Raw genomic sequence first — 112233 nt, 5'->3', positions numbered from 1 at the left:
ACGGGGCGACGGCAGGCATCGGGGCCGGGCAGATGAACCGCCGCGATTCGGGCCGTATCGCCAACGTCCGCGCGCAGGAAGCCGCGGAGATCGCGGGTTGGAGCGCATCGCGCACGAAGGGCAGCGCCATGGCTTCCGATGCCTTCCTGCCATTTGCCGACGGGATCGAGGTCGCGCTCGAAGCGGGGGCAAGCGTGGTGATCCAGCCGGGCGGCGCGATGCGTGACGAAGAGGTCATCGCGGCTGCCGACGAGGCAGGCCTTGCCATGGTGTTCACCGGGATGCGCCACTTCCGTCACTGACGCAAACTGCGACGAGACGCCCCTGCGCTACGATGAAAACGCGGCGTGCTTCACCCCATGGCAAGTTTGGCCGCGCTATTCCTGCGACAACGATTGAACGAAACCGAACCTGAACCCCACGGACTGCCCCATGACCCTCTTCTCCGGCGAACTCTACCGCAGCTTCTTTATCGGCTTCGGCCTGACTGCTATCGTGCTGGGAGCGCAATTACTGCCGCTGCTTGGAGGAGCCTGATGCATTGGAAAACCCTGCTGATTAGCGCAGCACTAGCTGCGAGCGCCTGCACTGGCCCGGCGATTGCCGCCGAGGAGGTGTTCGACGCACCGGTTGCCACCCGCCAGGCCAACGAACGCGGCCTTCAGACCGCGATCCTCGCCGGTGGTTGCTTCTGGGGTATCGAGGCGGTGTTCAGCCATACACGGGGTGTGACCAGCGCGATCTCGGGTTATCATGGTGGCAGCGCCGACGATGCGACCTATTCGCGCGTGTCGAGCGGGCGCACCGATCATGCCGAAGCAGTGAAGATCACCTACGATCCGACCGTGATCCGCTATGACCAGCTGCTGCAAATCCTGTTCTCGGTGGGCGCAGATCCGACCTTGCTCAACCGGCAGGGCCCCGACCACGGCACCCAGTATCGCGCCGCGATTGTGCCGACCACGCCCGAACAGCGCGCGGTGGCCACGGCTTACGTGCGGCAGATGAACCAGTCGGGCGTGTGGGACGATCCGATCGTTGTTCAGATAGAGCGCGAGCAGCGCTTCTACCCGGCGGAGGCCTACCATCAGGATTTCGCCGAGAAGAACCCCAACCACGCCTATATCCAACGCTGGGATGCGCCCAAGGTCGAGGCATTGGAGGAAAACTTCCCCCGCTTCTACCGCGCCAGCTTCCGCAAGGGCTGATTGCCCACGGCGCCGGGCGTGCCTATGTAGGAAGCCATGGCACATCACGCGCACAAGGAACATAGCGGTGACCGGCTGATTGAAGAGGCCGGTCACGCAATTGTAAAGGCGGGCGAGCAGTGGACCGCCATGCGACAGGACGTGTTTCGCGCGCTTGCCGCGCAGAGCCGCCCTGCCTCGGCTTACGACATCGCCGAAGAGGTCGGCACCATGCGCGGCAAGCGGGTCGCCGCCAACAGCGTTTACCGCATCCTCGACCTGTTCGTGCGCACCAACCTCGCCAACCGGATCGAGAGCGCGAACGCCTATATCGTGAACAGCCACCCCGGCTGCCGCCACGATTGCATCTTCCTGATCTGCGACGATTGCGGCCTTGCCGATCACCTCGATGACGACAAACTGACTGGCGCGCTGCGCAAGGCCGGCACCGACGCCGGCTTCACGCAGGTGCGCCCGGTGGTGGAGCTGCGCGGCCTTTGCGCTGAATGCTCCGGCTAAACCAAGTGTTTGTTTGGTCGACTTGCGTTGCAGCAGCGGCTAAGCCGTTTCGATGAGTAATCGTCCGCAAACTCCTCTGCTTGATACGGTCAATACACCTGCTGAGCTGCGACAGCTGAAGCCTGCGCAACTGCGCCAGCTGGCTGACGAACTGCGAGTGGAGATGATCGATGCGGTCGGTTCGACCGGCGGACATCTCGGCTCGGGGCTCGGCGTGGTGGAGTTGACGGCGGCGATCCACTACGTGTTCAACACGCCCGAAGATCGGCTGATCTGGGATGTCGGCCATCAGGCCTATCCCCATAAGATCCTGACCGGACGGCGGGACCGTATCCGCACGCTGCGCCAGGGCGGGGGCCTTTCCGGCTTCACCAAGCGGAGCGAGAGCGAATATGATCCGTTCGGCGCCGCGCATTCGTCCACCTCGATCAGCGCCGGGCTCGGCTTTGCCATTGCCAACAAACTCTCGGGGAATCCGGGGCGCGCCATTGCGGTGATCGGCGATGGCGCGATGAGCGCGGGCATGGCCTACGAGGCGATGAACAATGCCGAGCAGGCGGGCAACCGGCTGATCGTGATCCTTAACGACAATGATATGTCTATCGCGCCGCCGGTGGGCGGACTGTCGGCTTATCTCGCGCGGATGGTTTCCTCCAGCGAGTATCTCGGCCTGCGCTCGCTGGCCTCGAAGGTCGCGCGCAAGTTCTCGCGCCGGGTTCATCACGGTCTCGAAAAGGCCGAGGAATATGCCCGGGGCATGGCCACTGGCGGAACCCTGTTCGAGGAACTGGGCTTTTATTATGTCGGCCCGATCGACGGGCACAACCTCGACCACCTGATCCCGGTGCTCGAAAACGTACGCGATTCTGAACAGGGGCCTGTGTTGGTCCATGTCGTGACGCAGAAGGGCAAGGGCTACGAGCCTGCCGAAAACGCCGCCGACAAGTACCACGGGGTGCCGAAGTTCAACGTTGTCACCGGAGAAAAAGCCAAGAGCGCCGATGGGCCGCCTGCTTACCAGAACGTGTTCGGCGAGACGCTGGCGAAGCTGGCTGAGACCGACGAGACCATCGTTGCGATAACCGCCGCCATGCCCTCGGGCACGGGGGTTGACAAATTTGCCAAGGCGCACCCAACGCGCAGCTTCGATGTCGGCATCGCCGAGCAGCATGCGGTGACTTTCGCGGCTGGCCTTGCCGCGCAGGGAATGCGGCCCTTTGCAGCGATCTATTCTACGTTCCTCCAGCGCGCCTACGATCAGGTGGTGCATGACGTGGCGATCCAGAACCTGCCCGTGCGCTTCGCCATCGATCGCGCCGGGCTGGTCGGCGCTGACGGCGCGACCCATGCGGGCTCGTTCGACGTGACCTATCTCGCCAGCCTACCCAATTTCGTGGTGATGGCTGCGGCCGACGAGGCCGAGCTGGTCCACATGACCTATACCGCCGCTCTGCACGACGACGGCCCGATTGCCTTCCGCTATCCGCGCGGCAACGGCGTCGGCGTGGCATTGCCGGAAGTGCCGCAGCGGCTGGAGATCGGCAAGGGCCGCGTAGTGCGCGGCGATGTGGATGGCGGCAAGGTGGCGATCCTGTCGCTCGGTCCGAGATTGGCCGAGACGCTGAAGGCCGCAGACCAGCTTGAAGCCAAGGGGCTGCCGGCCACGGTGGCCGACATGCGCTTCGTGAAGCCGCTCGACGAAGAGCTGATCCGCAAGCTGATCGCCACTCACGAAGTGGTGGTGACGGTGGAAGAGGCGGCTATCGGCGGCCTTGGCGCGCATGTGCTGACAATGGCGAGCGATGCGGGCCTGCTCGATGATGGCCTGAAAATCCGGACCTTGCGCCTGCCCGATGTTTTCATCGACCACGATGTGCCCGAGAAGCAGTACGACGAGGCGGGGCTCAACGCGCCGCAGATCGTCGATACGGTATTGAGCGCGCTGCGGCATAACAGCGCGGGCGTTGAAGAGGCGCGGGCTTAGGCGATTCAGGCAAGTTGACTTTGGTGTATTAATACACCAATACACAGCAGATGGCCCTATCTGCCTCGCTCTTGCTTGTCGCCGAGTTGTCTACTGCCTTGATCGGCCCGGTACGCCACTACGAACGCACCAACAGTGACGGTTCCGCGATGGAACGCGTGGTCATTTACGCAAAGTCGCCAAGCGAGGTGGAGGTGTTCAAGGGTCGTAACCGGTGTGCCGACGCTGCCTGGGTGACGGGCACGCTTGATCCGGAAACCGGTCAGGCGCTCGAGCTGATTGGAGGGCGGCTGACACCTGAGGTCACGCAGCGCCAAATGGCATGGCTCTCACGCGACGATGCGGGCAGCCTGTCGCTCCGGCTCGACCGCAACGATGCCGAGGCCTCCTTCTCGGCTCCTGTCGGCCCGCGCTGGGTGCTCTATGACTTCGACTTCGCCGACCTCATTGCCATCCCCCGGATCAGATATTGCAGCGTCAAAACCTCCGTTTCGACTTGCCGAATCTGATGCTTGGCAAGAGTCCCACATTTACCAATCGCGGCGAACTCACGCTGACATTCGCGGGTGAACTTCCTCATATGGGGCGCCATTCGCTGCTCTATCTCGCCGGTGGCTCCGCTCTCGACGAGGGGCAGGGGCGCCTGTGGTTCGATGCGGCCGACGGTCGCCTGCTGGAGGCGCGCCTGCCTGTTCCCAATCACGCCGAGTACGATGACTTCGTTTTCACATTGGTGCGGGAAGAGCATGGCGAAGCGGCCTGGCTCTCCTTCCTGGCCGATCATTGGAGCGGTTGCCCGATGACTTCATCGGCCATGCCGCACCTCAAAAGCAGCAAGACGAGGCAGGGGTGAACACGCCGCGGTGCGACAGCGCGGGCTTGGAAAACTAGACGGGGCCGGTTCCCAGTCCACTCGTCCTAGCCTGTCGGACTCGAATAGCGGCCGCCGGTCCAACGATCGCTTTTCCCCATGCGGATCGCTCGGGGCGGGGGACCATCCTTCGACAGGTTCAGGACGATCGGTCGTGGGGCATGGGAGTGGAGTGCGAAGGTGCTAGACCACCCACCGCCACACACCAGCAGCCCAGCCGCTGGGGTGAATATGGGCATAGGTAAAGGCCAGCCATAGCGCGGCACCGATCAGCCACCACAGCCAGCCGACCGAAAACAGCTTGCCCAGCTTCGGCCAGTAGCTGGTGCGCGATTCCCATCCGGCCCAGGCCTCGCCCATCAGCACCTCCTTCTTGCGGTCCTGCAAATGGGCGCCGACCAGCGCGAGGAACCCGATTGCGCTCGCCACCACCAGCGTGCGGGCAGTCGGCGCGGCGATCAGGTGCGCGAGCGCCCACAAACCAATTGCCCACATCATCGGGTGGCGGGTCACCCGGAACACTCCTCGCGGCTCCTTGGTTGCCGCCTCGGCAGCGCCCGGCGCGGGCAGGGCCGGATTGCCAACGTAGGAACCGGCCAGCAGGACCATGGCCACCAGGGTGAGCACCGAAGCCAGCACCCAGCTCATATCGTCAAAACCCGGCCAGAGCGGGACCGATGGCGGCACCGCCTTGAACGCGAAGTAAATCCACACGATGGCCGCAAGGCTCACCAGCGAATAGACCGCCTGAAAGCCCTTCTCCCCCAGCGCTGCCACCATGGGCGGGCGCAAGGGATGCGACATGGCGAAATGGCTGCCCACGAAAGTGACGCAGGCAGCCAGCAACGAAGTGAGCGGGTCCATGGCCAAATTCCTCCTGCGCGGGAGCTTAGCACATCTGGCGCGCGCCGCCCGCTGAAATCAGCCGCGCACCTCGGGGTGAATGCCCGCCGCCTGCGGCTCGCCAACCTCGCTGCCGCCGACCAGATCGTCGCCTACGTTGTCGTCTTCCAGCGTGTCGAGATGCATCCAGCGCTTCACGATCGGGCTGACCAGCAAGACCACCACGCCCACGCCGATCGCGATCCAGCCGATCTGACCGTAGATCGACAGCACCAGCTCCTTCGACATTTCACCGCCTTCGCCGCCAGTCGCTTCGCCGATCTTGCCGGCCACGTAGCTGCCCACTGCGGTCATGTAGAACCAGGCACCCATGATCAGGCTGGCCATAAAGGAAGGCGCGAGCCGGTTCATCGCCGAAAGGCCGACCGGGCTCAGGCACAGTTCGCCCGTGGTGTGCAGCAGGTAGATCAGGAACAGGAAGATCACCGGCGTCATTGCCGCCATGCCTGCGCTTTGCGCACCCCAGGCGAAGACGAGGAAGCCCGCGCCGCACTGGAACAGCGCGAGGGCGAACTTGGCCGGGGCCGAAGGCTCAAGCCCGCGTTTGCCGAGGAACTGCCACAGGCCCGCGAACAGCGGCGCGAACAGGATAATGTAGATCGGGTTGATCGACTGGAACACCGAGGCCGGGATATTGCCGGTGTCCATATATTTGTCGGTATAGAGGTTGAGGCTGCCCGGCGCCTGATCGAACAGACCCCAGAATAGCGGATTGAGCGCGATCAGGAACAGGATCGCGAAGATCCGCTCGCGCGGTTCCTTGGGCAGCTTCAGCGCCTGCAGCAGCACGTAGCCGAGCAGGCCCACACCGCAGACAATCAGCAAGAGCTGGATCACGTCGCGATACTGCATCAGGAACCACATTGCCGCGACCGCGCCGATGCCGGCTGCGTAGATTACCGTTTCCTTGGCCTTGGGCAGAACCGCCGGGGCTTCGCCCGCGCCGCGTAGCGACGCTTTGCCAAGCACGAAGACGATCAGCCCCGCCACCATGCCGATGCCAGAAAGGCCAAAGCCATAGGCCCAGCCCAGCGTCTGGCCGAGATAGCCGACAAGGATCGAACCGGCAGCTGCGCCCACGTTGATGCCCATGTAGAAGATCGTATAGGCTGCGTCGCGGCGGCCATCGGTCTTGCGATAGAGCTGGCCTACCATCACCGAAATGTTGGCTTTGAGGAAACCGGAGCCGATGATGATCAGCGCCAGCGCCAGCCAGAACACGTTGATCGTCGGGTCGGACTGGCCGCCATCGCCTTCGAACGCCATGAACAGATGGCCGAGCGCAAGCAGGACGCCCCCGAACAGCACGGCCTTGCGCTGGCCCAGATATCGGTCGGCCAGCCAGCCGCCCAGCACGGGTGTAACATAGACCATCGAACCGTAGGCGCCGAGGATCAGCGAGCCTTCGCCTTCGGAAAACAGCCAGTGCTGGACAAGGTAGAATACCAGGATGGCGCGCATGCCGTAGAAGCTGAACCGCTCCCACATCTCGGCGAAGAACAGCATGTAGAGGCCCTTGGGATGGCCGAAGGCCTCGGGCTGGCGGCGAAGGGCAATGGCGACACCCATAGACAGGAACGCCGCCAGGATGACCGTCGCGATCGCCGCGACCCAATCGCCCTCATTCCACAAAGCCAGCTCTTTCATGCACACCCTCAATTATGGTCGGCCAAAACGCGCACCCTAACGGCAGATTGGCGCATGTGAAGCGCAAAAGGTTGCAATGGAAACCGATTACCCGAAGCGTGACTTGACCTGCACCGCTGTATTATGGCAGTGAAGCACCTGTCATGAGCGACACCCGCCCTGTCTACCTGCGTCTGCGCGATCGCATTGCCGCCGCCATTATCGACGGGGTCTACCGCGAGGGTGAGATGCTCCCCTCTGTGCGTGCCTTCGCGGCCGAACAGGGCGCCAACCCGCTGACCGTCGCCAAGGCCTATCAGCAGTTCCAGGCCGATGGACTGGTTCGCGTGCAGCGCGGAGTGGGCATCTTCGTTTGCGAAGGTGCGGCCGCGCAATTGCGCGAGCGCGAGCGGGCCGCCTTCCTGCGCGACGAGTGGCCCGAACTGTGCCAGCGGCTCAAACGCCTCGGACTGCGGCTGGAAGACCTGTTAACAGCGGGGTAGGTCCGTCCACGGTAGCGGGTGATACAACGTTGCACTATGTCAAGTTCTCTGGCACGGAAACACGTGAGCACGCTGGGGCCGCCAAGGCGGATCACTCGCGGCAAAAACAAAACCCTTCGTTTCGCGCGTCACTAAAGAGGTCTCGATGATCCGGTCTGAACTCCTGCAATCCCTGGCTGAGGACAACCCCGACTTGCGGGCCGAAGAGGTGGAGCAGGTGGTGGACCTGTTCTTCGACGAGATCGCTCAGCGCCTGTCCGAAGGCGGGCGGGTCGAGCTGCGCGGGTTTGGCACCTTTTCTACCCGGCAACGCGAGGCGCGCAGCGGGCGCAACCCGCGCACGGGCGACAGCGTCGAGGTGCCGACCAAGAAGGTGCCCTATTTCAAGCCGGGCAAGGAAATCCGCGAGCGCCTGAACGCCGACTGAGGGGTTCACAGGTAAAAAAGAAGGGCGCGAACCGGATGTGCGGTTCGCGCCCTTCTTTTTGTGTCGGAAGCTGCCTCTCTCTCGAGGGGCAGCTTCCCAGCTCAGAATTTACGTCCGACTGACAGCGACCACGTGCGCGGCATGCCGGGTTGAGCGGTCACCAAGCCGAGCGAGGTTGTTACGTCGCTGACGGTCAGGAAGTAGTACTTGTCGAACACGTTCTGCACTTCGAGGGCAACGTTCCAGTTCTCGTCAGCGGTGGTGAAGCCGAGCCTTGCGTTGCCGAGGAAGTAGCTGTCGATCTTCGACCATGAGGTGTTGAAGCTATCGGTGAAGATCTCCGACTGGTAAGCCCCGTCGAAGCGTGCCATCAGCGTGCCAGCATCCATTTCGTAGTCATACTGGAGGCCGAAGCTGTAGGTCCATTCGGGGGTGTAGGGGGTCACTTCGTTGCCGATCAGGCCCGAGGCACCGACGTCGGTGTACTCGAAGTTGATGTAGGACAGGCCGCCATCAAGCGATAGGCCGTCGACCGGGTAGGCCGACATTTCAAGCTCGAAGCCCTTCACGTCAGCCGAGCCGACGTTGTTCGGCTGAAGGCAGGGCGTGGAAGGACAAGCCGACAGCTGCAGGATAATGTTGTCGTACTTGTTGAAGAAGGCGGCACCGTTCAGGCGGAGGCGACGATCCAGAAGGTCGGACTTGAAGCCGACTTCATAGGTCGTGATCGTTTCCGGGTTGAAAGCCTTGAGCTGGTTGCAGGGACCGGCGACATAGCCATCGGCGGGGTCGCAGCTTCCCGCTGACGGACCGAAGAACGGCCGCGGGTTTACGCCGCCGCCCTTGAACCCGGTTGAGACTGAAGCATAGGCGAGGAACTCGTCCGAGAAACGGTAGTCTGCCGCGAGGCGCCAGTCCCACCGATCGCCTTCGAAGGTGTCCGAAACGTCGAACAGCCCGACCAGCAGGCAGTTAGGCGTGTTGCCCAGCGCCGTAGGCAGGGCTTGCGGCAGGCCATTGGGGCCAGGCACGACATTGCCGTCGGCATCGCGGATGACTGGTCCGGCGCCGACGAACGACTCGCAGGCGGGCGGGAAGATATCGGGCGCTCCGTCCGCATTGACGTCGAACGGCGCGGTGCCGTCGGGATTGGACCGGAAGTAGGTGTAGATCTTCTCGTCCTTCGTATAGCGGATGCCGCCGGTGAAGCTGAGCGAGTCCGTTGGACGGATAGTCAGCGTGCCGAACCCGGCCTTGGTGGTGCTCGGCGTGGTATCCGGGCCGTGGATGAAGTCGATACCGGCATAGTTTAGATCGACGCGGGCGGTGTATTCGCCGTCTTGGTCGAGATAGTAGCCGCCCACGGTGCCTTCGATCAGGCCGTCGGCCAGTTCGAAGTTGACGCGGACCTCCTGGCTCCACGCACGGTGGTTCAGCTGGTTGTCGAGCTGTGCGACCGGGATCGGCGTTCCATCCTGATCTTCACCCCAGTTGGACTGGTATTCGCGCCACGAACCGATCCACACCAGTTGCAGGTTTTCGGTAGCGTCGAAGGTGATGTTGCCGTGCACGCCCCAGCCGACGAGTTCGCTGACCGGGTTCGTTGCGTAGGGCTTGTAGGGCGCCTGCGAGGTGGGCTGGCGTGCGTCGAGGAAGTTGCCATAGTTGACGAAGCGCGGATCGAGCCCCTGCAGATTGCCGCCGGTGTCGCAGCTGTAAGGGCCGGACGGCACGAAGGCACAGCTGCCCGGCACTGCATTACCATCCTTGCCGACCAGCCAAGGCAAGGTTTCATAGCGGCCCACACCGGGGATGAAGGGGGCCGCAGGGTTGTACTCGCCAAGCGAGACGGCCGGGTTCTGCGAGAACGGGTCGAATGTCTCCGGAGTGGCCGATACCGCGCCCATGGCGAGGAGAACCTGTGGCCCGGCTTCGCCCTTGTCAGACGAGTAGTCGCCCGAGACGTTAACCTCCAGCCGATCGGTTGGGACCCAGCGCAGCGCAATGCGACCGGCAACGGTCGATCCGCCGCCGAGCGTCTCGTTGTCGGCATTGCCGCGACCGCGCGCATTGTTGGCCGGCACGTTCGAGTTGGGATGGGTCAGCGCATAGTCGAGGCGGGTGACGTAGCCGTCCACGCTGCGACCGATGCCCGAGACACGGGCGAACAGATTGTCGGCGATCGCGAAGTCGGCCATGCCGCGTGCTTCGATTCGGTTATACGAACCGTAGGTCGCGCGGAACGAACCACTGTTGTCTCCTTGCGGACGGGCACTGAAGAGTTTGATCGCGCCGCCGATCGAGTTCTTCCCGGCGAGCGTGCCCTGCGGGCCGCGCAGCACTTCGATCCGGTCCAGATCCATCAGGTCGAGCAGCGAGCTCGAAAGTGTCGGGATGAAGACATCGTCGATATAGACACCCACACCCGGATCGAGGGCATAGTTGAAGTCGACCTGGCCAACGCCGCGGATGAACGCGATCAGGCCGTTGCCGCCGCCCTGCGGCTGCGCCTTGAGGGTAACGTTCGGTGCCTGTGCGGCCACCTGGGCGATGTCGGTCTGCCCGCGTGCTTCCAGCATCTCGGAATTGACCGCGGTGATTGCGATCGGCGTATCCTGCAAATTGGCTTCGCGGAATTCCGCGGTGACGACGATCGTGTTGGTGCGCGCACCTTCGTCTTCATCTTGTGCGAAGGCCGGTGTTGCCATCCCGGCCATAATGGCCAGCGACGACGCGACGCTGAGCGACTTGAACTTCATCAGGCATCCTCCCCAGGTGCGAGGGCGCAAAATGGCCCTCCGATGTGGTGCTCTGCCATCGGCCGGAGTTATCAGCGGTCCGACAGCAAACAGACGGGAGAGAATGCAGGATGGGTGCTGTGCTTTATGCGCACCCTGCCCGTTTCAGTCATCTCTCCCGCCAACCTGTTTAGACGGTCCGTCAAGCCAATCAAGCCACGTCAGCAATGGTCTGATCGTGGAGTGCTGGCTGTCGCAATTTGGCAACAGGAAGATGGCCGTAGACATATCAACTATTACGCCAACCCCTGCTTGCCCCGCTGCCTCCGCCACGCCATGCTGCGCATACGGCGGCGAGAAGATCTGCCATGGGAGAGAGACATATGACGCAGGCTGGCAGCGCCGCCCACGGGCGGCTGGGCGGTTATGAGCTGAGGGTTCTGCTGCTGCTCGGGCTGGCCTACGGGTTCGCCTATTTCGACCGCATGGCGATGACCTTCCTCGGCCCGCTGGTGAAGGCCGATCTGGGCTTGAGCAACGAGGAGCTGGGCTGGCTCGGCTCGGGTCTTTCGCTGACCTGGGCGCTGGGCGCCTACTTCGTGGGCCGCTGGTCGGACCGGATCGGCAAGCGCAAGCCGTTTCTGCTGGCCGCGCTGGTGGTCTTCTCGCTGTGTTCGGTCTTTTCCGGGCTGGCCTGGAGCTTTGGCTCGCTGCTTGTGAGCCGGATCGTCATGGGCGCGGCGGAGGGGCCGTTCCTGCCGATCTGCCTCGCGATCATGGTCGCCGCGTCGGCCGACAGCCGCAAGGGGCTGAACGCAGGCGTGGTGCAGAACGTGTTCGGCTCGATCATCGGCACCGCGCTGGCGCCGGTGGTGCTGATCGCCATTGCCGAGGCGTTCGACTGGCGCGCGGCGTTCTTCCTGTCGGGCATTCCGGGGCTGGTGCTTGCGCTGCTTATCTGGCGTTTCATCCGCGAACCGATGGAGGAGCCCGCTATGGCCATCCCGGTGCGGCGCGAATCGTTCGGCGCGATGATCGGCTCCGAACTGCGCGAGATGCGGGGCCTGATGGCGACGCGCAACATCGCGCTGTGCTCGCTGGTGAGCGTGTTCGGGGTGGGCACGGTGGTGATCGGCTCGATCTTCATGCCGCTCTATCTCGACGGGCCACGCGGGATCGAGCCTGCCACCTGGAGCCGGATCATGTCGGTAATCGGGTTCTCGCCAGCCGTGGGTGCGGTGAGCGCGGGGCTCCTGTCCGAGCGTATCGGGCGCCAGCCGGCGCTGGTGCTCTTCTGCGCGCTGTTCGCAATTGCGCCCGCTGCGCTCCTGTGGCTCGACGCTTCGCCCACGGTGCTGGCCATGGCGCTGTTCGTAAGCTGGATGGGGCTGGGGTCGTTCCCGCTGTTCATGGGGGTTATTCCGGCAGAGACGCTGGGCCAGGCCCGTGCGGCGACCGCAATGGGCGCGGTGGTTGCTGTGGGCGAGATCTTCGGCGGCTTCGCTTTGCCGCCGCTGACCGGGCGGCTGGCCGACAGCTTCTCGCTCGACTTTGCACTCTATGCGCAGCTCATCTGCGGGGCGCTGGCGGCGCTGGCGGCCTTGTTTGTGGCCGAGACCAACCCGCGCTTCGCCGCGCGCTGATCAGCCTTTGCGCTGCGGTTCCAGCCGGCGTGCGAAGTGGAACGTCAGCGCCGATAACACCGAGCTGAGTGCGATAATGGCGCAAACCGCGCCGATGGAGAGTGTCATCGGCCAGGTCTGCCCCGCGAGCTCAAGCGCGCCGGTTTCGCGCGTCGCCAGCAGCAGGCCGCCCACATAGGGCCCGCCCACTGCGCCGATGCGCCCGGCAGTGGTGGCAAAGCCCAACCCCGTGGCGCGCAGCTGCGGTGGGAAGGCAAAGGCGATGGTGAGCCAGTTCGCGGTGGCAGACCCGAACAGCGCAGCCCCGATCAGCGGAGCCAGCCACAGCACCGTGGCGGGTTCGCCAATGGCCTGTCCGAACAGCGCGATCAGCCCGCCCATGCCGAGCATTGTCACCCACATCACCCGGCGCGTGCCCAGTCGGCCGCACAGATATCCAGCGGTGAGGCCACCGATGATCCCGCCATAGGAGAAATATTGCGAATAGCGCGCGCCGAGCACCGCATCGCCCGAGGCTTCGGCGATCAGCGGGGGCGCCCACTGGATAATGAAATACCACCCGAACATGTTCAGAGCATGGGCGAGAAACAGCTTCAGCAGCTCCTTCACATGCACCTTCTGGCGAATCTCGCGCAGTACGGCGCCTTCTGCTCCCGCTGGCTTGGGTGGCAGCTCGGCGAGTTCGGCGATCCCCATCCGGCGCAGCACGCCGTTGGCCTTGGTGAGCGCGCCTTTGGGCTGCCGACCCAGCAGGAAATCGAGGCTTTCGCTCATCAGCAGGATCGCGAGCGGCAGCAGCAGTGCCGATAGCACCGCGCCGACCCAGAAAATCGCCCGCCAGTCGAACTGGTCAAGCGCGCTGGCGGCGACGAAAGCCCCGATGATCGTGCCCACCGGATAGGCCGAGGCGACCACGCTGCCCGAAAATTCCCGCCGCCGGAAGCTCGCATATTCGAGCGCGAGCATCCCTACCGTGCTCGTCATCCCGCCAATTCCAAGGCCGGTGATGAGGCGCCCAGCCATCATCGACCAGTAGCTCTGCGACAGCGCGCAGATCACCATGCCGATGCTCATCAGAACGAGGCAGGTGAGGATCGCCGGACGTCGCCCCCACTGGTCGGCCACTGGCGAAACGGCAAGGGCACCCAGCGCCATTCCCGCCAGATGCGTGGCCAGCAATGTGCCCAGCTGCGCGTCGGACAGGCCCCAGGCGGCCTTCAGCGACGAGGCCGCCAGCGATATCGCGAGGATATCGTATCCGTCGATCATATTCACGGCCACGCAGACCGCGACGACAAGATATTGCGGCAAGGTCATGGCCCTTTCGCCGAGCACGCGGCGGGGATCGTTTGCGGGCAACACAAGGGGTGCGCCCGGATCGGGTGTGGCCATGGTCTCTCCTCTCGCACCGCTCGACGGCGGCTTGGGCATGAGGCTATGGTGCGAGCTTGAAAGCGTCAAAACAAAACGAGAGGATGGCCCCGGCATGACCAAGGAGGCGACGCTGCCGCACGATGTGACGACCACATTGCGGCATGTAAAACGCGGCGAGAAAGCGACCTTTTACGCCGGTGATCGCGAGCGCAGCTACTGGCCCGGCGAGGAGCACCAGGTCACGATCCGCGATATGCGCCCGATCCGCAACGAGCTTGCACTTGAGCGCAATGGCTTCGTGCTGCTCGATGAACCGACCGACGTGACAGACTTTGCCGATGCCGCCGAAAAGGCGCGCTACTCGCGCCAGTGCGAAGAGCTGGTGAAGCGGTTGACGTGTGCGGACAAGGTGGTCAGCTTCGGCCCCGTTGTACGCACCAGCGCCTCGGGAACGCACGGGCATAACCAGCCCGCTTTCGGTGCCCATGTCGATTATGGCGCGCGTACCGTGGCCGATTACACCTTCGATCTGCTGCCGCGCGAAGAGGCCAAGGCGCGGTTGGCGCGGCGGCATATGCTGATCAACGTCTGGCGTCCGATTGCGCCGGTCGAGTCTACGCCCTTCGCGGTCGCCGATGCCAGCACGATCCGCCGTGAAGACCTGTTCGACAGCGAGGTCGTCGGTGGGCTGGGCGGGATCGACCGCTCGCTTTGGGGCTTCAATCTGGCCCATGCGCCGGGGCAACGCTGGTATTGGGCTCCGCAGATGCAGCCGCACGAGCTGCTCGCCTTCAAGCTGTTCGACAGCGATTCCGGCGCTGTCCAGTTCACCGCGCACACCGCGTTCGAGGATCCGGGCGCACCTGCCGACGCCGCCCCGCGCCAGTCGATCGAGTTGCGCACCATCGCCTATCTCTGATTGGGCGACGCTATTGCGCCCGCAGCCCATTGCCACGCGGCCTCTGCACCCGTAGCACTGACAATCGTTAGAGTCGCAAGTACTCAACGTGGGAGAGATTGTTGGTAGCCTATCAAGATTATGATCGGAGGGTCGAAGCGCGCGGCGGCAGCTATCGTCTGCAAGGCCACTGCGACGAGAAGTTTGCCCATGTGTTCGATGCCTTCGTGCAGAACTTCGAACAGGAAGAGGAACTGGGCGCGGCCTGCTCGGTGGTGGTGGACGGCGAGACCGTGGTCGACCTGTGGGGCGGCTGGGCCAATGCCGATCGCAGCCGCGAATGGGATGCCCATTCCACCGTTTGCATGATGAGCACGGCCAAGGGCGTCACGGGAATCGCCTTCAACATGGCTGTCGATCAGGGGCTGATCGATATCGAGAAGCCGGTGGCGCATTACTGGCCCGAGTTCGCGCAGAACGGGAAAGAGGACATTCTCGTGCGCTGGTGCCTCGATCACCGCGCGGCGATCCCCGTGCTGACCACCGATGTGCTGTGGCCCGGCGCGTTCCTCGAATATGGGCCTTACATCAAGGCGCTCGAAGTGCAGGAGCCGCTGTGGGAGCCGGGCACGCGGGCGGCCTATCACGTCCACAATCAGGGCTTCCTGCTGGGCGAGATCATGCGCCGGGTTACGGGGCTGACGGTCGGCCCGTTCCTGCGCAAACATGTCACCGGGCGGATCGGGGCGGAGTATTACATCGGCGGAATGGACGCAGAGGAGCAGAGCCATGTCGCCGAGGTGCTGCCCAACACCGGTGCGCGGTTGTTCGCGGCGAAGGACACGGCCATGCCCGATAAGCCCTCCACGCCCGAGGGCTGGCAGGATGGCGCGGTGCTGCGCAAGTTCGCCTTTCTTCAGAACCCGGACGAGCCGTGGCACACCACGATGAATTCGCCGAACTGGCGTACCTGCGAGATCGCCAGCGGATCCGGCCACGGCAATGCGCGCGGGGTGGCGCGAATTTATGGCGCGGCGACAGGCGAGGTCGACGGGGTATCGCTGCTGAGCAAGTCCGCGCTGGAGGCGATGATTACCGAGCAGCACAACCAGGTCGAGCTCTTGCAGGACCGGCCCTATCATCAGGCGCTCGGCGTGCTGCTGAACACGCCCGAGGCCGTCTATATGGGGCCGAACATGCGCAGTTTCGGCCACCATGGCCTCGGCGGCTCGATCGGCTTTGGCGACCCCGATGCGAAGCTCGGTTTTTCCTATTGCTGCAACCAGATGCACGCCGTGGGCGATAACGGCCCGCGCGCAAGGCGGCTGATCGACGCGGTTTATGCCGCCCTCTGACGAAAGGATCACGATGACCGACACAAAAAGCGCGCCCGAAATGACCGGACAGGAAATGTTCGACCAGGGCATGGCGATCCGCCGCAAGGTGTTGGGCGACGAATATGTCGACAAGGCGCTGGCCAAGAGCGGGCCGTTCAACGAACCGTTGCAGGAGCTGGTCACCACCTATTGCTGGGGCTGGAACTGGGGCCGCGAGGGCCTGCCGCTGCGCGACCGCAGCCTGATCAACCTTGCCATGATCGCCGTGCTCGGGCGCGAGAACGAGCTGAAAATCCATATCCGCGGGGCGCTCAACAACGGGCTCTCCAAGGAGGAAATTCGCGAGGTGCTGCTGCAGGTGGGCATCTATGCCGGCATCCCGGCGGCGGTGGATTCGTTCCGCATCGCCAATGAGGCCTTTGCCGCCATCGAAGCCGAAGAGGCCGAGTGATGGACCCAAGCGCCCGCCTCCTGATCGAACACGAATGTGGCAAGCTGCCGCTGCTGTTCGCCAGATATGCCGACAATGGCGACCACGCCGCGCTGGCAGACCTGTTCACACCAGACGGCACCTACGATCGCCCGTTCAGCCCCGGCTACCCGTTTCACGGCCGCGAGCGCATTCAGGCGATCTTCCGCGACCGCCCGCCGATCCTCGTGCGCCATCTGGTCACCAACGTGCTGGTCGAGGTGATGGGCGAGACGACAGCGCGCGGCAGCAGCTACCTCATCATGATGAGCAACCACGATCACGTCACCCCGCCGCAGAAGTCGAACGGCATTTTCGTGGGCGGGTTCGACGACAAATATGTGCTCGATGGCGACAAATGGCGTTTCGCCAGCCGCAAGGGCCACCTCGCGCTGCACGAGGGCGGAGCGATACCCAATATCCCGCCGCCATCGGACGAGGCACGCGGGGCCAGCTAACACAATCCACACAGAGAGGATTACAATGACGGTAACGGCCGCAAACGCAAACGAACAACTCGTGCTCGACTTCTTCGAGGTGCTGTCTTCGGGCGATCTCGAACGCTTGCGCGCGTTCTATCACGAGCATTCGGTGTGGGAGCCCAAGGTCAAGGACATCGCCGGTGCGGGCAAGCACATCGGGATGGACATCATCGACAAGTTCCTCGCCCCCGTGCGCGGGATGTTCGAGCCGGGCGATCCCAAGGTCCACGTGCAGATGATGTTCTCCGCCGGGCCGTTCGTCTGCGTGGAGAGTAACTCCACCGGCAAGACGATGGACGGCCTCGTCTACGACAACGACTATTGCTGGGTGTTCGAGGTGTCGAACGGGAAGATCGACGCGATGCGCGAATATATGGATTCACGTTACACCGCCAAGCTGTTCGGAATGGACTGATGGCGCGGTTTGCCAAACGGTTTGAAGGCCAGCCGATCCTGATCTCGGGCGCGGGGCGCGGGCTGGGCGAGGGGATCGCGAAACACCTTGCTGCCGAGGGAGCTATCGTCGGCGTGGCCGATATCAACGGCGAAAGCGCACTCGCCGTGGCCGAGGCGATTATTGCCGAGGGCGGCAAGGCCTTCAGCTATGGTGCGGACTGCGGCAGTCGCGCCGCGTTCTTCCAGCTGGCGGAAGACTTCGCCGCCGATGCCGGACCGCTGCGCGCGGTGATCAACAACGCCTCGGTGCTGGTCTACGAGCCGATCGAGCAGGTCACCGAAGAGACGCTTGACCGGATGCTGTCGGCGGGGCTGAAGAGCGTGTTCTGGGGGGTGCAGGCTTTTCTTGCGCATCGCGACGAGAGTGCGCCGGGGTCGATCCTCAACTATTCCTCGCCGGTGGCCTATCGCGGGCGGCCCAATACCGGGGCTTACACCACGATCAAGGCGGGTATCGCGGGGCTGACCAAGGTGCTCGCCGGAGAGCTCGGCCCGCGCGGGGTGCGGGTCAACGCGATTGCGCCCGGCTCTGTGCCCACGCCCGCGACCGAGGGCTTCGTCACCGCCGAGCAATACGAGCAGCGCGCCAAGAACATTCCGCTGCGGCGCAACGGCACCCCTGGCGATGTGGCCCAGGCGGTGGCCTTCCTCCTCAGCGATGAGGCGGAATTCATCAACGGAGCGATGCTCGCCGTCGATGGCGGCATCATCGCGGCGGGGTGATTTTTATGGACCCAAACCCGTTCGCCCTGAGCTTGTCGAAGGGCCGTTCGTTCTCTTGCTTCCGCGGTCGAAGAAAAAGCAGTCCTTCGACAAGCTCAGGACGAGCGGATGTTGGTGCGGGAGAGCAAACATGAAAATCTGGCAGGAACGCCTCGACCACCTAAAGCGCGTGATCGAGGCTGACATCGCGAATGACGACTATTTCGGCGTCGTGCTGCGCGTGGCGCGTGGCGGCACCATCGTGTTCGACGAGGCCATCGGCCACGCCTATGCGGGCGGCGAGAGGCCCTTGCAAAAGGACGACGTGTTCTCCCTGTTCTCGGTCACCAAGGCCTTCACCAACGTGCTGATCATGCGCGCGATCGAGGAGGGCCGCTTCCAGCTCACCACCAAGGTGAAGGACATCTTGCCCGAGTTCACCGGCAAACCGCGCGAGGACGCGACGTTCTTTCACCTCATCACCCATCAGGCCGGGATGCCCGGCGTGTGGAGCCCGAAGCCGGGCATGTTCCTCGACCGCCTGCAGGAGCTGTTCGACGAGAGCATCGCCCATGTCCACGGCACCAGCCAGCCGGGCGAGAAGAGCGACTATTCGCCGCTGGTGAACCACGTGCTGATGGGCATGGCGCTGGTCCGCACTGACCCCAAGGGCCGCAATTACCAGACGCTGCTTTACGAAGACCTGTTCGCGCCGCTCGGCATGGACTCGACATCGATGGGCCTGCGCCCCGATCTGGATGCGCGCCACGTGCGGCCCGACATGCGCGGCACGGTTCCGATCAAGCACCTCTCGCGCAATATCGAAGGCGATCACGCGCTGTTCGAAGACCCTGAGGTCGAGGCTCCGCATGTCGGCTGCGCCAGCACCTGCGGGGATCTCTGGCGTTTTGCCGAGATGCTGCGGCGCGAGGGCGAACTCGACGGCGCGCGCATTCTCTCACCGCGCATGGTGCGGCTGGCGCGCAAGGTCCACACCGGCGACAAGCCGAACGAGCTGTACAAGGGCGTGGCCCTGCGCGCCGGGTGGCAGGTGCCGCCGGCCAATCAGGGGCTTGGCTTTCAGGTGCGCGGGAGCGGCGTGTTCCAGCACTTGTTCGGCCAGCTCGCCAGCCCCGAAACCTTCGGCAACTACGGCGCGGGCTCGACCATGTTCTGGATCGACCCCGAGGCCGACGTGACCTTCTCGTTCCTCAGCGCGGGCGTGATGCCGCAGGCGGCGAACATCGAACGCTGCGGCAAGCTTTCCGACATCGCGCTGAGTGCAATGCTATGACCGGTCGAATTTCACCTTTCAAACTACACCCGCTCACCCTGAGCCTGTCGAAGGGCAGCCACGACCGCAGCCCAGCCGTGGGGCCAACATCGACGCGTGTCCTTCGACAAGCTCAGGATGAGCGGATTTTGGGAACCAGACCATGAGTGACGCAGACATCATCGTAATCGGCGCGGGCCACAATGGCCTCGTCGCGGCGGCCTATCTGGCGGTGGCAGGCAAACGCGTGCTGGTGCTCGAACGCAACGAATGGCTCGGCGGCGGGGTGGTCAGCCGCGAGCTGACCGAGCCCGGTTTTCTCCACGACCAGCACTCGATGAGCCACATCTTCATTCAGGGCAATCCGCTGCTGCTGAACGACGACCTCGGCCTGAAGCGCAAGTATGGGCTCGAATACGTGTTCCCCGAAGTGCCGATGATGAGCGTGTGGGAGGATGGCGCCACCCTGCCGCTTCACCGCGATCCCGCCAAAAGCGCGGAGGCTATCGCGCGGTTCAGCCAGAAGGACGCCGAGACTTTCCTCAAGATGAGCCAGCAGGCCGCGCAGTGGCTGCCGATGATTCAGGCCGGGCTCTATTCGCCTCCGATGCCCGTGGGCGCGCAGGCCGCGATGATGGACCAGAGCGGCGAGGGGCAGGAGATCATGCGCACCATGGCCGTCTCCACTTTCGATCTGATGGAAGAGCTGTTCGAACACGACAAGGTGAAGGCCCATTTCGGGCGGGTGGCAGGCGAAAACCTCGTCAGCCCGGATGAGAAGGCGACCGGGATCGGCGCCTATGTCTTCCTCGGATTTCTGGAGAAATTCGGCTTTGGCGTGCCGGTGGGCGGATCGGGCAGCCTTACCAATGCACTGGTCGCCTGCATCGAGGACCACGGCGGCGCGGTCCGCACGGGTTGCGAGGTGCGCGAGGTGTTCACCGATGGCGCGCGCGCTTCGGGCGTGGTGCTCGATAGCGGCGAGCGGCTCACCTGCGCCGATGGCGTGATCGGCGCGCTTCACCCGCATGTGCTGCCCGATGTCGTGCCGAGCCTGCCCACCGAAGTGGCGCGCAAGGCGAAGCGCACGCATATCACCGATGCCGCCTGCTTCACCGTCCACGCGGCGCTCGATGCGCCGCTGCAATTCAAGGCCAAGAACGTCGACGGCAGCGACTTGTCTGCCGTGATGTATGAGCTGATGCCCGCAAGCTACGAGGACATGCGCCGTGCTTTCGACGAGCTGCGCTATGGCAACTTCAGCCCCACCCCGCTGGTGGGCGTAGGCCAGTTGCCGCAGCACGATCCTTCGCGCTGCCCGGAGGGCAAGAGCATTTTCCACGCATGGGACTATGTACCCTATCAGCGCAAGGACGGCCGCGACTGGGACGAGGCCAAGGGCGAATTCGCCGAGAAGATGATAGCGCAGATGGGCAACTATATCGAGAATGTGCCCGAGGCGGTTCTCAGCTATCACTGCGACAGCCCCGTAGACATGGAGCGCACGAGCCCTAGCTTCCTGCGCGGCGACCTTCACGGCATTGCCACCACCACATATCAATCGGGCCGCCACCGGCCCACGCCTGACCTTGGCGGCTACACCGTGCCGGGGGTCGAGCGGCTCTATCTGGTCGGCCCGTTCCAGCATCCGGGCGGCGGGGTGTTCGGGGCCGGGCGCGCCACCGCCATGGTGATGGCTGAGGATCTCGGCATCGATTTCGACGGGATCGCAGTGGCATGAAAATTCGCGCAGCAGACAAGAGCGAGCTGATGGAAATCAGCAAGATCGAGGTAAAAGGCGACGATCTCGTGCTCAAGGGCAAGGTCTATGGCGCCATGCCGATGACCGCCGTGGTCACCCCCGAGGAGGCCCGCAAGTTCGGCAAGATGCTGACGCCGAAACTCGTGTGGTTTCTGCTCACCATGCCATTCCGGAAAGGAGCCAAGTGATGCGCCACCAGAACAAGTCCATCATCGTCACCGGCGCGGCGGGCGCCATCGGCTTTGCCACCAGCGAAATCCTCTGCCGCGAGGGGGCCGAGGTGATGCTGGTCGATATCGCTGCCGACAAGCTGGAGCAATGCGTCGCCGAGCTTCAGGGCAAGGGCTACAAGGCGCACGGCCACGTCGCCGATTGCGCTGACGACGCGGCGGTCGAAGCCTATGCCAAGGCGGCGCACGACCAATTCGGCAAGATCGACGGCTTCTTCAACAACGCCGGGATCGAAGGCGAACTGGCCCCCACGCACGAGTACGACATCGGCTGGTTCGACAAGGTGCTGCACGTGAACCTGCGCGGGATGTTTCTCGGCCTGCGCTTTGTGCTGCCCTATATGGTCGAGGCGGGCCGCGGCGCGGTGGTGAATACCGCCAGCATCGGCTCCGAGCGCGGGCTGGCGGGGGCCTGCGCCTACAACGCGGCCAAGCACGGCGCGGTCGGCCTCACCCGTACGGCGGCCAGCGAAGTGGCGCAGAAGGGGGTGCGGGTGAACTGCGTGATGCCCGGCGTGATCGAGACCCCGCTGCTGGTGGGGATGCTCGAACAGATGTTCGACAGCGTCGAGGCGGGGATGAAGAAGCTTGGCGAGGTGGCTACGCTCAACCGGGTGGGCCAGCCGCGCGAGGTGGGCGATGTCGTCTCCTTCCTGCTCAGCGATGAGGCCAGCTACGTCAACGGCGCGAAGTGGGAAGTCGACGGCGGCGCGCTGGCCACGATCAGGAACGATATCTAAGGGTCAGCGTAGAGACCTGTCGAAGGGAAACGACGCTGCGCAAAGTCATGACAATCCTCGCCGTGCTCAGCCTTGCGGTGGGATCGCAGGCGCAGGCGCAAGCTACGCGTTCGTCCCGGCCTGTTCCCGCCCCGGTTATCGGCACCATGCCATTCGAAGCGGACATTCAGGCCTTCGAACTGGTCGATGCCGCCTTTCCTCCACCGGCATGTGCCACGCTGTTCGTGGGCTCCTCATCGATCCGGTTCTGGACCGGCCTGGCTAGCGACTTTCCCGACCGCCGGGTTATCAATCGCGGGTTCGGCGGCTCTACTATCGCCGACACGGTGCGCTACTTCGACCGTATCGTGACGCCCTACGCACCGCGTGCCATCGTGTTCTATGCCGGAGAGAACGATCTCGCCGCAGGCAAGAGCCCACGGCAGGTGTTCCGCGATCTGCAGGCCCTGCTGCGGCTGAAGCGCGAGCGGCTGGATGATACTCCCCTGTGGGTTATCTCGCTGAAGCCCTCGCCCGCCCGTTGGGCGCAACGTGAAGACCAGCTCGCCTTCAACGCCATGGCTGCAGAGCTGGCGCTTAATGAGGGCGACGTGGCCTATATCGACGTGGCCTCCCCGATGCTGACCCCGGCTGGCACGCCGAAGAACATCTTCGGAGCCGACCGCCTGCACATGCGCGCGTCGGGCTATCGGATATGGACCGATGTGATCCGCGCAGCCCTGCAGGACGTTCCGACGCCTGCACGCTGCCGCGCACGATAGTCAGGAACCAGCCCGCATGATCAGGGGTTTATCCTGCAAAGACCCCAACAGGAGAAATACCATGATCGGCAAGATTATCGGCGGCTTTGCAGGCGCCAAGATGGCGGAAAAGACTTCGAGCATAGGCGGCACCGGTGGTGCGCTTCTGGGCGCGGCGGCCGTAGGTGTGGTGCGCCGCCTCTCGTTCCCGGCGCTGCTCGCGCTCGGTGCTGGTGGCTATGCCTACAAGAAGTATTCCGAGCGCAAGACGAAGACGCCCGAGGAAAAGGCCCGCGAAAAGGTGAAGGCCGATACCGACGTGGCAGCGGCTGCGGTCTGACTTGCAGCTTGGCGGAGGCTTAGGCCGCCCTTTCGGGGTCGAGCCCGGCAGCTTCCTCCACCACCTTGGCGATGGCGGTGAAATCCGCCTCGCCGCCCTCGCGCGCAAGTGTGCGCTCGAGATAGTCGGCGATGATATGGCCGAGCGGCAGTGGCACTTCGGCTGCCTCGGCCTCATCCAGCAACAGGCGCGTATCCTTCAGGCTCAGCGCCGCCGCAAAGCCGAAGTCGAAGGTGCGCGGCAGGACCGATTTGGGCCATTTGTCGCGGGTGGCTGAATTGATACCGGTCGACTGATTGAGCACGTCGATCATCTTGGCCGGATCGAGCCCGGCCTTGATCCCGAAGGCCATGCCCTCCGCGGTGACCCCGATAGCGACCGCGCCGAGCAGGTTGTTGACCAGCTTCATCGTTTGCCCCGCTCCGGGCGTTTCGCCCATGAAGGTAGGCTTGCCCAGCCGTTCGAGCAGCGGTTCGAGCTCTGGATAGAGCTGCGCCGGGCCACCCACCATTAGCGACAGTGTGCCATCGTGCGCCTTGGCGATCCCGCCTGACACCGGCGCATCGAAACTCGCCACGCCTCTCGGCGCAAGCAGCGCATCGAGTTCGGCCGCGAGCTGCGGCCCCGAGGTCGAGAGGTCGCACAGGATCGCGGGGCTGCCGCCGCTGGCGATCTCGGCCACGGCGTCGCGCACGATGGCCGGGGTGGGCAGGCTGGTGAAGACGATGTCGCACTGCGCGCCGAGCGCCTTGGCGCTGCCCGCAGCTTCCGCCCCTTTCGCCACCAGCGCGGCGACGGCATCGGGGGCGATGTCGTGGACCAGCAGGCTGTCCGCATGGCCGATCAACCGCGCGGCCATGCCTGCGCCCATCCGACCAAGTCCCAGAAATCCAACGGTGGTCATGTTTGCTCCGATAAGGCTGTGGCAATTGGGGTATGCGGCGCGAGGTCGACCCGCGCGATGGCATCGTTCGACGGGAAACAGCTCAGCACCAACGGATCGTGGCCCGGAATGACATGATCGAGCGACTGGCCCGCAAGGTCCATCAGCCGGTCTTGCGCGGCGGCATAGGCAACCTCGTCGACGAAGATCGGGAAGGGTATTGCGCGGGTGATGTTGGCGTAGAGATGCGCCGCGTCGCTCGCCAGTACCACGGCCCCGCGCGCGGTATCGCACACGACCGCCTGCAATCCGGCGGTGTGCCCGGCGAGCTGCACCAGCCGGATGCCCGGCGCCAACTCGCTGTCGCCCTCGTGGAACACCACATGGTCGGCATAGAGCTTGCGCACCAGCTGCGCGACCGGCTCGCCATCGAAAGGCGCGCGGGTCGGTTCATCGAGAATGTGGCGGCTGGTGGCGAAGGCCAGCTCGGCATCCTGCACGTGGAACCGCGCATTGGGAAAGGTGCTCAGGCTGCCGGCGTGATCGTAGTGCAGGTGGGTGAGGATCACGTCCTCCACCAGCAGCGGATCGATCCCGGCTTCGCGCAGCCCTTCGCTCACCGAGCGCGTGATCACGCGCCCGCGCGCCACCGCTGCCTCCTCGCCGAAGCCCGTATCGACCACGACCGGCGGTGCGCCCTCGCGGTGGATCGCCCACACGAAATAGTCGAGCGGCATCGGCAGGTCGTGATCGTCGACCTGCGCGGCAAAATTGGCCGAGGCCACCCGCTCGTGACGGGCATAGCGGATCGCGTCGATACGGGTGACGGCCACGCTCAAGTGAACTTGAGCCTCACCGGCTGCTTGATCGGACCGTGGCCGACGGTGGTCATCCATGGCTCGTAGTCACCTGCGATTTCGAACGCCTCGACCTCGCGCACCAGCGTGCCGAGAAAGGCCTGCGCCTCGGTCTGCGCGAGCATCCGCCCGACGCAGCCATGCACACCGTAACCCCAGCCGAGCGAGTGCCTGGTATCGCGGTCGATGCGGTATTCGTCTGGCGCGTCCCAGAAGCGCGGGTCGCGGTTGGCGGCGGCGAACATCAGCCCGCAGCGGGTGCCCGCCGGAACGACATGGTCGTCAATCGCGACGTCGACCGTGGCGATGCGGCCCGCCATTCGGCTGGGCGAATCCCATCGCAGTGATTCGTCGAAGGCGCTGCGCAGCAGCTTCGGGTTCGCGCGCAGCTTGACGTATTCGTCAGGGAACAGCGCCCAGGCGCGGATCGCGTTGGCCATGGTGAGATAGGTCGTATCGGCCCCGGCGCTGAGCACGGTTTGCAGCAGCAGCTTGGCCTCGTCCTCGGTCACTTGCCCCGCGTCGGCGGCGGCGAAGATGCTCGCGCCGATACCCGCCGGATCGAGTGCGTTTCGATCACAGGCGGTGCCGAGCCATTCGACCACGGCGCTGAAATCGTGGTCCATCGCCTCGTCGAACAGCTCGCCCGGTGGCCCCATCGTCGCCCAGACCATCTGCGAGAAGCCGTGCATGTGGTGGCGGCCCTCCTTCGGTAGGCCGAGCACCTCTGGCAGGATGTCGAAGATCCACGCCTGGGTAATTTCACCCACGGCGTCGATGGCCTCGCCTTCACGCTCGCGCAGCTTGCCGACGAACGCTTCGGCGGAGGCCTGAAAGATCGCCTTGGTCCGCTCCAGCGCGCGCGGGCTGAGCGCGTCGGAAACGACCTTGCGCACCTGCGTGTGGCGGGGCGGATCGTCGGTCAGGAGGATTTCAGGCCGCGGCGAATTGGGATCGTGCCAGGGGCGGCTGGTGGAGGAGAAGCTCTTCCAGTCGAGCAGACCGCTGGTGACGTGTTCGTGCCGCGCGATCATGCAGGTGCCGTCGTGCAGCCGCACCACGGGTGCGAATTCGCGCAGCGCATCGTCGACCGTGCGGGCGTCTCGCACCGCCTCGGGGGTGAAGATGTCGAGCGGGTAGTCGGGGATCGGTGTGCTCACAGCCCCAGCCCCCGGAACCACACCTTGCCATCAGCGCCGGTCTCGAAGTGCCCGGCGGTCGGCTCGGCGAAGTGCGCGCCGACGATCAGGATGCCGCTGTCCTTGTATGTGTCGACGAAGGCGACGCGGGTGGCGCGACCGGCGTCCTTGTCCATGTCAAAGGTGGCGTCGCGGTGCGGCATCGCGCATTGCATCGGGTGGTGCATCAGGTCGCCGGTGATGACCGCGCGCTCGCCCTTGCTATCGATGCGCACGTGGATGTGGCCCGGCGTGTGGCCGTGGCTCGGCTCGCAGGTGAGTTCGGGGCAGATCCGGTGGTCGGTGTCGATAAAGTCGGCCATGCCGAGCGCCACGATCGGATCGACGCATTCGACCAGATGCCCGTCCGAATGGACGCCATCGTGGCGGATCACCTTCTCCCATGCCTCGTATTCGGTCTTGCCGAACAGGTAGCGGGCGTTGGGGAAGGTTGGCTTGTAATCCCCCGTTTCGGGGTCTTTGTAGGTGTTCCAGCCGACATGGTCGAAGTGCAGGTGAGTGCAGAAAACCACGTCCACCTGTTCGCGCGTGATGCCGAGGCTGGCGAGGTCTTCGAGGAAGCCTTCGGGCAGGTTGCAGAACACGTCGAAGTCGCGCTCGCGCCCCGCGCCGATGCAGCTATCGACCACGATCACCTTGTCGGGCGTCTGCACCACGAAGCCCTGAAAATTCATCCGCTGCTGGCCCTCAGGCGTCGCATAGTGCGGGTGCAGCCAGTCGAGCGCGATCACCTCCTCGGGGGTGGCGTCGGGCATGGTCATGTGGATGTCGTCGCGGAAGTCCCACAGCTCGACGATGCGGCTGATTTTTACATCGCCGACCTGCCAGCTCTTCACGTGCTCTGCGGCCATTGTCCTCTCCTCAGGCTGCCACAGCCGCTTTCGGCTTGTAGCGTGCTACACTTTCCTCCGGGAGCTGTGCCGGTGTCAACCGGGCTTTGCCGAGAACGAAGTCGGCGCATTTCTCGCCGATCATTACGCAGGGGGCGTTGGTGTTGCCGCCGATTACGCTGGGCATCACACTCGCATCGGCCACACGCAGGCCATCGAGCCCGATCAGGCGCAGCTCCGGATCGACCACTGCGCTTGAATCGTCCGCCGCCCCCATCTTGCAGGTGCCGACCGGGTGGTGAACGGTGTAGCCCGTCTCGCGGATATAGGCGTCCCATTGCTCGTCGCTCTGGCAGAGGGGGCCGGGGGCCACTTCGGTGCCCTGATACTTGGCGAAGGGGTGGCTGGCAAAGGCCGTGCGGGCGATCTTCAGCGCGCGGATCAGTGGCTGGATATCGTCGGGGTGTTCGAGCAGATGCGGGTCGATCAGCGGGGCTGCGGCCGGGTCGGCGGAGGCAAGCGTCACTTCGCCCCGGCTCTTGGGATAAAGCGCCACCGGGCTGATCGCATAGCCATGACCGACCGGGAACGGCACGCCCTTCACCGTCAGCCGCTTGGCGGGCTGGAACACGAACTGCACATCGGGCCTGGCGAGGCTCGGGTCGGTGCGCAGGAAGGCCACGCTCTCGAACACGTTGCCCGCGAGCGGACCCTTGCGGGTGAGCAGATAGTTGAAAAACTGAAGCACGTTGCGCGGCATGGCGCGCCAGCTGATGCCATAGCTGGTCATGTCGCCCGTCTCCATGTGGATTGGGCTGGCGACGTGGTCCTGATAGTTCTGCCCGACGCCCGGCACATCGTGGACCACCGCGATGCCGTGCGCCCGCAAATGCGCGGCGGGTCCGATGCCGCTGAGCATCAGGATATGCGGGCTCTGCACCGCACCGGCGCTCAGGATCACCTCGTGGCGGGCGCGCAGGATACGGCCATCGGTCAGTTCGACCCCCACCGCGCGCCGGTTCTCGACCACAATGCGCGCCACCCGGGCATCGACCTGCAAATGGATATTCCCGCGCGCCATCGCGGGGCGCAGCATGTTCTTGGCCGTGCTCTCGCGCTGGCCGTCGCGGATCAGGCCCTGACGGCGGCCATAGCCCTCGGGATCGGGGCCGTTGAAGTCGGGGCAGGCGGGGAACTGCTGCTCGGCCAGCGCGGCCATGAAATCGTAATTGAGCGGGTTCGGCCCCTCGACCATCTTGGCGTTGATAGGGCCGCTGGTGCCGTGGAACACGCTTTCGGGATAGTCTTCGTTATGCTCGGTGCGGGTGAAGTAGGGCAGCACCTCGGCATAGGACCAGCCTGTGCAGCCCGCGTCGGCCCAGTCGTCATAGTCGGTGGGGTGGCCGCGGAAGTAGACCATGCCGTTGATCGATCCGCTGCCGCCGATGACCTTGCCGCGCGGCACGCCGATCTTGCGGCCCGCCATGCCGGGTTGGGGGACGGTCTCGAACCCCCAGTTGGTGGCCTTGCGCCCGATGGCGGCGGCGACGAAGCTGGGGACGTGGATGAACGGATGGCTGTCATGCCCGCCGGCTTCGAGCACGCAGGTGGTCTTGCTGGTGTCCTCGCCCAGCCGCGCGGCCACGCATGCGCCGGACGAACCTGCGCCAATGACGATGTAGTCGAACTCGCCTGCCAGCATTGTTGTACTCTCCCGCCGCGCATGGTGCCAGCGGGCGAGATGATTGCAAGGCTAATTGTGTTGGGTGTTAGGGTTGGGGGGAATGTGCTTGCTGGTAACGCGCCACAGCTTTCCGCACCAACTCCCCCTCGATATCTTCAAGGTTCGTCGCGCTGTACGCTCTCATCCGCCAGTCACCGTCGATATAGTGCTGGCCAACAGCGGATTCGAAGAACGCTACGAGCTGACGTAACTCTTCTTCGGTGTACTCCCAATTGATGTGTCGTTCGAACTCTTCCTGATAGGTCGGTCGAACATGTTCATATTCAGCTTTGAGTGCCTCAATCGGGCCCGTGATTGCCTCAAATAACGTCGTGGCAGCCGTACCGGAATTCCAATCGAGCTGGCTATTTAGCGCGTACCGCTCCAAAAAGCTGCCGCTATCGAGCTCTCGTTGCAGTCCCGTCGCAGCCATGAATCTGCGGATGAGCGCCTGTTTCTCGGCATTAGCTGGTTGTTCGTTCATAGCAGATGGATAGATCTCAGTATTTTGCGCGAACAGGCTGCTGGACGCACCCATCATGGCTAAGCCGCAAACTGTGCTGCGTAAGAACTTATTCCCCATCATAACTAATCGCCCCAGCCGCAGCCCCGCTCATTACAAAGCCGATCGGCCGTTCCGCCTCCTCGGTCAGGTGCCCGATCAGCCCGCCGGTCCGACACAACAGGCCAATCCCTTTCAGCGCCGCCACCGGCCAGCCGAGATCGAGCATGATCGCGGGGATCGGGCCGTTGACGTTTACCGGCAGCGCGCGGCCAATCGCCTCGGGCAGCGCCGCCTGCAACGCGCGCATCATCGCCACGTGCTCGCCCGACACACCGCGTTCGTCGGCAAGCTTCAGCAACAGGTTCGCGCGCGGGTCGCCCTCGGAGTGCTGCGGGTGGCCGAAGCCGGGGACGGCCTTCGTATGCGCGCGCCACTCGGCGATCTTGCGCCGCGCCACCGCTTCTGCCGCATCGCCGCTCGCGCGCTGGTCGGTCACGCAGTCGTGGTAGAACTTGCCCGCCACCTCGGCGCTGCCCAGCACCACCGAGCCGCAGCCGAGCAATCCCGCCGCGACCGCGCCCTGCACCGCCTCGGGCGCGGCGGCGAGCGTCATCCGCGCGGCCACCACCGAGGGCACCAGCCCGTGCTCGGCCAGCGCGCAGAGCACCGCGTTGAGGAAGAAACTCTGGTCCTCGTTGGGCTCCTCGCCCGTCACCAGCAGCCAGAAGTAGCTGGAGAAATCGAACTTGCCGATGATGTCCTCGCACAGGTCGCGCCCGCGCACGGTGATCGATTCCGCGTCCGAGGTGCAGATCGCTGTGTAGGGCTGATCCTGTTTTCCGATGCGCATTCAATTCTCCCAAAATCCGTTCGTGCTGAGCTTGTCGAAGCACCGCTTTTTCTTCAAGCTCGGACTAGAAGTAAGGACAGTCCTTCGACAAGCTCAGGACGAGCGGGGAGGGAGTCTGGGAGAGAATTCATAATGGCAAAGCCGCTTCACGGCATTCGTGTGCTCGATATGGGCACCTTCATCACCGGCCCGGCCTGCGGTATGCTGCTGGCGGATCTCGGGGCTGAGGTCATCAAGGTCGAGATGCCCGAGACGGGCGACCCGTTTCGCGCCTTCAAGGGCGACCTCTATTCGCCGCACTACCAGACCTACAACCGCAACAAGAAGTCGATCACGCTCAACACCAAGACCAGCGAGGAGGACCGCAAGGCGCTCGACGAACTGGTCGAAACGGCGGATGTCTTCATCCAGAATTTCCGCCCCGGCGTGGCCGAGCGCTTGTTTGTCGACGCCGCCAGACTCCAGGAAATCAATCCGCGGCTGGTCTATGTCGATATTTCGGGCTTCGGCAACGATGGCCCGTGGAAGGACCGTCCGGCCTTCGATACCGTATCGCAGGCCGCGAGCGGTTTCCTCAGGCTGCTGGTGAACCCCGGCAATCCCCGTGTGGTCGGCCCTGCAATTGGCGACGCGGTGACGGGGTTCTACGCCGCCTATGGTGTGCTCGCCGCGCTTTATGAGCGCGAGAAGACCGGCAAGGGCCGCCGGGTCGAGACCTCGATGTTCGAGGCCATGGCGCATTTCAACCTCGACGATTTCACGCACTATCTCAGCGCCGACGAGGTGATGGGGCCGTGGAGCCGCCCGCATGTTTCGCAGAGCTATGTGTTCGAATGTGCGGACGGCGGCTGGATCGCGCTGCACATGTCGAGCCCGCCCAAGTTCTGGGAAAACCTCGCCGAGGCGGTCGGCCAGCCCGACATGCTCGCTCGGCCCGAGTTCGAAAGCCGCCCGGCGCGGATCGCGAACTACGAGAACGTGGTGAAATTCCTCGCCCCGATTTTTGCGGAAAAGCCGCGCGCCTATTGGGAGGAGCGGCTGACCAGCCTCGAAGTGCCGCATTCGGCGGTCTATTCGAGCAAGGAGGTGTTGGAAGGCGATCTCGCCAAGCACCACCGGATCGAGGTGAGTGGCGAGGGCCAGCGCGGTACATTCCGTACGATCCGCAATCCTATCCGGTTCGATGGCGAGGCGGAAAGCGATCTGACGCCGCCGCCCGAGCTTGGCCAGCACAATGAAGAAATACTTGGCCGCAAGCCATGATGCGTTAGATTGCTAAGCTTGAGGCCGCGCGAAAAGACTCGGCCCAACGGGAGAATGGATCATGGCACACTTGCCGAGCAGACTGCATCACACCGCCTATGTGACGAAGGATCTGGAAGCCACCCGCGCCTTTTACGAGGACGTGATCGGCCTGCCGCTGTCGGCCACCTGGTGCGAGGCCGATATGCTGTTCGGCAAGATGCGGACCTATTGCCACGTGTTCTTCGACCTTGGCGACGGCAGCTCGCTCGCCTTCTTCCAGTTCGCCGATGCCGATGATCAGGCCGAGTTCGGGCCCGAAATTCCCTCTTCGCCGTTCATTCACATCGCTCTGAACGTCGATGCCGAATGCCAGGCCGGGATCGAGCAGCGCATCAAGGAGGCCGGGATTTCAGCGCCCGATACCTATGTGCTGGAGCACGGCTATTGCCGCTCGGTCTATGTGAAGGACCCGAATGGCATGATCGTCGAGTTCTGCAACGACGACCCGCGCGCCGCCGATGGCAAGGCCGAGCGTCAGGCCAAGGCCCATGCCGAGCTAAAACGCTGGTTGGCGGGCAATCACGAGAACAACAATACGTTCCGGAAGGAAGAGGCAGCATAGGGCCGCGCCGATGAGCGGTTTCGCCACCACTCACACCGGCAGCCTGCCGCGCCCCGACTATCTGCTCGACCTGATGTTCGCGCGCGAGGGCGGCGAGGAGGTCGATCCCGCCGCGCTCGATGCAGCGATCGAGCGGGCGACGGCGGAGGTGGTCGCCCGCCAGGTCGCGGCAGGGCTCGACGTGGTCAACGATGGCGAGATGTCAAAGCCCAGCTACGCCACCTACATCAAGCATCGGCTCTCGGGCTTCGGCGGCGAGGCGGGGCAATACGAATTCGCCGATCTTGAGGACTTCCCCGGTGCCAAGGCGCAGGTGTTCGGCAACAAGGGCCGGGCCAGGCGCTCGGCTCCTGCCTGCACCGCGCCGATCGCAGTGATCGACATGGAAGCCCCGCGCATCGACGCCGAACGGCTCAAGCGGCTTGCCAAGGGCCACGGCACCTTCATGTCGGCGGCCTCGCCGGGGGTCACCGCGCTGTTCTTCCCCAACCAGTACTATGCCAGCGATGAGGACTATGTCTTCGCCCTCGCCGAGGGGTTGCGGCACGAATACCAGACCATCGCCGAGGCCGGGATCACCTTGCAGGTCGATTGCCCCGATCTTGCCATGGGCCGCCACGTCCAGTTCACCCATCTCAGCCTTGAGGAGTTCCGCCAGCGCATCGGCATGAACGTCGCCGCGCTCAACCATGCCTTGCAGAACATCCCTGCCGAGCAATGCCGGATGCACCTGTGTTGGGGCAATTACCCCGGCCCGCATCATTGCGACGTGGCGCTGGCCGAAATCGCCGACATCGTCTGGCAGGCAAGGCCCCAGACCGTGCTGCTCGAAGGCGCCAACCCGCGCCACGCGCACGAATTCGCCTACTTCGAGAACCACCCCCTTCCGCAAGACAAGGTGCTGTGCCCCGGCATGATCGAACCGCAAAGCCCCTATATCGAGCACCCCGAGCTGATCGCGCAGCGGATCGGCCGCTATGCCAATCTGCTCGGGCGCGAGCGGGTGATGGCGGGGGTGGACTGCGGCTTCTCGGTCCACGCGGGCAGCCATGCGCTCGACCCGGAGGTGGTCTGGGCAAAGCTGGCCGCGCTCGCCGAAGGCGCGCGGATAGCCACTTCACGCTACTGGTAAGGCGGGCCTTCCCGCGCTAGGCGGGCAGTTCGCAGTGCGGGCGTGGCGGAATGGTAGACGCCGGGGACTTAAAATCCCCTGAGCCTTGCTCGTGCGGGTTCGAGTCCCGCCGCCCGCACCAGCAAGCCCTCTGTTAACGCCGTCGCCCGGGGGGATTTGGTTGCTATCCGGTAAACGGATCCATGCGAAAGCCGCTCTTGCGCATGATAGGCAGGCGTTGCTCAGGGTGTCAGCGTAGGCGTTGATAAACCAATCCTGAACAATCCCGCGTCAATTATGATGTCGATCAAAATGCAGGATCCCTGCAGAATGAAAAGAGTGGGAACGCCCATGCAAGACCCAGCGAGGCTCGACAACACGAGCGCCCCCTCCTCAGGGCAGGAGGGCAGTGGAGCGGAAATGCGTACGGCGCCCCGCGTCGGATTGCTGATCCGACCGGCCAAGCTCATTTCGCCCGACCATCAGTTCGTCTGCGTCATCCGCGACCTTTCCGCGACCGGGCTTAGCGTATGCGTGTTTCACGCCCTGCCTTCTTGCGACCAATATACGATCGAGTTCCAGAACGGCGATCGCATCCCGGCCGAGGTGATGTGGCAGCATGGCGACCGCATGGGGCTGCGCTTCCTGGAGAGCGCCGATCTTGACCGGCTGATTCAAAGCCCGAGCCGCTTCGCCAAACGTCCGATTCGCGTCGAGCTCGATTGTCCGGCCATCCTGGCGATGCCGGGGCGCGATTTTTCCGTGCGGATTTGCGATATTTCAGGGCAGGGCGCGAAGATCGCCTGCGACGAGCATCTCATGCTCGCGTCGAACGTCGTCCTGCGGGCAACGCACCTTCCTTCCACGCGCGCCAAGATCCGCTGGCGGCGCAACGGGGCCTATGGCCTCGTGTTCGAGGATACAATGCAGATGAGCGAGCTGGCGCGCATTGTCGCGGCCATGCAGAACGTAGCGCTCTGATTTCCGGCCCGGCCGGGTGGCCGCGTTAACCACGGAACAACCATTTTCCTTCACTCCCGGCGGGAACACCAATCGGGAGGCTTGATGACCAGTATCCGTGCCAGCGGCAGCCACGCAGGCGATGTGGATGTGGATGTCGTCATTGTCGGCGCCGGCCCGGCGGGACTGACCGCAGGCTATCTGCTGACCAAGGCTGGCAAGTCGGTCGCGATCATCGAGAAGGATGAGACTTATGTCGGCGGGATCAGCCGCACGGTCGAGCACGCGGGCTATCGCTTCGACATTGGCGGGCACCGGTTCTTCTCGAAAAGCCAGCAGGTGGTGGACCTGTGGAACGAGATCCTGCCCGACGACTTCATCCAGCGCCCGCGGATGAGCCGCATCTACTACGAGGGCAAGTTCTACTCCTACCCGCTGCGCGCCTTCGAGGCGCTGCGCAACCTCGGCCTGTGGCGCTCGGCGCTGTGCATGGCGAGCTACCTGAAATACAAGCTGTTCCCCATCAAGCAGGTGAAAAGCTTCGAGGACTGGACCACCAACCAGTTCGGCAGAAAACTCTATTCGATCTTTTTCAAGACCTACACCGAGAAGGTCTGGGGCATGCCCTGCGATAGGATGAGCGCCGACTGGGCGGCGCAGCGCATTAAAGGCCTCAGCCTGTGGGGCGCGGTGATCGACGGGATCAAGCGTTCGCTCGGTCTCAGCCGGCTGAACGACGGTTCGGGTACGCAGGCCAAAACCTTGCTGGAGACGTTCCGCTATCCGCGCCTCGGCCCCGGCATGATGTGGGAAGCCGCGCGCGACAGGATCGTGGCGAGCGGCAAGGGCAAGGTGCTGATGGGCCATGCGCTGGGCCAGCTCGCGAGCGATGGCCAGAGCGGCTGGCGCTTGCGCGCCGACGGGCCGGATGGCGAGACCATCATCACGGCCCGCCACGCCATCAGCTCCGCGCCAATGCGCGAACTCGCCACCCGGCTCCATCCGCTACCCGCAACCACCTTGCAGGCAAACAACCTCAGGTATCGCGATTTTCTCACCGTGGCGTTGATGATCCGGTCGGACGACCTGTTCCCGGACAACTGGATCTATATCCACGATTCGCAGGTACAGGTGGGCCGGGTGCAGAACTTCCGCAGCTGGTCACCCGAGATGGTGCCCGATCAGGATATTGCCTGCGTGGGGCTCGAATACTTCTGCTTCGAAGGCGATGGGCTGTGGACGTCGAGCGACGAGCACCTGATCGCGCAGGCCAAGCGCGAGATGGACATCCTTGGCCTGTGCAAGCCCGAGGACGTGGTTGGCGGCGCGGTGGTGCGGCAGGAAAAGGCCTATCCGGTCTACGACGAAGACTACGCCGAGAATGTCGAAGCGATGCGCGCCGAGCTGGAAGAGCGCTTCCCCACGCTGCATCTGGTGGGGCGCAACGGCATGCACCGCTACAACAATCAGGACCATGCGATGATGACCGCGATGCTCACGGTGGAGAACATCATCGTCGGTGAACGCCTCTACGACACCTGGTGTGTGAACGAGGATGCCGAGTATCACGAGGCGGGCGACGAGGGCGCCGAGAAGGCTTTGCCTGCGCGCGATGGCCGCACACTGACCGAAGATCAGGCCGCTGCACTGTCCTCGGTCCGCGATGTGCCTGAACGGGTGGCGAAGGCCGGGGCAAGCGCCGAAAAGACCCGCAAGGTCGCCTGATCGGGAGGGACGCCATGCGCGAAGTTCCGATGCAAGCGGCACTGCGAGAGATTGCGCGCAAGGCGAAGGATCGCCGGTTCATGCTCTATTTCGCGGCCAGCCTCGCGGCCTTGGCGGTGGACGCGGCGAGTTTTCTTGCGCTCCTCCGGCTTGGTTTCGGCGCGGCAGGCTCTTCGGTGCTGGCCTATGGGCTGGGCATCGGGTTTCACTGGCTTATGTCGAGCCGCGCGGTCTTTCTTGATCGGGTGGCCATGGGCGGGCACCAGCGCACCCGGCAAAAGGCGCTGTTCGTGCTGTCGGCACTGGTCGGGATGGCGATAACGGTCAGCATCGTTGGCGGGATCGAACGGCTCGGCGGCGACCCGCGCCTTGCCAAGGGGGTGGCGATTGGCGCTTCGTTTTTCGCCACCTACTGGCTGCGCAAGCGCGTGGTCTTTCCAGGGGCCGCCGATGGCGTCGCAGTCTGAGCCCCTGCCCGAGCGCGAGCTCGACTCGGTGCGGATGACACTGCTCGTCTGGGCCGGGGCAGCGCTGGCCTATCTCGCGGCTGTCCTCGTGCTCGGGCAGGAGCCTTATGATGGCGATGACCTGATGCGGCTGCAGCAGGTGCGTGACCTGATGGCCGGGCAAGGCTGGTTCGACGTTACGCAATACCGGATGAACCCGCCCACGGGCGTGGCCATGCACTGGTCGCGCCTTGTCGACCTGCCGCTGGTGGCGGTGATGATAGTGCTGCGGATAGTACTGCCTCAGGCGCTGGCCGAGAGTTGGGCAGCGATGCTGGTGCCGCTGTTCTATCTTGGCGCGGCCCTGCTGCTGTTGCGCGCGATCATGTTGCGGCTGGGCTTTGTCGGCTGGCAGGTGCTGGCAGGGCTGGGCCTTGCCGCGCTGTTCCCGCTTGTCCCCGCGGCCTTCGCGCCGATGCGGATCGACCATCACAGTCCGCAGGCCGTGGCTGCGCTGGCCATGGCGGCCCTGATGCTGCGCGCGCCCTCGCGACAGGCGGCGCTGCTGGGCGGACTGGTTGGTGCCGTATGGCTGGTGATCTCGCTTGAAGGGCTTCCCGTGATCGCGTTCGTGGCTGGCCTCTATGGCCTGCGCTATGCGCTGGTGCGCGATCGCTCGCTTGCCTGGTTCCTCGGGGCGCTGGCGCTGGCGGCGCCGCTGCTCTCGCTGGCAACGCGGCCGATGTCGGAATTTGCCTTGTGGTGCGATGTCCTGCTGCCTGCGCATTGGGCTGCCTTTGCGGCAGCGGCGGTGGCTGCTGGAGCCCTTTCCTACCTGCCCCGGCAAGATCGGCTGGTCGGACGCGTATTGGCGATGGGCCTGCTACCCCTGCTGAGTGCGCCCGTCGCCATGGCCATGATCGGCCCCTGCCTCTCCGGCCCCCTGGCCGCGCTCGATCCGCTGGTGCGCAGCTACTGGTACAATCACGTTTACGAGGGGCTGCCGATCTGGATGCAGCCGCCGTCGCTGGCGCTGCCTGCGCTGTATACCCTCGCGCTTGTTACCGCAGGGCTCTGGGCCGCCCGCCGAGAGGGCCTGTTGCGCGACGAGGCTCGGCTCAAGTGGTTGCTTCACGCCCTGCTTGCCCTAGGCGTGGCATGCTACGGGCTGCTTCTCCTGCGCGAAATCCTCGTGGCGCAGCTGCTCGCCGTGCCCTTTGCGCTGGCGCTGCTCATCCGTTTCATGCCGCGCGCGCGCGCTTTAACCGCTACGATACCACGCGTGCTGGCGACCATGGCTTGCGTCTTGTTGGTGACCCCGGCGGGTGCCGCCATCGCAGGTAAGCAGATCGGGCAGAGGTCGTTGCCATCCGATCATTTCGCCAGCCAGCCCCGCCAGCACGCGGCTGGTCTCGCTCCGTGCGACTTTGCCGACCTGCAACGGCTGGGCGAGGGATACGTCTTCACCAGCTTCAACAGCGCGCCTGAGATTCTTGCGCATACCTCGCTCGGGGTGACAACGGGAGGCTACCACCGCAACGTGGAGGCGCTGCATAGGGTGATCTCCGCATTTATCGCCGACACCGGCGAGGCCCGCGCTATCGTGAAGCAGAGCGGTGCAAACTATCTCGCCATCTGCCTTGAAGATGACAGCCTGGTGATCTTCGCCGAAGACCGCCCCGAGAGCCTCGCGCGGGCCCTGCTACTGGGGGAGCGGGTCGACTGGCTCGACCCGGTTTCAGGTTTCGAAAATACGCAGCTGAGGGTGTACCGGGTCCGCTAGCCGTCAGGCGGGCTGGAAATCGAGCGCCACGCCGTTGATGCAGTGGCGCTTGCCGGTCGGGCGGGGGCCGTCGTCGAACACATGGCCCAGGTGCCCGCCGCAATCCGCACAGTGGACTTCGCGCCGGACATAGCCGAGCTTGCGGTCGGTCGAATAGCCGACCGCGCCTGCGTCGATCGCCTGATAGAAGCTCGGCCAGCCGGTGCCGCTGTCGAACTTGGTTTGCGACGAATAGACCGCATTGCCGCACCCCGCGCAGGTGAATGTGCCCGCGCGGTGTTCGTCGTTAAGCGGCGAGGAGAACGGGCGTTCGGTCGCCTCTTCGCGCAGCACGCGGTATTCCATGTCGGTTAGGCGGCGGCGCCATTCGGCGTCTGTATGCGTCACGCGGAAATTCTGCTGGGCCTTGGCGGGTTCGCTGCCGCAGGCGCTGAGCACGGGGAGCGACACGCCCACGCCAAGCCAGGTCAGCGCGGAGCGACGGGAAAGCATGGGGTCGTGGGTCATGAGGGCACCTCTAGCGGGCCGCGGCGGAACCCTTGCTGAACAGGCCGCGCACGAACCCGACCGGCCCGCGCCTACTCTCCTTAGCCTTTATAGTGCCTTGCGGGCCGGATTTCATCACCCGCTTGCGGAACATGTTCGCGCCTACACGCACGAACACCGCCACGCACAGCGCCTGCCAAGCGAGCGCGAGGGCATGCGGCCAAAGACTCTCATCCATCGCTGCATGGGCAACCATCACGAAGGGCGAACTGAGCGGGAAGGCCATGCCGAGCCAATCGATCCAGCCGCCCGCATTGGTGATGGTGAGGCTGGAGAGGAAGAACACCAGCACCTGCAACATGGTGGCGGGCATCGACAGCGTCTGCACCTCGCGCACCGTTTTCGCCTGCGAGCCGATGGTGAGAAAGATCGCGCCGAGCAACAGATAGCCCATGCCGAAATAGAGCGCGAACAGCACCATGAACATCGGCCAGCCGACGCCCGGAATCGCGTAGTCCGACAGCGAGACCCCGCCCGCCGTCAGCACTATCCCGGCGGTAGTCCCCCAAACGCAAATCCCCACCACCGAGACCGCCAGCATCGCGAATAACTTGCCGAGGAACAGCGCGTCCATCGGAATCGCGGCGGCGAGCACCTCGATGATCTTGTTGCCCTTCTCCTCGACAAGATTCGACAGCACCATCGAGGCGAGCAGCATGATGAGCAGGAACAGCAGCACCTGCCCACCCTGCGCGGTGTTGATGCGGGCCGAATTGCGCGCGGCAGCGCTGGAGGAGACTTCGCTGGTGGCCACCTCGGGATAGGCGAGCGTTTGCCCCTCGGCCTGCGCGGCGATCATGCTCACGATGCCTTGCCAGCGTTCGATGCTGCCTTCGGTGGCGGTGAGATGCGGCGCGGTAGGCGTGCCGGTGACTACGGCGGCGAGCTGTCCTTCGCTTTCCTGCAAGGCGACCTTGGCGTCGAACGGCTCTCCCGGCGCAACAGCGCGCAGCTCGCTCATCGGCGGGACCGTGCTGCCGAGCCTCTCGGTAAGCGCATTGGCCGCATCGAGCATCGCGCGATTGTCCTCCGCGCTCATCGCGAGGCCGACGCTGGCCACGCCCGCGTTCTGCTGCACCTGCGCGCCGACGCCGCCTGCCAGCGCCATCACCACCACCGGGAACAGTGGCCCGAGCAGGAAGAAGATGAACGCGCGGCTGAACAGGATCGCGGTAAAGTCGCGCCGCGCAACTACATAGGCGGCCTTGAGCAGCGGCAGGCGTCCGCCGGGCTGGTGTTCAGTGCTCATGCGGTGTCTCCCGGTTCGTTCGCGACCATGTCTTTTGCCGCCGCCTCGCCCGCGATGGCGACGAAGGCATCGTGCAGCCCGGCGCGCTCGATCGAGAGCGAGAGGATACCCGCCTCGCCTTCGATCAGCGCCTTGAGCAGCGGCTCCACCCCGCTTTCGGGCAGGGCGAAGGTCCAGAAATCGCCCAGGCGGCGCGCGTCATCGGGCAGGGCCGCTAGCCACCCGCCCTCGCGGCGGCGCGTTTCGAGCCGGACCTGCGCGGGGATACGGTCGCGCGCTTCGTCGACCCGGCCCGCGAACGGCACCTTGCCGCCCGCGATGATCGCGATGCCTTCGCACAGCCGTTCGGCATGGGCGATGACGTGGGTGGAGAAGATCACCGTGGTGCCCTTGTCGGCCAGCCCCCGGATCAGCACCTCAAGCTTGCCCTGATTGATAGCGTCGAGGCCCGAGAACGGCTCGTCGAGCACCACCAGCTTCGGCTCATGCACCAGCGTGCCGAGCAGCTGCACGGTCTGCGCCATGCCCTTGGAAAGCTGGCGGATTTGCCGCTCGACCGCATGGCCGAGGCCGTGGCTTTCGAGCAGTTCGCGCGCCTTCTCGCGGCCTTGTTTCAGCGGCAGGCCGCGCAGTGCGCCCATGAACGCGATAGCCTCATAGGCTTTCATCGCCGGGTAGAGCCCGCGCTCCTCGGGCAGGTAGCCGATAAAGCGGGCGACATCCTGCGGGTTGCTTGCGCCGAGCACCATGCGCTCTCCTGCGTCGGGGTCGATAATGCCGAGCAGCATGCGCAGGGTGGTGGTCTTGCCCGCGCCGTTGGGGCCGAGAATGCCGTAGATCGCGCCGGTGGGAATGGCGAGGTCCACCCCGTCGACCGCCGTGGCGGCGTCGAACCGCTTTACGAGCCCGCGCGCGTCGATGGCCAACGGGGGTGCGGTGTCTGTGCCTGCGGAGAAATCGCCTGTCGCCATGGTCATGCTGTCACTTTAGGAGGGAGGGATGAACCTTGCACTCCCCTACCATGCTTAATCTCGCCGAGACCACGTTGCAGGAGCGCCTGCGCGAAAAGGCGCGCGAGCTGGGCTTTGCCGCCATCGGCTTTGCGCCTGCCGAGGATGACCCGGTGCGCGCGGAAAGGCTGCACGAGTGGATCGAGGCCGGTTACCACGGCGAGATGCAGTGGATGGCCGACCGCGCCGATGTGCGGCAGGGGCCGCAGTCGATGTGGCCGGTGGCCAAAAGCGTGATCGCGCTGGGGATGAGCTATGCGCCGGAAGTCGATCCGCTGGCGCTGGAGGGCGACCCGGAGAAGGCGCGCATTTCGGTCTATGCCCATGGGCGCGACTATCACGATGTCGTGAAGAAGGCGCTGAAGGCGCTGGCGCGCTGGTTGGTGGAGCAGGCGCCGGAGACCGAACTCAAGGTCTTCGTCGATACCGCGCCGGTGATGGAGAAACCGCTCGGACAGGTGGCAGGGCTGGGCTGGCAGGGCAAGCACACCAACCTCGTCAGCCGCGAGCATGGCTCATGGCTGTTCCTCGGCGCGATCTACACCACGGCGGAATTCGCGCCCGACGAGCCGCAGACCGACCACTGCGGATCGTGCCGCGCCTGTCAGGATGCCTGCCCGACCGATGCCTTCCCGTCACCCTACAAGCTCGATGCGCGGCGCTGCATTTCCTATCTGACGATCGAATATGCGGGGCCGATTCCCGAAGAGTTTCGCGAAGCTATCGGCAACCGCATCTATGGCTGCGACGATTGCCTCGCCGTGTGCCCGTGGAACAAGTTTGCCGAGACGGCAGCGCGGCACAAGGCCTTCGCCGCACGCGAGGAGCTGATTGAACCAATTGTGGCCGAGTTATTGGCCCTCGACGATGCCGCTTTTCGCGCAAAATTCTCCGGCTCGCCGATCAAGCGGATCGGTCGCAACCGCTTCGTGCGTAACTGCCTGATCGCCGCCGGGAACAGCGGCAATGCTGATCTGATTGAGCCGGTGCGTGTGCTAACCGAAGATCCCGATCCCGTGGTATCCGAAGCCGCGCGCTGGGCGCTCGGAAAGCTTACATCAGTTCCTTAAGCGGCCGCTCGACGTCGGCCACCTCGGCGGCATCGACCTGCGTGCGCGCCTCGATCAGCTTGCGGCCCTGCACATAGTCCTTGGTGCGGTTGACAGCGTCGATGGCGAGGATGCGGCCATCCTTCAGGTAGACCACCGAGAAACTCCGCTCCGCCGGATCGCCGCGTAGCACGGTGGCGTCGTGTCCCTGGCTGATCCCGGCGGTCTGCAACCTGAGGTCGTACTGGTTCGACCAGAACCACGGGAAGGCCTCGTAGGGCACCGGCGCGCCGCAGATCGAGCGGGCGGCGGTCGTTGCCATGTCGTTGGCGTTCTGCACGCTTTCGAGCCGGATCACCGCGCCGCCGGCATAGGCGTTGGCATGGGCAGCACAGTCGCCGATGGCATAGATGTCAGGCAAGCTGGTGTGGCAGAATTCGTCGACATCCACGCCGTTCGCCCCGGCGGCTCCGGCATCGATCAGCGGGCCGACTGCGGGCACGATCCCGATCCCGACTACCACCGCATCGCAAGGGACCACTTCGCCGTCGGTCAGCTCGACGCCGGTCACGCGGGTGCCGTCGCCCTGCAGGCATTCGACCCCGACGCCGATCCGCAGGTCGACGCCCTGCGCGCGGTGTTCGTTCTCGTAGAAGCGTGAAAGCTCCTCGCCCGCCACGCGCGAAAGGACGCGGTCGAGCGCCTCGATCAGCACGACCTCGCAGCCCAGCTTGCGCAGCACGGCAGCAGCCTCAAGCCCGATATAGCCGCCGCCGATCACGACGATCCGGCGCTTGCCGGCGCCCAGCTCCGCCATGAGCGTATCGACATCGGCCTTGTCGCGCACGGCGTGGACGCCTTCGAGATTGCCGCCGCTGCACGATAGCCTGCGCGCATTGCCGCCGGCCGACCAGATCAGGTGGCCATAGCCCATGGTATCGCCGCCCGATAGCGTGACCTGATGCGCCTCGGGATCGATCCGCGTGACGGCCTTGCCGAGGTGCAGCGTGACATCCTTTTCGGCCCAGAAGGCCTCGGGCCGGATCAGCAGCCTTTCGAACGGCTTGTCGCCCGAAAGGTATTCCTTCGAGAGCGGTGGCCGCTCGTAGGGCGGGAGCGGATCGCGCCCGATCATGGCGATCGAGCCGGTGAAGCCCTGTTGCCGCAAGGCGATGGCGGCCTGAGCGCCGCCATGGCCGCCCCCCACGATGATCACGTCATAGCTTGTCATGGCGGCGTGTTGCCCGGATTGCAGGCTCAGCGTCAAGACTTTGCGACGGGCGGGGGCCTGTCCTGATCAAGCAGCAGGTTGCGCGCCTGGCCTGCGACTTGCGCCAGCACCGCCGGACGGACCGGCTGAACCGCTTGCGCGCGCGCGATGGTCTGACGGAACTGGCCGATCTGGTCCTCGTTCTGCTCGGCCCACTGTCGTACCGCGCCTTCGGGGTCTTCGGCAAAGCCCGGTGTGATCGCGGAGAGGCGGCCGAGGAAGTCGCGACGGATCTGCTGGAAGTCGCGCGCGAGGCCGGCCACCAGCAGCCGCTCCCACGGATCGGCGGGGCTCATCACCGAGGCTTCGCCCTGAGCCCAGTCGATCCCGAGCGATGCGCCCGTGAGCGTGAAGGCGCGGACAAGGCCGAGCGGATCGATGCCCGACGAATTGGCAAGGCTGGCAATGCCGATGGCCCCGTCGAGCGCGAACAGCCGCGCGACCTTGCGCGCCAGCGCAGGCGGAGCGTCAAGCGCCTCGAGGTCGGCGGCAATCGCGTTGACATGGGCCGAGGCTTCCTCGCCGATCAGGGTATCGGCATGTTCGGCCAGCTGGCTCACCAGATCGCCGAGGCGGGCGCGCAGGTCGGCCGGGTTGGGCGCCCCGTTGGCGGCCCGGATCACGTCGGCGATATGGGCGCGCAGACCGCTCGCGGCCTGTTCGAACAGGCCGAGCCGTGCGGCTTCGGGCATGGCCGTGGCGTCGATTTCGTCCCACAGCGCTTCCATGTCGAACATGGCTGCAGCTGCTACGAAGGCGCTGCCGACGATGGACAGGCCGACGCCTTCCTCTTCGGACAGTTCGAACGGATGGATCAGGCCCATGCGGTTGACCATCCGGTTGGCCACCACCGTGCCGACGATTTCGCGCCGCAACTGGTGATCAAGCAATTGTTGCGGGAATTTCTCCTGCAACAGCCGGGGGAAGTCCGCCAGCACCAGCGCATCGGCGTCGTCGTCCTGGGCGAGCGGCGATTGTTCGACGGCATCCTGCAGCGCCATCTTCGTGCTCGAGAGAAGCACGGCCAGTTCGGGCCGGGTGAGCCCGTGGCCATCGCTGCCGCGCCGGGCCAGTTCCTCGTCGCTGGCGAGCCCTTCGGTCACGCGGTCAAGCACGCCGATGTCGCCGAGAATCTCGATCAGCCGCACATGCGCGGCCATCGAACGCGCGCCGCCGCTTTCGGCAATCGACAGGGCGAGGGCCTGCAGCCGGTTATCCTCCAGCACCAGCTCGGCGACATCCTCGGTCATGTCCTTGAGCAGCGCGTTGCGCTCCTCCTCGGTGAGGTCGCCCGCCTTGAGCGCCGCGCTCAGCGCGATCTTGATATTCACCTCGTTGTCCGAACAATCGACGCCTGCCGAATTGTCGATAAAGTCGGTGTTGATGCGTCCGTCCTTGAGGCCAAAGGCGATGCGCCCTGCCTGGGTGATGCCGAGATTGGCTCCTTCGCCGATCACCTTCACGCGCAAGTCCGCCGCATTCACGCGCAGGCCGTCGTTGGCCGGATCGCCAACCTCGGCATTGCTCTCGTCAGCCGCCTTCACATAGGTGCCGATGCCGCCGAACCACAGCAGGTCGTTGGGTGACTTGAGGATCGCGCTCATCAGGCTTTCGGGATCGAGCTCCTCGTCGGCAATGCCCAGCGCCTCGCGCGCTTCGGGCGATAGCTCGATCCGTTTCAAGGTGCGCGGGAACACGCCGCCGCCCTTGCTGATCAGCTCTTCGTTGTAGTCCGCCCAGCTCGAACGGGGTAGCTCGAACAGGCGCTTGCGCTCGTTCCAGCTTTTGGCCGGATCGGGATCGGGGTCGATGAAGATGTGGCGGTGGTCGAAGGCGGCCACCAGCTTGATCGCCTTCGACAGCAGCATCCCGTTGCCGAACACGTCGCCCGACATGTCGCCCACGCCGACCACGCGCACCGGTTCTTCCTGCACATCCACGCCCATTTCGCGGAAATGGCGCTGGACCGAGACCCAGGCGCCGCGCGCGGTGATGCCCATGGCCTTGTGGTCATAACCGTTCGAGCCGCCGCTGGCGAAAGCGTCGCCGAGCCAGAAGTCGTGCTCGATCGCGATGGCATTGGCGGTGTCGGAGAAGGTCGCCGTGCCCTTGTCGGCGGCGACCACGAAATAGGGGTCTTCGCCATCGTGGATCACCACGCCAGCAGGATGCACGACCTTGCCTTCGACGATATTGTCGGTGAGCGACAGCAGGGTGCGGATGAACAGCTTGTAGCTTTCCTTCCCCTCGGCAAACCAGGCATCGCGGTCCTGCGCCGGGTTGGGAAGCTGCTTGGGATAGAACCCGCCCTTCGCGCCCGTCGGCACGATCACCGCGTTCTTGGTCTTCTGCGCCTTCATCAGGCCGAGCACCTCGGTGCGGAAGTCATCGCGCCGGTCCGACCACCTCAGGCCCCCGCGCGCCACCGGCCCGGCGCGCAGGTGAATGCCCTCCACCCGGCGCGAATAGACGAAGATCTCGCGCCATGGCACAGGCTTGGGCAGGCCGGGCACAAGCGAGGAATCGAACTTGAACGCCAGCGCCTCGTTCCCCGCCGGAGCGAACACGTTGGTGCGCAGGATCGCCTTGATGGCGTTCCAGTACAGGCGCAGCAGGCGATCATCGTTGATTGCCGAGACTTCGGCGAGCCCAGCGCGAATGGCGTCCTCGGCCTTCTCACTGGCCGCATCGCGCTTGCCCTTGTTGGCGGGATCGTGGCGGGCCGTAAACAGGTCGATCAGCCCGCGCGTGACGGCGGGCGCGCCAGCCAGCGCCTCGACCACGGTGTGGATCGTGAAGGCGATGTTGGCCTGCCGCAGATAGCGGTAAAAAGCGCGCAGCCATTCGGTGTCGCGCGCGTCGAGCCCTGCGCTGATGACGAGCCGGTTGAACACGTCGTTCTCGGCCCCGCCATTGATGACATGGCCGATCGCTTCCTCGATAACAGAGGCGCGCTCGAGCAGGCTTGTCGGATCGACACCCGGCTGTACGGCGAGACCGAAGTCGTGGATCGTCCCGCCATCGTCGACCGCCAGTTCGGTGGGCACTTCGGACAACACGCGGAAGCCGAAGTTCTCCAGCGCGGGCACCGCGTCAGACAGCGGCATGGAGCCGGCGTGCTGATAGATCTTGAGCCGCAGCGGCTCGGTGCAGCCCTCATCGGCGCAATAGAGCCGGACCCCGCGTTCGGGCGCGCCCTCTTCGTCGAGCGCGCGCAGACGGATAATGTCCTGCGCTGCCTCGGCCGGGCCGTAGCGCGTGCGATAGGCGGTCGGCAGGGCATTGGCGTAGCGCATGGCGAGCGAGGCGGCATGGGCCTGCTGGTCGGTCTCGCTCAGCGCATCTTCCACCGCGTCGAGCCATCCGCGCAGCAAGGTCTGCACCGCGCGGTCGAGCGCTTCGGCATCGGGCTCCTGCTCCTGCCCGCGGAAGTCGAGCACATAGCGCAGCAGGGCGAGATTGCCGCCTTCCACCATCAGGCTCCAGTCGAGCGTGCGGGCGCCGGTCTCGCTTTCGACCAGATTCTGAATCTCTTGCCGGACCGAGGTCGAGAGCAGGTCTCGCGGAAGCCAGACGAAGGCGAACAGGTGGCGGCCAAGCGGCGCGGTAACCAGCGTGGCTCGCGGGCGCGGGCGCTCGCCCAGCGCGATCATGGCGGCGACCACGCGGACGAGGTCGTCATCGGCAAAGCTGATCACGAGATCGTGCGGCAGCACGGTCAGCGCGTGGACGAGCCCCTTGTAGTCGTGGCTCTGCGGGGAGAAATCCAGCCGCTCCATCAGCGTGGCGAACTGGCGGCGCAGGACGGGAACCTTCTCGGGCGGCGAGGACAGCGCGGCGCTGGTCCACAGCCCGGCATGGACCGACAGGGCGGCCACCCGGCCATCCTCGTAAATCGGCACAATGAACAGGTCGAGCGGTACAGTGCGGTGGACGCGCGAAAGGTGATTGGCCTTGATCACCAGCGGGGCGCGGCCCGGAGCGCCGTTCTTGCCGTCGAACCAGGCAAAGGCGCGGGCGAAGGTATCATCGGCCACGACCGGGTCGCCGGGGCGCCGGAAAATGCCGAGAGCATTCTCAATCCCGCCGTCACGCTGGCGTACGAGGTGACCGAGCTGGGTCATCATCCCGTCGCCCAGCCAGCGCAGCAGCGCCGCGCCCTCGCCATCGGCCACGAGGTCGGCATCCTGCATGATGCGCGCCTGCATGACGGGCCAGTCGGCCACGGCGGCGCGCACGTCGAGGATCGCGGTTTCGAGCGCCTCTTCGAGTGCCTTGCGGTCGCGGGCATCGACCCGTGCGGTCTCGATATAAATCCACGATTCGCGCTTCTCGCCGGTGCCTGTGCCCTCGGGCACGTCGACCAGGGCCCCGGCCTCACGGCGGACGGGCAGGATCGGGTGAATCAGCAGATCGATCGGCATGTTCCGAGCGGACATGGCGGCGGCGATTGAGTCTACGAGGAAGGGCACGTCCTTGTTGACCACCGCAATGCGCAGGAAGCGGCGCGCACTTGCCTCGCTGCTCATGCGGATTGCGGGCTTGCCGTCTTCGCGCTGGCGGGCAGTGGCGAGCACAAAGGCCGCCGCCTCATCAAGCGCCTCGCCTTCGAGGCCTGCCTCGCCGGGCAGGAAGCTGCCGGTGATACGGCGCTTCAGAACTTCGGCAAAGCCGCGCTCCTGCTCGCTCAGGTCATTGGTGCTGGAGGATGTGGTTTTGGCCATGTGGGGTAGTCTCCTTGCGCCGAAGCGCAGCATTGGGCCTTGGGTCAGGCGGCGACGTGCTCCATCGCCAGTTCGAGCGAGTGGCGGCGGGCGGCCGGATCGTATGTCGCGCCCGAAAAGATGATCTCGTCGGCACGCGTGCGGGCGATGAACCGCTCGATCTTCTCGGCCACGGTGCGCGGCGAGCCCACGGCGGCGGCGGTCGAGAGGCTTTCGAGCATCGCTTGGGCCTGCATCGGCAGGGTGGCGCGATATTCGGGTATCGGCGGCGGCAGCCGGCCCGGATCGCCGCTGCGCAGGCGCACGAAGGCCTGTTCGTGGCTGCTGGCGAGAGTTTCGGCCTCGTGATCGGTCTCAGCCGCGATCATCGTCATGGCGGCCATGACATGCGGTTTGTCGAGATATTCGGAGGGGCGGAACTGGGCGCGATAGGCCTCCAGCGCGGCATCGAGGTGCGCGGGCGCGAAGTGGCTGGCGAAGGCATAGGGCATACCCAGTTGAGCGGCGAGCTGCGCGCCGAACAGGCTCGACCCCAGCATCCACATCTCCACCTTCGCGCCGAGGCCGGGGGTGGCCTTGATCGGCAGGTCGAGATCGCCGGTCAGCAGTGCGCGCAGTTCGACCACGTCCTGCGGGAAATATTCCGCCGCGCGATGCAAATCCTTGCGCAGCGCCTGGCCGAGCACCTGCCCGGCGCCGGGCGCACGGCCCAGCCCGAGGTCGACCCGCCCCGGAAACAGCGCGTCGAGCGTGCCGAACTGCTCGGCGATCACGAAAGGGTTGTGGTTTGGCAGCATCACCCCGCCCGAGCCTACACGAATGGTGCGGGTGGCATGGCCTATATGGGAAAGAACCACCGAAGTGGCGCCCCCTGCAATCCCGGGCGAGCCGTGGTGTTCTGCCACCCAGAAACGCTTGTAGCCATTCGCCTCGGCGGTCTGCGCAAGCTCGGCGGCATCGGCAAGGGCTTCGGAAACGTCGCTGCCCTCGCGCACGGTGACGAGGTCGAGAACGGAAAAAGCGGTCATAACAGGCTCTCCAACGTGCGTTGCAGCAGGGCGATATCCTGCGGGCGCGACAGACGATGGTCGCCGCCTTTCACCAGCACGCCCTGCACGTCGTCCGAGGCCAGAGCCCGCATCAGCAGCACGGAAATATCGGACGGCACTTCGTCATCCTCCTGCCCGTGCAGCAGGCGCACCGGGCAGGTGAGCGGAACCTCGCGGATCAGCATCCGCTGTAGCTGGGCATCCTGCCAGAAGCCGGGATGGGTGGGGGTGGGCATGGGGCCGTAGGGATTATCTTCGAACACCGTCTGACCAGCGGCCAGCGCGGCCTTCTGTTCCCGGTCATAGCCCCAGGAGGTGAAATCGGGCGCGGCGGCAATGCCGATCATCGCATGCAGCCGCTCACCCAGCGCCATGCCGATCAGCAGCATCAGCCAGCCGCCCATTGACGAGCCGACCAGCAGCACCGGCCCTTCCACCTGCGCCTCGATCAGCGCGAGCACCTCGTCTTTCCAGCGGGTCAACGTGCCTTCGCCGAAAGTGCCTTCGCTGCGGCCGCAGCCGGAATAGTCGAGCAGCAGGCAGGCGCGGCCTTCGCTGGCAGCCCAGTCATAGATGGCTGTGGCCTTGGAGCCGTCCATATCGGACATGTAACCTGGAAGGAAAACGATGGTCGGGCCAGTGCCAGCGACGTGACGAAAAGCGATCCTGCGCCCGTTGACTTCGTGAAAGTCGCAAGCTTGTTCGGCCAGTTCCATTCGGCAGTCCTCTCCTTTGGCGCCGTCAGCTACGCGCTAAGACCTTTCAGCGCGCCGCGCCTTGTGCCATGGCGCGCGCAGGCAATCGACAGATATCTGGTATCATGAGCAATCACTTCAAGATTTCCCTTCCCGATGGTTCCGTTCGCGAGATGGCGCCGGGCTCGACTCCCGCCGATGTGGCGGCGGACATCGGGCCGGGGCTGGCCAAGGCGGCGCTGGCCGCGCGCGTGAATGGCGAGCTGCGCGACCTCACCCGCCCGTTCGAGGGCGACGCCGAGCTGGCGCTGGTCACCAGCCGCGACGAGGAAGAGGCGCTTGAGCTGGCGCGGCACGACTATGCGCACGTGCTGGCTGAGGCGGTGCAGGCGCTGTGGCCGGGCACCCAGATCACCTTTGGCCCCGCCACCGACGATGGCTTTTATTACGACGTGAAAGCGCCCGACAGCCGCGCCCCGTTCTCGATGGACGATCTTCCGGCCATTGAGGAAAAGATGCGCGAGATCATCCGCGCCAACAAGCCGCTCACGCGCGAAGTCTGGAGCCGCCAGCAGCTGATCGACAAGTGGCAGGCCGATGGCGAGACCTTCAAGGCCGAATGGGCCAGCGAACTGCCCGAGGGCGAGGAGCTGACCGTCTACAAGAGCGGCGAGGACTGGCTCGACATGTGCCGCGGCCCGCACTTGCCCAGCACCGGCAAGCTCGATCCTGATGCCTTCAAGCTGATGCGTGTTGCCGGGGCCTATTGGCGCGGCGACCAGAAGAACGCGCAGCTCACGCGCATCTATGGCACCGGCTGGCTGACGAAGAAGCAATTGAACGCGCACCTCACCCGTCTGGAAGAGGCTGCCAAACGCGACCACCGCAAGCTGGGCCGCGAGATGGACCTGTTTCACTTGCAGGAGGAGGCGCACGGCTCGGTGTTCTGGCACCCCAAGGGCTATCGCATCTGGCGCGAGCTGGAAGCCTATATGCGTCGCAAGATGGACGGCGGCGGCTACCGCGAGATCAAGACCCCGCAGGTGATGGACGCGCGCCAGTGGGAGCAGTCGGGCCACTGGGGCAAGTATCGCGAAAACATGTTCGTGATCCCCGACGAGGTGCCCAACACCGAGGACGAAGGCCCGATTGTCAGCGATGCCGCTGAATGGATGGCCTTGAAGCCGATGAACTGCCCGGCGCACGTGCTGGTGTTCAAGCAGGGCATTACCTCATACCGCGACCTGCCGATCCGGCTGGGCGAAATGGGCTGCTGCCACCGCAACGAGCCGCACGGCGCGCTCCACGGGCTGATGCGGGTGCGCCAGTTCACGCAGGACGATGCGCATATTTTCTGCACCGAGAATCAGGTGGTGGAAGAAGTGCGCCAGTTCTGCGAGCTGGCCGACCGCGTCTATCGCGACTTCGGCTTCACCTATCACGTGAAGCTGGCGCTGCGCCCCGAAAAACGGTTCGGCTCCGACGCAATGTGGGACAAGGCCGAGCAGGAGCTGCGCGATGCGGTCGCGGCGGCGGGCATGGATAACGACGACTATGGCTGGGAAGAGCTGCCGGGCGAAGGCGCGTTCTATGCGCCCAAGCTCGAATGGCACCTGACCGACGCGATTGGCCGCACCTGGCAGGTCGGCACGATCCAGTCCGACCGCGTGCTGCCCGAGCGGCTCGATGCGAGCTATATCGGTGAGGACGGCGGGCGGCATCGTCCGGTGATGCTCCACCGCGCGATTTTCGGCAGCTACGAACGCTTCATCGGCATCCTGATCGAGCACTTTGCGGGCCGCTTGCCCACCTGGCTTGCGCCGGTGCAGGCGGTGGTGGCCACCATCGTTTCCGACGCCGATCCCTATGGCGAAACGGTGATGGAAAAGCTGAGGGCCGCGGGCATCCGCTGCGAGAGTGACTACCGCAACGAGAAGATCAACTACAAGGTGCGCGAGCACTCGCTGGCCAAAGTGCCCTATCTTCTCGTGCTCGGTATGCGCGAGGCGGAAGAAGGTAAGGTGGCCCTGCGCATCCTCGGCGAGAAGGACCAGCAAGTGCTGACGCTCGACGAGGCCGTGGCCTTGATCGCGGGTGCGGCCACACCGCCTGACCTCGATTGATCGGCAGTGAGAGCGCCGTGCGCGCTTATCTTGTGAGCTAGCATGAGCACCGATCTGATCGTCGGTTTCAGCGCGTTGCAGATTGTCGTGGCGGTGGCGGCGACGCTGGGCGCGGCTTTCATTCGCGGGCTGACCGGCTTCGGCTTCGGCATTCTGCTGGTGCCGATCCTTGCGCTGGCGCTCACTCCGGTGGAGGCGGTGCTGGCGCTCAACATCATGGCCGGGCTGCTTGCCTTGAGCGAGATCCGCTATGTCCTGCGCGAAGCGGAACGGTCTGCCCTCACCATCAGCGTCTTGGTGCTGCTTACGACCCTGCCCGGGCTGATGCTGCTCGATGCAACGCCGCCCGCGCTTGCGCGGTTGCTGATTGCGCTGGTCGCGCTATCGGCCTTCTTCGCCGTGCTTCTGCCACGTCGGGGGGCTGCGCAACCGGGGCATCTGACTACGGGCATGACCGGCGTGGTGGCCGGCGTCCTGACAGGTTTTGCCGCTATGCCCGGTCCGCCGGTGGTGCCCTATTACGTCGGGCGCGATATCCCGCGCCGCACGGCCAAGGCATCGATGGTGGGCGTGTTCGGCGTTGCCGCCATGACAGGTGTGGCCTCGGGCGCGACGCTGGGAGTGCTCGAATGGCGGATCGTGCTGCTGGGCCTAGCGCTGCTCCCGCTCGTCGTGTTCGGTAACTGGCTGGGCAGCCTTGCGTTCGGCAAGGTCAGCGACAAGCTATGGCGGATTGTCGTGGGCGTGGTGCTGGCTGCGGCCGCCGTAGCGGCACTTCTGAAGCTGCTTTAGAAAAGCGCGCGTTAGAAGGGCAGGGCCTGCCCGGCGGCAATCAGCGCGAGAGCGCAGGCTGTCACCACCGCAAAGCGCAGCACTTCGGCCGGGTTGGCGACGATCTCGCGGACACGGGTGACGGAAGCACTCATGCCGGAGAGTATGCGCGCTATCCGGTAAACAAAGTGTTAAAGCGCCCGCCTAAGCGACAGGCACGTGCTGGCTGCAACAGTGGAACGAGCCGCCACCGGTCAGCACCGCGTCGGCCCTCAGGCCCACCGTCTTGCGCCCGGGAAACAGCTTTCCAATCGCCTCGACCGCCGCCGCATCGTTGGCGCAGCCGTAGATCGGCACCACTACCACCTTGTTGGCCACGACGAAGTTCATGTAGCTCGCCGGTTCGGCATCCTCCTCGCCGTAAAGCCCGGCAGAGGGAACGCGGTGGACGGTGAGGCCGAAGTCAGCGGCCCGTCGCGCCGCATCGTCATACACGGCGGCATTCGGATCGTCGTTGCTGGTGGCGACGGGAATGGCGATCTCCCCCGGCGCGACGAACCGCGCGAGGTTGTCGACATGGCCGTCGGTGTGGTCGCCCAACAAGCCGTCGCCGAGCCACAGGATGCGCTCGAAGCCCAATTCCTCGGCGAGGTGCTCCGCGATTTTGTCGCGCGACAGGTCGGGGTTGCGGTTGGGGTTGAGCAGGCACTGTTCGGTGGTCACAACAAGGCCGGTGCCATCGGGATCTACCGAGCCGCCCTCCAGCACCCAGTCGGCCTTGCGATAGGCAAAGCCGCCCGTCTCGGCGAGCGACGCGCCGGTCTCCTGATCGCCATCGAGCAGATACTTCTCGCCCCAGCCGTTGAAGCCGAAGCCCTGTGCCAGCCGCTCGCCCGCATCGGTCCGGACGATCAGCGGGCCGGTGTCGCGAATCCAGATGTCGCCATAGGGGTGACGCTCGAAGACCACCGCAGGATGCGCCGAGGCGCGCGCCGCCGCTTCGCTTTCCTCATCACGGACCACCAGGCGAACCTGCTGGCCGCTTTCCGCGATGGCATTGGCGAAGGCGGCAACCTGCGCCTGCGCGGGGGCGAGGTCATCCTCCCACAGGTCGGCGGCGGCGGGAAAGCCGATCCAGATCCACTCCTGCTCGGCCCATTCGGGCGGCATTGCCTGGCTCATTCGCTTAGCATCCCTTGCCGGCGGCGCAGCTGGCATCGCGGGTAGCGCGGAATTCGTCGCCCTCGACCCAGTTCGGCCAGTCCGCGCTCTCGGCCAACTCGCGGCCAATCGCATAATAAAGCCCGACATCCTGCGCCACGCCGCTCCAGTCCCAGTTCGGATCGTACTCGTCCTTGGGGCCGTGATAGCGGTTGGCGGTATAGTCGGCATGGCCCTCTTCGCCCGCTTCGAACCCACCATCGAACAGGTCTTCGCCGCTCTTCACATAGAGCATCGGCACGCCGCGCTTGGCGAGGCTGAAGTGGTCCGAGCGGTAGTAGTATCCGGCCTGCGGGTTGGGATCGGCAGTGATCGTGCGGCCCTGCGCCTCCACCGCGCGTTCGAGCGTCGCATCGAGTTCGCTCTTGCCGCCGCCGATGGCGACGACGTCTCGCGCCGGGCCGAGCACGTAGAGCGCATCCATGTTCACGCCGCCCACGGTCTGGCTGAGCGGGAACACCGGGTTGGCACCATAATACTCCGAGCCTAGCAGGCCCGATTCCTCGGCGGTTACGGCCACGAAAGCCAGCGAGCGTGCGGGGGCGCCGGCCTCGTATTGCATCTTTGCGAGGGCGACCAGTGCGGCAGTGCCGGTGGCGTTGTCGACCGCACCGTTGCAGATGTCGTCGCCATCGGGCGCGGGGGTGCAGCGGCCGAGGTGGTCCCAGTGTGCGGTGTGGAGCACATATTCGTCGGGCCGCTCGGTGCCGGGCAGGACGCCAACCACGTTGGCGGAGGCGAAGCGGCGGATCGCGTTGTCGAACGAGGTGCTAGCCTTGATGCCAAGCGGGACGGCTTGGAAACCGGGGTGGCTGGCGGCCTGTTCCATCTGCGCAAGGTCCATGCCTGCCGCTGCGGCGACTTGTTCGGCGACATCGTGCGTGACCCAGCCGTTGACCAGAGTCTGGCTCATCCCGCCGTCGTTCCGGGCAGCATAAACCTGCGGGCCGGACCAGCTCGATTCGACCACGTTCCAGCCATAGGCGGCGGGGAAGTCGGCATGGACGATGATCGCGCCTGCCGCGCCCTGCCGCGCCGCTTCCTCGAACTTGTAGGTCCAGCGGCCATAGTAAGTCATCGCGCGGCCGTTGAACGTGCCTTCCAGCGTGTCCGCGGCATAGTCCGCATCGTTGACGAGGATCAGCGCGGTCTTCCCGTGCATGTCTACGCCCGCATAGTCGTTCCAGCCACGCTCGGGCGCGTTGATGCCGAATCCGACGAAGACGATCTCGCTATCCTCCAGCGCCACGTGGTCCTGCTCGCGGTAGGTCACACCGACCCAATGATCGCCGAAGGCATACTTGGTGCCCGCGATAGTAAGTGGGTTGATGTTCTGCGCGGTGATTTCCACCAGCGGCACTTCCTGGACCCAGCTGCCGTTGTTGCCCGGCTCAAGACCGGCGGCGGCGAACTGCTCCTCCAGATAAGCGATGGTCTTTTCCTCACCCGGCGTGCCGGGGGCGCGGCCCTCGAATTCGTCGGACGCGAGAACGCGCGTGACATCCTTGAGCGTGTCGACCGGGACCGGCGCGGTCTCCTGCGCCGAGGCCACGGTGGACAGCGCCAAAGCGTAAAGCGGAGCGAGCGTGCGGGTGAGCATATGGTTTCGTCCGAAATTTCTCATCGCGCGAGCATTGGCAGGAGCGCGGCCCCATCGCAAGCGCGCAACACTTGCCCGCGCGCGCGGCACAAGGCAGGAGGCAGGCATGACCGCCGACTGGCAATCCGCACTCGCCCGCGCGCAGGCCCATGCGCCGTTTCTCGCCCTCGCCCTGCGCCGTCGGCCCGAGCTGGCCGAGCTGTTGGCCGAAGGGCGCGGCGAAGAGGCGCTGGTAGCAGCGTGGCGCTCGGGCGAGGGCGTCGAGGATATCGGCGCGGCGCTGCGGATCGAGCGGCTGTCGCATGCGCTGGTGCTGGCGATTGGCGATCTGGCGGGGGCCTTCCCGCTTGATAAGGTGCTGAGCGAGCTGACGGGCTTTGCCGATAGCGCGCTTGACCGGGCGATGCACGCGGTGGTGGCGCGGCGCTGCCCCGAGGCCGAGTTCGCCGGGTTCACCGCGCTGGCGCTGGGCAAGCAGGGCGCGGGCGAGCTGAACTACAGCTCCGACATCGACCCGATCCTGCTTTACGATCCGGCCACCCTGCCACGCCGCGAGCGCGACGATCCGGGCGAGGCGGCGCAGCGCTATTCGCGCCAGCTGGTCGAGCTGCTGTCGTCCCACACCGGCGAGGGCTATGTGATGCGGGTCGACCTGCGGCTGCGCCCGGCGGCTGAGGTCAGCCCGCTGGCGATCTCCTTTCCGACCGCGCTTTCGCATTACGAAAGCTCGGCGCTGGCGTGGGAGCGTGCGGCCTATATCCGTGCCCGCGCTGCCGCAGGCGATATCGCGGCGGGCGAACACTTCCTTGAGGAGGTGCGCCCGTTCGTCTGGCGGCGCAGCCTCGACTTTACCGCGATCGAGGAAATCCGCCGCCTCACCGCGCGCATTCGCGAGGCCTATCCCGGCCCGCGCGAGCCCGGCCCCGGTTTCGACGTGAAGCGCGGGCGCGGCGGCATTCGCGAGATCGAGTTCTTCGCCCAGACGCACCAGCTCATCTACGGCGGTCGCCTGCCCTCGCTGCGGCTGCGCGGTACACGTGCGGCGCTCGATGCGCTGGCGGGCGAGGGGATCGTCACCCCGGCGACGGCGCGGGAGCTGGGCCAGGCTTACGACCGGCTGCGCGTGGTCGAGCACCGATTGCAAATGGTCGAGGACCGGCAGACGCATGAATTGCCTGCCAGTGCGGAGGCGCTCGACAATGTCGCGCGGCTCGATGGCATGGACGGCGGCGCGGCGCTGCTCGATGAGTTGCGCGCGATCTGTGCGCGGGTGGGCGAGCATTACGACGGGTTGCTTGGCGAGGGCGAGGATGGTGCATCCGGCGGCGTCGCGGTGCCCGAGAAGTTCCGGTCTGATTTCAACGCGCGGGTCGAGCACTGGACCGGCAGCCTGCGCGTGATGCGCAGCGCCGGGGCACAGCAGGCCTTCGCGGTGATCCGCCCGCGCCTGCTCGAAGCTCTGGCCGAAGCGCCCGACCCGGCGCGTGCGTTGGCGCGGTGGGAGACATTGCTTGAACGGCTGCCCACGGCGATCAACCTCTTCCGCCTGTTCGAACAACGTCCGGGCCTGCTCGACACCGTGCTGCGCGTGCTGACGCTGACCCAGCCGCTCGCCGACGAACTGGCGCGGCGCCCAGAACTGCTCGATGCTTTGATCGACGCCACCGCGCTTGATCTACCCGGCAGCGTCGACGATCTCGCCGAGGCGATGCGCCAGTGCGAGGAGCCCGATTACGAAACCCGGCTCGGGCGCATCCGGCAGGTGGTGGGCGAGGAGCGGTTCGCGCTTGGGGTCCAGCTGATCGATTGCCGCCACGATCCGCTCGCGATCGCCGAGGGGCTGTGCCGCGTGGCAGAGGGCGCGGTGCGCACCGGGGCCGAGGCCGCTATCGAAGAGTTTGAGCGGGTCCATGGAAAGATCGCGGGCAGCGAGCTGATCGTGCTCGGCCTCGGGCGGCTGGGCGGCGGGGCGCTGACCCACGCCTCCGACCTCGATGTGGTCTATCTGTTCTCGGGCGAGATCGGCGAGGAATCGGACGGGGGGCGACCCTTGTCGACCTCGCTCTATTTCAACCGGCTGGCGACCCGCGTCACCGCAGCGTTGTCGGTGCCGACTGCCGAGGGCGCGCTTTACGAGATCGACACAAGACTGCGTCCGCAGGGCAAGCAGGGGCCGCTCGCGGTGAGTGTCGAGAGCTTTGCCCGCTATCAGGCGAACGAGGCCTGGACCTGGGAGCACATGGCGCTTTCCCGCGCGCGCCCGATTTTCGGCAGCGCCGAGGGGAAGGCCGACTTGCAACAGGCGATCAGCGAGGTGCTGCTCGCCCCGCGCGACCCGGAGAAACTGCGCGCCGACGTGCTTAAGATGCGCAGCGATGTCGCCACCCACAAGCCGCCACGCGGCGATCTCGATGTGAAGCTCCAGCGCGGCGGGCTGATGGATAGCGAGTTCCTGATCCACTACCTGCAGTTGCGCCACGGGCTCGGCTTCGTGCCCGCTCTGGAAACCGCGATCGGCGAGTTGGTGGCTGCGGGGCACTTGCCGCAAGGCTATGCCGAACATCACCTGGCGCTGACCCGGCTGCTGGTGGCAGCGCGGCTGCTCGCGCCGGGCAGCAACGAACCTACACCGCCCGCCAGCGCGGTGTTGGCGCAGGCTTGCGGGGCGGACGACTTGCCCGCGCTGCGCCGCGCGATCATGGCCTCGCGTAAGGCCATCGCTGCGCAGTGGGCCGAAGTGTTTGACCAGAAACTGGAGATCGAATGATGAGCGACAGACCCGATATCGGCGATAGCGTCCCCGACATTGCCCTCGAAACGCCCGAAGGTGGCTCGGTGAAGGTATCGGACTTCAAGGGCGAGAAACTGGTGCTGTTCTTCTACCCCAAGGACAACACCCCCGGCTGCACCACCGAAAACATCGACTTTTCCGCGCTGGCCGAAGACTTCGCGGCGGCGGGCACAAAGCTACTCGGCATAAGCAAGGATTCGGCGAAGAAGCACCAGAACTTCATCGCCAAGCATGACCTGAAAGCCCCGCTCGCCACCGATCCGGAAACCAATGGCCTTGCCGATGCGCTGGGCATCTGGGTCGAGAAGAGCATGTATGGCCGCACCTATATGGGCATGGAGCGGACCACCTATCTGGTCGATGCCGATGGCAAGATCGCCCGCGTCTGGCGCAAGGTGAAGGTAAAGGGCCACGCCGCCGAAGTGTTGGCTGCAGCGCAGGAACTCTAACCATTACTGCCGAGGCCGACCTGTCGCAGGCGATCCGTGCTGCGCTGCTCACGGGCGACGCGCGCGCCAAGGTGATGGCGACGCGCAAGCTGGTGCGCGACTGGCGTCTGGGTCGCCTGCCGACCGGTTTTTCGGTGGCCATGCCCGATCATCCCGCATGGCCCGAGGGACTGGAGGTGCTGCCGCCGTCGCAAATGCCCAAGCGCGGGCGCGGTGGGTCGGAGCGCAACCGCATCGCCCTGTGGCATTCGCTCGCACATATCGAATTCGTCGCCATCGACCTCGCGCTCGATATGGTGGGCCGCTTCGGCCCGGCGCAGGACGAGCGCTTCATCGCCGACTTTCTGCGCGTGGCGGCGGACGAGGCGATGCACTTCGCGATCATCGAACGGCACCTCGCGCAGATGGGCGCGCGTTATGGCGACCTGCCGGTCCATGGCGGCTTGTGGCAGGCGGCCAGCGATACGGCGGACGATGTGCTGGCGCGGCTTGCAATCGTGCCGATGGTGCTCGAAGCCCGCGCTCTCGACGTAACCCCGGCAACCCTGAAACGCGTGAGAGCGCAGGGTGATGAGCGGGGGGCGAAGATCCTTTCGCGGGTGCTTGACGACGAGATCCGACACGTCGCGGCAGGCGCAAGCCATTTCGAAAGGCTGTGCGGAAAGGCCGGTTTTGTGCCGGAGAATCACTGGAAGAGGCTGGTTCGGGAACGATTCGGCGCACGTATTAAGCCGCCGTTCAACGACTCGGCGCGTCAAGCTGCCGGTCTGCCGCGAGAATATTATACGGCAATTGCCTGATTAACCTTTCGACGCTCTACTGGTTCCCGACGGGAAAAGCGCGAACACATCGTCGCTTCCGGAACATGCGGGCTCGGCCGGAAGGCTGGCCCTAATAAAGAGCAGAAGGGATCGTATGCTCTCGAAACTTGCAATCGCACTCGTGGCGCTGTCTGGCCTGTCCGCAGCCCCGGCCCTTGCTAACGAAACCGCCGTCGGCGTTGCTGCTTCGGCCAGCGCCTCAACCGCTTCGGGCGGTGTCGATACCGAATTCAGCGAATTGTTCGCCAACTGGCAGACGCTCGAAACGGGCGGCCGGGTGACCCAGTCCGGCGACATCATGGCTGGCCCCAACATCGCGATCTCCGTTCCTTCGCGGATGCCGCTCGAAGGTGCCGTGCTGACCAGCGGTTACGGAATGCGCAATCATCCGATCCTGCGTCAGCGTCGCGGCCACAAGGGCGTTGACCTCGCCGCGCCGACCGGCACCCCGGTCTATGCCACCGCCGATGGCTTGGTGGGCATGGCGCAGCGCTTCAGCTCCTATGGCAACTACGTCCAGATCGAGCACGGTGGCGCAATGCAGACCCGTTATGCCCACCTGTCGAGCTACGTGGTCAACTCGGGCGACAACGTCTACAAGGGCGACCTGATCGGCTATGTTGGATCGACTGGCCGTTCGACCGGTCCCCACCTCCACTATGAAGTCCGCGTCAGCGGCGAAGCGGTCAACCCGATCCCCTACATGACCGCCGAACTGGCCATCGACGACAGCCCGCTGGCCGCACGCGGCGGGCCGGAATGATCCTTAGCGTGTAATCGCAAGCCCCAAGCAAAAGGGCGGCAATCGCGAGATTGCCGCCCTTTTGCTTGGACCTGATGCCTTGAAGAAGGCCTACTCGGCGAGCAGGCGTTCCGCCATAGCGCGGACATCGGCGCCCATGTCTTCGCGTTCCAGTGCCAAGGCAAGCGTCGCCTCGACGAAGCCGAGCTTGCTGCCGCAATCGAACCGCCGCCCTTCGAAGGTCACGGCGTGGAACGGCTGGCTGCCGATCATGCGTGCCATCGCATCGGTCAGCTGGATTTCACCACCCGCGCCCTTGCCCTGCGTTTCCAGCGTGCGCATCACCTCGGGCTGGAGGATATAGCGACCGGAAATGATCTTGTTCGACGGCGCTTCGGCCACCGGCGGCTTTTCGACCAGGCCCTTCACCTCGGTCAGCGCGCCGCTGCTCGCGCCCGGATCGATCACACCGTAGGACGAAACTTCTTCGTGCGGCACTTCGAGCACCGAAATGAGGTTGCCGCCCACTTCGTTGTAGGCCTCGACCATCTGCGCCATGCAGCCCGGCTTGCCGACCATCATCTCGTCGGGCAGCAGGATCGCGAAGGGTTCGTCACCCACGATCGCGCGGGCGCACCAGATGGCATGGCCCAACCCCAAGGGCACCTGCTGGCGCACGGTGATGATATCGCCCGGCGTGGCGCGGGTCGGTTCGAGCACCGACATATCCTTGCCGCGCTCTTCCATCGTGGTTTCCAGTTCGAACGCCTTGTCGAAGTGTTCGACGATGGCGGTCTTGCCGCGGCCGGTGACGAAGATCATCTGCTCGATTCCCGCCTCGCGGGCCTCGTCGACGGCATACTGGATCAGCGGTCGATCGACGATGGGTAGCAATTCCTTCGGGATCGCCTTGGTGGCGGGAAGGAATCGAGTGCCAAGCCCGGCTACGGGGAACACGGCTTTGCGGATCGGTTTTGGATCGGTCATGGCCAAGTGATGAAGGGGGGACGAAGGGCGGTCAAGGCCGTTCGTCACGTCGGTGCGACAGTTGAACAGATTGGCAAACAAGGGTGAACTTTTCTCGTTCCCACGCGTTGATGGGGCAATTGGAGGAAAGTCTCATGGCATTGATAAGGCTGGCGGCGCTGGCTGCAGCAGGCGCAATTGGATATCGGTACTTTAACAAGCTGCGGGGCCGCGAACATGCGGCCTTTGCTGCGGGTCAGGGGGATGATTCGAACTTTGCGCAGGTGCGCAGTTCGGGCCCCTCGGCAATGGCGGACAAGCCGAAGCGCAAGTGGACCGAGGTGGACGAGGAAAGCGACCAGAGCTTTCCGGCGAGCGACCCGCCCGCGAATTACTGATCCAAACGCCCCGCAAGATCGGCCACGAGCCACAGCCGCAACGCCGTGGCCAGGCCGGGTGCGGGATCGGCGTCGATTCGTTCGGCGTCGATCCGCGCTACCAGTGCGTTTAGGGGCAGCCGCTCACGCGAGGCGGCGCGCTGCAGCAGTTTCCAGAATAGCGGCTCGAGGCTGATCGACGTCTTATGCCCGGCGATCTCGACCGAACGCTTGATGGGCGGGTGATAGAGTTCGTCCATCGCCGGTGGAATCAGCCTGGGCGAGCCAGTGCCATCAATACATGTGCTGGCCACCGTTCATCGACAGCGTCGAGCCGGTGATGAAGGCACCGTCTTCCGAAGCCAGGAAGCTCACGCCTCGCGCGATTTCCTCAGCATGGCCAAGCCGGCCCACGGGGATTTTGGCCACGATCTTTTCCAGCACGTTCTCGGGCACGGCGGCGACCATGTCGGTATCGATATAGCCCGGCGCGATGGCGTTCACGGTGATCCCGAAGCGCGCGCCTTCCTGCGCCAGAGCCTTGGTGAAGCCGTGAATGCCGCTCTTGGCGGCGGCATAGTTGACCTGGCCATATTGCCCTGCCTGTCCATTGATCGAGCCGATGTTCACCACCCGGCCCCAGCCGCGGTCCTTCATTCCGGCGAAGGTCGCCTTGGCCATGTTGAAGCAGCCGCCGAGATTGGTCCGTATCACATTGTCCCAGTCCTCGTAGCTCATCTTCATCAGTGTGCCGTCGCGGGTAATGCCGGCATTGTTGACCACGACATCGATCGGGCCCAGCTCGCTGGCGATTTGTTCGCAGCCGGCAAGAGTCGCGGCATGGTCGCTCACGTCGAACTTGAAGACGGGAATCCCGGTTTCTTCGGAGAAGGCCTTAGCCTTTTCGTCGTTCCCGGCGTAGTTCGCAGCCACGGTAAAGCCATCGGCTTTCAGGGCTTCGCAAATGGCGCGGCCGATGCCGCGGGTTCCGCCGGTAACTACTGCAACGCGAGCCATGATTCTCTCCACAATAACCTGAGGAGATTCATGGCAAAGCAGTGCGCCAAGGTAAAGGAAAACCGGCGCTTTTTCGCGGTTTGATCAGAAGCGGAACTGCGTGCCGATATAGACGGCCTGGCTGTCCTGCTGGCGAACATCGGGCAGTGGCCGCAAGTCGCGTTCCTGCTGGTAGCGTACGCCTGCGGTGACGTTGAGGTTGCGGGTCAGGCTGTAGCTGCCGCCAACATCGAGCATCCGGTCACCGAGCTGATCGGCGGCATCGCCCGATCGGGCTGCGGGCGCTTCCTCTTCCAGTTCGATTCGGGCTGCAAACCGGCTCGGTTTCTCGGCTGCTGCGGCGCGCGGCTGGAACTCGGCGAGGTCGGGCACTTCGGCCGAGGAAAGATTGGCGGCGAGATCGCTCACCTGCCTAGGCGACTGAGCAAAGCTGCTGTAGCCGCGCGAAAGGCCGAGGTTGTAGCGCGACGAAGCGACTCTCAGGCTGCCGTCGCCCGAGGCCTCGCTATCGACCGTGGTGCGGCCAGACAGAATTTGCGCGACACGCTGGTCCACCCGCACAGCTACGGTGACCGCCCGGCCTGCGCCGTCAGCGCCCGAATTGGCGGGGGTGAAACGCATCAAGGGTGCCTTGCCACCAGCCCGTTCAGCCACAATGCGGGCAATGCGCGGATCGGCGGAGGCAGGCGTGAACGAAACCGAGCGGCCCGATTCAGAATAGGTCGCGTTATTGCCGATAAGGCCGATCGCAACCACCGAACTGGGCAGGGCAGCAGCCAGCAGCACACTACCGACGCCAAGCGCCAGCTTCGGTGCAAATCTGGAAAACCCCCTGGACATCATGATTCCTTAACTCACCAGACCATCGTAACTTAGCGGGCGAAGATGGCCAAACCCTGAAACCCCGCATCAGGAACCCTCCCATCGGGAGAATCGCGAGGCCTCGCCTATTGCCTATATGTGATACGCATATGACGGCGATATGGCCACGAATAAGCTGCGTTTGCGCTGCGTTCGTGTCGGGTTGTGGATAAGGTGTTGCACGCGATCCACAATCGTTGGTTTGATTCAGCCGTGGTTCACGGCTAGTCGCCGCAAGTGCGCCGCGCTTCGAACCGGGCCTTGCCGCGCGAAGGGTCCCGTCTATAGCGGGGCGAAACATGGATTTGCTGACAGGAACGCCAATGCCTTTTTCGACTGAACGTGCTGGCCGATTTGCTCGTGTGCTGCTGCTGGGCGCTGGGGTTGCCGCACTGGCCGCTTGCGGCGGCGGCAACGACGAGCGTTTGCGGGCAGACCTCGCCGCCTCGCAGGTCACTTCGATCGGCGTCAATTCCTATCTCTGGCGCGCCAGCCTCGAAACGCTGTCGTTCATGCCGCTGACCCAGGCGGACAGCGCGGGCGGTGTGATCGTGACCGACTGGTATGCCAACCCCAACAGCCCGGAAGAGCGCATGAAGCTTTCGGTGACGATCCTCGATCAGGATTTGCGCGCCGATGCCCTGCGCGTGGCGGCCAGCCGCCAAGTGCTGCGCGACGGAACGTGGATCGAAGCGCCGGTGCAGGCGGCCACCGTGCAGCAGCTGGAGGATATTATCCTCACCAAGGCGCGCGATCTCCGGCGTTCCGCCATCGGCTGATCTGGCCTAGGGGGCCGGTATGACTGATTCCCGATTCGCAACCAGGTTCAATCCTGGCCAAGCCGATTCGCGCTGGCAGCAGGCGTGGGCCGAAGCGCGCTGCTTCGAAGCCGACAGCACCAGCGCCAAGCCGAAGAGCTTCATCCTCGAGATGTTCCCCTATCCCTCGGGGCGCATCCACATCGGCCACGTGCGCAACTATACGATGGGCGACGTGCTGGCGCGCTATCACAAGATGCGCGGGCGCGAGGTGCTGCATCCGATGGGCTGGGACGCCTTCGGGATGCCGGCCGAAAACGCGGCGATGGAAAAGGGCGTCCACCCGGCGGGCTGGACCTACGACAACATCGCCACCATGAAGCGGCAGCTCAAGCAGCTGGGCTTCGCGCTCGACTGGAGCCGCGAGATCGCCACCTGCGATCCCACCTACTACGGCCACGAACAGGCGCTGTTCCTCGCGCTGTACGAGGCGGGCCTGGTCTATCGCCGCGAATCGGCGGTGAACTGGGACCCGGTCGACATGACCGTGCTCGCCAACGAACAGGTGGTTGACGGGCGCGGCTGGCGCTCGGGCGCGCTGGTGGAGAAGCGCAAGCTCAACCAGTGGTTCCTGAAGATCACCCAGTTCGCCGACGATCTGCTTGAAGGCCTCGACACGCTCGATGGCTGGCCGCAGAAGGTCCGCACGATGCAGGAGAACTGGATCGGCAAGTCGCAGGGCCTGCAATTCCGCTTCGACCTTTCGAATGGCGAGACGGTGGAGGTCTATTCGACCCGGCCCGACACCATCTTTGGCGCGAGCTTCGTAGCGGTCGCCGCCGATCACCCGATCGCGCAGGGCGTGGCCGAGGGCAATCCGGAAGCGCAGGGCTTTATCGAAAAGTGCCGCGAAGGCGGCACCACCGCCGCCGAGCTGGAAACCGCCGAGAAGCTTGGCTTCGACACCGGCATCACCGCCAGGCACCCGTTCACCGGGGCCGACCTGCCCGTGTTCATCGCCAACTTCGTGCTGATGGACTACGGCACCGGTGCAGTGATGGCGGTGCCCGGCCACGACCAGCGCGACTTCGAATTCGCCACCAAGTACGGCCTGCCGATCACCCGCGTCATCGCCGCCAATCCCGGCGATGCAGAGGTGCCCCTGCGCGAAGCGGAAACGGGCGAGGGCGTGCTCGTCCACTCCGATTTCCTCGACGGCATGAGCGTGGACGAGGCCAAGGCCGCGATTATCGCCCGCGCCGAAGAAGGCGGCTGGGGCGAGGGCAAGACGGTGTGGCGCCTGCGCGACTGGGGCGTGTCGCGCCAGCGCTATTGGGGAACGCCGATCCCGTTCATCCACTGCGATGCCTGCGGCGTGGTGCCGGTTCCGCAGGATCAGCTGCCGGTCACGCTGCCCGAGGATGTCGATTTCTCGATCCCCGGCAACCCGCTCGAACGCCACCCCACGTGGAAGCAGGTCGATTGCCCCAACTGCGGCGCGGCGGCGCGGCGCGAGACCGATACGCTCGACACCTTCGTCAACTCCTCGTGGTATTTCCTGCGCTTCGCCAGCCAGCCTGCCGATAAGGCCTTCGACAAGACCGAGGTCGCGCAGTGGATGCCGGTGCAGCAATATATCGGCGGGATCGAGCACGCAATTTTGCACCTGCTCTACGCTCGCTTCTGGACGCGCGCGCTGGCCCATGTCGGCCTGCTCGACGTAAAGGAGCCGTTCGCCTCGCTGTTCACGCAAGGGATGGTCACGCACGAGACCTACTCGCGCAAGGACGGCCCGCGCGAAGTGTTCTTCAGCCCGGCGGAGATCGACCGCAGCGGCGAGGGGGCCTCGCTCAAGGCCGATGGCCAGCCGGTCGAGATCGGCAAGGTCATCAAGATGTCCAAGTCAAAGAAGAACGTCGTCGACCCCGAGGACATCATCGCCCAGTACGGCGCCGACGCCGTGCGCTGGTTCATGCTGTCCGACAGCCCGCCCGAGCGCGACCTGCCGTGGTCGGAAGCCGGAATCGAGGGCTGCGGCCGCTTCGTGCAACGCCTGTGGCGTCAGTTCGGCCAGCTCGACGAGAGCGCCGAGGGCGAAGACAAGGCGCTGGCCCGCCGCACGCATCAGACCATCGCTGCCGTCGCCGAAGACATCGAGGCACTCGCCTTCAATAAGGCCGTCGCCCGCATTTACGAGCTGACCGGTGCGACCGAGAAGGCCGCGCCGTCGGCTGACCGCAACGCGGCGATTCGCGCGCTGCTGGCGCTGGTCTCGCCGATGATGCCGCACCTTGCCGAAGAAGGCTGGGAAGCCCTTGGCCAGAGCGGGCTGATTGCCGAGGCGAGCTGGCCCGAGGTCGATCCGGCGCTGCTGGTGGAGGATGAGGTTACCATCGCGGTGCAGGTGAAGGGCAAGCTGCGCGATACGCTCACCGCGCCTAAGGGGGCTTCGAAAGAGACGCTTGAAGCCATGGCGCTCGCCAGCGAAAAGGTGCAACGTGCCATCGATGGTGCGGAAATACGCAAGGTGATCGTGGTGCCCGACAGGCTGGTGAACATCGTCGCATGAGGATGATTGCGCCTCTGTTGCTGCTGGCGAGCCTTGGTGCCTGCGGGTTGCAGCCGCTCTATTCGGGCGGAGCCTCGGGCGCGGTGGCGCAGGGGCTGGGCGCTATCGAGGTGGCGCCCATTCCGGGGCGCGAGGGCTGGCTCGTGCGCAATGCGCTGAACGACCGATTCGGTGAGGCAGGCGTCGAGGGCAGCCCGCGCTACCGGCTCGATGTCGTGCTCGATCAGGATCTTGAGGGGCTCGGCCTGCTGACCGACGACACCATCGGGCGCGAGCGGCTGTCGTTGCGGGCGCGCTATCAGCTGGTGGAACTGGCTACGGGCACGATCCTCGTCGACGCGACTGCCGGATCCGATGCCGGGATCGACGTTGTTTCGTCCGAATTCGCCACCATCGCCGCCGAGCAGACCGCGATGGAAAACCTGGCGCAGGATGTCGCCGGGCAAATTCAGGTCAGGCTGGCGCGCACCCTGCGCGAGCAGCAGTGAAGGCGACCCAGCGCGACATTTTTCGGGCCGCTCAGCGGACCGGCGATGCCTGCCGACTCTATTTCCTATGCGGGCCGGACGAGGCCGGGGCTACGGCCGCCGCCGCCAAGCTCATCGCAGCGCTGCCCGATCCGGGTGAACGCTATGAGCTGAGCGGGCAGGATCTGCGCTCGGACCCGGTTCGGCTGGTCGACGAGGCGCGCTCTACCTCGCTGTTCGGCGACAAACGGCATCTTTTCGTTCGCGTGAACGGCGAGGATGCGCACGATGCGCTGAAGACCTTCCTCGACTTGAAGGACCGCGGCGAGGCCGATCAGGCCTGGCCGGTTTTCATTGTCGCCAGCTCCGCCACCGACAAGTCACGCTCGGCCAAGCTGCTGCTCAAGCGCGACGATGCGATGGTGGGGATCTTCTACCCGCGCGACATGAAGGACATGATCATCGATGTGCGCGCTCTGGCCGATGCGGCGGGCGTGCGGCTGGGTGGAGACCTTGCCGAGCGCATCGCGCGGTCGGTCAATCTCGATATCCGGCTGGCCGGTGCCGAGGTCGAGAAGCTGGCGCTCTATCTCGATGCTTCGCACACGTCGCCCAAAACCGCCGATGCGGCGAGCTACGAGGCGATCTGCGCAAGCACCGAGGAGGACGGCTTCGCCGCGCTGGTCAACGTCGCGCTCTCGGGCGACCTGCGCAAGCTGCCGGGCGAGGTGCGCCGGATGCGGGATCTGTCGATCAATCCGGTGGGCGTGGCGCTGGCGCTTGAGCGGCGCGCCGCGCAGCTGGCGTCGCTCAGCGCGAAGCTGCGCCCCGGCGAGGACATCGCGCGCTTTCTTGAAAACGAGCGGGTGTTCTTCAAGGAGCGGCGCGAGATTGGCCAGCAGTTGCAACAGTGGAGCGGGGGCAAGCTTGAACGCCTCGTGCCGCGCCTCACGCGCTTGCACCGGCTGCTGCTGTCAAACAGCCAGGTAGCCGAGCTATTGCTAGCGCAGGAACTGGCCAGCATTGCGAGAGTCGCGGCGGCGCGGCGCTAGCCCTATTCCGGCGCCAGCACCCGGCCTTCGAGCCGCGCGACCGCGTGCCGCACAACCTTGTCGAGCGCTTCCTCGGAAAAGAATCCGCCAGGGATCAGGCATTTTTCGACCAGCACGCGGCGGAAGGCGGCGAAGGTTTCCGGATCGGGCGGGGTGCCCTCGGTCCAGAAACGGTCAATGCCGTGCTGGAAGGTGATTTCGGCCATGTCGTAGATCGCCTGACCCAAGGCAATGACCGGGATACCCATATCCAGCGCGAGCGTTCCGCTGGTGCTGTTGATCGTTACCATCCCCTTGGCGCGCTGCGCCACGGGAACGATATCGCCAAACCCGAGATAGTCGACGCGATCTTCGATACCCAGCGTCTCGGCCATCAGGCGCACGACCTCGCGCCAGACGACCACGCCATTATCGAGCGGGTGTTCCTTCACTACCAGCCGCGTGCCTGCGGGAGCGTTTTCGGCGAACGAGCGCAGGACCAGCATGATGGCGTCGTTCATGCTGGCGAACGGCGAATGCAGCCGGATCTGAGCGTCCGATGCCAGTTGCAGCGGGAAGAGATAATAGGCGGTGTCTGACTGCAAGAGCCGGTGCACCAGCACCGCTGCGTCCTCACGCCGCTGTTTGCCCCGCATGAGCTTGCGCGCCCAGCCGACACCCTCGATCAACGGATGCCAGGGGCGATGATTTTCCCAATGCGGATAGTACCAGCGCGTGAAGACGTCGCCAAAATTGTATGCCAGCCCTTCCAGCGCCCGGCGGGCAAAGGATGCCGGGACCTGCTTGTGCTTGGGAATCGGCGGCAGTTCTGCGGCGAGGCTGCGATACCACTCTGGATCGCTGGGCAATTCCGAATGGCCGTTAACCCCGCCCAGTTCAAGCGTGACCCAGTCAGGCCGGATATAGCCTTCCTCGAACACATGGACGGGCACGCCCAGTTCGCGGCAGACGGCAATGGCGGGAATATGATGCGCGCGGCAATCACCGAACAGGACCACGTCGGTAATGGCATGTTCCTGCAAAATCGCGCGGAAGGTTTCGGGCCAATCCTGTAGAGTCCCGCGATAGTCGATCCCGCCGGGCAAACGCCAGAATAGCCGATCACCCCCGTTGAAATTGACCTTGAAGACCTTGTGGCCGCAATTGATCAGGCCCTGCCCGAGGCGGCGAAACAGCCGCCCCATGAGGCCTTGCAGCAAGAGAACATTGCGCTGGGTAGGCTCGCCCTCAGGGGTGTTGCGAGCGCGGTTCGAGATTGTCGAAAGCTCTTCGTGGAGCATGCGACTGGCCCGATTGCCCTGAGCCGACTTCAATTCGGAGAAAATATCAACACCCACAAATCAAACCTCGAACTCGCGTTCATAGGGGGGCGTAGACGAAAATGGTAAGAAAAAAGAAACCAAATATCGAAGAAATCCCCAGCCGAGTGAAATCGTGCGGCGGCGCGGCTCATGCGGGCTAGCCTTGGATCAGCTGCCCGGTTAACGGCTGATGTGGATTTCATGGACCTCCTTCTCGCCCTGCCACTTGCCGCGACAGGCACCCTGCTGGTGGATGGCCTTGCCTGCCCTCGCGCTCCCGCCTTGCGGCGCTGGACAGGCCTGTGGCTGACCGCGCTCTTGAGCATGCTGGCGTTCGGCCTGTTCCTGGCCGTGAGCGGAGACATTCTCCTGGCGGCGCTGACGGTACTGGCTTTGCAGGTTCTGTTGGTTGCCTCGTCCAATGCCAAGCTGCGGGTTTTGGGTGAGCCACTGCACTTTTCCGACCTTGCGCTGATTGTTGGGGTGTTCCGGCATCCGCAGTTCTACTTTTCGGCCTTGTCCGTCGGCCAGAAGGTTGTCGGGCTGGCCGCGATAGCGGGGCTGATTGCCACCTTCGTCTGGCGTTTCGACATGTCGCTGGGGAGCCATCTGGCGGGGATCGCCACAGGCGCGTTGGCTCTGGGGGCGATTGCACTTTCACTCCGCCTGCCAGTGTTTCGCTCACTTGCCGCAAGGCCCGACGCGGACGGCGATGTGGCGAAACTGGGGCTGACGCCGACCTTGCTCATCTACTGGTTGCGATGGCGCGGCACGCCCGAGCCCACGCCACGCCCTGCACAGGCTCGCGAGACTGGGGGCTCAGGCGACGCCGAGATAATCGTTGCGATCCAGTGCGAGAGCTTCGCCGATCCGGTCGAGCTGTTCGGCGACCGCAAATATGCGCTGCCCGGGCTTGAGAATGCGCGCATGCAGGCGGCGCAATGGGGCGACCTGCTGGTTAGCGGGTTTGGCGCTTACACCATGCGGACCGAATATGGCGTGCTGTTCGGGCGCGAAGAGGAGGAGCTGGGCTTTTGCCGTTACGATCCCTTCCTCACCGCAGCGCGCGAGGCCGACCTGGCACTCCCGCACAGGCTCGGCCGCGAAGCGTGGCGCAGCCTGTTCGTCCACCCGCATGACATGCGCTTCTACAATCGCCACGCGATCCTGCCGGCGGCGGGCTTTTCCGATCTGGTGAGCGAGGAATCGTTTGCGCCGCCGCTTTTGTCGGAGGGGCGCTATGTCACCGACAAGGCCGTGGCCGACAAGATTCTGCAACTGGCGCAGGCGCAGGGCGAACGCCGCTTCATCTACGCCGTGACCATCGAGAACCACGGTCCGTGGTCGGTCGACGGTGGGGTGGAAGGCGATAGCTTGTTGCAGCAGTACCTCCGCCGCGTTCAGGCGAGCGACGCTATGCTCGGCCAGTTGCTCGATGGACTGGCGGCGCTTCGCCGTCCTGCCGTGCTGGCCTTCTTCGGCGATCATCGGCCCAGCATTCCGGGCCTCAGCCAGCCGGGCGGCCCCCGCCATACCCCCTATGTCGTCATGAAGCTGGACCCGAACGGAGAGGTCGTGCCCGGGGCGAATGCGCGCGAAGATATTACGCCTGCGCAATTGCATCGGGCCATTCTGAGAATGGCCTGACCGGCCGTTCAGGGCTTGATGTGCGCCAGCACGCGGTCACGCAAGGCCGTGGGCAACGCCTTGTCCAGCAGCCGCAGGGCGGCAAAGGGCCATGGTGTCACATAGTGCCGCTTGCCCCGCTCCGCCGCTTGCGCAATCCTGCGCGCAACGAGATCTGTGGGAATGGCCATCGGCCTCTCGTCGGTTCCGCTTGCGATAAAGCCCGGTGCGACCAGCACGACCGAAACGCCATGCGGCTTCATCGCGATCCTCAACGCATCGGCAAAGCGCGCCAGCCCCGCCTTTGAGGCGGCATAGCTGGCTGCCGAAGGCAACGAGTGATGCCCTGCCGCAGAGCCGATAAGCACGATCTGGCCCCGTCCGCGCGCGGCCATGCGGCCGCCTATGGCCGCTGCCATCGCGGCAGGTGCTGTCAGGTTGGTCTGCAGTACATGCGCGATTTGCTCAGGTGGTTCCACGATCGCGCCCGGCGGGCAGACATCGCCGATGCCTGCCACCAGGTAGGCCATATCGAAGGCCGCCTCGCTGTCCTCCTCGATCAGCGCGGCTACGGCGGCGTTGCAGTCGAGGAGGTCGAGGCTGCGCGGGCTAGCCTTGGCCCCAGCGGCGCGCACGGCTTCGGCCGTGCTTGTAAGGCGCTCGTGGTTTCGGCCCCACAGATTCAGCGAGATGTCAGGACCGGCATGAACAAGCGCCAGGGCACGGCCCAAGGCGCCCGAAGCACCTGTTACCAGCAGACGTCGGGCGAGGTGGGGTGTGGATGAGTAGTTACACTGGGGCCACAAGCGTACCATCCGTTAACCTCGTTATAGGGATTTCAGCGCAAGTTCCTTGACAGTGAGTGCCCTTTTCTGTCCAGAAGAGATGATGATGCCGACGCCCGACGACAATCCGAACCGGCTCGTTCTCTTTGAAAACCAAGCGCTTGAAAAGCTGACGGTTATCTCGGTTCGGTGGTTTGCCCTTGTTTGGTCTGTGCTCCTGCCGCTGATTGCTCTGGCAGGATGGGGGTATGTGTCTGCTCTCGAAGGGTTGGCACTGGTGGGGCTTGGTCTGCTGTTGTGGACGCTGTTTGAATATTTTGCTCATCGCCACCTGTTCCATTGGGACACCTCGTGGAAGCTGGCACAGCAACTGGTTTTTGTGATCCACGGCAACCATCACGAGCAGCCGCGCGACCTGCTGCGCAACCTTATGCCGCCAATCATCAGCGTGCCGGTCGGGCTGCTGGTGTGGGCCCTGCTGTTCGCTCTGATCGGACACGCCGGGACCTGGGTGTTGCTCGGCTTCATGGGCGGCTATGTCCTTTACGACATTACCCATTATGCCTGCCATCAATGGCCGATGCGCAGCGGGTTGGGGCGAATGCTGAAGCGCCATCACATGCGGCACCACTTCAACGACGAAGCTGGCAACTTTTCCATCACCGCGCTGTTCTGGGATCGCGTGTTCGGAACGCATGTGGATCGTGTTGGCCGCAAGAAGGTCGCAAATGCGGAGCCACTCCGTGCGGGTGACGCGAGCGAATAACCTCAAGCGACCTGGCGGGCGCAGTCCTCGATGAGCTGCACCGCAATCTCCATATGCTCGGGCCAGTCCGGTGCCTGCCACTTTGCGATTCGCGCCATCTGTGCCTGATGCATCGGGCCTCGCTGCGCATGATCGAGCACGGCGGCCTGCCAGCCCGGACCATCGAGCGGATCGAGATAGACGGGCACATCGCGGCCGACTTCGCGATGGGCAGCGATGTCGCTGGCGATGACCGGTGTGCCGACTGACAGTGCCTCGGCTATCGGCATGCCGAACCCCTCGGCGAACGACGGCATCACCAGGGCACTCGCACCGCGCAGCCATGCGGCCAGATCGCTATCGCCGCAGCTGTTCACCTCTTCGACGAAGGGTTTTAGCGCCGGGCAGCGGTCGAGCAGGTCGAGGACTTGCTCGTTCTCCCAACCACGGCGACCGATCACTATTAGACGAGGAATCTCGGCGGCGGGCAGGCGCTCTGCCATGCTCCGCCAAAGGTGCAGCAGCAACAGGTGGTTCTTGCGCGGCTCGATGGTGCCGAGACATAGCAGGTAAGGCTTGTCGCCGAGGTTCTCGCGCGCAGCCGCGTCGGCAATATCGCGTGTGCCCAGCAGGGCAACGGCAATCGGCGGAGTCTGGTGTCCGCGCCCCTCGATCCAGCGCGTCAGTGAAGCGCCGGTGGCAGCGGAGTTGACGATCACCGCATCGGCCGTTTCGGCAACCGTCGCCATCCGCCGCTCGTGCAGCGCAGCGCCGCCGGGGCGGGCATATTCGGGAAACTCGATCGGGATGAGGTCATGCACCATGCACACGAAGCGCGCCTGCTCGCGGGCAAGCTTGCGCCGCACTTTGTCCGGGTGGTGCCAGTGGTGCGGCGAGACCTGCACCAGCACGTCAGCCGAACCGATGCCCGCCTTGCGTGGCAACAACCGGGTGATCCACGGCGCGGCATCGGCCAGCGAGCGCTTGCCCTTCTGGCTCTCGGTGTTGGACCAGCGCCGGTCCAGCTCATCGAGGTAGGCGAGCGCCACCGGGCGCGTGATCCGGCCATAGATGCCCGAAGGATGGACCGCGCAAAACGTCAGTTCGTCACCATAGGTGTCGAGCAGACCGCGGGCATAGGCCATTTCCACCCGGTCCACGCCCGAGGGCGTGAAATGGCGAACGCGCGAGATCAGGCGCGAGATATCGAGCACGACGCGGGTCATGGGCGAGCGCTCTTAGCTCTGCGCGGCCGGAAACGCGAGACGATCCGGCCTTGCAGCCGCCGTATCGGTTCGACCCAGCCCTGGCGATTGGGCATCGTGCCTTCGGTCATGCGCCGGATCAGCACCTCGGGCGGGCAGGGCAGGCCGGTTACGGGGTCGAGATAGCGCGGGTAGAGCAGCAGCACGCCCGCCACCAGTTCGTCGAGCGTGAGCTGGCGGCCGCGCCGGGTGGGGACCGCGCCGAGATCGCGTGTCAGCCCCCAGCCGGCGAAGAATGGGGTTCCGTGGCACGTCACCTCGCGCCCGCGGAGCAGCGCCTCGAAGCCCGAGAGCGAGGTGAGCACGTGCAGGGCGTCAACCTCATCGAGCAGGTCGGCCATGCTCCCTTCGCGCACGATGCGGTCGGCATAGTGCAGAGCGTCTTTGTCAGAGACGATGCCGTTGCGGTGTCCGGCATCGACATCTGGGTGCGGACGCCACCAGATTTCCGCCTCAGGCTCCAGTGCACGGGTGCGCTTGAGCAGTTCGAGGTTCGAGGTCATCCCGCCGCCGCCCGCCAGCACTGACATGTCGTCTTCGACCTGACCGGGCACCAGCACCACGCGCCGTGCGCGCTTCGGGCTTTCGCTGGGCTTGGTGCGCACGCCATTGCTGCGGGAATATTTGCTGATCCCTGCGGCCACGATATTTTCGCGCAGCTTGCTTGCCCGTTCGAGCAGCGCCAAGGAGAAGTCGGTCGTTGCGAGGATCGTTTCGAGATCGCTCGGGGTAGAGGGATCGAAATGAATGCCCTGCCGGTCGACCACGACCGAGGCGGGCGGGACCAGATTGCTGCCCAGCCCGGCGGAGCGAACGAAGCCGTCTTCCACCCGCACGAGGTCCACACCCATGGCCTGCGCGCGGGCGATCAGCGCCGGAGAAATGCGCGAGGGCCAGACCGCCACCGCACCGCCGTGACGCCGGGCATGGGCAAGAGCTGTGCGGCCCGTCTGGGTGATGCGCAGCCGTGTGTCGGGCACCCAGAGGAACCGACGAATTTCGTCGCGCTTCCACCAGCTCATGCCGCAGGCGGCGACGATGGTCTGGCCCCCAGTGCCGCGATTGCCGTCGATAACGCGCCGCCATTCAGCCAGTAGGGCAATTGCTTCGTGAGGGGCAAGCCAGCGGTTGGAGAAAGGATCGGGCATGGGGCGGGCAAGCTCTGCCTGCGCCTTGCCTTTCAGTGCGGCCTCATCATCGGATGGAGCGCCGAAGGTGCCGGGTGAGAGGACTTGAACGGGGATACCGATGATGGTTGCGAGGGCAATCCACTCGTCGTCGCCATGCGCCACGAGCTGTTTGGCTTGCGGCAAGACCGACCAAGGATCGCGGTCGCCTCCTGCCACGGAGAGAGTGTTATTGGTGCCGTAAGTCGCTTGTAGGTCTGCCAGCTCCGGTTCGGTGCGCGGGCGCAGTACTCTCTCAACTGGCTCGTCGATATCGCAAGGCTTGGCCCAGAAGGTTCCACCCACCCGCGCTGCGCGGATGGCTTCGAACAGGTCGTCGGTCTTGTCGGGCTCGTGGTCGGGCGCAGGGCTTGTGGCTTCGCGAGCCGCCTGCGTCCATGGAAATGGCGGCGCGCGCAAAAGTGGGGGAGGCTCGCTCAAGGCCGCTTGCCCCAGGCTTCAAGCACCAAGCCTTGCCCGCCGCGGATCACTATGCCGAAGCCGCCGGTCGGTAGCTTGAGCGATGGCAGGGCCTTCGCCGCCTCGCGCAGGCGGGGATCGGCAAGCACAGCAAAGCGCGCGGCGCCGTTGCTGGTGACAAGCAGCGTCGGGCTGTCGCTTGCAGGCTCGGCCGCAAACAGCTCTTGCCAGGCTGCGATGCGAGCCTCGGGTTCGACCTTCCAGCCGGGAGGAACCTGCGCATCGCGTTCCCAGGCGTCGAGCGCATCCTGCCCGACCCGCGCGATGATCTCGTTATCGGGCAGGTTCTCATCGGGGCCGTGATCGACTTCGCGCAGAAAATCGGCCGCCTCTTTCTGCGGTGCGCATGGCATCTGCGCAATAATCTCATCCGCCGTCTGCCGGGTGCGCAGCAATGGCGAGACCAGCACGCGTTCGAATTGCCAATCGCGAGCGGCAAAGAACATCCCGAGCGCCTTCGCCTGCTCCACGCCCTTGGCGGTCAGCGGCAGGTCGGTGCGGGCACCGATGCGTCGCGGTTGCTCGTCGGCTTCGAAGGTGTTGCCATGGCGGACGATAATGAACATCCGCCCGGCTTTAGGGCCCAGAGTTTCGTGCGGCAATGGCTGCTCTCGCTATGCGGGGAAGGGATCACCAAGGCGTGTGATAGCCTCTTCGGCAAGCGCAAGATCCTCGGGCGTGTCGATCCCCGACAGGGAATGCTGGGGTGTGGGGACGGGGACGGTCGCGATGGCCCAGCCGCTTTCGAGAAACCGCAGCTGCTCCAGGCTTTCCAGTGCTTCGTATGTGCCCCTAGGCGCGTTCACGAACCATTCGAGCGCCTCCATCGTATAGGCGTAAAGCCCGAGGTGCTGCCACACCGGCGAAAGCGGCTGTTTGCGCAATTCGGTCTCATCGCGCAGCGCGGGCAGGATGGTCTTGGAGAACCACAGCGCCTTGCCCTCGCCATCGCGCAGGCAGGTCGTACCGCTGAAGGGGGCGGTGCGCTTGTGTTCGCGCAGGCGGTCGAGGCGGTCCCAGTCGAGCTGGTAGACTGGCGTTGCGACCTGTGCCGTTCCCTTGCGCAAGCGCGAAAGTAGACCGGCAACGATCTCGCCCGAGATGAATGGCGCATCGCCTTGCAGGCAGATCACCCGTTCGGGTGTGTGCTCTTGCTGGAGCGCGGCGGCATGGGCTCTGGCGCTGCCCGAATCGAGCGACTCTTCGGTCATCGCGACCTTCGCGCCAAGCGCCCGGGCATGATCGGCAATGCGTTCGTCGTCGGTGGCCACGACCAGCTCGCAATCGCCTGCGAGCTGCGCGGCCTGGCTCCCGTTGGCAATAACCCGCTCGAGCATACTGCGCCCGGCAATCGGGCGCAGCGGTTTGCCCGGAAGCCGGGTCGAACCGTAGCGCGCGGGTATTACGATGAGATCGGGGGGAGTCAGGGCCAACCTGCGGCTACTGCGTACCCAGCCGCACGAGATCGTGCATATGAACGATGCCGACCAGCTTGTGGCCTTCGGTCACGAAAAGGACCGAAACGGCGTTGTCGTTCATAAGCGTCAAGGCTTCGGTCGCCAGCATGGTAGGCTCCGCCGCGACCGGCCGGGGCGACATGTGTCGGGTGATCGGCTCGTCCAGATCGGAAAAGCCTATAGCACGCCGCAGATCGCCATCGGTGAACGCCCCGACAAGATGATTGTCGCGATCGACAACGGCGGTGCAGCCATAGCGCTTGCGGCTCATCTCGATCGTCGCTTCGCGCAGGGTTGCATGAACCGGTACACAAGGCAGGGCGAGGCCCGTACCCATGACTACTTCGAGTGTTGCCAGTTGCGCCCCGAGGCGGCCGCCGGGATGGAACAGCCGGAAATTGCTTGGGGAAAAGCCACGCGTCTCGATCAGCGCCACGGCGAAGGCATCGCCCAGCGCCATCTGCACGGTCGTGGAGGTCGTCGGTGCCAGTTCGTTCGGACAAGCCTCGCGCACTTGAGGAAGACACAGGCAGATGTTGGCGGCATCGCCTGCCATACCATCCCGGTTCGACGTGGCGACCACCAGCGGAACCCGGTTAAGGCCGCAATAGGTGAAAATATCGCTCAGTTCCGGGGTGTTGCCGGACCAGGTTATCGCAAGAACCACGTCGTCGGAGGAGATGGCGCCAAGATCGCCATGACTGGCTTCGCCGGGATGGAGGAAGAAGGCGGATGTCCCGGTTGAGCAGAAGGTGGCCGCGATCTTGCGTGCGATATGCCCGCTTTTGCCCATGCCGGTGACGATGACGCGGCCTTTGTTCGCTGCGAACAGCTTTACTGCCTTGACGAAGTTGTCGCCAAGGTCGGAGTGCGTGATGGCATCCCTCAGCTCGTGAAGGCCGCCAATTTCTATGTCCAGTGTCTTGATCGCGGCACTGATTTCCTGCTGGGAGGAGAGTTCGGTCGTCATCGATAAATCTACCACATAACTTCGTGTCGGACCCTACAAACGGGCCTGTGCTGATCTCCCCAGCATCAGCACTTCCGCTCTTGATCGGGCGGGATGGGGTAGTATGTCAAGCAACTTGTGCATATGCGAAAACACTTTGTTCATTGTTGAGCGATGAGCAGCAAGCATTTGCAAAATGTTTAAAACTCTTACGTTTTTGGATCGGCTCTGTAACTATGCGACTGTGCGGGCACCTGCTTGAACCGGCCTCTCCGCTCTTCCTGATTGCCGGCCCTTGTGTGATCGAGAGCGAAGCCCACTGCCTCTCGGTGGCGGAGCGCCTGGCCGAGATCGCCCGGCGGCAGAACGTGCTGCTGATCTTCAAGAGTTCTTTCGACAAGGCCAATCGCAGCTCCGGCACGTCCTATCGCGGCCCCGGCCTCGATGCGGGTTTGCGTATCCTCGAAAAGGTGCGCGCCGAAACGGGTCTTCGGGTGTTGACCGACGTGCACGAACCTGCCCAGGCCGATCCGGTCGCGCAGGTGGTGGACGTTCTGCAAACCCCGGCCTTCCTTGCCCGGCAGACCGATTTCATCGCGGCGGTTGCGGCTACCGGCAAGCCCGTCAATATCAAGAAGGCCCAATTCATGGCGCCCGCCGATATGGCCAATGTCGTCGCCAAGGCGCGCGATGCGGCGAGCGCTGCCGGACACGAGCCGGACAATTTCCTGCTCTGCGAGCGGGGCACTTCGTTCGGATACAACACCTTGGTGTCCGACATGCGGGGCCTCGCGATCATGGCCGAGACCGGCTGTCCGGTGGTGTTCGATGCGACCCATTCGGTGCAGCAGCCGGGCGGCCTCGGCACAAGCTCGGGCGGCCAGAGCGAATTCGTTCCGTTGCTTGCTCGCGCGGCCGTGGCAGCCGGGGTTGCGGGGGTTTTCATGGAGACGCACCCCGATCCGGCCAATGCATTGTCGGACGGACCGAATGCCCTTCCGCTCGACCGATTCGAGGCCCTGGTGGAGCAGCTAAAGGCGCTCGACGATGTGGTGAAGAGTAGCTGAGCATGACCTTCAAGAGCCGGGCCAGGGCGATTGCGCTCGCGCCGATTCATGTCTTGCAGCTGGCGACATCGGCGAAGAGTTTCCTCGATCACCCGCTGATCGGATCGCAGCGATTGAATCGCATGGGCCTCCACCGTGCACGAGTGCGGATTGCCGACAAGCTATGCCGCTGGCGCCGCCGTTGGCTGGCGCGCCATGTGCGGCCCGAGTGGCGCGAAGCCTTCGACCGCGACGGCTTTGTCGTGATCCAGAACCTGCTGCCCGAGGGCGAGTTCGCTGCAATGCGCAAGGCAATCCTCGAGCATGAATGGCCTGCACGCGAGATGCGGCAGGGCGATGCCATAACCCGGCGCATAGCGGTCGATCCCGAGATGCTTGCAACCATCCCGGCGCTGCGCAAGCTGCTCGACCGCGCCGATCTCAACGCGCTGTTTCACTACGTGGCAAGTTTCCGCACGACACCGCTTCACTACGTCCAGACCATCGTCAGCAATTGCGGTGGCGACGATCTCGATCCGCAGCAGGTCATTCACGCCGACAGCTTCCATGCGTCGATGAAGGCCTGGCTGTTCCTCAGGCCGGTGGCGCGGGAGGATGGCCCGTTCACCTATGTCCGCGGCTCGCACCGCTTCACCGCTGAGCGGCTCGACTGGGAGCATCGCCGCAGCCTTGCCGATCCGCACAGCATCGACCGGCTTTCTGCACGTGGATCGCCACGCGCGACGGCGGATGATCTGGCGCAAATGGACTTGCCCGAGCCAGAAGGACTGGCCTTGCCGGAGAACACGCTGGTGGTGGCCGACACCGGCGGCTTCCACGCCCGCGGCGCCGCTTCGCGACCAGGCGAGCGGGTCGAGCTGTGGTCCTATTCGCGGCGCAACCCGTTCCTGCCGTGGTTAGGCGGCGACCTGCTCAGCCTGCCGGGTCTGGCCGCGCGGCGTGTGGGTTGGCTATGGGGCTTTCGCGATCGGTTCGAGCGACAGCTAGGGCAACCATGGCAGAAGGTCGGCAGGCGGCGGCCTACCGACGACTAGGATACGGTGGCTCTCCGCCGCATGATCGCCCCAAGCAGACCGGTTGCCACGATGGGGCCGAACACGTCGGCGATCTGGTCGGTCTTGGTCCACACCTTTGGGTCAAACGCGGCCCACCACGGGGCATTGGCACGCAGACCTGCCCCGAACTGTTCGATCCAGCGGTATTCGGCCTGCGCAAGCTCCCGCCCGATGAAATAGCCGCAGGCGAGCAAGGCGCCGGCCGACCAGTTCCGCGTTGTTAGCCCGATCGCGATCTGTAGCGCTAGGGCGGCAGCGGCGTGCTCAACCAGGGGCATTTACTTTCGAAATACAGCTAGTCGTTGATTCTGTTGGCCACGGTAGTCGCGGTCACAATCGGCGAGAACAGCAGGCCAACGGTCTGAATGACCTTGCGCGGCTGGTTGGATGCCGAATTGCCGAAGTAAAGAACGTCATCGTTACGCAAGGCAAATTGCTGCGCGAGGAAATAGGTCGGCGTCTGCATCATGTTGAAATGGTAGACCGTCGGCTCTGTTTCGTTGGGGCCATTATAGCGGAACAGGAACACCGCCTTGGGGTCGCCCGAGCTCGGGTTGGGGCCGCCGGCCATCGCGATCGCTTCGAGCACGGTCATGGTATTGCGTGAGAACGGCATCTGCTGCACGCGGCCCGATGCGCCAAGGACGGAGAAGGTCATCGGATCCGAGATCACCGTCAGGCGATCGCCCGGATAGGCTCGCAGGCTCCGGTAAGGGCCGGCCATGACATCGCTGAGCCGCACCCGCGCGGTGTTTGCGCCGCGCTGAAACAAAACGGAAAGATCCTTTGCTTCGCCGCGATAGCCCCCGGCTAGGGCGACGGCATCGGCGAGCGTCTCGTTGTTCGTTTGCAGGACCAGTCTACCAGGCTGGTTAACTTCGCCGCTGACGATGATGGAATTGCCAATCACTTCTTCCCGGCTGACCAGCACCTGCGGATCCTGCGACAGGTTGTGTAGGCCCGCGCGGATCTTGTCCTGAATTTCGCTCACGGTGTTGCCCATGACGCGGAGCCGTCCGACGTAGGGTATGTCGATCATGCCGTCATCGTCGACCCGGCGGGAGGGCAGCGTTTGCGCGCGCACCGAAGGATCGAACCCACCGCTGGGACTGGATGGATTGCCTCCGCCAAACAGCGCGACGCCCGCTTCGAAAATCGTGATCGAAAGCACATCGCCCTGCCCGACCATGTCGGTTGGAGGTGCCTCATACTGTGGGAGCTGCAATTCGGCAGGCTCAACCGCTGGTGGGACCGCAGCGATATTGTTTACCGGGACAAGCGTGATGCCAAGGTCGGCGAGGTCAGGATCGCTGACTCCTGCCTGGATCTCGCTGCCGGTTGGCCCGCTTGACGGGAGGGTTGAACAAGCACTCACCAGCGTGACGGCAAGTGCCAGATATAATGATCGTAGATTCATTGCGGATTCTTGCGAGACTTCTCTATGGATGGCGTCCCTACAGTCAAAGCCGATTAAAGCCTAGCCCGATGCCGAAGAATCTCGTTTCCTCCCCGCCTATTGCCCCAAGCGGTTTTGCTGGTTGTCGCAGGTTTTGCCAAATCATTCCTGGCAGATGACGGCCATCGGACAAATGCCTAGTGGGTTGAGCCTGGCCCGCGACATGACCTTGCTCGTTGCGACCCGGCCCGACAGGCTTGTCGCCTGCGGTTGGTGGTGGCTGGTCGGAAAACGGTTGCGTGCGCGCTATCGGCTTGAAGCGGCCGTGGCTGCTCTGCCCTTTGCCCATCAGCGCTGGATGGCCGATGCGGGCAAGGACGATCTGCGCGAAATTGCCCTGCTCTCGCGCAGCAGCAAGAGCCCTTCCATCGGCGTGCACCTGCATATTGCGCGCGGCGCATCGAAGGAGGCGATCCGGGCAGCGATGGTCTCGCTCGAGCGCCAGAGTACCTGCGCGCAGGCGGTGCTGGTTAGCGTTCAAGACCGGGCAGATGGCGAGCAGTGCGAAGGCGGCGATGCGATTACACTGCTGCCCAGTGCATTCGCCTCGCGCACCTCGGGGTTGCAGGCGGCGCTTGAGGCTGCGCGCAGCCTGGACATTGCCTACCTCGTTCCGCTCACAGAGGATGTGCAGCTTCCGCGTCACGGGCTCGCTGCCTATTCGGCCCACCTTATGCGGGGCGAATGGGAGCGAGGCACCCCTGCGCTGCTCTTCGGCGACGAACTGATGGTTTCCGGGCAAGGGCGCGCGCGCGAAGCCTGGCTGAAGCCGGAATGGGATGCACGCATGGTGTGGTCGCAGGACTATATCAGCAGTGCCTGCCTGCTGGCGGTCGATGACGCGCTTGGCGTGGTCGCTGATGACGGCGGCGTGCTGCCCGCGTCCGTCTATGAATGGGTTCTGCGCATGGCGGCGAGCAGGTCGGCGGCCGCTGCCGGGCATGTTGCCCGCATCACCGCGCGCACTCCCGGGGGGGGCTGGCATGAGGCAGGCCCCGAACGGCTTGCCGCCGTAAGGCAAGCCACGTCACCGTTCCTTCGCGCAAGCCCCGGCCCCTTCGGCACTGTACGGCTGCAATATCCTTTGCCCGCGCCTGCTCCGAAGGTGAGCATCATCGTTGCGACCCGCGACCGGGTGGAGCTGCTGCGCACCTGTGTCCAAGGTTTGCTTGAACAGACCGCCTATCCCGATTTCGAAGTGATCGTTGCCGACAATGACAGCCGCGAAGCGGAAACCTTGTGCTATATGGACGAGATAGCGCGCGATCCGCGCGTGCGCCTCGTACGCTGGCCGCATGCGTTCAATTATTCGGCGATCAACAACTTTGCCGCAACGCACGCATCGGGCGAATATCTGTGTCTGCTTAACAACGATATCGAAGTGCTGGACCCGCACTGGCTCGGGGAAATGGTGCGCGAGGCGGTGCAGCCCGGTGTCGGCGCAGTCGGCGCGCGGCTGCTCTATCCTGACCGGACGATCCAGCACGCAGGCGTCGCCCTTGGGATCGGCAACGCGGCGGGCCACGCGCATCGCGGCTTGCCCGTGGACGAGGCGGGCTACTTCGCGCAAACGCACATCGTGCGCGGGGCGAGCGCAGTAACGGCGGCCTGCATGCTGGTGGCAAAGTGCGATTTCGATGCCGTTGGCGGGCTCGACGAAGATAGGCTTGCCGTGGCCTACAACGATGTCGACCTTTGCCTGAAGCTGCGGCAGCGCGGACTGGCCAACATCTACACCCCGCTCGCCACGCTGATCCACCACGAGAGCAAGTCGCGCGGGCTCGATTTCGCGCCCGAGCACCTTGAACGCTACATGCGCGAGCTGGCGGTGTTTCAGCAGCGGTGGGGCACCACGGAAGTGGTGGACCCGTGGCACCACCCGCAGCTGAACCGGCAAAGCGAAGTTTTTAACTGAGGCGGCGCCTTGGCCGCCCGCTCCTACAAGCCGACGACGTCAATCAAGCTGGCAGTGTGTGGCACCTTATCAGTCAGGCCAGCGAAGTCGGAGTGGCGTACCAGAACACAGATGACATCTGCCTGAGCCAAGGCCTCATCGATGGAGGCCAGAGCTACAGGCTTGTCTGTAAGGCTTGCGGGTAAGGCATCGATATGCGGCTCCACCGCGAGAACCTGGCACCCCAGCTCGGCAAATTTTTGGGTGATCTGCAAGGCCGGGCTCTCGCGCAGGTCATCGATATCCGGCTTGAATGCGAGGCCCAGGCAGGCGACCTTGATATCTGCCATGCTGCGTGAGGTATCTGCCGAAAGCGCGGCCAGCACTGCCTCCTTGCCCTTCTGCAACACCCAGTCGGGCTTGGCGTCGTTCACCTCGCGTGCGGTGCGGATCAGTTTGGCCTGTTCCGGTGCGGAAGAAACGATGAACCAAGGGTCCACCGCGATGCAATGACCGCCGACACCGGCTCCGGGTTGCAGGATGTTGACGCGCGGATGGCGATTGGCAAGCGAGATTAGCTCCCACACGTCGATGTTGAAACGGTCGCAAATCGCGCTCAGTTCGTTCGCGAAGGCGATCTGCACGTCGCGCGAGCTGTTCTCGGTCAGCTTGCACATTTCGGCCGTACGTGCGTCGGTAATCACGCAGTCGCCGCGCACCACCTTCTTGTACATCGCCACCGCCATCTCGCTGGCGCGTTGAGTCATGCCGCCGATGATGCGGTCGTTCTCGATCAATTCGCTCAGCACATGTCCGGGCAGAACCCGTTCGGGGCAGTGCGCAATCTGGATATCGGCGTCGTCGCCCGCGGCCTGCGGGAAGGAGAGATCAGAGCGGGCATCGGCGAGCCAGGCGGCTAGCTGTTCGGTGGCGCCGATCGGTGAGGTGCTTTCGAGCACGACGAGGTTGCCCGGCACCAACACCGGGGCGATCATCCTGGCTGCTGACTCGATATAGGAAAGGTCGGGCTCGTAGCCTTCCTTGAACGGCGTGGGCACTGCGATGATGAACGCATCGGCGGGCTCAGGCTTGAGCGTTGCGTGGAAGTTGCCTTCGGTCACGACCTTGTGGACAATGCCATCGAGATCAGGTTCGACAAGATGGACCTTGCCGGCGTTGATCGTCTCGACCACATGCGCGGAAACGTCGATGCCGATGACCTTGGTGCCATGCGCTGCAAACAGTGCGGCGGTCGGAAGGCCGATATAGCCCAGCCCGACCATCGAAATACGTTCAAACATTAGTGGTTTGCCCTTCACTCATTTGAGGCGCCGATAAGGGTAGCGGCAATCCGCGCGGATGCCTTGCCGTCACCGTAGGGATTGAGAGCGCGAGCCATTTCGTCATAGGCCGCTTGGTCGTCCAGTAGCGATAGCGCAGCGGAGAGGATCTTTTCCGCATCGGTGCCGACCAATCGCACAGTTCCTGCTTCAACAGCCTCTGGGCGTTCGGTCGTGGCGCGCATCACCAGGACGGGTTTGCCGAGGGAAGGTGCTTCTTCCTGAACGCCGCCAGAGTCTGTGATGATGAAGTGAGAGCGGCGCATCAGCCAGACGAACGGTAGGTATTCCTGCGGTTCGATCAGGTGGACATCGCGCTTATCGCCGAGAATGCGGTTTACCGGCGCCTGCACATTGGGATTGAGGTGCACGGGATAGACGATCTGCGCATCGCCCTGCTCGCTGATATCGCGAAGGGCGCGACAGATGTTTTCGAACCCTTCGCCAAAGTTTTCGCGACGATGGCCGGTCACGAGGATCAGGCGGCGATTAGGTTGAAGAAACTTGAACCGGGCCTTCATCTGCGCGTCAAGCGAGGCATCGGCGTCCAGCCGGGCCACAACATTTTGCAATGCGTCGATCACAGTATTGCCGGTGACTACGATAGCATCGTCGGCCACGTTCTCTGCCAACAGGCTCTGGCGCGACGTTTCGGTAGGCGCGAAATGCAGGTCGGCGAGCCGACCCACGATCATGCGGTTTGCTTCTTCGGGCCACGGGGCATGAAGGTTGCCGGTGCGAAGCCCGGCCTCCACATGCCCCACCGGCACCTGTGCGTAGAAGGCGGCAAGCGCACCCGCCATTGTTGTGGTCGTATCGCCGTGGACCAGCAAGCGATCATAGCGCTTTGCCGTCAGTACTTCGCGCAGCGCCAAGATGATATTGGCGGTGATGTCGGTCAGGTCTTGGCCGGGCTTCATCACGTTGAGATCAAAGTCCGGCTCGATATCGAATAGCGAAAGCACCTGGTCCAGCATCTCGCGATGCTGAGCAGTGACGCAGACGTCCACCTCCAGCCCCGGTGTATCCTTCAGCTGCTGCACTACGGGTGCCATCTTGATCGCTTCCGGACGCGTGCCGAACACGATGATTACTTTCACAAGGCTTCCTTTCAACGCGATCCCGGTGGCTTGTCTGGGGCTATGCGCAAGTCTACGAGACATGCAACCCCAATGGCAGGGACCCTCAACAGGCCAAGGCTCGTAAATCGACGCGATTGTCAAATGCGGTGTCGAAGAATATGGCCGCAGCGGTATCTGCTTGGAAGCGTGATCCTAAAGGTGCTCCGCTGGCGCACCGGACTTTGAGGGAGCAGGAACAGTCAAACTACCGTGACGAATGACGAAATTCACACACAAGCCTGCGGGCTCGCCAAAGCGGCCATGCACCTCGCGGCGAAGGGGAAAATGTCTGCCCTCGACCTGTCGCGCCAGGCTGTCGAACTGGCGTCTGATTCGTTTACGCTTTCCGCGCATTGCCGAGTGGCGTTGCAGCTCTACGACACCGATGCTCTCGAGAATGCGGTTCGGCTTATGGAGGCACAGTCGGAGGAATGCCCAGCGTTGCACTCGCTGGTCTGTGACATGCGTTCTGGCCCGCTTGCCGCCGTAGAACTGGCGCGGCAACTAAGTGTACGTGGTCCGGCGGACATGGAGCCGGTGCCAGGCCGCATCCTCTATGTGCTCGACAAATCTTTGCCACAAGCGACTGACGGTTATGCTACGCGTAGCCACGGTATAGTGCGCGCGCTACTTCAAAAAGGTGTAGACTTGGTTTGCGTCACCCGGCCAGGTTTTCCGTATGATTTGCATCAAGACAGCAACGTCAGCGAAGCCGCTGACTTGGTGGAAGTCGTGGACGGTGTGAAGTACCATAGGTTGGCATGGCCAAGGCGCAGTTGCTTTCCTGCAATGCCAATGGAGTCCATGGCGTATGGATCGCTCGCTTACTTACGCCAGTCTACGAAGCGATTAGCTGAAGCAATCGCGCGTCATCGTCCGGCCTGTGTCGTTGCCGCGTCGAACATGGCAACTGCGCTGCCCGCTTGCCTTGCGGCCCACGGTTCAGGATTGCCATTCGTTTACGAAGTCCGTGGCTTCTGGGAGATCACCCGCGCTTCGCGCGATCCGCAATATCTTCTCACCCCGACAGGGCGGCAGGAACGGTATCTTGAAGTGGCCACGGCGCTCGCAGCGGAAGCGGTGGTAACGCTGACGGGCGCCATGCGCAACGAGCTGGTCTTGCGCGGCGTTCCGGAACAAAGGATCGTGCTGGCACCGAACGCAAGCGACCCACACCGCTTCAGTCCGATTCCGCGCGATCCGGCGTTGATGCAGCAGTTGCGTCTGCATGAGGACATGCCGGTGATCGGCTATGTCGGCACCTTCAACCCGTACGAGGGCTTGGATGATCTTGTCCGCGCCTGCGCCGGCTTACGGCAGGAGGGACTTGAATTCCGGTTGGTACTGGTGGGAAGTGGGCCGGAGAAAGTCGACGGGCATTGTGTCGTAACCGAGCAGCTTCTCGAGCTTGCCGACAAGCTCGGACTGGGCGAGTGGGTGATTATGCCGGGGCGCGTGCTGTATGAAGACGCCGTCCGTTGGTATTCGCTGATCGATATCGCAGCCTTTCCCCGTAAGCCGAAATCGGTAACGGAGTTTGTGTCACCGCTGAAGCCGCTTGAAGCACTGGCTATGGAAAAGGCGGTTGTGGTTTCGTCAGTTGGCGGAATGCGCGAAATGGTGGAAGACGGAAGAACCGGATTGGTTTTTCCCAAGGGAGATCCGTCGGCTCTGGGTGCAGCACTACGAAAACTTCTGAAGAATGAGAAGCTTAGACAGAATCTGGGAAAAAAAGGGCGTGCATGGATCCAGCAGGAGCGGAGCTGGCGGGACGCCGCGAACGAGATGCTGAACGCGCTTGAACCCGTGATGTAGCAAACAACTGTTAGCCGACAGCGCTCTGCCACTCCTATTTCTACTGCAAAGCTATGAAACTATGTAGCGCAACTCTTAAATCGCTCCTCTGATTGAAAAGCCAAAAGGGAATATCTACAGTTCAACCCAGCAAGCTACGCCTAGCTGTTCCCCATGCTCGGCAAGCTATGCGAGTTCCGAAGTATCACCGCCATCAGCCTTAGCTTTTTGGACGTATGGCGGAATTCCGCGTGAAGCCCGACAAGTACTTTCCCCGCAAAGGTGACTTGTCGGTGGTGAAGTACTTGCAGTTTACCATTTAGGGGGAAAGCGAGAAAGCCTGTCGGCAACCCAAGTGTTCCGCTAAGAAGGTCGTGAAGGATGATTAGGAAGGCAGGTTGCGTACGAAGAACCTCAAACATCGAAAGTTGTCTATAAGCTCTCCCGCAAGTCCAATGTATCGATCCAGCCTAGAATCGAGAAGGCCACGAATTTGAACAAGGATAATGCCATGCCTTATTCTTCAGAGACGAACGAGTCTTTGGCTCGAATTGCTCCTGAGAGCGAGGTGATGAGGAGTCCCATATATCGGGAGCGACTAGCCGAGATTGCCGAACTTGGACATGCAGTCGTAAAGCTGGAAACACAGCTCCAGCGCATTACGGCGCAGCATGCCTATGCGCAGTTGAGCCAACATATTCTCAACATGCTGAAGAACGCCCACAGTCAGTTGCACACCGCATTGTCGAAACTACGCACTTCGCCTGACCGCAGGCGAGCGACAAAAAAGGTTTCTATGGATGTGGGGCTGATCGAGGCATCCGGTCTATTCGATACCGAATGGTACCTGGAAATGTATCCCGACGTTGCCGAAAGCGGCATGGCGCCGATCCGTCATTTGGTGCTGCACGGCGCCTATGAATTACGCGATCCAGGGCCGAATTTCAGCGCGTTCAAATACCACAAGACTTATCCCGATGTGACAGAGGCAGGCGTTCCAGCGATCCTGCATTATTTGCGACACGGCAAGGCAGAAGGTCGCCGGGCTTCGAAAGTCGGGGAAGGCGCGTGATCAAAAGGCGCTGACGGCTCATGTGGAGTGTCTGATCCTGAATTTCTCAAGCTCGCTGACGGGTGGCGAGGGCAAAACTGGAACCCAGCAGAGTCTGGGTAACTATTGGCGCTCATGAAATTGCGCCGTCGGAAGCCAGACGAGACCATTTAGCAATAGTCTGGTCAAATAACCGTCGGAAACTTAGAGAGCGCAAGATGTCAGCGGAACAGCTTGCGACCCTCACCAAAGCCATGAAAGATGTAATGATATAAAGGGTCCATTTTCGCGGCAGCAACATCCGGATAGACTTTGAGGTATGTGTCAGAATCGAAAAGGTTGGCCTGTTTCAGGCGCCTACGCTCCCTCTTCACACGCATTGAAGGCGGTAGCAGAGCCCACCACCTAGGCGCTTGTGCGATCAACTGGTGCACCTGCGCCAGCCACTCATTTTGTTCGGCAGCCTCGCTTCTTTCTCTCTTCGTCTTTGCGAGCGCATCCTGAGCCTGCCGCAATATTATGCTCTGACGTTCAGCATCGTCTGTGGCTTGCTTCAATTCTCGATACAAAGCCAGCAGACGGGCGTCCAAGCTAGTGTCATGCATTTCGATGGTTAAACCTCAATAATTCATAGCCTTCGGGCGCTTAGATATGCAATCCCGAATTATATCAACAGCGGCAAATAAGAAACGCCATTAGAGTGACGATCCCTCGTAAAGAGCGCAAGAATAATTTTGCTTCGCTTGCATCCTTTGGAGAATGCCTCGAAGCGTGACGATCTAGTCCGTCATCGAGCCGCCAGAGCCGATGGCTCCGAGCAGGCGCGCCATCAGACAGGTGCCGTGGTAGCCGAATCTTCGTGCTGGATTACCACCCTGGAGGGATAGCAACTTGCCTCAGGACAGGCTAAAGATGATAATTCGGAATGGTCGTGTTCCTCGGCTAACGTTCAAATTGAACGACCTCTGTTTGACGGAGCCAAGGAGGTTGTAAGGCTGTCGCAGGCTGGGAGATAATTGACCCCTGTCGTGCGGCGGCTGATGGCCTCGGGGCCCAATTCACCTAAGTTTCAGCGACATGCAATATGTCTGAATTATTCGGGAATGGATAGTGCGTAAAATTATAATCTCTGACCATACCTATGAGCAAATTAACTCGAGTCAGTGTGGTGAAGGAAGTGAAGGCATGACCCTTCGCGATCATGTCGCGGAAAGTTATTTCGGCAAGATTGGCGATCGCAAATCGACGGAAAAAACACGTAACCGCCTCTATTGGATGGCTTCGCAGATCGCTGCAAGCGATATCCTTGACGTGGGTTGCAGCGAGGGGGTGCTTTCAATCCTCGCTGCGCGAGAGGGCTACAACGTTACCGGCATTGATCTAGACGCAGGCGCTATCGAGTACGCTAAGAAATTTGCGGCTCAAGAAATGAAAGAAGTGCGTGAGCGGATTGATTTCAAACTTGTCGATCTTGCGAGCGTTGCGGATGGCAAGCCGGCATATAATACGGTGTTTGTCGGCGAAGTTATCGAGCATTTGCTGGCGCCTGCGCGATTGATCGAGCTTTGTGCGAGCGTTCTTCATCCCAATGGCAAACTGGTGATCACTACGCCCTTTGGCATCAGTTCAAACTGGGATCACAAGCAGACTTTTTTCCCGAGCGATCTGGTGGAATTGTCGAAGGGGCTATTGTCGATCGAGCACCTGAGTGTGGACGACGGCTACATCCGCTATGTTGCGCGAAAGGCCGCCGAAGAAACAGAGTTTCCCGTCGGAAGACTTCTGGCGATCACCGAAGCTGGCACCTTCGCAGCGCAGAACGCTGCTCAAGAAATCATGGACGAGCGCCGAAAGCGCATTGGGCGAAGTCAGCGTGAGATCGACAAGCTCAAGAAGAATCTGGAAACGGCTCGTAAGGCGCAGGATAGGCTGGAAGAGCGCGCGGCGGACCTGTCAGCTACGATCGTCCAGTTGAAATCCGAGCTCTCGATGGAACAGGCTAAGTATGAGGGGGCGGAGGATGCCAAGCGCGAAGCGCTTCAGATCGCAGAAAAATTCGAAGGTATGCTTGAGGCAGCAGAGAAGAACAATAAACTGCTCAGGGCTTCTCTCGATGAAGCGAAGGCTAGTGAAGTCGAGGCACGCGAACGGATTAAGGCGCTTGAGGAACAAGTCGCGTCCGAAACCAAGCTGCTCGAGCAGATCGAAAATCAGGCAGGTGTGCTGCGCAAATCCTTGAAGGCGAGCAATAAGAACGACAAAGCGAAGGTTAAGGCCAAATCCACTCCAGCAAAGACCGTGCCCGTGATTGTGGAGGCCGCGGCACCCAAGCCTGATCCTGGCTCTGACGCTCTGCGGTTGCTGACTCTGCTCGATGAATTCAGCGAAAAAGCCCTCGAGCACGATGCTCATATCACGCGCCTTTCTCTTAAAGATTGGAAAGATCAGATCGAGAGCGGAGAGTTCGATGCATTTTTTGCCGAGAGTGTGTGGCGTGGCAATGGCGGAGAGTGGAGCTACGCCATGTCCAACCCAGCGAGCGAGCGCCACGCGACCTTGAAGGCAGTGATAGAGGTCTGCCGTAAGCGCGGCCTTCCTACCATTATCTGGAACAAAGAAGATCCCCCGAACTTTGACGTTTTCAAAGATTCGGCAATCCTGTTTGACCACATCTTTACGAGCGATGCAGGCTGTGTGGAGAAATACAAGCAACTGGTCGGGCACGGCAACGTTTATGCCTTGCCATTTTTTGCGCAGCCTAAACTGCACAACCCGATTGGCAAGAAAGAGGAAAAAGATAAGCAGGTCGTGTTTGCCGGCAGCTGGTATGCACAAAAGCACCAAGATCGATCTGCTCTAGCACCCATGCTCTTTGATGCTGCCAGCGAGCATAAGTTTACGATCTTTAATCGCCATAGCGAAGAAACAAAGGATGCCGAGAAATACCGCTTTCCTGACAAATATCAGAAGTTCTTGAAACCCAAGGTTAGCTATGACGAGATGCTAGGCATCCATAAAAACTTCCAAGTGTTTCTCAGTGTAAATAGTGTAACTCAATCAGATACGATGTTCGCACGGCGTATTTTTGAAGTGCTGGCATGTTCCACGCCGATCGTATCTACGGCATCGAGTGGGCTGGAAAAGATGTTCGGCGATATCGTGCCGGTCGTTCACGAGCCGGAGCAAGCACGAGAGGCGTTGTCGCGCTTGTTGGAAGATTCCAACTACCGTCACAGAGTTGGCCATCGTGGTTATCGCCGCGTGATGACTGAGCACACCGCGCAAGATCGCATCGATTACCTTGCCGAAATGTGCGGACTGCGGCGCAGGGACGAGTCTTCCTCACCAAAGGTGTCATGGATCTGCGCAACCAACCGCGAGTACTCTATCGACAACATCGTTCGCAACTACTTGCGCCAGCGCCATCCTAACATGGAGCTTATAATCGTTCTCAACTCGGACGAGTTCGACAAGGCCAAGGTGGAAAATCAATTGGCGGATGTGCCTCACTGCAGGGTGCTGCAACTTCCTGAAAGCGCCTATCTCGGAGATTGTCTGAACGCAGGCATAGAGATCATGGAAGGCGACTATTTCTTTAAGATCGACGACGATGATTTGTATTTCGAGAACTACACGTCAGACATGCTTCTGCCGTTCAAATATACGAAAGCGCGGATTGTCGGGAAACAGAGCGTCTTCAGCTATCTCGAAGCGGAAGACGCTCTTTACCAGCGGTTCCAGGGTCGCGTGCACCGCTATTCCAAACTGATCGCCGGCCCAACCCTCGTGGCTGATCGCCGCGTGCTGGAAAAGGTTCCGTTCGGTCAGTTCCAGGTTGGCACCGACACGCAGTGGTTACGGGCCTGTCTTGATGCAGGGGAGCGAATCTACTCGACTGATCCATTCAATTTTGTTCTGATCCGCAGGTCCGATCCCGAAGGGCATACGTGGCGCGCATCCCCGGAGGAGGTGACGAAGAACGCGATCAAGATCGGCGACGGATTGGCCATCAAAAACGTTCGGGTCTAACGTCACCCTCTCTATCATCGGGTAGGCAGGACAGAGCCTTTCAATCTCTGAAGGATTCGGTCAAGAAAGCCCATGGAACAGGCCTTTCGACTCCAACCAATTCGTATTCAGCGCGTGGGAAAACGCGCTGAATCCTCTCTTCGTCGAAGCGTTGCAGATGATAGTGGGGCAGCGGTTCGGGCTCCTTGAATGGAACACTCATTATCAGACGCTTGCGGGCGACACGGCGCAACTCGGCGATTGCCGCCTCCATCTTGCCATCGGGGAGGTGTTCAATGACTTCCATGCAAATGACGCAGTCGAACTGATTGTCTTCGAACACCATCTGTGTCGCGTCCATGATGTCCAAGGTAAACTTGTCTGTCAGGCTGACGAACTTGGTGTATTGTCTCACGTCGATGCCGTTGACCGCTTCAAATCGATCGCTCAACGCGAGAGTGTTTATCAGCGCCCCGGGCCCGGTGCCGACATCGAGGATGGTTCTGCAGTCCTCAGGGATCTGATCAAGCACCCAATCCAAACGGCGCCAGTCGGTTTCAGAATAGAGCCCTGTGCCCTTAGTCTTGCCGAATCGGCGCCCATATTCCTCATTGAACTTCTGACGCACGCCAAGAAGCGTCGGGTTATCGACGGGCTTCAATTTAATTCGTTCGGCTATGAACAACTGATCCACAAGCAGGCCTCTTATCACTAAGTTATGCAAGCTTTTGCAATACCCCCCTTGCATGGCAATGCAAGGAAGGTCACTCGGGGGAACTGAAGGCCAATTGGAGGTATTTTGATGGGTTGGCAGGCCAAATACGTTACCCAGTTCCCGCAGTTTGCTGAGGTTGAGCATGCGCTGGAAATTGGCGCTGGCGGTTTTGCAACAGCTATCGAGTTATCGAACCATTTTCAGCACAAGCGCTTTTATGGGATCGATTTCGTCTTGAGCGCGCGGGCGCTAGAGAATCTCGCCGACGCGCCGAGTAATCTGACAGTGGTCAAGCACGATGCGCGCGACCTGAGGGTGTTTGCCCAGGGATACTTTGATCTGGTCTATTCGGTGGCCGTGATGGAGCACATCCGCGAACTGGCGCTCCATCTGGAAGAAACCTACCGCATACTGAAACCGGGGGGGTCCTACTGGTTCTGGCAGGCGCCGTTCTGGTCCTGCTCGCTCGGGCATCACTACAGGCACAGCAAGGCAGATTGCCCGATCCCCGATTATGCTCACTTGCACATGACGCGGGACCGACTCGAGATGCACATTATCGAGCAGGGCCGTACTTCAGAAGTTGCGAAGAAGGCGACGGACTTCATTTTCGATCGGCCTGACCTCTCGCGAATCGGAAGGACCGACACCCGCCGCATCATTGAGGCATCGCCATTCGAAATTGCCGAGTGGCGCGACGATAAGGATGAACGTTACGACCCAGAAGGCGTGGCGCGCGTTTTGGCCAACAACATCTACGACATCCCGGAGGAAGACTTGATTTATAAGGGGGCAAAAGTGCACCTAGTCAAGAGATGCTGATAATATTTAGTAGAATATTATAAAGTGAACTATAGATAAATCTCTAGAACACAAGATTAAAAAACCTATATAATACTAAATTCGATTTATTTGGGTCTATTTTTAGAATTCGCTCAATATCGTGAGCCTTACTTCCTTTTGCCCGCCATTTCGCCTAAGTAGAACGTCGATCTTCAAGATGGTGTATGAATTTGATGTGCGACCACTCTGGGGAGAAGGCGACATACGAGCCGGGAGCGACCTCGCCAATACTTCCGAATATCGTCCCTTGCGCGCGCGCGGGGCTTCGAGAGTCGGCGAAGGCGCATGATCGCAAGGCGCTGACGGTTCAGGCCAGTGCCTGGTCCTGAATCTCGCGCGCTCGTCGACGGGCGGCGCGGCTTATGCGGCTCAACTGCAATCTTGCGACGTCTAGCGCCAGTACCGCGTCGGTAACGCCGGTTACACTGTCGGCTGGCACGACGATTCCGGTCTCTCCGCTGACTACTAGGGAAGGAGGCGCGCCTCGATCATAACAGATTACTGGCCTGCCCGCGGCCATGGCCTCTACTACGGTGCGCCCGAAGCTCTCCGCGAAGTGCGACAGGCTGGCGACGACATCGACCTGTGCGATCGCTTCTGCGGGACTGGGAGCGTAGTCGATGGTTTGCACATTGGGTGGCAGTGGGTTGAGGCCTTGCAGGTCCGGCGTCTGTGGTCCGATCAGCAGGAAGCGGATCGCAGGGCCCATCGCGGCAATCATCCGCGCTGCGGAGACGAAATCGCCAATCCCCTTCTTGGTGATATTGCTGCTGATCATGCCCACTTTCAGAATGCGCCCGGGTTTGAAGGGCAGGTCGAAAAGAGTTTCGTCCACTGAGTTGGGCCGAACGGTGCAGCGATCGCGGCATCCCAGCCAGTCTGAGACGACCTCCGAAGGCATGATGAAGTGGTCTGCTTGATCTAGGAGCTTCTGGCGCAGGGCATTGGGGCCCATTCCAAGCGTGCGACAAAGGGCGCTGTCCTCCAACGGCAGCTCCCGAACGTACACCACTCCGGGCACGCCTTCGGCGCGCGCCGCCAGTAGGGGTGCCTCAAGCGTCAGCGTGTTCACGTGGACCTCGCAAGCCTGGTGCTTGCGGATCAGCGCGATAATGGCATTGACGGTGACCTGATGTGGTGGGTGCAGGCCATTTCGCCATGACTGAGGCAGCACTTCCACCACTGCGGCGATCTCAAGCAACTGCTCAAGGTAATCGGGGTTTTGCAAGGAAGGCATCACAACTACCGGGACAAGGCCGTCTCGAGCCAGTCGTGCGATCATGTCCAGAAAGCTGCGCTCAGCGCCGAATAATGTTGCGCCCGACGTATGGGCGAAGACTAGAACGCGCTTTCCCCGTTGGGCGGCAGCCCGCTTGCCTTCGAATGTTGGAAGCGGTTGGGCTTCGGAGCCCTCACCTTCGCGCAGATAGTGACTCAATGGGTTTTCGGACGGCCCCAGTCGCTGTACCACCCGATAGCCGCTGGTACTGAAACGCGGCCCCGGGTCGCGGTTTTCCACCGCGCCCGATGTCAGATAATGACGCGTCGCGCCGATGCCGGCTTGCAAGACATCGGGATAGGCCAGCTGGTACCACTCCTCATCTAACAGGCCGGAAGAATGTAGAACATCGAATTCACTGGGCGCGCTGTCAGGATCACCGACCGCAATTTCCGCAGGCACCTGGAAGGGGCGTTGCCGAGGATGGAGCGGCAGGTATAGGTCCGATGGTCGTGCAGCGCGCCGGTGCCAATCGTGGGCGGCTTCCATGTAATCGTGGCGCACACCGTGCAGTTGGGTGCGCAGATGTGTCGCGCTGTTGCTGGTAAGCGATTCCTCCTGGGTCCGCCCGAAAGCGAGCGGGATTCCCGGATACACTTCCCGGATCGCGCCAAGGCCATGAGCGTGGATGATGCGATAATAGTATTCAGTATCCGCATTCGCCCTTGTGCGGTCCCAAAACCCGAGCTCGTCACGCAATGCTGTACGGAGCATGAGGGAGGAGAGGTTGCGGTGGACCCACCCGTCTTCCATGCGCCAGCGAGTCATTTCCAGATCATTGCTTGCGCGGACCCAGTGCGAAACCGAGGCTTTAAGCGCGGGATCGTCCAACAATGCGCGCGCCTGCATCTCGATTTTCTGTGGATGTGACCAGTCGTCAGCATCATGAACGGTAACGAAGGTGCCGCGCGCCTCTGCAAAGCCCCTGTTACGTGCGGGGTAGGCACCTTCATTCTTGCCAAGTTCGACGACCCTCAGGCGCGCATTTCGAGCCGCGATGGCCCGGGCGGCAGCCACGCTCTCGTCCGACGATCCATCGTCGACAACGATGATTTCCATTGCTGGCCAAGTCTGCTCCAAAAGTCCGTGCAGGGCATGAGGCAATACCTTAGAGGCGTTGAAAACCGGCACGATCACACTGACGAGCGGGAGTTTGCCATCAGGCACGACCCGGGGCGGCGCAGCCTCGGGCTGTATCCGATCGAACAGTGGGGCATCTCCTGCGCCAAGGATCAACGGGGTCAATCCGGCTTTGGCGTAGGGCTCGCGCAGGATTGACGCTAGTTTGCTCGCGGAACGACCATCCGCTCTGGCGAGAAGAAAGCGCGCAAGGGAAAAATCAGGTGTTTCACCGAACTTGGCCACGCCCTTTTCCAAGATTAAACGCCCTTCGTGTTGTTCTCTGCGCGCAAGGCACAGATCAACCGCCAACAGAAACGGACCGGGATGGGTGATTGTCCGCGCACCTTCAGGATAGGCGTGGAAAGTCATGATCGCCTTGTGCGCAGACTCAATATCCTGCTGGCAGGCATCCCAGCGCCCCAGCACCCAACCCGCCGCGGCCTGTTCGACGGGGGGACCTCGATCAAGCAAGGCGCGCAGCCGCGGTAGAACGCGATCGTGAAAGCCACGCCATAGAAGGTGATCGAGTTCCAACGCATGGGGCAGGGCAACGCCCTGAGTTGGGGCGTCAGCGACGGGGATCAACCATTCGAAAGTATCGAGTGAGTCGATTTCCCCTGACATCGTTTTGGCGCACGAGCTCAAGAACAGTCTCCGTTAGACCAGGGTGCGGCCTTCGGATTGTCCGACCTCGAGGTAGTGGACCAAGGCCGGCCAACCGGCCTGGGCCACGTCGGGATTGGCTAGGTAGTAAGCCATCGTATCGAAATCCGGCCCGGGGTTGTGTCCTGCGAAAGCCCCGGCGCACACGTAGTGTTGCGCGGCGGACATGCCGCTTTTGGCATAGGCGGGGTAGGTCTCGTCATACCAGTCTGCGTCGAAAAGCGGGCATTGTGCGAGGATTTCAGTTTGCCGTTTAACCGACGGTTGCCCATCCGCAGGGCCATTGTCCGCTATCGCATACATCGCGTGGATTAGTGTGATTTCCAACGCATGCCGTTCTTTCAAGGCCCGGATCTCGGCTCGCAATATTCGTTGGATATCCAGATCGCTCTGGTCTGCGTTCATGCTCATGGATGCGTTCTCGGCGACCCAGCATTTGGCGCAAGGCATTGCGGCGCGGCGGTGCCGCTTGATCTGACTGTTGCCTGGCAAAATCCTTGCCCCGAATATCGATCGGCGCGCAGTTTGCCGTGGCTCACCCCAGAAAGATTGCGGATCGCTAGCTGGGCCAGTGCTTGCGCGGAATGGCTTTCGCCCCCATGACCGCACCGTTCGATCATGGCGTTGCTGACGATTGGCCAGAGACGCGATCCAGGCACGTAGTAGATTAAGCTTGCCTCTGTCGGAATGTCTTCCATTGCCAGCCAGACGCAGCACACGAAGAGCTCGGACGGTCTAGAGAAATGCACGGAAACGGAATGGGCTGTTTTCTCCCTGCCCACGGGAGGGGGTGGGGCCTTGAAGGGAAAGACCGTACGCCCGCAGATCTTGCCCAGTAGATTCAGGATGGCCGGATTGGCAGCGATAGCGCGCGCTCGCTCGTCGCACTGCAAGGGATTCTGCCCCCCCCCGTTTGTCGCCTTTCTTGTCGGCGGCGGGACCGTCGAAGGAGATGTCAAACTGTAATGACAAGGTTGCCTTGAAACGCGAGAACCGTTTACCAACCTCAGGATCGGGAAAGTCGATCACCGTGTTGCCCTGTCGGCTTAGACTGAGCCTGATGGTCTGTTCGTCGGGGCTAAGGTCGGCCAGTGCATCGGTGGCGAATATCGGTGATTCCATGCGCGGAACGCCAGAAGAGATAGTCTCGCTCATGGCCCTCATTTCCACAGCAGTGCCATCACCCTAAAGTCCCTCATAGACGGAAATGGCCTCTGCCACGTCTTCGTACATGGTGGCAACACCGTCGCGCAGCACAACTGCACGGTTACAGTACTGTTTTACGATCGTGAGGCTGTGCGAGGCCAGCAGCAAGGCGCGATCCTTGCGCTCCTCAAAGAACGCCGACTTGCACTTGTCCCGAAAGTTCTTGTCGCCAACCATGATGACTTCATCGATCAGGTAGCATTCGAACTCAATTGCCAGGGACAAAGCAAATGCCAGCCGCGCGCGCATGCCCGAGGAATACTGCTTCACCGGCATGCGAAGGTTGCTGCCGAGCTCGGTGAAGTCCTCCACGAAGGCTCGCATCTCGGAATAGGGCTTGTCGTAGATGCGGGCGATGAAGCGGGCATTGTCATAGCCGGTCAGGCTGCCCTGGAAGCCGCCAGTAAAGCCCAGCGGCCACGAGCACGACATCTTGCGCACGATCTTGCCCGAGGTGGGCATCTCGACGCCGCCGACCAGTCGAATCAGTGTAGACTTGCCCGCACCGTTGCGGCCCAGCAGACCGATCCGGTCGCGCGGGTTGATGTCGAAATCGACACCCTTCAGCACCGTCTTGTTGACGTGACCGATGCGGTATTCCTTGTGGATGTTACGGCATTCAATCATGAGAGGGTCAGGGTTCGACGTACGCGGCGGCACAGGATCAACCCGACAACCAGGCAGACGAGTGTAACAGCAAGCGCTCTGATAACGTCGTAATAGGGCGTCACCATGTCACCGAAAAGGCCGTAACGCATCAATTCCATCCCTGTGACCATTGGCGACCATAACAACGCTTCGCGCACGTTGGCCGGCAACCACGAGGCCATGTTGAATACACCGGAAAAGGGGATCGAGATATAGACGCTGATCGGTACCAGCTTTTCGACAACTTCGGACATTTCCGAAAGCGGGGCGAGCACCGTGGAGACCGCGAGAACGAAGGCCACATAAATGGCCCAACCCGCCACCAGCGCCCCAACGTCGCTGGGAATAGGAAAAAATCCGAAGAATAACAGAACGATACCTGCGAAAATATACGCCATCATCGCCCCTACCGCTTCGATGGACACTCGCACAAAGATGAAATCCAGCACCTTCACCTGGCGGTGATATAGCAGCGAGCTGTTGGATTGGAAAATCTTCGCCGAACGACCGAACGAATGGCGCAGGAAAGTTAGAGGAATATAGCCGGTGACAACAAATGCGACCACGCTGATCCCGTGATACTCTGGTCCGCGAAGGAAGCTCCAAACCATTCCGACTAACCCGGCGAACATAAGCGGTTCGGCCATGATCCACAGGAAGCCGATGTTCTCGCGTCCGAAGCGAGTCACTAGCTCGCGTATCATCAGGGCCTTCACGACCTTAAGCTGAACGCGTATTCCTTGGGAAAAGTTTGCCATCGGACAAGTCAGTCTTCAGGCGCGTGCTCACGGATGCCAACAGCAAGCATCCAGCCGACCAAGTACAGGCAGAGGCTGGCGAACAACACCGCAAGGATGTTCTTGAGCCGGTTAGGCAAGGTCGGCGCATCCGGAAGATTGGGTTCAACGACGCGCTCCAGATAATACTGTTGTTTCTGGGCCTCGCTGCGGGCCTGCTCGAGCGCTGTGTTAGCCGAGGTCAGGAGCTGCGAAGCAAACTCCTGTTCCACCGCCAGATTCTCATATTCCGTCATACGAGATGCCAGGCCATCGGGCGTCCCGACAGCGCGACCGGTCTGGCTGGCGATCTGCCGCGATACACCGGCGATCCTTTCTTCGAGGGCACGAATTGACGGATGGTTTGGCGCGGTGCGCCGAATCTGGACCAATTGCGCTTCCAATGCCGCTTGTTGCGCAATTAGCTCGTTCGAAACGGCCAGCACGCCTATGCCTTGCTGCTGCGGATCGAGCACTTCGGAGCGATTGCGATATTCTGCAAGTGCGATTCGGGCGTCTCTCACGCGCTTCTGCGCCTCGGAGACCCGCTCGTCTGCTTCGCTGATCGCTTGAGAGTTAATTCGGCTATTGAGTCGGTTTACCAGCTCTTCGCCTTGTTGGAGCAGGCCGAGATTGAGTTTCTGCGCATCGGGTGCCGTGAATCCTTTGACGCTGAGGACGGTCAGTCCGGTCTCGGCATCCGTGGATACCGTCATCATGGATTCGTAATAGGAAAAAAGGGCTTCGAACGAATCATCCTGATAAAACAGGGGGAAACGGCTGAAAGCGTCAGCTTCATCGGACGAAAACGCGGCTCGAACGTCCACAGTTTTTGATAAATCGGCCAATGCGTCACGAGATCGCATATAGCCTATGATTTCGCTCGCCTGTTCTTGGCCGCTGCCACCACCCGATCCTTGCAGGATCGCCCCAATACTACCGACACCGCTGCTCTTTGCGTCAGGAGCTTTAATGACAAAGCGAGACTCCGAAACGTAAACATCGGACGCAATCAGGCCGAAGTACAGTGAGGCGAGCAAGGTCGGCAAAACCACAAAAAGGCCGAACCAACGCCAGCGCTTTATCCGCGAAAAGGCTTCGCGTTTCTCGTTGGACGCATCGGCATCGCGTTGCAGATTGGTATCGTGGTGCATGGTGTTTTTCTTCAGAACTTTGCGGTCAACGCGATCATACGTGTCCCCGCTCTTCAGCACTCATTTATGCCAAATCTGTCGGGATGGCTGTTTAGCGACAATCCGTTTTGAGGCAAAGGCTAAACTCGTCCGGTTTGCCTCGAGAGCGCGAAGTTAAGGGTCCTCATCGCGAAAGCCTGCCGATCATGCGATCCCACGCCAATCGGGCTACACGCCTGCCGCGTTCTTGTCCGGCAAATAAGCCTCTGACGATCGCGGTGAAATCCACCCATAGCGTCGCCCGATCGTCAAGCATCTGATAGAGATCCCAAAAGCGCTTCGCTCCAAGAACGGAGGGCATATGGAACGCCCCGTGGTAGCCGAACGACTTCGCTGGATTGCCTGAACGTTCGGCAGAGAAGGCATCGGCGATGGCGACTGGTGCAAAGAGGAGGCCGAGCCGTTCCAGCAGAGCACGATTGGTGCGTCCGATCGCGACGTCTTCGGGGTGATGCGCGGTGAATTCTGGCCTTAGGCACGCCTCCATTAGGCGCTTGCTGCGCAGCGAGAACCCTCCATTGCCGACCTCGTAGCCATCATCGAATTGCGGCCAGCTCGCGCCGACATAGTCGTAATCGAGGAACTCCGACCGCCAGCGCGCGGGATCGATCACGTGCCCGTCCCATTGAATCACAAGGCAATGCTCGGTGTTGATGTAGTCGACCAGCCGTGTGAGCATAAAGTGCGAATAGGCCTTGGCAGAGGTCAGCCGCTCGATCGGAACCACCCTGATCGCGCCCTCGGTTTGATCTGCGACGCCCGCGTCATGCGTGCACAAGATCGCATCAGCGAAGTCCACGTATTGCATCGTAAGCCGCATCGCTTCGAGCGTAGCGACCAGGTTGGTCGAACTGACTGCGCACAGCGTTACGCTCGACAGCGGCAAGCGCTTGGTCGGCGCGGGAGCCATCAATCCATCGTCAGACATCAGCGCGTCCTAAGTCCGCACCACGAACTGCTCGCTGACCGGGCTCAGCGCGGGATGGTGGAACGGGTCCGCTTGCCAAGTGCGCCAGTTGTCCTCGGGGCGAGGTTCGCGCACGCCCCACCGGCTGCGCAACATGGCCAGCTCTGCGGCCTGGCGCTTGGCCCCCGCAGGATCGCGATCGAACCCGCGCGACACCGATTCATGATGCACGAGCTGTGCGCGCGGCTCGTAAAGGCTTTGCCAGCCGCGCGCATTCAGCTTCAGGCACAGATCAACATCGTTGAACGACACGGCAAAGTTCTCAGCGTCGAAGCCTCCCACGGCAAGGAAGCTGCTCCTGCGCACGACCAAGCAGCCAGCGGTCACGGCGGAGACGAATTGTGGCAGGGCATGGCGGTGGAAGTAGCCTGCATCATCGGGTTTGAGCAAGCGGTGCGCGTGTGCTGCTCCCCCGCCAATGCCAAGGACCACGCCAGCGTGCTGGATCCGACCGTCGGGATAGAGCAGCTGCGCCCCCACTGCGCCAACGTCCGCACGCATCGCCTGATGCACCATCACTGACAGCCAGTGCGGATCGGTGATCTCGATGTCGTTGTTCAGGAAACAAAGGAGGTCGCCTGAGGCTCCGCTGACTGCGCGATTATTGAGTGCGGCGAAATTGAACGGGCCGCTGTCGGTCAGCACGCGGACGAAGTCAGGGGCAAGACTGGCAAGGTAGCACAGCGTTTCAGGGTCGTCGCTTCCATTGTCGATCACGATGATTTCCAACTGGCCCGGATATTTGGTGGCCGTCAGACCATCGAGGCAGGTTTGTAACAAGTCGACCCGATTGCGGGTGGGGATGATAACACTGACGCTAGGCAACCTGCCGCATTCCTCGGAGCCGATCACCAGCGGAGCGGGGCGTTGAGGCTCTGGCCGTACGTTCCGATGATACAGCACTTCGCGCACATGAAGAGGCTGTCCGCCTTGCGCTGTGTTTCGTTCGGCTGCCCGGCGGGCAAGGTCGGCGGGCCAGTCGTCCGCAAGCGAGGCGTTCAGATCAATTTTTGATAACCGAACTAATGCGGTGCCAGCCAGATAGTCGAAGTGTTGGCACAGCTCCGCGTTCCAGTCCGGCTTGAAGTGCGGATCGCAGCGTTGACCGTTTTTGCCCAACAGGTCGTCGTCGGCATAAATGATCTGGGTCGTGTCGGCCGTTTCAACCAGCGCCTTGCACAAGGCTTCGCCCGCTCCGGCGGCGAGTAGGTCGCCGCCGTACATCGGGAGCACCCAGGTGCCCTGCGCGTGCCGCAACAGCGCTAGCAAGGTGGCGTCGGGACAGGTGGGTGCAAGCCTGGCCTCGATACCTTCGGCCGCGAGGCTGGCCAGCGTCGCCTCCTCGCCGGGGCCGTTGCGAACTAGCGCGATGATTGGCGGAGCATTCCTTCGTGGGCTGGCCTCGATCCTGTTCGCTTCGGCTTCCCGAGACAGCCACAGCCGATAGGCGCGCGACGAGATGCCGAGCAAAGGCGCGATGGTCAGTCGCGCGCGTAGACGTTTCCCACATAGTTTCCACCACAGCCCGCGCAGATAGCGCGTCGGGTTGCTCATCAGAGCATCGAAGTGCACCGCCAACCGCAAGAGCGCGCGGCTGCCACCTCGGGAAACTACCTGAGCGTGGTGAGGCAATTCCTTCGTCATGACCACCCTCGTGCCAATTCAGCCGGGCCTTGGCAATGCGGCTCCATCTGCATCCGGCTCGTGAAGATCACCGCTGCAACAGCGCCCGCCACCAGTCCTCGTTGGCGAGATACCAGGCAAGCGTGGCGGCAAACCCTTCTGCAAAGCTGTTGTGCGGGCGGTAGCCCAGTTCTCGCTCGATCTTGCCGCAATCGACAGCGTAGCGCCGGTCGTGGCCCGCGCGGTCTGTCACGAATCTCTTGAGGTCGCTCGTTGCCTTGCCGCTGGCAGCGGGTGCATCGGGATAAAGCTCGGCCAGCCCGTCGATGTCGGCAAAAGCGCGGTCGACCGTGGCGCAGATTGCGTCGATCACCGTCATGTTCGGCAGTTCCTCACCGCCGCCGATGTTGTAGACCTCGCCCGGCTTGCCGCCTTGGAGCACCAGCTCGATCCCGCGACAATGGTCTTCCACGTGTAGCCAGTCGCGCACGTTCATGCCGTCGCCGTAGATCGGCAGGCTGCGCCCCTCGAGGCAGTTGATGAGGAACAGCGGGATTAGCTTTTCCGGGAATTGATAGGAGCCATAGTTGTTCGAGCAATTGCTCGTAGTGGTCTCAAGCCCGAAGGTGTGGTGATAGGCGCGTACGAGGTGGTCGCTCGCCGCCTTGCTCGCCGAATAGGGCGAGTTGGGGGCATAGGGCGTGGTCTCGCAGAAGGCTGGATCATCGGGGCCGAGCGAACCATAGACTTCGTCGGTTGAAACATGGTGGAACCGGTGCGGGCGGCCCGCCCCCTCGTCGAGCCACACGGTGCGGGCGGCTTTGAGCAGCGAATGGGTGCCATCGACATTGGTGCTGATGAAGGCGTCCGGCCCGCTGATCGAGCGGTCGACATGGGTTTCGGCGGCGAAGTGGACGAGCCGGTCGATCTTTCGATCGCGCAGCAGGCTTTCAACCAGCGCGGTGTCGCGGATGTCGCCCACCACCAGATCGACGCCGTCGAGCCCATCGAGGTTGGCGGGGTTGCCGGCATAGGTTAGCAGGTCGAGCACGCAGACGGTGTCGTCAGGGTGCGTCTTGCGCCAGTGGTGTACGAAGTTTGCGCCGATAAAGCCCGCGCCGCCGGTGACGAGAATCTCAGACATGCGACGCTTCCTCTTTGAGCATAGTGCGCAGATGGGTGCGCCAGTGGGTGTGGCCATCGCCAAGCAGGTCGCGTGTCTTGCTGCAGTCGAGCAGCGAGAAGGCGGGCCGCTTGGCCGGAGTGGGGTAGGCGCTGGTGGGGATCGGGGTGATCGGGATCGACGCCTCCAAGAGGCCGAGGGCGAGCGCTTCCTCCTGAATGGCGACGGCGAAGTCATACCAGCTCGCCACCCCGGCATCGCTGTGGTGGAAGGTGCCGCTGGCGTCCTTGGCGACCAGCCCCCAGATGGTGCGGGCGAGGCCGGGAGCCCAGGTCGGCGCGCCGATCTGATCGGTCACCACGTTCAGCGCGGGCTTTTCCGCCATCAGGCGCAGCATGGTGCGCACGAAGTTGGCGCCGCATGCGGTGTAGACCCAGGCCGTGCGCACGAGCAGGTCGCTGCTGCGCAGGTGGTCCTCGCCCTCGGCCTTGCTGCGTCCGTAGGCGGAGATCGGGTTGCGGCTGTCGTCGGGCCGGTAGGCGCGGCTCGCCATGCCGTCGAACACGAAGTCGGTCGAGACGTGGACCAGCTTGCCCCGGTGCGCGGCAACGAGCGCGGCGACCGCTTCGGCATTGATCGCGCGTGCCGTGCCCTCGTCGCTCTCGGCCTTGTCTACGGCAGTATAGGCGGCGGCGTTGATCACCAGATCGGGGCCGACCTGCTCCACCAGCGCGGCGATAGCGCTGGCATCGGCAAGGTCGCAGTCGTCGCGCGTGAACGGGTGCAGGTCGGCCTCGGCGGGAGCGGTGGCGATCAGGCTGCGCCCCAGCTGGCCGTTGGCCCCGGTAATCAGGACTTTCACGCAAAGGCCTCCACATCGCTTAAGGGCGTACCCTTGGCGTCCTTCGCAGAAAGCTGGACCGCGATGCCATCGAGCGGCCATTCAATGCCGACCTCAAGGTCGTCCCAGGCCAGCGAGTGTTCGTGTTGCGGGGCATAGGGGGCATCGCACTTGTAGAGAAAGTCGGTGTTGTCCTCGAGCGTGAGGAACCCGTGGGCAAAGCCCTGCGGCACCCAGAACATGCGCTTGTTCTCGGCCGAGAGTTCCACGCCGGTCCACTTGCCGAAGGTGGGGGAGGAGCGCCTGAGGTCGACCGCCACATCGAACACCGCGCCGCTGACCACCCGCACGAGCTTGCCCTGCGGACCAGGATTCTGGAAGTGCATCCCGCGTAGCACGCCTTTTTGCGAGCGCGAGTGGTTGTCCTGCACGAAGGCGATGTCGAGCCCTGCTTCGGTAAATTTCGCGGCGTTCCAGCTTTCCATGAAGAACCCGCGTTCGTCGCCGAACACCTTCGGCTCGATAATCAGCGGGCCGGCGATATCGCATTCGGTAATGATCATCGGGCCCGCCTGTCGCGCAGCAGAGCCAGCAGATATTCGCCGTAGCCCGACTTCTTCAGGGGTGCGGCGATCGCCTCCAGCTTGGCGTCGTCGATGAAGCCTTGTCGCCAGGCGATTTCCTCTGGGCAGCAGATTTTCAGGCCCTGACGTTCTTCAGTGATCCGAACGTATGTGGCAGCATCGAGCAGCGAGCCGTGGGTGCCGGTGTCGAGCCAGGCGAAGCCGCGGCCCATGATCTCCACCGACAGGGCTCCGTCATCGAGGTAGAGGCGATTGAGATCGGTGATCTCCAGCTCTCCGCGCGGCGAAGGCTTGAGGTCGCGGGCGCGCTCGACCACAGTGTTGTCGTAGAAATAGAGGCCCGTAACGGCATAGTTCGATTTTGGCTGCGCGGGCTTTTCTTCCAGCGATGAGGCGACGCCGTTCGCGTCGAAATCCACTACGCCATAAGCCTTCGGATCGTTGACACGATAAGCAAATACGCTCGCCCCGCTCGTCCGCCCAGCAGCATTATCGAGCAATTGCGGGAGGCCATGGCCGTAGAAAATGTTGTCGCCCAGCACGAGAGCGCTGGGGTGATTGCCGACAAAGTCCGCGCCGATATGGAAGGCTTGGGCGAGGCCTTCGGGCTCTGGTTGCACCGCATAGCTGAGCGCAATGCCGAAATCCGAGCCATCGCCCAGCACCCGGCGGAACTGATCCTGATCCTCTGGGGTGGTAATGATCAGGATATCGCGAACGCCCGCCATCATCAGCGTGGACAGCGGATAGTAAATCATCGGCTTGTCGAAGACCGGCATCAACTGCTTCGAAACGCCGCGTGTGAGCGGATAGAGCCGTGTTCCGGAGCCCCCGGCAAGAATTATTCCTTTGCGCGCGATGTCCATCATACCTTGTTTCAGCTTTTCTGCGCCACCTCGAGGCGGGTTTAATCCCGTTCAGTACAGCAGTTTTGCTTCGGGCCAAGGGGTGTCGCCGCCTGGTAGGTAAGCATCACTAGAAGGCTGCCGGTATCGCACCAGGCCCCAATCAATCGGGAACTGCAAAAGTCCCCGAGACACGCCCGCCAGGTCGATCGCTGGTCGCCGCGCCGCTACCGTCCACGCTCGACAGGCCAGAGTCGAGATCGATCACCAGCCGACCGCCGCTCAGGCTGTCGCCGCTGCGGTTGAGGCCGACATTGCCCGACAGCACGATCGTCTTGCGGTTGAAGTCGTAAACTCCGGCATCGCCGCGCGCGCGCTCGTTGCCGCGTGTCACGACCACGTTGCCGCTTGCATCGAGGCGCTGGATCGTGAGCTGGTTGGTATCATTGTAGGCGATGGTGGTGCGCTGCGCGGTCAGCCGCAGGTCGCCCTGCGTGATCTCGACCGAGCCCGACAGAACCACGCGGTTCTGCCGGTCCTGCAGTTCGATCCGGTCGGCGCCGAAGCTCACCGGCTGGTTCGAGTCGAACGATCCCAGCGACTGCGCCCCGGCAATCGAGGAAAAGGCCAGGGCCCCCGTCGCTCCGGCCAAAGCGCCGGCGGCAAGGCCCTGGAGCGCCAGCTTGCGCAAGGATGGACGCGTCTTGGTCATGGCCGGGTTCGATACGCCATCTTGCGCCATTGGCAACTCCTCATCGTGCCGCACTCGATCGCACGGCATTTGGCAGGCGCAGCTTGCCCGGCACCATCCGCATGCGTGCGTTGCCCGAGAGCAACAGCGTGCGTGCGACAAGATCGGCGCGAACGCGGTCGGCGCTGAAGTTGCCGGCGGGGATCACACCGCTCACCCTGCCCGAGCCGGTCATCACCCGCTCGCTCAGGCTGATCGCGACATTGCGCGCGCTTATTTCGTAGCCATCGGCGGCGGTGAAGCGGACGATGCCGGGAACAGCCACCACTTCGTCGTCGATATCATAGCGCGCGCCCGGCGCGCTCAGCACGGCAGGGCCCTCGGGCAGGACGATGCGGGCGGTCAGATCCTGCAGTTGCACCAAGGGCAGAGAATTGCTTTCCTGCACCGCGCTGCCCGCGGTCAGTGAGAAGGGGCGGCCCTGATCGTCTTCGCCGCGGTACATCGCGTTGTTTACGCGCAGGCGATCCTCAGCCACCGCCACCTTGTTGCGGTCGAGCAGGAAGCTCACCTCTCCGCGTGGGGAAAGCGGGGTGATCAGCATCATCGCTGCGATCATGCCCACCAGCGCGGGCAGGCCCAATGCCAGCACCCGCACGATCTTGTCGAGCGGCGAGCCGGGGGTGGCGAAAGCCTGGCGGCGGGTGCGGATGCGGTCGGCTCTGCTGGTCATGACGAAAGGTTCGTGCGGGGCGCCTTACTCGTGGCTGAAGATGTCCTTCTCCGCCCAGCCGGCCAGATCAAGCCGGGCGCGCGTAGGTAGGAAATCGTAAGCCGCCTGCGCCATTTCAAGCCTGCCCTCGCGTTCGAGCCGCGTAATCAGGATCTCGCGCATGCGGTGGAGGAAGCGCACGTCCGATGCCGCATACTCGCGCTGCGCATCCGTGATCGTGTCCGCGCCCCAGTCGGAGCTTTGTTGCTGCTTCGACATATCCTCGCCGAGCAGCTCGTTGACGAGGTTCTTCAACCCGTGGCGATCAGTGTATGTGCGGGTCAGCTTGGAGGCGATCTTAGTGCAGAACACCGGGCCTGCTTCCACCCCGAGATAGTGCTCTATCGCGGCGAGGTCGAAGCGGGCGAAGTGGTAGATCTTCACCCGGCCCGGGTCAGCCAGCACGCGTTTGAGGTTCGGCGCATCGTAGCTGCTGCCGTTCCTGAAGCGGACGAGGTGCTCGTCGCCATTGCCATCGCTGATCTGGACCACGCACAGGCGGTCACGCGCGGTGACGAGGCCCATCGTCTCGGTGTCGACGGCGAGCGGGTGGTCGGGCGCGAGATCGGCAAAGGTGCCGTCCGGCAGGTCTTCCTCGTGGAAATAGACAGTCATGGCTCGGCCCTTAGGCGCATCGGGGATAGAGGGAAAGAGCCGCTGGCGGCGGGCTGGCCGCTTGCCTAGTCTGCGTGGCATGTCCGATACAGTTCCCGCAAGCTGGGCCAAGGTGCTCGATCCGGTCCTTTCGCAGCCCGCTGCGCGCAAGCTCGGCGGCTGGCTGCGCGCCGAGGAGGAGGCGGGCAAGGCGATCTATCCGCCGCGCGGCACCCGTTTGCGCGCGCTTGAGCTGACGCCGCTGGAAGAAGTGAAGGTCGTGATCCTCGGGCAAGACCCCTACCATGGGCCGGGACAGGCGCATGGCCTGTGCTTTTCGGTGCAGGACGGGGTGGCGCTGCCGCCCTCGCTCAGGAACATCTATGCCGAACTGGCCGACGATCTTGGCATTGCGCCCGCTGCGGGGGGCAACCTCGAAAGCTGGGCACGGCAGGGGGTGCTGTTGCTCAACAACACTCTGACAGTGGAGAATGGCAAGGCGGGCAGCCACGCGGGGAAGGGCTGGGAGGCGATCACCGATGTCTGCGTTGCCGCTGTCGCCGAGCGTGAGGAGCCTTGTGTGTTCATCCTGTGGGGCAGCCATGCGCAGGGCAAGGCCGCGCGGATTTCGGCGCTGCGAGAGGGCGGGCCGCACCTGCTGATCAAGAGCCCGCATCCGAGCCCGCTGTCCGCCTATCGCGGGTTCTTCGGGTCGAAACCGTTCAGCCGGGCGAATCAATTTCTGGAGGAGCATGGGCGCGGGGCCGTGGACTGGCGTTTGCCCGCTGGTTGATGAAGTTGACAGGCTGCGCGGGCTGGATTGAGTAGAAATATGCGCATTATCAGATGCTTGGTGTCGTCCGCCGAAGTTGACACTTTGCGGGGCTTGGGCGGAGCTGGTCATGTGCTCTTTGTGACCCGGTGAGGGCTGTGTAGGAAAGTGCGATTACGCCTGTCCTTCGAGACGGGCGCTCAGCCTGCGGCTTCGTGCCCTCCTCAGGACGAACGGGTACCCACCACCCCATCGTCGCCCCGGGCTTGACCTGGGGCTGGGCTATCTTCGTTCCCCGGCCCGCATCGCGTGCGGGCCGAGGGATAGGCTAAATCAACGCGGCAGCTCGGTCGCGCCCATCAGTGCTTCGTCCACGCTCGCCGCGCACTGGCGGCCCTCACGGATCGCCCAGACTACGAGGCTCTGACCGCGCCGCATATCGCCGCAGGCCCAGATCTGCTCGTCGCTGGTGCGATAGGCCACCGTATCGGCATCGACATTGCCGCGCTCGGTCAGCTTCACGCCCGACTGCTCGACCACGCCCGCCTTGCGCGGACCCACAAAGCCCATCGCCAGCAGGATCAGGTCCGCCTTCAGCACGAACTCGCTATCTGGCACCTCTTCGAGCTTGCCGTTCGACCAGTCGGCGCGCACGCACTTCAGGCCCGTAACCTTGCCGTCTTCGCCGACCACTTCCTTGGTCAGCACGGCCCAGTCGCGGTCGACGCCTTCTTCGTGGCTGCTCGAGGTGCGCAGCTTCATCGGCCAGTCGGGCCAGGTGAGCAGTTTATCCTCCATCTCGGGCGGCTTGGGCATGATCTCGATCTGCGTGACCGAAGCCGCGCCCTGCCGGTTCGAGGTGCCGACACAGTCGGAACCGGTGTCGCCGCCGCCGATCACGATCACGTGCTTGCCGGTCGCGGTGAGCGAGCCGCGCGGTGCGGCGCGCTCTTCGCTGTCGCCCGCCACGCGCTTGTTCTGCTGCGTGAGAAACTCCATCGCAAGGCGCACGCCAGGCAGCTCGGCGCCGGGGATCTGCAACGGACGCGCATCTTCCGCACCACCCGAGAGCACGATGGCGTCGAAGTTTTCCTTCAGCGACTTCATCGACACGTCCACGCCAACCTCAGTGGAGGTACGCAGGGTCACCCCTTCGGCTTCCATCTGGACCGCGCGGCGGTTAATCAGCGACTTCTCCATCTTGAAGTCGGGGATGCCATAGCGCATCAGGCCGCCGATCCGGTCGGACTTCTCGAACAAGGTGACCGAGTGCCCGGCGCGGGCAAGCTGCTGCGCGCAGGCCATGCCAGCAGGGCCGGAGCCGACCACGGCGACGCTCTTGCCGGTCTTCTCCTTGGGCGGCTGCGGCTGGATCCAGCCTTCCTTCCACCCACGGTCGACAATCGCGCATTCGATCGACTTGATCGTCACCGGTTCGTTGGTGATGTTGAGCGTGCAGCTCGCCTCGCACGGAGCGGGGCATACGCGGCCGGTGAATTCGGGGAAGTTGTTGGTCGAGTGCAGCACTTCGAGCGCATTCTGCCAGTCACCCTCGTAGACGAGGTGGTTCCAGTCCGGGATGATGTTGTTCACCGGGCAACCATTGTGACAGTAGGGAATGCCGCAGTTCATGCAGCGCGAGGCCTGCAATTGCAGCTTGTCCTCGTCATGCGGGATGACGAATTCGCGGTAGTGCGTCAGCCGTTCCTTGGGATCGGCATAGGTGCGATCCTGACGGTCGACTTCGAGAAAGCCGGTTTCCTTGCCCATCTTCGTAGTACCCTTATTCGGCCGCGACGCTGGCGGCTTCGGCGCGCTCGGCTTCCAGTTGCTTCAGGGCGCGGCGGTAGTCCACCGGCATCACCTTCTTGAACTTGCCAAGTGCATTGTCCCAATCCTCAAGCAGCTCGGTCGCACGTGCCGAACCGGTGTGGAGCTTGTGGCGTTCGAGCAGAATGCGCAGCCGCTCGGCATCGTGGTAGAGCGGATCGCCCATGCCGTAGTCGGTCACGCTGGTCGGCCGCTGGGCGGGGCGCCCGGTGCCTTCCTCCTCGCTCGGAGCGGCGCTGATCGGCAGCAGTTCGACCTGCGCCATGTTGCAGCGCTCGGCGAAGGTGCCGTCGTCGTCGTAGACGTAGGCAATGCCGCCGCTCATGCCGGCTGCAAAGTTGCGCCCGGTCTTGCCGAGCACGCAGACCACGCCGCCGGTCATGTATTCGCAGCCATGATCGCCCGTGCCCTCGACCACCGCCACGGCGCCCGAGTTGCGCACCGCGAAGCGTTCGCCGCCGACGCC

At 63.4% G+C, this 112233-nt stretch carries 104 protein-coding genes, 1 tRNA gene and 1 pseudogene (2 of these 106 cut by a window edge); 51 read left to right on the top strand and 55 right to left on the bottom strand.

Annotated elements, in window-relative coordinates; genetic code table 11:
- The 6 genes from purH to ABDJ38_RS13455 form a co-directional block, all read left to right on the top strand.
- A protein-coding gene (gene purH, locus ABDJ38_RS13480) for a bifunctional phosphoribosylaminoimidazolecarboxamide formyltransferase/IMP cyclohydrolase (protein WP_346785637.1) crosses the window boundary here: on the top strand, positions 1-302 show its 3' portion. It extends 1321 nt beyond the left edge of the window; 302 of the gene's 1623 nt are visible here — the last part of the coding sequence; its start codon lies off the left edge, out of view; its stop codon occupies positions 300-302.
- A gap of 234 nt (positions 303-536) precedes the next feature.
- Positions 537-1208, top strand: a complete 672-nt coding sequence (msrA, locus tag ABDJ38_RS13475) for a peptide-methionine (S)-S-oxide reductase MsrA (protein WP_346785636.1) — start codon at positions 537-539, stop codon at positions 1206-1208.
- Between the two features lie 36 nt (positions 1209-1244).
- Positions 1245-1706 (top strand): Fur family transcriptional regulator, encoded by a 462-nt coding sequence (locus ABDJ38_RS13470; RefSeq protein WP_346785635.1) that lies wholly within the window; start codon positions 1245-1247, stop codon positions 1704-1706.
- A 52-nt stretch (positions 1707-1758) separates the two neighbouring features.
- Positions 1759-3690, top strand: a complete 1932-nt coding sequence (gene dxs / locus ABDJ38_RS13465) for a 1-deoxy-D-xylulose-5-phosphate synthase (protein WP_346785634.1) — start codon at positions 1759-1761, stop codon at positions 3688-3690.
- 50 nt (positions 3691-3740) lie between these two features.
- Entirely contained in the window at positions 3741-4199 is a 459-nt protein-coding gene (locus tag ABDJ38_RS13460; RefSeq protein ID WP_346785633.1) for a hypothetical protein, read from the top strand.
- The gene (locus ABDJ38_RS13455; protein WP_346785632.1) at positions 4199-4543 is read left to right on the top strand and encodes a hypothetical protein; all 345 of its coding nucleotides are present in this window, start codon (positions 4199-4201) and stop codon (positions 4541-4543) included. Before ABDJ38_RS13460 ends, ABDJ38_RS13455 begins: the two co-directional genes overlap by 1 nt.
- A gap of 201 nt (positions 4544-4744) precedes the next feature.
- Here the strand turns inward: ABDJ38_RS13455 and ABDJ38_RS13450 are convergent, their stop codons facing one another.
- Together ABDJ38_RS13450 and ABDJ38_RS13445 are read right to left on the bottom strand one after the other, a co-directional pair.
- Positions 4745-5425 carry an NnrU family protein gene (locus tag ABDJ38_RS13450; protein ID WP_346785631.1) on the bottom strand — a complete coding sequence of 227 codons (681 nt, stop codon included), beginning with the start codon at positions 5423-5425 and terminating at the stop codon, positions 4745-4747.
- A 57-nt stretch (positions 5426-5482) separates the two neighbouring features.
- On the bottom strand, positions 5483-7111 hold the full coding sequence (locus tag ABDJ38_RS13445; protein WP_346785630.1) for a peptide MFS transporter: 1629 nt from the start codon (positions 7109-7111) through the stop codon (positions 5483-5485).
- 143 nt (positions 7112-7254) lie between these two features.
- Between ABDJ38_RS13445 and ABDJ38_RS13440 the strand changes: the two genes are divergently transcribed.
- Positions 7255-7593 (top strand): GntR family transcriptional regulator, encoded by a 339-nt coding sequence (locus ABDJ38_RS13440; protein WP_346785629.1) that lies wholly within the window; start codon positions 7255-7257, stop codon positions 7591-7593.
- A 115-nt stretch (positions 7594-7708) separates the two neighbouring features.
- Positions 7709-8020: pseudogene (locus tag ABDJ38_RS13435) on the top strand (integration host factor subunit beta); the annotation flags it as partial.
- Between the two features lie 101 nt (positions 8021-8121).
- Here the strand turns inward: ABDJ38_RS13435 and ABDJ38_RS13430 are convergent.
- Entirely contained in the window at positions 8122-10779 is a 2658-nt protein-coding gene (locus tag ABDJ38_RS13430; RefSeq protein ID WP_346785628.1) for a TonB-dependent receptor, read from the bottom strand.
- 347 nt (positions 10780-11126) lie between these two features.
- Here ABDJ38_RS13430 and ABDJ38_RS13425 point away from each other — a divergent pair, with 347 nt between their 5' ends.
- Positions 11127-12401 (top strand): MFS transporter, encoded by a 1275-nt coding sequence (locus tag ABDJ38_RS13425; RefSeq protein ID WP_346785627.1) that lies wholly within the window; start codon positions 11127-11129, stop codon positions 12399-12401.
- Here the strand turns inward: ABDJ38_RS13425 and ABDJ38_RS13420 are convergent, their stop codons facing one another.
- Entirely contained in the window at positions 12402-13793 is a 1392-nt protein-coding gene (locus ABDJ38_RS13420; RefSeq protein ID WP_346785626.1) for an MFS transporter, read from the bottom strand. It abuts the gene before it with no gap.
- 94 nt (positions 13794-13887) lie between these two features.
- Between ABDJ38_RS13420 and ABDJ38_RS13415 the strand changes: the two genes are divergently transcribed.
- The 12 genes from ABDJ38_RS13415 to ABDJ38_RS13360 all read left to right on the top strand — a co-directional run bounded on the left by ABDJ38_RS13415 (position 13888) and on the right by ABDJ38_RS13360 (position 23204).
- Entirely contained in the window at positions 13888-14694 is an 807-nt protein-coding gene (locus ABDJ38_RS13415) for a CmcJ/NvfI family oxidoreductase (protein WP_346785625.1), read from the top strand.
- A 101-nt stretch (positions 14695-14795) separates the two neighbouring features.
- Positions 14796-16028, top strand: a complete 1233-nt coding sequence (locus ABDJ38_RS13410; RefSeq protein ID WP_346785624.1) for a serine hydrolase domain-containing protein — start codon at positions 14796-14798, stop codon at positions 16026-16028.
- 13 nt (positions 16029-16041) lie between these two features.
- Positions 16042-16461, top strand: a complete 420-nt coding sequence (locus ABDJ38_RS13405) for a carboxymuconolactone decarboxylase family protein (protein ID WP_346785623.1) — start codon at positions 16042-16044, stop codon at positions 16459-16461.
- On the top strand, positions 16461-16937 hold the full coding sequence (locus ABDJ38_RS13400) for a nuclear transport factor 2 family protein (RefSeq protein WP_346785622.1): 477 nt from the start codon (positions 16461-16463) through the stop codon (positions 16935-16937). Before ABDJ38_RS13405 ends, ABDJ38_RS13400 begins: the two co-directional genes overlap by 1 nt.
- A 25-nt stretch (positions 16938-16962) precedes the next feature.
- Positions 16963-17376 carry a nuclear transport factor 2 family protein gene (locus ABDJ38_RS13395; protein WP_346785621.1) on the top strand — a complete coding sequence of 138 codons (414 nt, stop codon included), beginning with the start codon at positions 16963-16965 and terminating at the stop codon, positions 17374-17376.
- Positions 17376-18140: an SDR family NAD(P)-dependent oxidoreductase gene (locus ABDJ38_RS13390; protein ID WP_346785620.1), complete on the top strand. Its 765-nt coding sequence runs from the start codon at positions 17376-17378 to the stop codon at positions 18138-18140. Before ABDJ38_RS13395 ends, ABDJ38_RS13390 begins: the two co-directional genes overlap by 1 nt.
- Positions 18141-18270: 130 nt before the next feature.
- Entirely contained in the window at positions 18271-19413 is a 1143-nt protein-coding gene (locus ABDJ38_RS13385) for a serine hydrolase domain-containing protein (protein ID WP_346785619.1), read from the top strand.
- A 142-nt stretch (positions 19414-19555) separates the two neighbouring features.
- Entirely contained in the window at positions 19556-21133 is a 1578-nt protein-coding gene (locus tag ABDJ38_RS13380) for a phytoene desaturase family protein (RefSeq protein ID WP_346785618.1), read from the top strand.
- Positions 21130-21342, top strand: a complete 213-nt coding sequence (locus ABDJ38_RS13375; protein ID WP_346785617.1) for a hypothetical protein — start codon at positions 21130-21132, stop codon at positions 21340-21342. The genes ABDJ38_RS13380 and ABDJ38_RS13375 overlap by 4 nt, the downstream gene beginning before the upstream one ends.
- Positions 21342-22124 (top strand): SDR family NAD(P)-dependent oxidoreductase, encoded by a 783-nt coding sequence (locus tag ABDJ38_RS13370; protein ID WP_346785616.1) that lies wholly within the window; start codon positions 21342-21344, stop codon positions 22122-22124. The genes ABDJ38_RS13375 and ABDJ38_RS13370 overlap by 1 nt, the downstream gene beginning before the upstream one ends.
- Positions 22125-22171: 47 nt before the next feature.
- Positions 22172-22885: an SGNH/GDSL hydrolase family protein gene (locus ABDJ38_RS13365; protein ID WP_346785615.1), complete on the top strand. Its 714-nt coding sequence runs from the start codon at positions 22172-22174 to the stop codon at positions 22883-22885.
- 61 nt (positions 22886-22946) lie between these two features.
- Positions 22947-23204, top strand: coding sequence for a hypothetical protein (locus ABDJ38_RS13360; protein WP_346785614.1), 258 nt, complete (start codon positions 22947-22949; stop codon positions 23202-23204).
- 19 nt (positions 23205-23223) lie between these two features.
- Here the strand turns inward: ABDJ38_RS13360 and ABDJ38_RS13355 are convergent, their stop codons facing one another.
- The 7 genes from ABDJ38_RS13355 to ABDJ38_RS13325 all read right to left on the bottom strand — a co-directional run bounded on the left by ABDJ38_RS13355 (position 23224) and on the right by ABDJ38_RS13325 (position 30051).
- On the bottom strand, positions 23224-24108 hold the full coding sequence (locus ABDJ38_RS13355; protein ID WP_346785613.1) for an NAD(P)-dependent oxidoreductase: 885 nt from the start codon (positions 24106-24108) through the stop codon (positions 23224-23226).
- The gene (locus tag ABDJ38_RS13350; protein ID WP_346785693.1) at positions 24105-24920 is read right to left on the bottom strand and encodes an N-acyl homoserine lactonase family protein; all 816 of its coding nucleotides are present in this window, start codon (positions 24918-24920) and stop codon (positions 24105-24107) included. The genes ABDJ38_RS13355 and ABDJ38_RS13350 overlap by 4 nt, the downstream gene beginning before the upstream one ends.
- Before the next feature lie 2 nt (positions 24921-24922).
- On the bottom strand, positions 24923-26104 hold the full coding sequence (locus ABDJ38_RS13345) for a cytochrome P450 (protein WP_346785612.1): 1182 nt from the start codon (positions 26102-26104) through the stop codon (positions 24923-24925).
- On the bottom strand, positions 26101-26994 hold the full coding sequence (locus ABDJ38_RS13340) for an MBL fold metallo-hydrolase (RefSeq protein ID WP_346785611.1): 894 nt from the start codon (positions 26992-26994) through the stop codon (positions 26101-26103). Before ABDJ38_RS13340 ends, ABDJ38_RS13345 begins: the two co-directional genes overlap by 4 nt.
- Before the next feature lie 10 nt (positions 26995-27004).
- On the bottom strand, positions 27005-28675 hold the full coding sequence (locus ABDJ38_RS13335; RefSeq protein ID WP_346785610.1) for a GMC family oxidoreductase: 1671 nt from the start codon (positions 28673-28675) through the stop codon (positions 27005-27007).
- Positions 28676-28742: 67 nt separating this feature from the next.
- On the bottom strand, positions 28743-29282 hold the full coding sequence (locus tag ABDJ38_RS13330) for a DUF2059 domain-containing protein (RefSeq protein WP_346785609.1): 540 nt from the start codon (positions 29280-29282) through the stop codon (positions 28743-28745).
- Positions 29269-30051, bottom strand: coding sequence for a citryl-CoA lyase (locus ABDJ38_RS13325; RefSeq protein ID WP_346785608.1), 783 nt, complete (start codon positions 30049-30051; stop codon positions 29269-29271). Before ABDJ38_RS13325 ends, ABDJ38_RS13330 begins: the two co-directional genes overlap by 14 nt.
- Positions 30052-30183: 132 nt before the next feature.
- On the opposite strand from ABDJ38_RS13325, the gene ABDJ38_RS13320 reads away from it, so the two are divergent.
- From ABDJ38_RS13320 to ABDJ38_RS13285, 8 genes are all read left to right on the top strand, one after another.
- Entirely contained in the window at positions 30184-31314 is a 1131-nt protein-coding gene (locus ABDJ38_RS13320) for a CaiB/BaiF CoA transferase family protein (RefSeq protein WP_346785607.1), read from the top strand.
- 61 nt (positions 31315-31375) lie between these two features.
- Positions 31376-31918 carry a VOC family protein gene (locus tag ABDJ38_RS13315; protein ID WP_346785606.1) on the top strand — a complete coding sequence of 181 codons (543 nt, stop codon included), beginning with the start codon at positions 31376-31378 and terminating at the stop codon, positions 31916-31918.
- Positions 31919-31928: 10 nt separating this feature from the next.
- Entirely contained in the window at positions 31929-33050 is a 1122-nt protein-coding gene (locus ABDJ38_RS13310) for a cobalamin-independent methionine synthase II family protein (RefSeq protein ID WP_346785605.1), read from the top strand.
- A gap of 36 nt (positions 33051-33086) precedes the next feature.
- A tRNA-Leu gene (locus ABDJ38_RS13305) sits at positions 33087-33171 on the top strand.
- Positions 33172-33326: 155 nt separating this feature from the next.
- A complete protein-coding gene (locus ABDJ38_RS13300; RefSeq protein ID WP_346785604.1) occupies positions 33327-34010 on the top strand; it encodes a PilZ domain-containing protein in 684 nt (227 codons plus the stop codon).
- Between the two features lie 84 nt (positions 34011-34094).
- The gene (locus ABDJ38_RS13295) at positions 34095-35714 is read left to right on the top strand and encodes an NAD(P)/FAD-dependent oxidoreductase (protein WP_346785603.1); all 1620 of its coding nucleotides are present in this window, start codon (positions 34095-34097) and stop codon (positions 35712-35714) included.
- Between the two features lie 14 nt (positions 35715-35728).
- Positions 35729-36181 (top strand): GtrA family protein, encoded by a 453-nt coding sequence (locus ABDJ38_RS13290; RefSeq protein ID WP_346785602.1) that lies wholly within the window; start codon positions 35729-35731, stop codon positions 36179-36181.
- Positions 36165-37943 (top strand): hypothetical protein, encoded by a 1779-nt coding sequence (locus ABDJ38_RS13285; RefSeq protein ID WP_346785601.1) that lies wholly within the window; start codon positions 36165-36167, stop codon positions 37941-37943. Before ABDJ38_RS13290 ends, ABDJ38_RS13285 begins: the two co-directional genes overlap by 17 nt.
- Positions 37944-37946: 3 nt before the next feature.
- Here the strand turns inward: ABDJ38_RS13285 and msrB are convergent, their stop codons facing one another.
- The 3 genes from msrB to ABDJ38_RS13270 are packed head-to-tail and all read right to left on the bottom strand — an operon-like array spanning position 37947 to position 40715.
- Complete coding sequence (gene msrB / locus ABDJ38_RS13280) at positions 37947-38450, bottom strand: peptide-methionine (R)-S-oxide reductase MsrB (RefSeq protein WP_346785600.1); 504 nt, start codon at positions 38448-38450, stop codon at positions 37947-37949.
- A 10-nt stretch (positions 38451-38460) separates the two neighbouring features.
- Positions 38461-39738 carry an ABC transporter permease gene (locus ABDJ38_RS13275; RefSeq protein WP_346785599.1) on the bottom strand — a complete coding sequence of 426 codons (1278 nt, stop codon included), beginning with the start codon at positions 39736-39738 and terminating at the stop codon, positions 38461-38463.
- Positions 39735-40715, bottom strand: coding sequence for an ABC transporter ATP-binding protein (locus ABDJ38_RS13270; RefSeq protein WP_346785598.1), 981 nt, complete (start codon positions 40713-40715; stop codon positions 39735-39737). The genes ABDJ38_RS13275 and ABDJ38_RS13270 overlap by 4 nt, the downstream gene beginning before the upstream one ends.
- 44 nt (positions 40716-40759) lie before the next feature.
- Between ABDJ38_RS13270 and queG the strand changes: the two genes are divergently transcribed.
- A complete protein-coding gene (queG, locus tag ABDJ38_RS13265) occupies positions 40760-41818 on the top strand; it encodes a tRNA epoxyqueuosine(34) reductase QueG (protein ID WP_346785692.1) in 1059 nt (352 codons plus the stop codon).
- Here the strand turns inward: queG and ABDJ38_RS13260 are convergent.
- The 4 genes from ABDJ38_RS13260 to ABDJ38_RS13245 are packed head-to-tail and all read right to left on the bottom strand — an operon-like array spanning position 41802 to position 49556.
- Positions 41802-43028 carry an NAD(P)/FAD-dependent oxidoreductase gene (locus tag ABDJ38_RS13260; protein ID WP_346785596.1) on the bottom strand — a complete coding sequence of 409 codons (1227 nt, stop codon included), beginning with the start codon at positions 43026-43028 and terminating at the stop codon, positions 41802-41804. The genes queG and ABDJ38_RS13260 overlap by 17 nt on opposite strands.
- 32 nt (positions 43029-43060) lie before the next feature.
- On the bottom strand, positions 43061-47791 hold the full coding sequence (locus tag ABDJ38_RS13255) for an NAD-glutamate dehydrogenase (protein ID WP_346785595.1): 4731 nt from the start codon (positions 47789-47791) through the stop codon (positions 43061-43063).
- A gap of 44 nt (positions 47792-47835) precedes the next feature.
- Entirely contained in the window at positions 47836-48819 is a 984-nt protein-coding gene (locus ABDJ38_RS13250; protein WP_346785594.1) for an LLM class flavin-dependent oxidoreductase, read from the bottom strand.
- Positions 48816-49556, bottom strand: a complete 741-nt coding sequence (locus tag ABDJ38_RS13245; RefSeq protein WP_346785593.1) for an alpha/beta fold hydrolase — start codon at positions 49554-49556, stop codon at positions 48816-48818. The genes ABDJ38_RS13250 and ABDJ38_RS13245 overlap by 4 nt, the downstream gene beginning before the upstream one ends.
- Positions 49557-49660: 104 nt before the next feature.
- Here ABDJ38_RS13245 and thrS point away from each other — a divergent pair, with 104 nt between their 5' ends.
- Together thrS and ABDJ38_RS13235 are read left to right on the top strand one after the other, a co-directional pair.
- Positions 49661-51658: a threonine--tRNA ligase gene (thrS, locus tag ABDJ38_RS13240; RefSeq protein ID WP_346785592.1), complete on the top strand. Its 1998-nt coding sequence runs from the start codon at positions 49661-49663 to the stop codon at positions 51656-51658.
- Between the two features lie 42 nt (positions 51659-51700).
- Positions 51701-52450: a TSUP family transporter gene (locus ABDJ38_RS13235; protein ID WP_346785591.1), complete on the top strand. Its 750-nt coding sequence runs from the start codon at positions 51701-51703 to the stop codon at positions 52448-52450.
- 11 nt (positions 52451-52461) lie between these two features.
- On the opposite strand, the gene ABDJ38_RS13230 is transcribed toward ABDJ38_RS13235, so the two are convergent.
- The 3 genes from ABDJ38_RS13230 to ABDJ38_RS13220 are packed head-to-tail and all read right to left on the bottom strand — an operon-like array spanning position 52462 to position 55250.
- Positions 52462-52584: a hypothetical protein gene (locus tag ABDJ38_RS13230; protein ID WP_346785590.1), complete on the bottom strand. Its 123-nt coding sequence runs from the start codon at positions 52582-52584 to the stop codon at positions 52462-52464.
- Between the two features lie 49 nt (positions 52585-52633).
- Positions 52634-53611, bottom strand: coding sequence for an agmatine deiminase family protein (locus ABDJ38_RS13225; protein WP_346785589.1), 978 nt, complete (start codon positions 53609-53611; stop codon positions 52634-52636).
- Positions 53612-53615: 4 nt separating this feature from the next.
- On the bottom strand, positions 53616-55250 hold the full coding sequence (locus ABDJ38_RS13220; RefSeq protein ID WP_346785588.1) for a M28 family metallopeptidase: 1635 nt from the start codon (positions 55248-55250) through the stop codon (positions 53616-53618).
- A 106-nt stretch (positions 55251-55356) separates the two neighbouring features.
- Here ABDJ38_RS13220 and glnE point away from each other — a divergent pair, with 106 nt between their 5' ends.
- The 4 genes from glnE to ABDJ38_RS13200 all read left to right on the top strand — a co-directional run bounded on the left by glnE (position 55357) and on the right by ABDJ38_RS13200 (position 60074).
- Complete coding sequence (glnE, locus tag ABDJ38_RS13215; protein ID WP_346785587.1) at positions 55357-58017, top strand: bifunctional [glutamate--ammonia ligase]-adenylyl-L-tyrosine phosphorylase/[glutamate--ammonia-ligase] adenylyltransferase; 2661 nt, start codon at positions 55357-55359, stop codon at positions 58015-58017.
- Positions 58017-58490: a peroxiredoxin gene (locus ABDJ38_RS13210; protein ID WP_346785586.1), complete on the top strand. Its 474-nt coding sequence runs from the start codon at positions 58017-58019 to the stop codon at positions 58488-58490. Before glnE ends, ABDJ38_RS13210 begins: the two co-directional genes overlap by 1 nt.
- Before the next feature lie 2 nt (positions 58491-58492).
- On the top strand, positions 58493-59290 hold the full coding sequence (locus ABDJ38_RS13205) for a ferritin-like domain-containing protein (RefSeq protein WP_346785691.1): 798 nt from the start codon (positions 58493-58495) through the stop codon (positions 59288-59290).
- 115 nt (positions 59291-59405) lie between these two features.
- On the top strand, positions 59406-60074 hold the full coding sequence (locus ABDJ38_RS13200; protein WP_346785585.1) for a M23 family metallopeptidase: 669 nt from the start codon (positions 59406-59408) through the stop codon (positions 60072-60074).
- A 90-nt stretch (positions 60075-60164) separates the two neighbouring features.
- On the opposite strand, the gene galU is transcribed toward ABDJ38_RS13200, so the two are convergent.
- Positions 60165-61040, bottom strand: coding sequence for a UTP--glucose-1-phosphate uridylyltransferase GalU (gene galU / locus ABDJ38_RS13195; protein WP_346785584.1), 876 nt, complete (start codon positions 61038-61040; stop codon positions 60165-60167).
- A gap of 134 nt (positions 61041-61174) precedes the next feature.
- Here galU and ABDJ38_RS13190 point away from each other — a divergent pair, with 134 nt between their 5' ends.
- Positions 61175-61417, top strand: coding sequence for a hypothetical protein (locus ABDJ38_RS13190; RefSeq protein WP_346785583.1), 243 nt, complete (start codon positions 61175-61177; stop codon positions 61415-61417).
- Here the strand turns inward: ABDJ38_RS13190 and ABDJ38_RS13185 are convergent.
- The 3 genes from ABDJ38_RS13185 to ABDJ38_RS13175 form a co-directional block, all read right to left on the bottom strand.
- Positions 61411-61656, bottom strand: coding sequence for a ribbon-helix-helix domain-containing protein (locus ABDJ38_RS13185; RefSeq protein WP_346785582.1), 246 nt, complete (start codon positions 61654-61656; stop codon positions 61411-61413). The genes ABDJ38_RS13190 and ABDJ38_RS13185 overlap by 7 nt on opposite strands.
- Positions 61657-61690: 34 nt before the next feature.
- A complete protein-coding gene (phbB, locus tag ABDJ38_RS13180; protein WP_346785581.1) occupies positions 61691-62413 on the bottom strand; it encodes an acetoacetyl-CoA reductase in 723 nt (240 codons plus the stop codon).
- 84 nt (positions 62414-62497) lie between these two features.
- Positions 62498-63253 carry a hypothetical protein gene (locus ABDJ38_RS13175; RefSeq protein ID WP_346785580.1) on the bottom strand — a complete coding sequence of 252 codons (756 nt, stop codon included), beginning with the start codon at positions 63251-63253 and terminating at the stop codon, positions 62498-62500.
- Between the two features lie 344 nt (positions 63254-63597).
- On the opposite strand from ABDJ38_RS13175, the gene ABDJ38_RS13170 reads away from it, so the two are divergent.
- Genes ABDJ38_RS13170 through holA form a run of 4 tightly spaced genes read left to right on the top strand, consistent with a single transcriptional unit; the run spans position 63598 to position 68120 of the window.
- The gene (locus tag ABDJ38_RS13170; RefSeq protein ID WP_346785579.1) at positions 63598-64053 is read left to right on the top strand and encodes a DUF3576 domain-containing protein; all 456 of its coding nucleotides are present in this window, start codon (positions 63598-63600) and stop codon (positions 64051-64053) included.
- A 19-nt stretch (positions 64054-64072) separates the two neighbouring features.
- A complete protein-coding gene (gene leuS / locus ABDJ38_RS13165) occupies positions 64073-66601 on the top strand; it encodes a leucine--tRNA ligase (RefSeq protein WP_346785578.1) in 2529 nt (842 codons plus the stop codon).
- Complete coding sequence (gene lptE / locus ABDJ38_RS13160; RefSeq protein ID WP_346785577.1) at positions 66598-67089, top strand: LPS assembly lipoprotein LptE; 492 nt, start codon at positions 66598-66600, stop codon at positions 67087-67089. Before leuS ends, lptE begins: the two co-directional genes overlap by 4 nt.
- A complete protein-coding gene (holA, locus tag ABDJ38_RS13155; protein WP_346785576.1) occupies positions 67086-68120 on the top strand; it encodes a DNA polymerase III subunit delta in 1035 nt (344 codons plus the stop codon). The genes lptE and holA overlap by 4 nt, the downstream gene beginning before the upstream one ends.
- Before the next feature lie 2 nt (positions 68121-68122).
- Here the strand turns inward: holA and ABDJ38_RS13150 are convergent, their stop codons facing one another.
- A complete protein-coding gene (locus ABDJ38_RS13150) occupies positions 68123-69400 on the bottom strand; it encodes a capsule polysaccharide biogenesis protein (RefSeq protein ID WP_488167850.1) in 1278 nt (425 codons plus the stop codon).
- 222 nt (positions 69401-69622) lie between these two features.
- Here ABDJ38_RS13150 and ABDJ38_RS13145 point away from each other — a divergent pair, with 222 nt between their 5' ends.
- Positions 69623-71068 carry an LTA synthase family protein gene (locus tag ABDJ38_RS13145; RefSeq protein ID WP_346785575.1) on the top strand — a complete coding sequence of 482 codons (1446 nt, stop codon included), beginning with the start codon at positions 69623-69625 and terminating at the stop codon, positions 71066-71068.
- Between the two features lie 8 nt (positions 71069-71076).
- Here ABDJ38_RS13145 and ABDJ38_RS13140 read toward each other — a convergent pair whose 3' ends face one another.
- Positions 71077-71862 (bottom strand): SDR family NAD(P)-dependent oxidoreductase, encoded by a 786-nt coding sequence (locus ABDJ38_RS13140; protein WP_346785574.1) that lies wholly within the window; start codon positions 71860-71862, stop codon positions 71077-71079.
- A 76-nt stretch (positions 71863-71938) separates the two neighbouring features.
- On the opposite strand from ABDJ38_RS13140, the gene ABDJ38_RS13135 reads away from it, so the two are divergent.
- Positions 71939-72598 carry a sterol desaturase family protein gene (locus ABDJ38_RS13135; RefSeq protein WP_346785573.1) on the top strand — a complete coding sequence of 220 codons (660 nt, stop codon included), beginning with the start codon at positions 71939-71941 and terminating at the stop codon, positions 72596-72598.
- A 2-nt stretch (positions 72599-72600) separates the two neighbouring features.
- Here ABDJ38_RS13135 and ABDJ38_RS13130 read toward each other — a convergent pair whose 3' ends face one another.
- From ABDJ38_RS13130 to ABDJ38_RS13110, 5 genes are read right to left on the bottom strand one after another with little or no spacing between them, the layout of a single operon-like run.
- Positions 72601-73803, bottom strand: coding sequence for a glycosyltransferase family 4 protein (locus ABDJ38_RS13130; protein ID WP_346785572.1), 1203 nt, complete (start codon positions 73801-73803; stop codon positions 72601-72603).
- The gene (locus tag ABDJ38_RS13125) at positions 73800-75449 is read right to left on the bottom strand and encodes a capsular polysaccharide export protein, LipB/KpsS family (protein WP_346785571.1); all 1650 of its coding nucleotides are present in this window, start codon (positions 75447-75449) and stop codon (positions 73800-73802) included. The genes ABDJ38_RS13130 and ABDJ38_RS13125 overlap by 4 nt, the downstream gene beginning before the upstream one ends.
- Positions 75446-76054 (bottom strand): histidine phosphatase family protein, encoded by a 609-nt coding sequence (locus tag ABDJ38_RS13120; RefSeq protein WP_346785570.1) that lies wholly within the window; start codon positions 76052-76054, stop codon positions 75446-75448. Before ABDJ38_RS13120 ends, ABDJ38_RS13125 begins: the two co-directional genes overlap by 4 nt.
- A 48-nt stretch (positions 76055-76102) precedes the next feature.
- Positions 76103-76915 (bottom strand): 3-deoxy-manno-octulosonate cytidylyltransferase, encoded by an 813-nt coding sequence (locus ABDJ38_RS13115; protein WP_346785689.1) that lies wholly within the window; start codon positions 76913-76915, stop codon positions 76103-76105.
- A 13-nt stretch (positions 76916-76928) separates the two neighbouring features.
- Positions 76929-77915, bottom strand: coding sequence for a KpsF/GutQ family sugar-phosphate isomerase (locus ABDJ38_RS13110; protein ID WP_346785569.1), 987 nt, complete (start codon positions 77913-77915; stop codon positions 76929-76931).
- A gap of 215 nt (positions 77916-78130) precedes the next feature.
- Here ABDJ38_RS13110 and kdsA point away from each other — a divergent pair, with 215 nt between their 5' ends.
- Both kdsA and ABDJ38_RS13100 read left to right on the top strand, forming a co-directional pair.
- The gene (gene kdsA, locus ABDJ38_RS13105) at positions 78131-78961 is read left to right on the top strand and encodes a 3-deoxy-8-phosphooctulonate synthase (RefSeq protein WP_346785568.1); all 831 of its coding nucleotides are present in this window, start codon (positions 78131-78133) and stop codon (positions 78959-78961) included.
- Between the two features lie 2 nt (positions 78962-78963).
- Positions 78964-79995 (top strand): phytanoyl-CoA dioxygenase family protein, encoded by a 1032-nt coding sequence (locus ABDJ38_RS13100; protein WP_346785567.1) that lies wholly within the window; start codon positions 78964-78966, stop codon positions 79993-79995.
- Here the strand turns inward: ABDJ38_RS13100 and ABDJ38_RS13095 are convergent.
- Positions 79992-80294 carry a hypothetical protein gene (locus ABDJ38_RS13095; protein ID WP_346785566.1) on the bottom strand — a complete coding sequence of 101 codons (303 nt, stop codon included), beginning with the start codon at positions 80292-80294 and terminating at the stop codon, positions 79992-79994. The genes ABDJ38_RS13100 and ABDJ38_RS13095 overlap by 4 nt on opposite strands.
- Before the next feature lie 17 nt (positions 80295-80311).
- The gene (locus tag ABDJ38_RS13090) at positions 80312-81433 is read right to left on the bottom strand and encodes a polysaccharide biosynthesis/export family protein (protein ID WP_346785565.1); all 1122 of its coding nucleotides are present in this window, start codon (positions 81431-81433) and stop codon (positions 80312-80314) included.
- Positions 81434-81635: 202 nt separating this feature from the next.
- Between ABDJ38_RS13090 and ABDJ38_RS13085 the strand changes: the two genes are divergently transcribed.
- On the top strand, positions 81636-83387 hold the full coding sequence (locus ABDJ38_RS13085) for a glycosyltransferase (RefSeq protein ID WP_346785564.1): 1752 nt from the start codon (positions 81636-81638) through the stop codon (positions 83385-83387).
- 23 nt (positions 83388-83410) lie between these two features.
- Here the strand turns inward: ABDJ38_RS13085 and wecC are convergent, their stop codons facing one another.
- Positions 83411-84667, bottom strand: a complete 1257-nt coding sequence (wecC, locus tag ABDJ38_RS13080; RefSeq protein WP_346785563.1) for a UDP-N-acetyl-D-mannosamine dehydrogenase — start codon at positions 84665-84667, stop codon at positions 83411-83413.
- 14 nt (positions 84668-84681) lie between these two features.
- Complete coding sequence (gene wecB, locus ABDJ38_RS13075; protein ID WP_346785562.1) at positions 84682-85929, bottom strand: non-hydrolyzing UDP-N-acetylglucosamine 2-epimerase; 1248 nt, start codon at positions 85927-85929, stop codon at positions 84682-84684.
- A gap of 108 nt (positions 85930-86037) precedes the next feature.
- On the opposite strand from wecB, the gene ABDJ38_RS13070 reads away from it, so the two are divergent.
- Positions 86038-87642 (top strand): glycosyltransferase family 4 protein, encoded by a 1605-nt coding sequence (locus tag ABDJ38_RS13070; protein ID WP_346785561.1) that lies wholly within the window; start codon positions 86038-86040, stop codon positions 87640-87642.
- Between the two features lie 472 nt (positions 87643-88114).
- Positions 88115-88693, top strand: coding sequence for a hypothetical protein (locus tag ABDJ38_RS13065; RefSeq protein WP_346785560.1), 579 nt, complete (start codon positions 88115-88117; stop codon positions 88691-88693).
- Positions 88694-88893: 200 nt separating this feature from the next.
- Here ABDJ38_RS13065 and ABDJ38_RS13060 read toward each other — a convergent pair whose 3' ends face one another.
- Entirely contained in the window at positions 88894-89262 is a 369-nt protein-coding gene (locus tag ABDJ38_RS13060; protein WP_346785559.1) for a hypothetical protein, read from the bottom strand.
- Between the two features lie 595 nt (positions 89263-89857).
- Between ABDJ38_RS13060 and ABDJ38_RS13055 the strand changes: the two genes are divergently transcribed.
- Positions 89858-92701, top strand: a complete 2844-nt coding sequence (locus ABDJ38_RS13055; RefSeq protein ID WP_346785558.1) for a glycosyltransferase family protein — start codon at positions 89858-89860, stop codon at positions 92699-92701.
- 40 nt (positions 92702-92741) lie between these two features.
- On the opposite strand, the gene ABDJ38_RS13050 is transcribed toward ABDJ38_RS13055, so the two are convergent.
- Positions 92742-93374, bottom strand: coding sequence for a class I SAM-dependent methyltransferase (locus ABDJ38_RS13050; RefSeq protein ID WP_346785557.1), 633 nt, complete (start codon positions 93372-93374; stop codon positions 92742-92744).
- A 108-nt stretch (positions 93375-93482) separates the two neighbouring features.
- Here ABDJ38_RS13050 and ABDJ38_RS13045 point away from each other — a divergent pair, with 108 nt between their 5' ends.
- Positions 93483-94217 (top strand): class I SAM-dependent methyltransferase, encoded by a 735-nt coding sequence (locus ABDJ38_RS13045; RefSeq protein WP_346785556.1) that lies wholly within the window; start codon positions 93483-93485, stop codon positions 94215-94217.
- A gap of 328 nt (positions 94218-94545) precedes the next feature.
- Here ABDJ38_RS13045 and ABDJ38_RS13040 read toward each other — a convergent pair whose 3' ends face one another.
- The 15 genes from ABDJ38_RS13040 to ABDJ38_RS12970 form a co-directional block, all read right to left on the bottom strand.
- Positions 94546-97263, bottom strand: a complete 2718-nt coding sequence (locus ABDJ38_RS13040; RefSeq protein ID WP_346785555.1) for a glycosyltransferase — start codon at positions 97261-97263, stop codon at positions 94546-94548.
- 33 nt (positions 97264-97296) lie between these two features.
- The gene (locus tag ABDJ38_RS13035; RefSeq protein ID WP_346785554.1) at positions 97297-97713 is read right to left on the bottom strand and encodes a hypothetical protein; all 417 of its coding nucleotides are present in this window, start codon (positions 97711-97713) and stop codon (positions 97297-97299) included.
- Entirely contained in the window at positions 97710-98195 is a 486-nt protein-coding gene (locus tag ABDJ38_RS16980; RefSeq protein ID WP_429771117.1) for a phytanoyl-CoA dioxygenase family protein, read from the bottom strand. Before ABDJ38_RS16980 ends, ABDJ38_RS13035 begins: the two co-directional genes overlap by 4 nt.
- Before the next feature lie 292 nt (positions 98196-98487).
- Positions 98488-99135, bottom strand: a complete 648-nt coding sequence (locus ABDJ38_RS13025; RefSeq protein WP_346785552.1) for an ABC transporter ATP-binding protein — start codon at positions 99133-99135, stop codon at positions 98488-98490.
- A complete protein-coding gene (locus tag ABDJ38_RS13020; RefSeq protein ID WP_346785551.1) occupies positions 99132-99914 on the bottom strand; it encodes an ABC transporter permease in 783 nt (260 codons plus the stop codon). Before ABDJ38_RS13020 ends, ABDJ38_RS13025 begins: the two co-directional genes overlap by 4 nt.
- A gap of 8 nt (positions 99915-99922) precedes the next feature.
- Complete coding sequence (locus ABDJ38_RS13015; protein ID WP_346785550.1) at positions 99923-101086, bottom strand: KpsE/RkpR family capsule polysaccharide export protein; 1164 nt, start codon at positions 101084-101086, stop codon at positions 99923-99925.
- Positions 101087-101249: 163 nt separating this feature from the next.
- The gene (locus ABDJ38_RS13010; RefSeq protein WP_346785549.1) at positions 101250-102053 is read right to left on the bottom strand and encodes a DUF5672 family protein; all 804 of its coding nucleotides are present in this window, start codon (positions 102051-102053) and stop codon (positions 101250-101252) included.
- 9 nt (positions 102054-102062) lie between these two features.
- A complete protein-coding gene (locus ABDJ38_RS13005; protein WP_346785548.1) occupies positions 102063-103736 on the bottom strand; it encodes a glycosyltransferase family 2 protein in 1674 nt (557 codons plus the stop codon).
- Between the two features lie 67 nt (positions 103737-103803).
- Positions 103804-104859, bottom strand: a complete 1056-nt coding sequence (gene rfbB / locus ABDJ38_RS13000) for a dTDP-glucose 4,6-dehydratase (protein ID WP_346785547.1) — start codon at positions 104857-104859, stop codon at positions 103804-103806.
- On the bottom strand, positions 104852-105700 hold the full coding sequence (rfbD, locus tag ABDJ38_RS12995; protein ID WP_346785546.1) for a dTDP-4-dehydrorhamnose reductase: 849 nt from the start codon (positions 105698-105700) through the stop codon (positions 104852-104854). The genes rfbB and rfbD overlap by 8 nt, the downstream gene beginning before the upstream one ends.
- Positions 105697-106242: a dTDP-4-dehydrorhamnose 3,5-epimerase gene (gene rfbC / locus ABDJ38_RS12990; protein ID WP_346785545.1), complete on the bottom strand. Its 546-nt coding sequence runs from the start codon at positions 106240-106242 to the stop codon at positions 105697-105699. The genes rfbD and rfbC overlap by 4 nt, the downstream gene beginning before the upstream one ends.
- A complete protein-coding gene (gene rfbA / locus ABDJ38_RS12985; RefSeq protein WP_346785544.1) occupies positions 106239-107132 on the bottom strand; it encodes a glucose-1-phosphate thymidylyltransferase RfbA in 894 nt (297 codons plus the stop codon). The genes rfbC and rfbA overlap by 4 nt, the downstream gene beginning before the upstream one ends.
- A 139-nt stretch (positions 107133-107271) precedes the next feature.
- Positions 107272-107850: an LptA/OstA family protein gene (locus ABDJ38_RS12980; RefSeq protein WP_346785543.1), complete on the bottom strand. Its 579-nt coding sequence runs from the start codon at positions 107848-107850 to the stop codon at positions 107272-107274.
- Positions 107851-107860: 10 nt separating this feature from the next.
- Positions 107861-108532 carry an LPS export ABC transporter periplasmic protein LptC gene (locus ABDJ38_RS12975; protein ID WP_346785542.1) on the bottom strand — a complete coding sequence of 224 codons (672 nt, stop codon included), beginning with the start codon at positions 108530-108532 and terminating at the stop codon, positions 107861-107863.
- Positions 108533-108556: 24 nt separating this feature from the next.
- Positions 108557-109186 (bottom strand): ribonuclease D, encoded by a 630-nt coding sequence (locus ABDJ38_RS12970; protein ID WP_346785541.1) that lies wholly within the window; start codon positions 109184-109186, stop codon positions 108557-108559.
- A gap of 79 nt (positions 109187-109265) precedes the next feature.
- Here ABDJ38_RS12970 and ung point away from each other — a divergent pair, with 79 nt between their 5' ends.
- On the top strand, positions 109266-109958 hold the full coding sequence (gene ung / locus ABDJ38_RS12965) for a uracil-DNA glycosylase (protein ID WP_346785540.1): 693 nt from the start codon (positions 109266-109268) through the stop codon (positions 109956-109958).
- Positions 109959-110270: 312 nt separating this feature from the next.
- Here the strand turns inward: ung and ABDJ38_RS12960 are convergent, their stop codons facing one another.
- Both ABDJ38_RS12960 and gltB read right to left on the bottom strand, forming a co-directional pair.
- The gene (locus ABDJ38_RS12960; protein WP_346785539.1) at positions 110271-111707 is read right to left on the bottom strand and encodes a glutamate synthase subunit beta; all 1437 of its coding nucleotides are present in this window, start codon (positions 111705-111707) and stop codon (positions 110271-110273) included.
- A gap of 13 nt (positions 111708-111720) precedes the next feature.
- A protein-coding gene (gene gltB / locus ABDJ38_RS12955; RefSeq protein WP_346785538.1) for a glutamate synthase large subunit crosses the window boundary here: on the bottom strand, positions 111721-112233 show its 3' portion. 4167 nt of this gene lie beyond the right edge of the window; only the last 513 of its 4680 coding nucleotides appear in the window; its start codon lies beyond the right edge, outside the window — the gene reads right to left on this strand; the stop codon is at positions 111721-111723.

The sequence above is a fragment of the Aurantiacibacter flavus genome, from assembly GCF_039710615.1.
GTDB classification, from domain to species: domain Bacteria; phylum Pseudomonadota; class Alphaproteobacteria; order Sphingomonadales; family Sphingomonadaceae; genus Alteraurantiacibacter; species Alteraurantiacibacter flavus.
Note: the sequence above shows the minus strand (reverse complement) of the source record. Positions and strands in the feature narration are given on the sequence as shown.

Excerpts from the sequence above, each read along its gene's own strand:
- msrA (WP_346785636.1), top strand. The coding sequence starts at position 537 with ATGCATTGGAAAACCCTGCTGATTAGCGCAGCACTAGCTGCGAGCGCC.
- ABDJ38_RS13470 (WP_346785635.1), top strand. The coding sequence starts at position 1,245 with ATGGCACATCACGCGCACAAGGAACATAGCGGTGACCGGCTGATTGAA.
- dxs (WP_346785634.1), top strand. The coding sequence starts at position 1,759 with ATGAGTAATCGTCCGCAAACTCCTCTGCTTGATACGGTCAATACACCT.
- ABDJ38_RS13460 (WP_346785633.1), top strand. The coding sequence starts at position 3,741 with ATGGCCCTATCTGCCTCGCTCTTGCTTGTCGCCGAGTTGTCTACTGCC.
- ABDJ38_RS13455 (WP_346785632.1), top strand. The coding sequence starts at position 4,199 with ATGCTTGGCAAGAGTCCCACATTTACCAATCGCGGCGAACTCACGCTG.
- ABDJ38_RS13450 (WP_346785631.1), bottom strand. The coding sequence starts at position 5,425 with ATGGACCCGCTCACTTCGTTGCTGGCTGCCTGCGTCACTTTCGTGGGC.
- ABDJ38_RS13445 (WP_346785630.1), bottom strand. The coding sequence starts at position 7,111 with ATGAAAGAGCTGGCTTTGTGGAATGAGGGCGATTGGGTCGCGGCGATC.
- ABDJ38_RS13440 (WP_346785629.1), top strand. The coding sequence starts at position 7,255 with ATGAGCGACACCCGCCCTGTCTACCTGCGTCTGCGCGATCGCATTGCC.
- ABDJ38_RS13430 (WP_346785628.1), bottom strand. The coding sequence starts at position 10,779 with ATGAAGTTCAAGTCGCTCAGCGTCGCGTCGTCGCTGGCCATTATGGCC.
- ABDJ38_RS13425 (WP_346785627.1), top strand. The coding sequence starts at position 11,127 with ATGGGAGAGAGACATATGACGCAGGCTGGCAGCGCCGCCCACGGGCGG.
- ABDJ38_RS13420 (WP_346785626.1), bottom strand. The coding sequence starts at position 13,793 with ATGGCCACACCCGATCCGGGCGCACCCCTTGTGTTGCCCGCAAACGAT.
- ABDJ38_RS13415 (WP_346785625.1), top strand. The coding sequence starts at position 13,888 with ATGACCAAGGAGGCGACGCTGCCGCACGATGTGACGACCACATTGCGG.
- ABDJ38_RS13405 (WP_346785623.1), top strand. The coding sequence starts at position 16,042 with ATGACCGACACAAAAAGCGCGCCCGAAATGACCGGACAGGAAATGTTC.
- ABDJ38_RS13400 (WP_346785622.1), top strand. The coding sequence starts at position 16,461 with ATGGACCCAAGCGCCCGCCTCCTGATCGAACACGAATGTGGCAAGCTG.
- ABDJ38_RS13395 (WP_346785621.1), top strand. The coding sequence starts at position 16,963 with ATGACGGTAACGGCCGCAAACGCAAACGAACAACTCGTGCTCGACTTC.
- ABDJ38_RS13390 (WP_346785620.1), top strand. The coding sequence starts at position 17,376 with ATGGCGCGGTTTGCCAAACGGTTTGAAGGCCAGCCGATCCTGATCTCG.
- ABDJ38_RS13385 (WP_346785619.1), top strand. The coding sequence starts at position 18,271 with ATGAAAATCTGGCAGGAACGCCTCGACCACCTAAAGCGCGTGATCGAG.
- ABDJ38_RS13380 (WP_346785618.1), top strand. The coding sequence starts at position 19,556 with ATGAGTGACGCAGACATCATCGTAATCGGCGCGGGCCACAATGGCCTC.
- ABDJ38_RS13375 (WP_346785617.1), top strand. The coding sequence starts at position 21,130 with ATGAAAATTCGCGCAGCAGACAAGAGCGAGCTGATGGAAATCAGCAAG.
- ABDJ38_RS13370 (WP_346785616.1), top strand. The coding sequence starts at position 21,342 with ATGCGCCACCAGAACAAGTCCATCATCGTCACCGGCGCGGCGGGCGCC.
- ABDJ38_RS13365 (WP_346785615.1), top strand. The coding sequence starts at position 22,172 with ATGACAATCCTCGCCGTGCTCAGCCTTGCGGTGGGATCGCAGGCGCAG.
- ABDJ38_RS13360 (WP_346785614.1), top strand. The coding sequence starts at position 22,947 with ATGATCGGCAAGATTATCGGCGGCTTTGCAGGCGCCAAGATGGCGGAA.
- ABDJ38_RS13355 (WP_346785613.1), bottom strand. The coding sequence starts at position 24,108 with ATGACCACCGTTGGATTTCTGGGACTTGGTCGGATGGGCGCAGGCATG.
- ABDJ38_RS13340 (WP_346785611.1), bottom strand. The coding sequence starts at position 26,994 with ATGGCCGCAGAGCACGTGAAGAGCTGGCAGGTCGGCGATGTAAAAATC.
- ABDJ38_RS13335 (WP_346785610.1), bottom strand. The coding sequence starts at position 28,675 with ATGCTGGCAGGCGAGTTCGACTACATCGTCATTGGCGCAGGTTCGTCC.
- ABDJ38_RS13330 (WP_346785609.1), bottom strand. The coding sequence starts at position 29,282 with ATGATGGGGAATAAGTTCTTACGCAGCACAGTTTGCGGCTTAGCCATG.
- ABDJ38_RS13325 (WP_346785608.1), bottom strand. The coding sequence starts at position 30,051 with ATGCGCATCGGAAAACAGGATCAGCCCTACACAGCGATCTGCACCTCG.
- ABDJ38_RS13320 (WP_346785607.1), top strand. The coding sequence starts at position 30,184 with ATGGCAAAGCCGCTTCACGGCATTCGTGTGCTCGATATGGGCACCTTC.
- ABDJ38_RS13315 (WP_346785606.1), top strand. The coding sequence starts at position 31,376 with ATGGCACACTTGCCGAGCAGACTGCATCACACCGCCTATGTGACGAAG.
- ABDJ38_RS13310 (WP_346785605.1), top strand. The coding sequence starts at position 31,929 with ATGAGCGGTTTCGCCACCACTCACACCGGCAGCCTGCCGCGCCCCGAC.
- ABDJ38_RS13300 (WP_346785604.1), top strand. The coding sequence starts at position 33,327 with ATGATGTCGATCAAAATGCAGGATCCCTGCAGAATGAAAAGAGTGGGA.
- ABDJ38_RS13295 (WP_346785603.1), top strand. The coding sequence starts at position 34,095 with ATGACCAGTATCCGTGCCAGCGGCAGCCACGCAGGCGATGTGGATGTG.
- ABDJ38_RS13290 (WP_346785602.1), top strand. The coding sequence starts at position 35,729 with ATGCGCGAAGTTCCGATGCAAGCGGCACTGCGAGAGATTGCGCGCAAG.
- ABDJ38_RS13285 (WP_346785601.1), top strand. The coding sequence starts at position 36,165 with ATGGCGTCGCAGTCTGAGCCCCTGCCCGAGCGCGAGCTCGACTCGGTG.
- msrB (WP_346785600.1), bottom strand. The coding sequence starts at position 38,450 with ATGACCCACGACCCCATGCTTTCCCGTCGCTCCGCGCTGACCTGGCTT.
- ABDJ38_RS13275 (WP_346785599.1), bottom strand. The coding sequence starts at position 39,738 with ATGAGCACTGAACACCAGCCCGGCGGACGCCTGCCGCTGCTCAAGGCC.
- ABDJ38_RS13270 (WP_346785598.1), bottom strand. The coding sequence starts at position 40,715 with ATGACCATGGCGACAGGCGATTTCTCCGCAGGCACAGACACCGCACCC.
- queG (WP_346785692.1), top strand. The coding sequence starts at position 40,760 with ATGCTTAATCTCGCCGAGACCACGTTGCAGGAGCGCCTGCGCGAAAAG.
- ABDJ38_RS13260 (WP_346785596.1), bottom strand. The coding sequence starts at position 43,028 with ATGACAAGCTATGACGTGATCATCGTGGGGGGCGGCCATGGCGGCGCT.
- ABDJ38_RS13255 (WP_346785595.1), bottom strand. The coding sequence starts at position 47,791 with ATGGCCAAAACCACATCCTCCAGCACCAATGACCTGAGCGAGCAGGAG.
- ABDJ38_RS13250 (WP_346785594.1), bottom strand. The coding sequence starts at position 48,819 with ATGACCGCTTTTTCCGTTCTCGACCTCGTCACCGTGCGCGAGGGCAGC.
- ABDJ38_RS13245 (WP_346785593.1), bottom strand. The coding sequence starts at position 49,556 with ATGGAACTGGCCGAACAAGCTTGCGACTTTCACGAAGTCAACGGGCGC.
- thrS (WP_346785592.1), top strand. The coding sequence starts at position 49,661 with ATGAGCAATCACTTCAAGATTTCCCTTCCCGATGGTTCCGTTCGCGAG.
- ABDJ38_RS13235 (WP_346785591.1), top strand. The coding sequence starts at position 51,701 with ATGAGCACCGATCTGATCGTCGGTTTCAGCGCGTTGCAGATTGTCGTG.
- ABDJ38_RS13230 (WP_346785590.1), bottom strand. The coding sequence starts at position 52,584 with ATGAGTGCTTCCGTCACCCGTGTCCGCGAGATCGTCGCCAACCCGGCC.
- ABDJ38_RS13225 (WP_346785589.1), bottom strand. The coding sequence starts at position 53,611 with ATGAGCCAGGCAATGCCGCCCGAATGGGCCGAGCAGGAGTGGATCTGG.
- ABDJ38_RS13220 (WP_346785588.1), bottom strand. The coding sequence starts at position 55,250 with ATGCTCACCCGCACGCTCGCTCCGCTTTACGCTTTGGCGCTGTCCACC.
- glnE (WP_346785587.1), top strand. The coding sequence starts at position 55,357 with ATGACCGCCGACTGGCAATCCGCACTCGCCCGCGCGCAGGCCCATGCG.
- ABDJ38_RS13210 (WP_346785586.1), top strand. The coding sequence starts at position 58,017 with ATGAGCGACAGACCCGATATCGGCGATAGCGTCCCCGACATTGCCCTC.
- ABDJ38_RS13200 (WP_346785585.1), top strand. The coding sequence starts at position 59,406 with ATGCTCTCGAAACTTGCAATCGCACTCGTGGCGCTGTCTGGCCTGTCC.
- galU (WP_346785584.1), bottom strand. The coding sequence starts at position 61,040 with ATGACCGATCCAAAACCGATCCGCAAAGCCGTGTTCCCCGTAGCCGGG.
- ABDJ38_RS13190 (WP_346785583.1), top strand. The coding sequence starts at position 61,175 with ATGGCATTGATAAGGCTGGCGGCGCTGGCTGCAGCAGGCGCAATTGGA.
- ABDJ38_RS13185 (WP_346785582.1), bottom strand. The coding sequence starts at position 61,656 with ATGGACGAACTCTATCACCCGCCCATCAAGCGTTCGGTCGAGATCGCC.
- phbB (WP_346785581.1), bottom strand. The coding sequence starts at position 62,413 with ATGGCTCGCGTTGCAGTAGTTACCGGCGGAACCCGCGGCATCGGCCGC.
- ABDJ38_RS13175 (WP_346785580.1), bottom strand. The coding sequence starts at position 63,253 with ATGTCCAGGGGGTTTTCCAGATTTGCACCGAAGCTGGCGCTTGGCGTC.
- ABDJ38_RS13170 (WP_346785579.1), top strand. The coding sequence starts at position 63,598 with ATGCCTTTTTCGACTGAACGTGCTGGCCGATTTGCTCGTGTGCTGCTG.
- leuS (WP_346785578.1), top strand. The coding sequence starts at position 64,073 with ATGACTGATTCCCGATTCGCAACCAGGTTCAATCCTGGCCAAGCCGAT.
- lptE (WP_346785577.1), top strand. The coding sequence starts at position 66,598 with ATGAGGATGATTGCGCCTCTGTTGCTGCTGGCGAGCCTTGGTGCCTGC.
- ABDJ38_RS13150 (WP_488167850.1), bottom strand. The coding sequence starts at position 69,400 with ATGCTCCACGAAGAGCTTTCGACAATCTCGAACCGCGCTCGCAACACC.
- ABDJ38_RS13145 (WP_346785575.1), top strand. The coding sequence starts at position 69,623 with ATGGACCTCCTTCTCGCCCTGCCACTTGCCGCGACAGGCACCCTGCTG.
- ABDJ38_RS13140 (WP_346785574.1), bottom strand. The coding sequence starts at position 71,862 with ATGGTACGCTTGTGGCCCCAGTGTAACTACTCATCCACACCCCACCTC.
- ABDJ38_RS13135 (WP_346785573.1), top strand. The coding sequence starts at position 71,939 with ATGCCGACGCCCGACGACAATCCGAACCGGCTCGTTCTCTTTGAAAAC.
- ABDJ38_RS13130 (WP_346785572.1), bottom strand. The coding sequence starts at position 73,803 with ATGACCCGCGTCGTGCTCGATATCTCGCGCCTGATCTCGCGCGTTCGC.
- ABDJ38_RS13120 (WP_346785570.1), bottom strand. The coding sequence starts at position 76,054 with ATGTTCATTATCGTCCGCCATGGCAACACCTTCGAAGCCGACGAGCAA.
- ABDJ38_RS13110 (WP_346785569.1), bottom strand. The coding sequence starts at position 77,915 with ATGACGACCGAACTCTCCTCCCAGCAGGAAATCAGTGCCGCGATCAAG.
- kdsA (WP_346785568.1), top strand. The coding sequence starts at position 78,131 with ATGCGACTGTGCGGGCACCTGCTTGAACCGGCCTCTCCGCTCTTCCTG.
- ABDJ38_RS13100 (WP_346785567.1), top strand. The coding sequence starts at position 78,964 with ATGACCTTCAAGAGCCGGGCCAGGGCGATTGCGCTCGCGCCGATTCAT.
- ABDJ38_RS13095 (WP_346785566.1), bottom strand. The coding sequence starts at position 80,294 with ATGCCCCTGGTTGAGCACGCCGCTGCCGCCCTAGCGCTACAGATCGCG.
- ABDJ38_RS13090 (WP_346785565.1), bottom strand. The coding sequence starts at position 81,433 with ATGAATCTACGATCATTATATCTGGCACTTGCCGTCACGCTGGTGAGT.
- ABDJ38_RS13085 (WP_346785564.1), top strand. The coding sequence starts at position 81,636 with ATGACCTTGCTCGTTGCGACCCGGCCCGACAGGCTTGTCGCCTGCGGT.
- wecC (WP_346785563.1), bottom strand. The coding sequence starts at position 84,667 with ATGTTTGAACGTATTTCGATGGTCGGGCTGGGCTATATCGGCCTTCCG.
- ABDJ38_RS13055 (WP_346785558.1), top strand. The coding sequence starts at position 89,858 with ATGACCCTTCGCGATCATGTCGCGGAAAGTTATTTCGGCAAGATTGGC.
- ABDJ38_RS13045 (WP_346785556.1), top strand. The coding sequence starts at position 93,483 with ATGGGTTGGCAGGCCAAATACGTTACCCAGTTCCCGCAGTTTGCTGAG.
- ABDJ38_RS13040 (WP_346785555.1), bottom strand. The coding sequence starts at position 97,263 with ATGTCAGGGGAAATCGACTCACTCGATACTTTCGAATGGTTGATCCCC.
- ABDJ38_RS13035 (WP_346785554.1), bottom strand. The coding sequence starts at position 97,713 with ATGAGCATGAACGCAGACCAGAGCGATCTGGATATCCAACGAATATTG.
- ABDJ38_RS13025 (WP_346785552.1), bottom strand. The coding sequence starts at position 99,135 with ATGATTGAATGCCGTAACATCCACAAGGAATACCGCATCGGTCACGTC.
- ABDJ38_RS13020 (WP_346785551.1), bottom strand. The coding sequence starts at position 99,914 with ATGGCAAACTTTTCCCAAGGAATACGCGTTCAGCTTAAGGTCGTGAAG.
- ABDJ38_RS13015 (WP_346785550.1), bottom strand. The coding sequence starts at position 101,086 with ATGCACCACGATACCAATCTGCAACGCGATGCCGATGCGTCCAACGAG.
- ABDJ38_RS13010 (WP_346785549.1), bottom strand. The coding sequence starts at position 102,053 with ATGTCTGACGATGGATTGATGGCTCCCGCGCCGACCAAGCGCTTGCCG.
- ABDJ38_RS13005 (WP_346785548.1), bottom strand. The coding sequence starts at position 103,736 with ATGACGAAGGAATTGCCTCACCACGCTCAGGTAGTTTCCCGAGGTGGC.
- rfbB (WP_346785547.1), bottom strand. The coding sequence starts at position 104,859 with ATGTCTGAGATTCTCGTCACCGGCGGCGCGGGCTTTATCGGCGCAAAC.
- rfbC (WP_346785545.1), bottom strand. The coding sequence starts at position 106,242 with ATGATCATTACCGAATGCGATATCGCCGGCCCGCTGATTATCGAGCCG.
- rfbA (WP_346785544.1), bottom strand. The coding sequence starts at position 107,132 with ATGATGGACATCGCGCGCAAAGGAATAATTCTTGCCGGGGGCTCCGGA.
- ABDJ38_RS12980 (WP_346785543.1), bottom strand. The coding sequence starts at position 107,850 with ATGGCGCAAGATGGCGTATCGAACCCGGCCATGACCAAGACGCGTCCA.
- ABDJ38_RS12975 (WP_346785542.1), bottom strand. The coding sequence starts at position 108,532 with ATGACCAGCAGAGCCGACCGCATCCGCACCCGCCGCCAGGCTTTCGCC.
- ABDJ38_RS12970 (WP_346785541.1), bottom strand. The coding sequence starts at position 109,186 with ATGACTGTCTATTTCCACGAGGAAGACCTGCCGGACGGCACCTTTGCC.
- ung (WP_346785540.1), top strand. The coding sequence starts at position 109,266 with ATGTCCGATACAGTTCCCGCAAGCTGGGCCAAGGTGCTCGATCCGGTC.
- ABDJ38_RS12960 (WP_346785539.1), bottom strand. The coding sequence starts at position 111,707 with ATGGGCAAGGAAACCGGCTTTCTCGAAGTCGACCGTCAGGATCGCACC.